The organism is Bradyrhizobium sp. CER78 (genome assembly GCF_029846235.1).
Classification (GTDB): domain Bacteria; phylum Pseudomonadota; class Alphaproteobacteria; order Rhizobiales; family Xanthobacteraceae; genus Bradyrhizobium.
The window spans coordinates 57,672-173,014 of record NZ_JARVWP010000008.1; the positions used below are offsets into that span (position 1 = coordinate 57,672).

The window sequence follows — 115,343 nt, forward strand, 5'->3', positions numbered from 1 at the left end:
GGTTGATCTCGTCCTTGGCGATGCCGGCCATCTTCAAGCCAAACGCGATGTTGCCGCGCACGCTCATATGCGGGTAGAGCGCGTAGGACTGGAACACCATCGACAGGCCCCGCTTGGCCGGCGGCACGTCCACTACATTGCGGCCGTCGATCAGGATTGCGCCGCCGGTGACGTCTTCCAGTCCTGCGATCAGCCGCAGCAGCGTGGTCTTGCCGCAGCCCGACGGACCGACGAAGACCACGAAGGAGCCGTCGGCGATATCGAGGTCGGCGCCCTTGATGATGTGGACTGGCCCGAACGATTTTTGCACACCCTGCAGCGTAATCTGACCCATGGAAAAGCCTTTCTGCTACTTGACCGCGCCGAAGGTCAGGCCGCGGACGAGCTGCCGCTGACTGAACCAGCCGAGCACGAGAATGGGCGCGATCGCGAGCGTCGACGCCGCCGATAATTTCGCCCAGAACAAGCCTTCCGGGCTGGAATAGGATGCGATGAACACGGTGAGCGGCGCGGCCTCCAGCGTCGACAGATTGAGCGTCCAGAACGCCTCGTTCCACGCCAGGATCAGATTGAGCAGCAAGGTCGAGGCGAGCCCAGGCACCGCCATCGGCGTCAACACATAGATCAGCTCGCGCCCGATCGTGGCGCCGTCCATCCGCGCCGCCTCTAAGATGTCCTTCGGGATCTCCTTGAAATAGGTGAACAGCATCCAGATCACGATCGGCAGATTGCCGAGACACAGGATGAAGACCAGTCCGGTCCGGGTGTCGAGCAGGCCGACGGTCCGGAAGATCAAATAGATCGGCACCAGCACGCCGACCGGCGGCATCATCTTGGTCGAGAGCATCCAGAGCAGCACGTCCTTGGTGCGCTTGGTCGGCGAGAACGCCATCGACCACGCCGCGGGAATCGCGATCAGCATCGCGATCAAGGTCGAGCCGCCGGCGATGATGATCGAGTTGAGCGCGTGGTGGAAATAATCGCTGCGCTCCTGCACCGTGACGTAGTTCTCCGTGGTCCAGTGGAAGAACAGGAACGATGGCGGAATCGCGAACGCTTCAAGCTCGGTCTTGAAGCTCGCCAGAACCATCCAGAGGATCGGGAAGAAGATCAGGAAGCCGACCAGCCAGGCGGCTGCCGTCGAGATCACCTTGCGCCGTGTCGTGACCATGCGCGCCATGACGTTACGCCTCCAGATTCCGGCCGACGATGCGAACGAGGAAGAACGCGACGATGTTGGCGAGCACCACCGCAACCAGGCCGCCCGCCGAAGCGCTGCCGACGTCGTACTGGATCAGCGCCTGCGAATAGATCAGGAAGGCGATGTTGGTGGTCTGCAGGCCGGGGCCGCCGCCGGTGGTGACGAAGATCTCGGCGAACACGGTAAGCAGGAAGATGGTCTCGATCAGGATCACCACCGTGATCGGGCGCGCCAGATGCGGCAGCGTGATGTAGATGAAGGTCGAGATCGCGCTCGCGCCATCCATCTCGGCCGCCTCCTTCTGCTCCTCGTCGAGCGATTGCAGCGCGGTCAAGAGGATCAGGGTCGCGAACGGCAGCCACTGCCAGGAGATGATCAGGATCACCGCGAACAGCGGCGCATCGTTGAACCAGTCGATCGCCGGCAGCCCGAACAGATGCGCGATCCAGGCGAACAGGCCCGAGACCGGATGCATCAACAGGTTCTTCCAGACCAGCGCGCTCACCGTCGGCATCACGAAGAACGGCGCGATCACCATCAGGCGGACGATCGAGAGCCCGACCACCTGCTGGTCCAGCAACAGCGCCAGCGGCACGCCGAGGATGATCGTGATCGCGAGCACCGACCCGACCAGCACCAGCGTGTTCTGCAGCGAGGCGAGGAAGGCCGGATCGGTGAGGAAGTAGCGGAAGTTCTCCAGGCCGACGAAGGATTCGGAGCCGGGATCGAGCAGATTGTAGTGCAGGGTCGCGAAGTAGATCGTGAGCGCCAGCGGCACGATCATCCAGATGAACAGCAGCGCCACCGCGGGCGTGAGCAGCGTGCGTGCGAGCAGTTGGGTCTGCTGGGTCGCCATCCCCGCCTCCTTCTTTAAGGAAAGGAGCGACCATCCCGCTGCGGGACAGGATGGTCGCGAGTGATCCAGCTCGGGAGGTCTAAGCTGGTCGGCGGCCAGGGCGTTCGACACGCCCTGGCTTATCCGGAGTGATTTACTTGATGTAGCCCGCGCGCTTCATCTCGCGCTCGGTCGCGGACTGCGCAGCTGACAGCGCAGCATCGACCGTGGTCGAGCCGGACAACGCGGCCGAGAACTGCTGGCCCACCGCGGTGCCGATGCCCTGGAATTCAGGGATCGCCGCATACTGCACGCCAACGTAAGGCACCGGCTTCACGGTCGGGTGGCTCGGATCAGCCGCATCGATCGAGGCCAAGGTCATCTTGGCGAACGGCGCTGCCTTCAGATATTCGGGGTTCTGGTACAGCGAGGTCCGTGTCCCCGGAGGCACGTTGGACCAGCCTTCCTTGGACGCGACGAGCTTGGAATAATCCTTGCTGGTCGCCCAGGCGATGAACTTCTCGGCCGCATCGACCTTCTTCGAGCCGGCGGGGATCGCGAGACTCCACGCCCACAGCCAGTTGGCGTTCTTGCCAAGGCCGATGTTCGGCGCCAGCGCGAAGCCGACCTTGCCTGCGACCGTGGACTGCGCCGGGTTGGTCACGAAGGAGGCCGCCACCGTGGCATCGATCCACATCGCGCATTTGCCGGCGTTGAACAAAGCGAGGTTCTCGTTGAAGCCGTTCGAGGAGGCGCCGGGAGGGCCGGCCTGCTTCATCAGGTCGACATAGGTCGTCAGCGTCTTCTTCCATTCCGGCGTGTTGAATTGCGGCTCCCACTTCTCGTCGAACCAGCGGGCGCCATAGGAATTCGCCATCGCGGTCAGGAACGCCATGTTCTCGCCCCAGCCCGCCTTGCCGCGCAGGCAGATGCCATAGACGCCGGCTGATTTGTCGGTGAGCTTCTTCGCCGCATCGACCACGAAATCCCAGGTCGGGCTGTCCGGCATCTTCAGGCCGGCTTTGTCGAACAAGTCGGTGCGATACATCATCATCGAGCTCTCGCCGTAGAACGGCGCGGCGTAGAGCTTGCCGTCGACCGAGACAGCATCCCTGATCTTGGGCAGGAGGTCATTGACGTCGTAATCGGCGCCGAGCTTGTCGAGCGGCACCAGCCAGCTCTTCTTGGCCCAGATCGGCACCTCATAGGTGCCGATGGTCAGCACGTCGAATTGGCCGCCCTTGGTGGCGATGTCGGTGGTCACGCGCTGGCGAAGCACGTTCTCCTCGAGCGTCACCCATTTGACTGATATGTCGGGATTCTTCGCGGTGAATTCGCTGGTGAGCCCCTGCATGCGGATCATGTCGCCGTTGTTGACGGTCGCCACCGTCAGCGTGGTCTGGGCGATCGAGGGGGCAGAGATCAAAAGAGCAGCCGCGCCCGCAACGGCGCAAAGGACGTTTTTCAAGGTGACCTCCCTTATGTCACGTTGAGCATATGCCCACGTGTTGAGCGTATGTTCATCCTGTCGCCAAATTTTGTCAAGCGCGCGGTACGCCTTCCGGCGCGATTGCGGGTTCCACTGCACGTTGGAAGGGAGGTTTTTGCGGAGGCGAAGAGCGGCCAGCGCTGAGAAAGTTGAACTGCAACCGGGACGGGACTGCGCTCCCTCGCCCCGTTCTTCACGGGGAGAGGGTTGGGGTGAGGGGCCCTCTCCGCGCATGCGAAAGCAGAGGAATGCGTGGAGACTCCCCCTCACCCGGAATGCATCTGGCGATGCATTCCGACCTCTCCCCGCAGGCGGGGCGAGGTGAGCGTAGCGCGTGGCCCGATTCGATTATCTAACTCTTAGCGATCCAGCACCGCGCGGGCAGTCGCCTCATCGGTGATCAGGCCGTTGATCACCCGGCCCGCCAGTGCGGCCTTGATCGACGGCACCTTGGCGACGCCGACTGCGGCCGCGATCGTGGTCGAGACCGCGGGGATCTGCGGCGGAATGCTGGTCAGGCGCTTGTTGGTGCCGCCCTTGATCAGGCGGCCCTTGGCGTCATAGGCCCAGCCGGTCACCTCGCCGACCGCGCCGAGCCGCATCATCTCCAGCAGCTCCTCGCGAGTGACGAAGCCGTCGACATGGACCTGGGCTTTCTGGTCCATCTGGCCGATGCCGATCAGCCGCAGGTCCGCCTTGGCGGCGACCGCCCTCACCCGCGCGATCGGATCGATGCGCACCATGCGGTTGCGCTCGTCCTCGCTCGACATCAAAAACGGCAGCGGCATCGGGTAGTGGCGCGCGCCGGTGCGGTCGGCGAGCCGCCCCACCGTGTCGTAGAAGCTCGCCGAGCCGTCGGCGGAGATGTTGCCGACCAGCGAGACGATCTGGTGATCCGGCCGTTCGATCGGCGAGACCCGCTCGACCGCAGCGCGCACCGCGCGGCCGGTGCCGAGCGCCACGATGACCGGCGTCTCCGAGCGCAGCGTCGTCTCCAGCAGATTGGCGCTGCGTTCGGCGATGCCCGCATTCGACAGCGGCGCAGCCGGGTCTGACGGCACGACGTCGCAATGCACCAGATCGAACCGCGCCTTCAGCCGCGAGGCAAGCTCCATGCAGGCCGCAATCGGGTGTTCGAGGCGAAACGTGATCAGCCGTTCCGCGAGGCACAGCGAGACCAGGCGCTGCGCCGAGGCGCGCGACACTTGCAGCATTTTTGCAATTTCGTCCTGGGTGTGGCCCGCGATGAAATACAGCCAGCCGGCGCGCGCCGCATCGTCGAGGCGAGACTTTTCGTTGTCGGGCGCAGCCATCGTCCTGTGTCAGCCTTCCATCCAGAAATCATTCATCGCGGCGAAGATTCGATCCGCCCCGGCCTGCCGCAGCAGAGCACTGCCGTCCGCCAACCGATAGTGGGCGCCGCCGACAAATCCCCACACTTTCATGCCGGCCGCCTTCGCGGCCGTCACCCCGCTGACGCTGTCCTCGATGACGAGCGTGCGACGCGGCTCGACACCCATCGCACTTGCCGCATGCAGGAACAGATCCGGCGCCGGCTTGCCGTGCTTGACCATCTGCGCAGTGTAGAGCCGCGGTCCGAAGGACGCGGCAAGACCGGTCAGCTCCAGCGAGAACTTCACCCGCTCGAGATCGCTCGACGAGGCGACACAACACGGCAGGCGCAATTCCGCAAGCACTGCTGCGATGCCGGCGATCGGCTTGAGCCGGGCGCGGAAGGTCTCACGCACCTTTAGCGCCAGTGCGGGCAGGAACGTCGCCGGCAACGGCTTGCCCACGTCCCGGCAATAGTCGAGCAAGGCCGCGGTGCTGCGGCCAAGGAAAAGTTCGAGCGCCCGCTCGGTACTCATCTCGATGCCGATCTGAACCATCGCCTCGGCAAGACAGCGGCAGCTCAATTCCTCGCTGTCGACGAGCACGCCGTCGCAGTCGAAGATGACCAGATCGGTCTCGGGGAGCCGCGGATCCATCCCTGCATGAGATCATATGCTCACGCTATGAGCAATAGATCACGACTTTCGCGCGGAATGCCGCGCCTCAAATGGTCGCGGTGCACCGCCAACCATGCTGTGCGACAAGGCGAAATGCCGCATGACACACCTCTGATCGCGACCGTCGTCGCGGGTCTTGGACTCGCCTTCGTCTTCGGAACCATCGCCCAGCGCTTCCGGGTTCCGCCACTGGTCGGCTATCTGCTCGCAGGCGTCGCGGTCGGTCCGTTCACGCCCGGCTTCGTGGCCGATCAGGCGCTCGCCACCGAACTCGCCGAGCTCGGTATCATCCTGCTGATGTTCGGCGTCGGCCTGCATTTCTCGCTGAACGATCTGCTATCGGTGCGCGCGATCGCGGTGCCCGGTGCCATTGCGCAGATTGCGGTTGCGACACTGTTGGGCCTCGGCCTCGCATTGCTGATGGGCTGGACCGTCGGCGCCGGTCTGGTGTTCGGCCTCGCATTGTCAGTCGCGAGTACCGTCGTCTTGTTGCGCGCGCTGCAGGAGCGCCGCCTGATGGACACCGAACGCGGCAAGATCGCGGTCGGCTGGCTGATCGTCGAGGACCTCGCCATGGTGCTGGCGCTGGTGCTGTTCCCGGCGGTGGCGAGCTTCCAGGGCGGCGACGGCGCAGCGCTCGTCTCCGACCCGCTCGCCACCCGCTTCGGCCTCGGGCTGACCGGCGTGCTGGCGCTGACGCTGATCAAGATCGCGCTGTTCATCGCGCTGATGCTGGTGGTCGGACGCCGGCTGATCCCGTGGGTGCTGCATTACATCGCGCATACCGGCTCGCGCGAGCTGTTCCGCCTGACGGTGCTTGCGATCGCGCTCTGCATCGCGTTCGGCGCCACCAGGCTGTTCGGGGTTTCGCTCGCGCTCGGCGCCTTCTTCGCCGGGATGATGCTGCGGGAATCGCCGCTCAGCCAGCGCGCCGCGCAGGAGACGCTGCCGCTGCGCGACGCCTTCGCGGTGCTGTTCTTCGTCTCGGTCGGCATGCTGTTCGATCCGCTCAGCGTGGTGCGCGAACCCTGGCCGTTCGTCGCAACACTGTTCGTCATCGTGGTCGGCAAGTCGCTCGCCGCACTGCTGATCGTCGTGTTGTTCCGCCGCCCGATGGCGACCGCGCTGATGATCTCGGCGAGCCTCGCCCAGATCGGCGAATTCTCCTTCATCCTCGCCGAGCTCGGCGTCGCCCTCAACCTGTTGCCGAAGGCCGGCCGCGAGCTGATCCTGGCCGGCGCGATCTTCTCGATCATGCTCAACCCGCTGGTGTTCGCGGTGGTCGACTGGCTGACGGCGCGGCTCGAAAAGCCGGAGATCGCCTCGCCGGCCGCCGCGACATCAGAGCCGATCCCGGTCACGGATTTGCAGGACCACACCATCCTGGTCGGCTACGGCCGGGTCGGCAGCATCGTCGGCGACGCCCTGCATCAGCGCAACGCGCCGTTCCTCGCGGTCGAGGCGTCCGACGACATGGTCGCAAAACTCAAGCAGCGCGGCATCGAAGCCCTGATGGGCAATGCTGCGCGCGCCAGCGTGCTGCGCGCGACCAATCCGTCAGGTGCGCGATCGCTGGTGATCGCCATTCCCGAAGCATTCGAGGCCGGACAGATCGTCGAGCAGGCCCGGGCCGCGAATGCCGACATTCAGATCATCGCGCGGGCGCATTCCGACGCCGAGGTCGATCATCTGAAAGGGCTCGGGGCCGACATCGTGATCATGGGCGAGCGCGAGATCGCCCGCGGCATGATCGAGGAGCTCGACCGGCGACACGCAGCTGTGGCCACGCAACATGCGCGGGCGGCCAGGGAAGATTCCGCAGCCTGAGGTGCCGACGCACACCGGCCATGCGCGGTGATATCGGCGCCCTGCGATCACGCGATAGAAGGAGACAGGATATGGCGTTCAAGAGCCCGCACGTTTCGCTGGTGTCGTTCTCGATCGAGATCGGCGCCGAGGTCACGACCAATGTGATGCAGATCGAGACCGATTTGCATCTGAACCCGCGTCATCCGAGCTACGACGCCGCCGCAATCGAGCGGCTGGTGCGCGACGCGCAGACCTATCTCGCAGGGAATGCCGACCAGGTCACGCAAATCCGGTTGGTTTCCACCCGCAGCGGCCAAACCTGAGGAAGTCACCCGCCAAGGAATGCCGGCGCCAGATCTTCCTGCACGATGATGTTGGCGGCCTCCGTCGTCAGTTCGCTGCCGACCAGGTCGAGATTCTTCGCGGCCTCGAACAGCATCGAGCGGACGTCATCCGGCGTCAGCACGCCCTTGGCGATCAGCTTGCGCACCAGCGCCTGCAGGATGAGAACGTCGATCTCGCCATGGGCCAGCGGCGTCGGCTTGTCCGTCATGATCGTCTCCCCGGGTCTGAGGTTCGACTCAGACGAGCTTGTTGTTTGAGCATGATCTTTTCGGAAAACCGCTTCACACTTTTCCGGATCATGCTCTAGCGCGGCGGCGACGCGATATCCTTGTGCAATTCTTCGAACGCGCGGCGCAGGCCGTGCAGCTGGTCGACCAGATGCAGGATAACGTCGATCCCCTCGTCGTTGACGCCGAAATCGCCCTTCAGATCCCGGATCAGATGCGCACGCGCCAAGTCGGTGTCGGAGAAACTGACTTCGTGAGCGGTCTCTTCCGGAAGGAGCCATTGCTGCTCGATCCAGAACTCCAGGGTCTGCACCTCCAGACCCGCATCGATGAGGAATTGCTGCTTGTTCATGACGCACCATCCTCGCGGGGATTGAATCCCTTGCGATCCCAGTTAGAGACAAACGCCTCGAGTGCGGGATCGGGTCCCTTGGGCAGGACCACCTTGAGCTTGACGAATTCATCGCCATGGCCGCCGCCGACCTTGGGCGCGCCCTTGCCGCGCAAGCGCATTGTCGTGCCGGTGTTGGAGCCCTTCGGAACCGTCATGGTGACGGCGCCGGTCGGCGTGGGAACGTTGACCTTGCCGCCGAGCACGGCCTCGGACAGCGAGATCGGCAGTTCCAGCGAGATATCGTCACCGTCGCGGGTGAAGCGCGGATCGGGGCGCACCTCGACCTCGATCAGCGCGTCGCCGGGACCGCCCTTGCCGCTGCCGGGCATGCCCTTGCCGCGCAGGCGGATGATTTGTCCGTCGACGAGCCCCGGCGGGATCGTCACGTCGAGCGTGCCGCCATCAGGAAGCGTCAGCCGCTTGCTCGCGCCGGTGATCGATTCCGCGAAATCGATCACCAGGCTGTAATGCAGGTCGCGGCCGCGCCGGTTGGCGCGTGCCTGCTCGGTGCGCCGGAGCAGCTCAGCGAACGCGTCGTCCTGGTCCGTATAGTCGGCATAGCCGGAGCTGTCGGCATAGGGATGCCCCGCATCGGCGGTGGCGAAATCCCGGTAGTAGCGATGCTGCGGCCGCTCGGCGCCGCTGGCGTCGATCTCACCGGCGTCGAAGCGCTTGCGTTTGTCGGCATCGCTGAGCAGATCGTTCGCGGCAGCTACTTCCTTGAACTTGTCCTCGGCCGCCTTGTCGCCCGGATTGAGATCCGGGTGCAGCTTCTTCGCCAGCTTGCGATAGGCCTTCTGGATGTCGGCCGCAGACGCCGTCGGGGCAACGCCAAGGACCTCGTACGGATTTCTCACAACCTGCTCCGCAACACCGTGAGTGCACCTGCAATCATGAGGGCGCAAAAGCGGGCGATTTGCAAGTGCGCAGGCGCGCTGCCCGCGAACAGGCAACGCAGCATGTGCTCAGATCACGGGCGCTACGAGGTATGTCCGGGATCCAGATATTTCGGCATGTTCTTTTCCTGCTGCGGCGTCATCTTGGCGGTGTCCGGCTTGCCGGGCACGCCCCTCGGCCCGAGCAGGGCTCGCTGCATATCGTCCTCGCTCAGGCGCGGCTTGCCGTCGTCAAGCTGTCCGTCGCCACCGTGACTCTGTGCCATGACCGACCTCCCGTGATGATCGCTCGCGCGCGGGCAAGAAAGAGTGCGCGCTCCGCCGGAATGAGCCGGCGGAGCGCGATCTTACCTCAGTGTTGCTCCTGCCGCTTCTCCTCCGCAGGATGACCGGCGGGTGCGGCATGCGGCGGCGCCTGAACGTGCGGCGGCGCCTGGACGTGCGGCGGGGCCTGGACGTGCGGCTCCGGCCGGGCCGCCTGCTGCGGATGCGCCTCGGGCCTTGCTGCCTGCTCAGGCCGCGCGACCGGCTTCGCGGCCGGCTCGGGCCGCGGCTCCTCCCTGCGCACTTCCGGTGCGGCAGGCCGCGCTGCTTCCGTTGCAGGCCGCGGTTCGATCTTGGGCGCGGCGGCAGGTGCTGCGCGCTTCTCTTCGACCGCGGGCTTGTTCACCTCGGCGGGTGGATGCGCAGCAACGCCCTTCTCTGGGACGGGAAGCGCGTGAGACCCGGCAGGCGCCGGAGCGGCAGGATGCGGCTCGACCTTCGTCTCGGGCGTGGGAGCTGCGTGCTTCTCCTCGACCGCAGGCTTGTTCTCCTGCGCGCTCGGATGCGCCGCGGGAACTTCCTTCCCCGGGACCGGGAGCGCGTGAGAGGCAGGCGGTGCATTCGCGGTCGCAGGCGCGGGTGCAGCTGGAGTCCCAGGCCGCGCCGGCTCCCCGGCCGCCGGCTTTGCGGCGGTGGCAGGCACGGCCTCGCCGGCCGGACGTGCGCGGACCACGCCCGGTCCCTTCAACTCGCCGGGACGCGCGGTGGCGCCGACGGCGGGCACACCATTGTTGGCGCGCTTGAACAGGCTCGGATCCTGGCTTGCGGTCTCGACCTGCTTGCGCTGCAACGGCGTCGCCGCAAAATGCTGCTCCTTGGCGACCGCGCGATCGGCAGCAGTCGGGCGCGCTTCGACGCCGCCGGTGCCGCCATTGTAGCTGACGTTGTTGACGGTGGTCTGGCTGATCGTGACGTTCTTCTCGTAGACGTTGCTGATCTGCGCGCCCTGCAGATTGTTCACGGTGCGATTGTAGAAGAAGTTGCCGTGATCCCAGCGGCCGCCTTCATAGCCCGAACCGCCGTAGCCGAAACCGTAATTGATGCCGCCGTAGAAGCCGACGCGATCACCCCAATAGCCCTGATGGAAAATGAAGCCGCCGCCGAACGCGCCCCAGTAGCCGGGAGTCCACAGCAGCCCGACGCGTGGCGGCTGCACCCAGGTGCCCGGCACCCAGTAGTAATCGCCGCGATCATCGTCCCACGACCAATTGCCCGGCGACCACATGTAACCGGGCCCAGGCACCGGCGGCTGATCGTACGTCGGCAACGGCGGCGGCGGAGAGTCGACAGCAGAGACCGGCGCGCATGCCGCATCCTGTGCGATTGCTGGCACGGCGGAGACATAGAACAGCGCCGTGGCAATCGCTGCACACGACACGGTCGATAGAAGACGAGTGGTCATTGGGAGCCTCTTCGATGAGCACGAGCCCGTTAACGTGAGAGCCGGAACAAAAGTTCCGCGCATCGGCAATGCACCGACACACTTTCATCGCTAGCGCTTTGACCTTACACCAGCCTGAAACAGCTCGAAACACATCACGCAGTCATTCATCGCGGGTTCAGAGTGTGCAGTGACTCATCGTTGCGGGATTCAATGGAACATCGCGACGCTCGCCGGCATCATCGCGTGCACTCCACCACGCGCGCGATCATCGCTTTTTCGAAACGTGTCACGAATACGATTTTGGCGTTCGCACGATTGCAATGAATCGGACTCGCCGCGCTGCCGAGTTCGCCGAGACGGTCGGCCAGCCACCGTCGGCGCGATGCGCGGCGGCACATCCCGTAGCAGTACCTCCGGGTGAGTGCCAGCGGCCGCGCTCCGCGATTGACACACCCCTGAAACGACCACACGATGCGAGCCGCGGCAGCTTCAGGTCCGCGGTTTTCCGCCGGCGCAAATGCACTGGGCTGCCGCATGATGGATGTCATCGTTCCGCCATCTGTCGCCGGCGGCAATGCATGGCATACCTGATCTCGACGAGCCTGTGCCGCCTTGAGGTGCCACGATGAATATTGAAAAATATACCGATCGCGTCCGCGGCTTCATTCAGTCGGCACAATCGCTCGCAATGCGCGAGGGACACCAGCAATTCTCGACGCTCCACATCCTCAAGGTGCTGCTCGACGACCCCGAAGGACTCGCGGCTGGCTTGATCGACCGGGCCGGCGGCAACTCGCGCGCGATCCTCAAGGCCACCGAGGACGCGCTGGCGAAGGTGCCGAAGGTCAGCGGCGGCGGCTCCGGACAAATCTATCTGGCGCCGGAGACCGCGCGCGCCTTCGCCGCGGCGGAACAGGCCGCCGACAAGGCCGGCGACAGTTTTGTGTCCGTCGAACGCCTGCTGCAGGCCCTCGCCGCCGACAAGGACAGCGACGCCGGCAAGCTGCTTGCCAAGGGCGGCGTCAATCCGCAGAACCTGAATGCGGCGATCAACGCACTGCGCAAGGGCCGCACCGCCGACAGCGCATCGGCCGAGAATGCCTATGATGCACTGAAGAAATACGCCCGCGACCTCACCCAGGCGGCGCGTGACGGCAAGCTCGATCCGGTGATCGGCCGCGACGAGGAAATCCGCCGCACCATCCAGGTGCTGTCACGCCGCACCAAGAACAATCCCGTTTTGATCGGCGAGCCCGGCGTCGGCAAGACTGCGATCGTCGAGGGCCTGGCGCTGCGCATCGTCAATGGCGACGTGCCGGAAAGCCTGCAGGACAAAGCGCTGCTCGCGCTCGACCTCGGTGCGCTGATTGCCGGCGCAAAATATCGCGGCGAGTTCGAGGAGCGGCTCAAGGCCGTGCTGCAGGAGGTGACATCAGCCGAGGGCGGCATCATTCTGTTCATCGACGAGATGCACACGCTGATCGGCGCAGGCAAGGGCGACGGCGCGATGGATGCGTCCAACCTGTTGAAGCCTGCACTTGCCCGCGGCGAGCTGCATTGCATCGGCGCCACCACGCTCGACGAATATCGCAAGCATGTCGAGAAGGACCCGGCGCTGGCGCGGCGTTTCCAGCCGGTGTTCGTCTCGGAACCGACAGTCGAGGACACCATCTCGATCCTGCGCGGCCTCAAGGACAAATACGAGCAGCACCACGGCGTGCGTATCGCGGATTCGGCACTGGTCGCCGCCGCCACGCTGTCGAACCGCTACATCACCGACCGCTTCCTGCCCGACAAGGCCATCGACCTGATGGACGAGGCCGCGGCTCGGCTGAAGATGCAGGTCGATTCCAAACCTGAAGAGCTCGACTCGCTCGACCGCGAGATCATACGTCTCAAGATCGAGCAGGAGGCGCTGAAGAAGGAAACCGATCTCGGCTCCAAGAGCCGGCTGCAGACCCTCGAGAAGGATCTCGTCGATCTGGAAAAGAAGTCGGCAGACATGACATCGCGATGGCGCTCCGAGAAGAGCAAGCTCTCCGATGCGCAGAAGATGAAGGGCGAGCTCGAGCAATTACGCACCGAGCTTGCCAATGCGCAGCGCAAGGGCGAATTCCAGAAGGCGGGCGAACTGGCCTATGGCCGCATTCCCGAGCTCGAGAAGAAGCTTGCCGCGGTCGAGGCCAGCGAGACCTCGTCCGCCAGCGAGACCGTGACCGCCGACAATATCGCAGCTGTGGTGTCGCGCTGGACCGGCGTGCCGGTCGACAAGATGCTGGAGGGCGAGAAGGACAAGCTGCTGCGCATGGAGGAAATGCTCGGCAAGCGCGTCGTCGGCCAGGCCGAGGCCGTGCGTGCGGTGTCGACCGCGGTGCGCCGCGCTCGCGCCGGCCTGCAGGACCCCAACCGGCCGATCGGCTCGTTCATGTTCTTAGGGCCGACCGGCGTCGGCAAGACCGAGCTTGCAAAGGCGCTGGCCGAATATCTGTTCGACGACGAGACCGCAATGATCCGCCTCGACATGTCCGAATACATGGAGAAGCACTCGGTGTCGCGGCTGATCGGCGCGCCGCCCGGCTATGTCGGCTATGACGAGGGCGGCGCCCTGACCGAAGCGGTGCGGCGCCGGCCCTACCAGGTCGTGCTGTTCGACGAGATCGAGAAGGCGCACCCGGATGTCTTCAACGTGCTGCTGCAGGTGCTCGACGACGGCCGTCTCACCGACGGCCAGGGCCGTACCGTCGATTTCCGCAACACGTTGATCATCATGACCTCGAACATCGGCGCCGAATACCTCGTCAACCAGCCCGAGGGCCAGAGCACGAGCGCGGTGCGCGAGCAGGTGATGAACATGGTGCGGGCGCATTTCCGCCCGGAATTCCTCAACCGGATCGACGAGATCATCCTGTTCCACCGTCTGCAGAAGAGCGACATGGGCCGCATCGTCGAGATCCAGTTCGCGCGGCTGCGCAGGCTGCTCGAGGATCGCAAGATCGATCTCGAGCTCGACCCGAAGGCGCGCGACTGGCTGGCCGAGAAAGGTTGGGATCCAGCCTATGGCGCCCGACCGCTGAAGCGGGTGATCCAGCGCAGTGTGCAGGATCCGCTCGCCGAAATGATCCTTTCCGGTGACGTGCGCGACGGCTCGCAGGTCAAGCTCTCCGCGACCAAGGCCGGCCTCACCTTCAACGGCAAGAAGCCCGAGAACGCGGCGGCCGACGAATTCGAGCCGGTGTGAGGCAAGCCCCGGACTGCCGACGACGCGCTGTCATCGCCGCGTCGTCTGCCGGCATCATATGCAAACCGAATATGCAAGCTGACCTGCAACCAGGGAGAGCGCCATGACGCAGCAGAACATCAAGGACAACATGGAGGTCATCGGCGCCGACGGCGTGCATGTCGGCACCGTCGATCACGTCGAAGGCAACCGCATCAAGCTCAAGAAGAGCGAGAGCGACGGCTTCCACAAGGGCCACCACCATTATATCGAGCTCGGCTTCGTCGCCGGTGTCGAAGGCTCCAAGGTGCGGCTATCGGCCAACGCGGCGATTGCGGTGACTATCGAGGAGGAGAAGTCCGGCAAGCCGGTCGATTGACGCGGGTGCGTTTGTCCAAGAGTGAGCAATTCGAGCCCTTGTCAAGGTTCCGGTTGCGTGCTCCTCTGCCTTTGCCTGGACGTCGATCTGACGTCCAGCAGCTATGTTTTTGCCCTCGTGGAATAGCCGCCTACCAAGGAGACATGCGTGCCATCAGCCGTTCCGCAACCGGTCGCTGCGAAGCTGACGCGCGCGGCCATCTTCCTTGCGGTCACGATCAAGCCAAATCCCGAATACGATACCGTGGTGCGGTCGCTCTGCGCCGATGTGGCCGCGCTGGTGCGCGCCGTGGGCTTCCGCGATCTCGAAGGCAGGCTGTCCTGCGTCATGGGCATCGGCTCCGATGCGTGGGACCGGCTGTTCGGGGCGCCGAAGCCGCAAGGCTTGCACCCGTTCCGCGAGATCAACGGCGTTCACCATGCGGTCGCAACACCGGGGGACCTCTTGTTTCACATCCGCGCCGTGCCGATGGATCTGTGCTTCGAGCTGGCGACGCAGATCATGTCACGGCTCGGCGATGCCGTTGCCACCTCGGACGAGGTGCATGGCTTCAAATATTTCGACGAGCGCGACCTGCTCGGCTTTGTCGACGGCACGGAGAACCCGCAGGATCAGGCGGCGCTGGAGGCCACGATCATCGGCGACGAGGACGCGGCGTTCGCCGGCGGCAGCTATGTGATCGTGCAGAAATACCTGCACGACCTGAAGAAGTGGAACGAACTGCCGGTCGAGATGCAGGAGAAAATCATCGGCCGCACCAAGCTGTCCGACATCGAGCTCGACGATGCGGTGAAGCCGAGCTACGCGCACAACGCCCTGACGACCATCGTCGAGAACGGCGAAGAGCTCGATATCGTTCGCGACAACATGCCGTTCGGCAGCGTCAGCAAAGGCGAGTTCGGCACCTATTTCATCGGCTATGCAAAATCCCCGCACCGGATCGAGCAGATGCTGGAGAACATGTTCGTCGGCAAGCCGCCGGGCAATTACGACCGCCTGCTCGACTTCAGCCGCGCCGTGACCGGCACGCTGTACTTCGTCCCGTCGGCGACCTTCCTGGAGGACGTCACCAGCGAGGCGCCCGCAGCCGCGCCCGCTGAACCGTCCCTGGATGACGCCGGAGCTGACGAGACATCTGCACCAGGAATACCGCCGTCCGACGGCTCGCTCGGGATCGGCTCGCTGAAAGGAGACGCTGGACATGAATAATCTTCATCGGGGACTCGCCCCCATCTCAGACGCGGCATGGGCCCAGATCGAAGAGGAAGCCTCGCGCACGTTGAAGCGCCATCTAGCGGCGCGCCGTGTCGTCGACGTCGACGGTCCGAAGGGAACGGATTTCTCCGCGGTCGGCACCGGCCACCTGAAGAAGATTGCGACGCCCGGCGACGGGGTCGAGGCGACGCAGCGCGAGGTTCGCGCGCTGGTCGAGCTGCGCGTGCCGTTCGAGCTGTCGCGTCAGGCGATCGACGATGTCGAGCGCGGCGCCAATGATTCCGACTGGGATCCGCTCAAGCAGGCGGCGCGGAAGATCGCCTTCGCCGAGGATCGCGCGGTGTTCGATGGCTACACCGCCGCCGGAATTCAGGGCATCCGTCAGGGCACCAGCAACCCGGTGCTGACGCTGCCGTCGAGCGTCAAGAATTACCCCACCGTGGTCGCGCAGGCGGTCAGCCAGTTGCGGCTCGCCGGCGTCAACGGCCCCTACACGCTCCTGCTCGGCACCGAGCCCTACACCGCGATCGGCGGCGCGACCGACGACGGCTATCCGGTGCTGCAGCACATCCAGCGCCTGATCGACGGCAAGATCATCTGGGCTCCCGCGATCGCGGGCGGCGTCCTGCTCACCACCCGCGGCGGCGATTTCCAGCTCTCGATCGGCCAGGACCTGTCGATCGGCTATCTCAGCCACTCTGCGACCTCGGTCCAGCTCTATTTCCAGGAGACCATCACGTTCCTGATGCTGACGAGCGAAGCGTCGGTGGTGCTGGCGCCGGAGGCGGAGAAACCGGCCTAGCCCCGTCGGCGTTCACTCTTCCGGGAAGCTGCGGCCGTTGCCGGAGCTTCCGCTAAACTTCAACGGAGAGGAGGCGCGCAATGGACTACGATCTCTACATCAACCCGAAGAAGGCGTCGGTTGGCCTCTATGTCCGCAAGGGCGCCGGCCTTCCCGATCTCGCTGATGCCAAGGACTGGGTGTTCGACGGCACCTTCGGTCAGGCCAATCTGCCGGCGCAGTTCGTGAAGGAGATCGAGGCCAACGGCCACGCCTTCCGCGACATGGATTGAGCGCGGTTGGCCGGCGCTTTGTTCTGACGCGTTTTCTTCACGCGAACCGGTATCCACTTCGCTCGAAAACGCTCTACTTCTCGCCGACCTTCACCGGGGCAGTCTCGGGCATCAGACTCATCGCCACGATGCCGACCGCCGCCGCGAGCAAGAGATACCAGGACGGCGCCAGCGGATCTCCGGTCACATGCAGCAGCCACGTGACCACGAGTTGCGCGGTGCCGCCGAAGGTCGCGATCGCGACCGCGTAGATCGTCGCGAACACGCCGCCGCGAATGTTCTGCGGTAGCGCCTCGGTGAAGGCGGCATAGAACGCCGTGAACGGCAGCGAGCCGATGAACGACAGGATGCCGAAGCCGAACAGCAGCGACCACGCGCCGGGGTCGCTGACGATCCACAGGAAGGCCGGATAGGTCAGCACCAGCACGACCAGCTGCGGCCAGATCATGATCGGCTTGCGGCCAAGCCGGTCGGCGAGCCAGCCGCCCAGCACCGCGCCGATGATCTGAAGCCCGTTGCTCACCAGCGACACGGTGAACGCGAGCGACGGCGACACGTGCAGCGTGTTCTTGGCGTAGGTCGTCATGTATTGCGTCACATAGGTCGAGATCGTGCCGCTGGCCAGGATCATCACCGCCAGCACGATCACGCGAAGGTGCCGGCGCGCCAGCGCGAGATGGCTTGAGCTTTCGACCTGCCCTGCAACGTGCTCGCCATGCGAGACCGTCTCCGGCAGGGTGCGGCGCATCCAGATGCCGAACGGCAGGCAGACCGCCCCGAGCAGGAATGCGACGCGCCATCCGTAAGCCTGCAGCATGTCGGGCGCCATCGTGCTGCTCAGGATGACGCCGACGAGGGCGCCGACGGTCGCCGCGATCTCCTGGCTCGCAGGCTGCCATGCCACCACCAGGCCGCGATTCCTCGGCGCGGCGATCTCGATGAGATAGGCCGTGGTCGGCCCGACCTCGCCGCCGAGCGCAAATCCCTGCACCATCCGCGCCAGGATCACGATGACAGGCGCCACGATGCCGATGGCGGCATAGGACGGCGTCAGCGCGATGGTCAGGATCGCGCCACCCATCAGCGCGAAGCTCAGCAGCATCGCCGGCCGCCGGCCGACCCGGTCGGAGAAGATGCCGAGCACGATGCCGCCAATGGGGCGCGTCAGGAAACCGGCGCCGAAGGTCGCAAGCGACAGCATCAGGCTGCCGTACTCGCTTTGCGCGGGAAAGAACGTGTGCCCGATCTCGGTGGCAAAGAAGCTGTAGGTGATGAAGTCGTAGAACTCCAGCATGTTGCCGATGGTCGCGGCAAAGGCTGCGCGCTTGACATCGAATTCCCTGCTCGCAATCTCGGGCAACGCTCTCGGTTCCTTGTCTGGCTGTCCGGAGCGAGTATGATTCCTCCGATCATGTTAGGCAAGGCAACGCTTGGACAGGGCTGGCACGCCGGACGAATACGGCGCGAGTGACAAGCCTCAGCGGGCCGGAGCAATGATCGCGCGGAGGATATCTTCCTTCCAGCGCTGCCGCGCGCCGTCGAAGGCTGCGAAATCGTGATCGAACTGCCAATAGGCCCACGCCCAGCCGTTCCGTTCCGCGCTCCTCGTCATGAACGACAGGTACCTCGCCCGGCTCTCCGCCGGCGCGCGCTCATAGACGCCGAACTCGCCGAGATAGATCGGGCGCTTCTCCTTCTCCGCCCAGGCGCGGATCTTGTCGAAATCGGCAGCGGCCTTGGCTTCATCCTCCGCAGAACCCCAGTTCAACGGGCCGATCTTCGAGAACGTCGCCGACCACGGCGCGCCTTGATGGGTGAATTGCAGCGGCAGGTAATAGTGGAACGTGACGATGAGATTCCTGTCAGCCGCCGGCAACGCCAGCGCGTCGATCGGCAGCTCCTCGGTGTTCAGGATGGCGGTCACGACATTGCGCTTCGGATTGGTGCCCCTGACGATCGCCAGGCATTCACCGAGCAGCGCATTCCACTCGGCCGATGTCATGTTCCCGCCGGGCTCGTTCAGGATCTCGAACACCAGCGCCGGATATTTGCCCGCGTAGCGCGACGCGATCTGACGCCAGAACGCCTTGAGCTTGGCGGTGCATTCCGCCACGTCGCGCTGGCAGAGATCGGTGTCGTGCTCATCGAGGATCGGGATCAGCCTGTGGGCCAGGACCTGCTCGATCACGGCATCGAGGCGCCGCAACACGGCTTCATCCAGCATGTTGCCGGAATCCATGTGCCTGAAGCCGAAGAAGTTGATCCGGACATGTGCGAAGCCGGCCTTGCGGATGGCGGCGAGATTCTCCAGACGGAACGGCGCGTTCTGGTAACCTTCCCAGACGCCGTCATAGCCGAGAATATTGATGCCGCGCCCCAGCGCCGCGACGTCCGGCGACGCCGCCTGCCCGGCCGCCCCCGCGGGCGAGATCAGCGCGGCGGACAGCGCTGCCGCCAGCAGCAGGTGGATGGCTCCTTGAAGCAATCGAACCGCCCTCATGGCCGCTCCAACTCGCACAGCTGCACGCGCGACGACGGCACCGACCGGCACACGGCGAGGAAGAAACCGATCAACAGCACCGATGTGAACATCGTCGAGCGAAGGAAGACCGTCTCGGTAAAGTTGGTCTGGCAGTTGAGGAAGACGAACCCGATGATCAGCGCACAATGCAGGCGGTCGATCGCGCGTCCCGCGATCAGGCAGAGCACCTTGTAGGAAAACAGAAAGACGCTCGCCGTGAACAGGAAGTAACCAATGAACCCGGTCTCGACCAGAATGGCGATATAGCCGTTATGATAGTTGTCGAGCACCCAGCCGTGGTTCTGGTTGAAATAGTCGTAGATCTCAGGCTTGGTCCAGAACCCGTTGATGCCAAATCCGAACAGCGGCGCATCGTCGAAATGGCTGATGGCGTACTGCCAGATGTAGGTCCGCTCGGTGAGATTGATCGCCGTGTCGAAGACATGGATCGAATCGTAGCCGGTCGTGTAGAAGTACAGCATCAGCAATGCGGCCACGATGCACATCGCGCATGGCAGCATCGCGTAGACCTGCATGCACCTCACCGACCACAGCGAGGTCAGCAGCAGCGCGCAGGCGACCAGCGACAAGGCGCCGGCGCCGCGCGACTCCGAAAAGATCACGCAGGTCGAAGCGAGCACGAAGGTCACGAGAAACGGCAGCCATCCCTGTCCGGTTACCTTCCGATAGCAGGCGAAGAACATCAGATAGGCCCCGGCGAAGCCCAGCGTCTGCTTCGATTCGAAGACGCCCTGCCATTGCCCATTGTGCATCCAGGTCTGGTCCACGCCGATGTCCGGGAGGATCACCGCACAAAGCGCCGAGCCTGCGATCAGGACGAAGAGGCCGCGGGTGGTCGACTTCACGATGTCGTCGAGGTCGGCGCGGGTGACCATGCAGAACGCGCCGAGCATCGTGATCGCGAGCGCGGCGGCCTTCATCAGGGCGGAGACGCCCAGATCGGTCCAGAACACCGAAATCGTTGCGAACGCATAGAATGCGACGATCACCAGCGTGTCGAGATTGAAGGCGAGCCGCAGGCGGGGACGGATGAACAGGCTCGCATAGATCAGCACGCCCCACATCGCGAGGGCGACGACCTGCTGCACCAACGTCACCCCGGCTGGAAGCAGCGCGGGGTGGAACGTTCCCATCGACACGATCACGTTGATGGTGATCGACCAGTTGACGATAGTTCGCGCGAACTTTTCCGCTTCAATGCCCGGCGCCTGCCAGACCGAGCTATCGAGCGCTCGTCCGTCCATATCAGTTGTACTCCGCTCACTGAAGAGCTCGCCGCTCCGGTGGATCGGAGCGGCACATTGCACGCTGTAGAAATCTAGTCCCTGGTCGACGAGGACCGGGTCCGGTTGAACAGCAGATAGAGGGCGTGGGGATTGGTCGTCAGATAGCGCCAGAACAGCCGGCGCGGCTCGAGCCAGAGACGCCAGGCCCATTCGAGCCCGACGATCTGCATCCATCGCGGCGCACGCGGCCGCGAGCCGGACAGGAAGTTGAACAATCCACCCGAAGTCTTGATGACGCCGACATTACCAAGCCGTGAGATGAATTCGTCGACGAAGGCCTGCTCGTAGGGCACGCCGAGAGCGACCCAGAGAAAGTCCGGTGCCAGCGCATTGATCTCGTCCACCTTGGCCCGCAGCGCGTCTCCACGCAGATAGCCGTGCGAATGGCCGACGATCTTGAGGGCCGGATAGGCCCGGCGGACATTGGCGATCGCCGCCTTGTTCTCGGCTTCGTTGGCGCCGAACAGATAGAAGGTCAGCCCGAGTTCTTCCGCCTTGCATGCGACGTCATGGAATAGATCTGTGGTCGCGACGCGCTCGGGCAGCGGGTTCGGCGAGCGGAGCTTCGACACCATGACCAGCGGCTGACCATCGGCATTGATCAGGTCGGCTGCCCGAAACAGCCGATCGGTCATCGGCTCTGTCGAGCAGCGCGACAATACTTCTCCGTTGGCCGAGGTCAGATAGAGCGGACGATTGGCGCGCCGGTTGGGGTACACCGCCTCGATCATGAAGTCGGCGGTCTGCTCACGATCGAGCACGGCGAGACGCAGCCCACCGATGGTTTCGCGCTGGACGCCGGCAGTCGCGGCCCTGCCAACAGGGTTGGCCCGACGCTCCCGCATGCCGTTCGGCAGGGACGACCGGTTCGGCACATCCTTCGCGTGCGCCGGCTGCTCACCACGCGAAGTGTCGCAAATTCGGACAGGCGGAACAGCGATATCTGAATCGAGACTCTGGGTCCCCTCGCGATCGGCGCGCGCAGACGAAATTGCATCGGAAATGCGGGCGTTTTGGCTATGACTCAACATTTCAGCAGGGGCTCCAGTGCTTACATGCCCTTAACTGCAATATCCGGTCCAGACAACGCGCGATGTCTCGTCGCACCCTCGATGAGTCGAGGCAGCAAAAGAGGTCGTTAACCATGCTCGCTTCACACGGCGCGCCAATCCTGCGCCGACAGCAAGCACCGGTCGGTTCAGCCACAGCGGCGCTTGACCAGAAACAATATGCAAAGGTCGACGCGCGACATTAATACAAAAATACAAATCGTATTCTACCAGTGCGCGCCGTCATCGGCCTTTGCTATAAGGACGAGAGGCCGCTCGATCGGCGTCTTGAAAACTCGTTTGTTTTGGTTTCACATGAACAAGAATGATGACGCGTTCGATGTCTGCATCGACGACACATTCGATTTCCTGTCTGAAGAATACGCGACATTGTTCGAAGGCTCGGACGCGACCGCCTTCCAACATCCGCTATGGCTGGACAGCCTCTATCGCAAGCTCGCTCCCGCCGCGGCAGCGAAGCCTTTGGTCGTCGTCGTCCGCTCGCGCGCAACCGGTGCGCTGGCGGCAGTGCTCCCGATGCTGCGCGTGCGACGCGGGCCGATGCGGACGATCGAATTCGCCGACCTTCGTGTGTCCGACTACCTGGCGCCGGTGTGCAGCATCAAGACATTTGCCGAATTGCTCCAGGACGGACCCACCTGCCAGAAGCTCCGGCAACTGCTCCGGCCATTCGACCTGCTGCGCATACCCAAGCTGCTCGATGCAAAGATGCCGATCGAGAATCTGTTCGGAGCGCCGCATCGCAGCCTGATGGATACCAATGCCTACGCGACGGTGCTGGCCGCGCCGTTCGAGCAATGGCAGCTCAACGCATTGGGCAAGTCTTATGTGAAGGAGCTGGCAAAGAAATGGCGCCAGATCCACAAGAAGGGTACACTCACCTTCTCATGCTGCAGCGACGCCGCTTCCGTCGGCGAGGCCATGGACACGATGCGGAAGTTTCGCGGTCCGCGCTTCCATGCCCACGGTGACGGCGACCTGCTGCAGCGTCCGGCGTATTTCGATTTCTATTCGAGCGTGGCGCTTCGCGGCATGGGCTCCTTTACCCGGCTCTATGCCATGAAGATGGACGGCAACGTGATCGCGACCGCCCTTGGGCTGGTCCACCGCGACAGCTTCCTCGTCGTCATGACGGCGTTCGATGTCGAGGGGTACAAGAGCCAGTCGATCGGCGCGCTGACGTTCGAGAGCGTCGCCAAGGATTGCATCGAACGCGGCGGCCGGGTGCTGGATTTCACCATCGGCGACGAACCCTACAAGATGCAGTTCGGCGGTCAGCCCACGCCGATGTCGGGCGTGACGCAGGCCGGTAGCGCCGCCGGCTCGCTGGCATTGTTTGCCCTGAAGCAGGCGCCCTGGATCAAGCAGGCCGCCAAGCGCGTCACCGACCTCAGGCCGATCCGCACCTCGACCGGCACGCGCTAAAGCGCGATGGATTCGCGTTGAACCATCACCGCGCTTCAATGGTTTGAGCAGGAGCTTGGGCCAGACGCCGCGCGTTTGCCGCGAGCGAAACCCGCTTCGCACTTTCGGATGATGCGATGGAGCCGCGGGAAGCGGCTCTCGCCGTTAACGGAGCGCGCTGCGAACGCGCATCACCCATCCCGGATGAATCCGGTCCACCTGATGCGTGATCATGCGGCGCAAGAAGTGCAGCTGCCGCTGCAGCGTCCAGCGCACATCTGTGTTCGAGGTCAAGGCCTCCCGGTAGCGCGCCAGTTGCAGCGAGTGGCGGTCTGCGGCGAGCTTGTCCTGATCGGAATAGAACTGCTCGATCTTCTCCGTGCCCATGCCGACGGTCTCGAGCCAGCGCGGCACATATTCGGTGCAAAGCCGCTCGACATCCACCAGCAGGCGGCTCACGCCGGTGCCGGCCGCAGGACAATTGGTCTGGAACGCATCGCCGATCAGCACGATGCCTGGCTGCAGATGGCCCTCGGTCACCGACAGGTCCATGACCCAGTTGTGCACCTGGCCGACGATCTCGAAATCACCGAGATAACGTTCAAGTCCCGGCATCAGGCGAAACAGCGTCCGTTTGGTGTCGCGGCGCAGCCCGCGCATGATCGGATCGGTCGGATCGCGGAACATGAACAGGTTCGCCCGCATGCCGCCCGACATCGGAAACAGGCTGAGATAGTCGACGCCGTCAGCCGCCTCCTTGCCGTAGCAGGTCAGCGCGTCGAAGCCGAAGGGCGCGTTATCCGGCCGCGCGATCGTGAAGCCGAACGTGACCGAGTGCCGCGCGGCAATCATCTGCCGGCGCATTCCCAGAGTGTAGCCAAGCGCGCTCGCCATGCCGGTCGCCAGAATGACCAGGCGCGAGACGACGCGCTTCCCGGAGGCCAGCGTCAGTTGCTGGCGATCTTCGCTGCAGCTGACATTGGTCACCTGGTCGAGCAGGAAGCTCGATGGTTCAGGCATCAGGCCGCGCGCCATGTTGACGAGGTCTGCATAGGAAACGCCATAGGATCGCCCGACGCCGATATCGACCAGTCTGCCGCCCCTGATGTTGAGCACCCGGTCATAGGACGAGGAGACTGCCTCGACGTCGCCGAGAAAGCCGAGGCGGCGGAAGATATCGATCTGCCGTCCGGCAACCTTTTCGACGCGGAATTCATCCGGCGGGATCATGCGCTTGTCGATCAGGACGACCCGATACCCGGCCCGGACCAGCACAGCTCTCGCGAGCGAGCCAGCCAAACCGGCACCAACGATGGCAACATCCGTTTCGATAATGTCAGCCTCGCAAACCGCGATCGGCTGGGTCGTGCTTTCCTCGGCAATCATCTTTGTCCGCTCCGACGGCTAATTGGCCACCGAACTGCAATTTCCTTGCCCGCCCTTCCGCCGCGCCGAGCGAGCAGGACGAGTTCCGCTATTGAGGTTAATGAACGGTCTCGATGGCGATGAACGGGTTCCCGGCATATGGCTTGCAGCAAAAGCGGCCATGAAACTGATCCCTTGGAGGCTCCGCAGCAGGCAGGCGGGACCATTGCCTGGCCGTGGAGCTTCGACGGGCGCCGCTCGCGCGCTAACGCGGCCTCAACCAGCACGGCTCACGCTGCTGGCGATGTGGTGGAGTGCGACCCGACCTGCGCCGTTTGGAGACAGCAGAGGACGACGGCGTTCCAGAATGGAGCAGCGCGACATATTGGCCGGGTGCACGACTGTCTGGCGCGCAGGCCGCCGGAGGGAACGGAATCTTAGCAACAGAACATTAACACTCCTGGCTTCACCGATTGCTACGGTCCGCAGCCTGACAGGATATTGAGACGTCTCTGGTGATTGCCTCTGTGCTCCAAATGTTTCGGCGCGATGTCACGCGCGGCGTTGCCGGGACCATCCTCCTCAAGGTCGGCAGCGGCGGGCTTGCGTTCGCCTTGTTCTCGCTGGCCGCGCGGGCGATGACGCCCGACGCGTTCGGCGACTTCGCGACCCTGCTCTCCATCGCCCAGATCGCCTCGGTCGTGGGCCTTGCCGGCCAGGAGCTGCTCCTGGTTCGCTTCCTCAATGAATATGAGGTGCGCGGTCAGACCGAGTTCACCAAGGGTGTGCTGCTGTCGAGCCTGAGGAATTCGGCGATCGGGATGCTGATCTCGATCGCCGCGATCGCCGCGGTGGCAACCCTTCGCGGCGAGTGGTGGCTGCTTATCCTCTCGGTGTCGGCGTTCACCGCGGTCAATGCCGGGCTCATGCTCGGCAGCCAGATCGCGCGATCCCTGGTCAGCATCCTGATGGGCGAAGGCAATCGCGAGTTCTTCTGGCGCGTTGCCGTTGTCCTGGTCCTGAGCGCGGTGCTGTTCGGCCACCGCCAGCTCACCCCTGCCGAGCTGTTCACCGCGATGAGCGTCGCGATGGCACTCGGGCTGGTCGTGCAGATCGTGTCGATCATGCGCGTGCTGCCGAACCTGCGCTCGGTCACCGCGCGCTTCGAGACCTCGCGCTGGAATCGCAGCGCGTTCCGCTTCTGGCTCGCATCCATTCTCGAAGCGGCGAACCAGTATTTCGACGTCATCCTGGTCTACTGGATGCTGGATCCGGCGACCGCAGGCGTCTATTTCGCCGCCTCGCGCCTCGCGAACATCTTCGCGATGCTGTCGGCTGCGCTCTATACGTTCGGCGCGCGTCGGCTGCCGTCGCTGTATTTCAGCAAGAACCACCGCGAGCTCGAACATACGCTGAAGCTGATGGCCGAGGTGACCGCGCTCTGCGTGCTCAGCGGGCTCGTCATCGTCTGGGTCGGCGCTCCCTATCTTCTCGGCCTGTTCGGACCGCATTTCACCGCGCAGCAATGGGTGTTGATCGTGCTCGCGATCGGGACCGCGTTCCAGGCGGCCGGCGGGCCGTCCGCCGCGGTCCTGCAGCTGACGGGGCATGAGCGCGATTACGTTCCGGTGGTCGCCGCCAACGTGGCGTTGCGACTGCTGGGGTTCGTCGTGCTGATCCCCTGGCTCGGCGTGCTCGGCGCCGCGATCTCGGCGACGGCTTCTCTTGTCATCGCCACCATCGCGCTCAACGTGCTGTGCCGCCGCCGGACTGGTGTCGACCCGTCAGTTCTGGTGCTGTCGCATCTATCGTCGTCGAAGGGCAGCGCCTACACCGTCCGCGTTGCGGATAGCAACGACTAGAGTTGAATCGGCTTGACGCGCTCTCGGTTCACCTCTCCCCAAGGGAGAGGTGAACTTGCGACACCGTTGCAGCTCAACGTAACCTCATCAAGCTGTCACTCGCAGCGCAGCCGATCCGCCTTCAGCTGGCCAAGCCCAGGGCTTCGCCCTGAGGGCTGCGAACCGTGCCGTTAACCGCCACGCGATTGACAACCAGCGCGGTCGGGACCGAGCCGAACCTCGACAGGTCGGCCCGCACCGTGCCGATCGCGGCCGGGTCGGCGGCGCCCTCGCGAACCACAAGGATCACGAGGTCGGCATGGGCGGCCAGCGCCACCGCGGCCGGCTGCGTGACAAGCGACGATGCGTCGACGATGATCAGGCCGAAATCGGCGCGAATATCGTCCGGCGGATAAGGCGGCGCCTTGCTGCTGGCGCCCAGCAGTTCGACGACCGACGGCAGATCGGCCTTGATGATCCCCGAGCCTTGCGGCGGCACGACTTCGGCGCGCCTCGATTCCATCTCGATCAGGACGCTGAGCATCCCGTTCTTGACGGCGGACCGGTTGAGCGACCGTGCGACGGTGCTGCCACCAGCACCGGTCTCGACCGACAGCAAAAGCGCCACCTTGCCGTGGTCACCCGGAAGCTGCTCGATGTTCTCGATCAGCAGCTGCAGATGCGGGCTGAGGTCGGGCTCGGCCGTCGTCGAAATCGGAGTCTGCCAGACGCTCTTGACGGCATCCGGCGACACTATGCTGGGAATGCGGGCCAGCACCGGCAATCCCGGCGGCAACGCAGATTGCGGCGCGGCCGGCGCAGGGGCCGGCGTCGATACGGGCGCCTCGGCTCTGCGCAGCGGCGGAACGGTCTTGATCGGGAGCCTCAGATTCAGGCCGGGAACGGCGACGATCGCGGTCGACGTCAGCAGCGAGACGATCGCGAGCACGACGAGCAACAGCGGGAGCGGCGGAAGCGTCGAGCGGATCGGCGGTGTCGCCGGAGATGCGACCTTGGTCTGCGAGGCCTGCAGCAGCCGCTGCTCGTCGGTCGTCTTGTAGCGCGAGAGGAACTGTTCGTAGATGTTCTTGTTGGCGTCGGCGTCGCGCTGCAACTCCTGCAGTCTGACGAACGCCTGACCGTCGACCAGGATCTGCGATTCAACCGCCTTCAACTGGTCCTCGAGCGCCTTTTGCTGGTCGCGCTGCGCCTCGTATTCCGACTTCGCGGTGTCGATGTTCTTCTTGCGCTCGATGTCGATCTGCCGGTTGAGGTCGCTGAGCTGGCTGAGCGCCATCACGAGGTCGGGATGACGATCGCCGAGCACCCCGCGCTTCTGCGCGATCTGGTCGTTGAGCGCGGAGCGCTGGGCGCGCAGCGTGCTCAGCAGGTCCTGCTTGATCGGTCCGTCGACATTGGCCTTCAGGTCGCGCTGCAACTGCTCATAGCGCGCCTTGGCCTCCTCGGTGCGGGCGCGCGCGGCGGCGACCTGCTGCGTCAGGTCGGTGACGCGCAATTGCTGCGTCGTGGATTCCTTGCCGGCGTTGACGATGCGGTGCTCGAGCTTGAACTTGGCGACGGCATCTTCCGAAGACCGCAGCCGGTCGTTCAACGTCTTGAGCCGGCTCTTCAGCCAGTCGGCGGCCTCGTCGGTCGCCACGGTGCGCGTCCCGCGCTGGCTGGCGACGAACGCCTCGGCGATCGCATTGGCGTAGTACGCCGCGCGCTGCGGGTTGTTGGACGTGAATTTGATGGCGATGACATAGGTTAAGCCGCGCCGTGAGATGTCGAGCCGGTTGCGAAACCGGTCGAGCAGGCGCGTGGTGTCGGTCTTGCCGCCGGCGATGTCGCTGTCCTCGGCGACCTTGAGCTGATCGATCAGCGGCCCGAGAAATCCATCGGACTTGGCGATCTCGACAGCGCTCTGCAGTGCTGCGGCATCTTGACCGATCCCGGGCAGGACGTCCTGGTCGGTGGTCACCCGCTGCTCGCGCGGGTCGACGACGACGAGCGCCGTCGCGGCGTAACGCGCCGGGATCAACATCAACAGAATGATACCGACCGCGAAGATGACCGCGGCGAGCATCAGGATGCGTTGACCTTTCTCGCGGAAAAAGGCCACCACCCCCGGAATGCTTAGGACGCCTTTGGTGGTTTCTACGGAGGATTGACCGGCCGGCACGCCGGCAGTTTCCCACGACGCTGCGGGTTCCGTGACTTCGGAACGTCTCGGGCCTGCACGGCTACCGAACTTCATGGGTTCTGACTCGAATTCAACTGACAGTACTGCCCCAACGTAAATATCTATGGTTAATCGCCGGTTACCCCCTCTCGGCGCTGCCGTAACCAATTAGTTAACGAGCCGGCGGTACCCTATCTGTAAGATAATAGCTCTTGATTGCCGACACATGTCTGATTGCTAAATGAGCAGTAACCTCAACACGCGCTACTCGATGCACGAGCACGCTCCGCGTGATAGTTACGCGCGCAAAAATGAAGGGGGCGAATCCACTCCTTCAACGGGTGAGGGTTCCGTGCTCCAATACACGCCAAGCACAGAATTGCGCGAGGCATCGAGCGCATCACGCGTTCGACCGAACGCGCGAAAGCTGCGTGTCGTCCTGGTGCAGACCCAGGCCGAGAACGCCGGCGCGCAGGAGATCTCGCGGCTGCTCGGCGCCGGCCTTACCGCGCGCGGCTATGACGTCGCCAACCTGTTCTTCTTCCGCAAATCGGATTCCTTCGACGAGCCACCAAACACGTTCTATTGCGCGCAGACCCGGCCCGGAAATCCGCTGGCGCTGCTGCGCATGCTGTGGACGCTCGCCGGCCATCTCAGGACCATCAATCCCGACGCTGTTCTGACCTTCCAGCACTTCGGCAATGTGATCGGCGCAGGCGTGTCGCGGCTCGTCAGCCGCGCTCCGGTCATTGCCAACCAGGTGTCTTCGGCGCTGTCAATGAGCATGCCGGTGAGGGCTGCCGACATCATCATGGGCTCGACCGGCTTCTTCCAGTGTATCACGCTGAACTCGCGCGACATGGAGCGCGAATACGCGCGCTATCCTGCGCCCTACCGATCGCGCATGAAGCACGTTCCGCACGGCTTCGACGACAAGTCGCACAGCCTGCCGAAGGACGTTGCGCGGCAGCAGTTCAAGCTGCCGCCGGACAGCACCCTGCTAGGCTGCGCAGCGAGACTGCACCCGCACAAGCGGCTCGATGCGGCCATTCGCCTGCTGACGGCCGACCCATCCTGGCACCTTGCCCTCGCCGGCCAGGGCGCGGATGAAGAGCGGCTCCGGGCCCTGGCTGACGAATTGAAAGTATCGGACCGGCTGCACTTCATCGGTGAGATTCCACCGCGCCAGATGGCCGATTTTCTGGCCTGCCTCGACGTCTTCGTCTTTCCCACGCAGGCCGAAACCTTCGGCCTCGCCGCGGTCGAGGCTGCGAGCGCTGGCATTCCCTGCGTCGTCAACGATCTCCCCGTGCTGCGCGAGGTGCTGTCCTACCAGGGGCAGCCCGCAGCGGTGTTCGTCGATGCTGCGAATGAATCCGAATTTTCGGCCGCCGTGTCGCAGGTCCTGACAGATCGTTCGCTCAGCGACCAGCTGCGGCAAAGCGCCGTGGGCCTGAAGTCGCGCTATTCGTTGGATGCCATGATAGAGGAATACGTCCGCATTCTCGGCGACGCTGTGGGGGCGGACGCGCACTAGGAAGTTGGGCTGGCCATGATTATCGAGTTTCGCTGCGATCGCGAGCAGCCGCGGCTCTGGATGTGCCGTGAGTCACTGCGCGTCAACGATCAGGATATTCCCGTTCAAATCTCATGGACCACGACGCCGGCACCGCGCCCCGCCGGCCTCGACATGCTGTTCGAGCTCGAACGCATCGTCCTGCGCAAGGGCAAGGCCGGCGGCGCCGACAGGCTGCAGACACCTCCGGTGCGGCCGCGCGCCGGCAGCCCCGACGTGGTGGTCGACTTCACCACCGCCGAGCGGGATCCGAACTGCTCCGCCAAGCTGTATCTCCGTCCACGGTTCAACGGGCACGCCGGAGAAGGCGCAGCACTGGCGGCCATTCTCGCCGGCGATCTGCCGGTGATCGAAATCGTCAATGAGGTCGACGGCGCGGTGATGGACCGCGGCCACCCCTCGGCGGAAATGGCCGCCGGCCTGAGCGGCGGGCTCGACACGGTGATGGCACGCACGCTGTCGATGCTGCCGCCGATCCTGTCAGGGGCTCCGCGGCTGGTGCCGCAATTGCCTGCTCCGGCAAACGGCGGCGCAGCGCCAAATCCCGCGCCCTTTGTCCTGCGCGGCGTGGCGACGTCGATCGCAAAGGAAATCTATCGCCTGTGCTGCTACGCGCCGCACTGGCATATCGGTTGGCGCCTCGCCGGCAACACGGACATCTGGCGCACCGGCGACCTGTCGGGACCGGCCTGGAACGTGCTCGCCGATCCCGGCAACCACTTCTATGCCGATCCCTTCCCGGTGAAATGGCAGGGCCGGACCTTCGTGTTCTTCGAAGACCTCGACCACCGGACCAACAAGGGCATCATCTCCGCGATCGAATTCGACGGCAACGGGCCGGTCGGCACGGTGATGCCGGTACTGGAAGAGCCCTGGCATCTCTCCTACCCGTTCATGATCGAGCACGATGGCGAGCTCTGGATGATCCCGGAAAGCACGGCGCATCGGGACGTTCCCATCTACAAATGCATCCGCTTTCCGGACAAATGGGAGCGGCACTCGACGCTGCTGTCCGGGCTCCAGCTTGCCGACGTGACGATCACGCAGTATAACGGCCTCTACTACATGTTCGGGGCCTGGCGCGATGGCACCGGCGGATATTCCGACACGCTGGCGATCTATTACGCCGAGCAATTACTCGGCCCCTGGCAACCGCATGCGGCCAATCCGATCCTGATGGATCGCGCCACTACGCGGCCGGCCGGCAACTTCGTGACCGTCAATGGCAAGCTGTGGCGGCCGGTGCAGGACTGCACCAACGGATACGGCGCAGCGCTCGGACTTGCGGAAGTGCTCGAACTGTCGCCGACGACGTACAGGCAGGCCGTCCGGCATCTGCTCCAGCCCGGGCCGCTATGGACCGGGCGCAAGCTGCACACGCTCAACCGCTGCGGCCAGCTCGAAGTGATCGACGGCTCGCGGGTGCAGCCGAAGACCACGGCGTTTCTGGCGAGCCTGCGGTCGAGCTGCCAATCATCGCAATGGGATTGGCATAGCGCGCTGGCGAAGCCGATCGCACGCCGGCTTCACTAGTACGCAAGCAATCGATCGCACCGCTCAGTTCGTATCGGCACTCAGCACGCCGCCGAACTGCTCCCAGGAATTTCCGGTCCAGCGCTGCAGCTGAAGCTGGGTGTAGGCCATGCTGTTGCCGGGGCCGGTGTTGATCGTGATCCCCGGCATCAAGGTCGGCAGCACCAGTCCCTTGATGTTGCGCGCCTGCTTGACGATGTTCTCGCGCGACAGGTCGTCGCCGCACTGCTTGAGCACCTGTTCCAGGATCTGGCCTTGCTGGGTGCCGAACAGATAGTTGTTGTCGCCGATATCGGCGCCGGGAAGATATTTTTCGAAGTGGGCGCGATACCACTTCATGCCGGGATCGTCGGCCCACTTCTTGTCGTTCGGATCCTTGGTGATGGTCGCGACCACGACGCCCACCGCCTTGTCGACTCCCGCGGGCACGATGGTGGCGGAGACCGAGCTCGACACGTAGTTGACGATGGTGAGCGGCGTCCAGCCAATCTCGCTCGCCTTCTTGATCGCCTGTGCCGCGAATTTCGGCGTACCGGCGACCAGGAAGGCCTGCGCGCCCGACGCCTTCAGCGTCACCACATGCGATTCGATGGTGGGCTCGGTGACCTCATAGGGAGACGTCACGACCTTCTTGTCGAAGTCGGCCTTCATGGTCTCCTTGAAGGCGGCCACGAAGTCCCGGCCGAGGTCGTCATTCTGGTAGAGGATCGCGATCTTCGCATCGGGCGCCGTCTGCGCGATGTATTTGGCGTAGATCTTTCCTTCGGTGTTGTAGCTCGGCAGTCCCGTGGTGGTCAGCGGAAACTCGTTGAAGTTCGTGAACTTGGTCACGCCGCTGACGACGAAGAGATGCGGCACCTTCTTCGCGGTGACGTATTTGATGGTCGCGCCGATCCCGGGTGTCCCGAGCGGGCTGAACAGGAACGCCACCTCGTCGCTCTCGATCAGCTTCCGGGTCTGCTCGACCGCCTTGGGCGGCGTATAGGCGTCGTCATAGGTGATCAGGTTGATCTTGCGGCCGTTGACGCCGCCGCGATCATTGACGGAATGAACGTAGGCGATCAGGCCCTTGCCGGTATTGCTGAGCGGCGATGCCGGGCCGCTGAACGGGAACGTCGCCCCGACCTTGATTTCCGATTCCGAGATACCAGGCGTTTCGGCGCGGACCGGAGCGCCAGCAAACGCGGCTAGCATTGCAACGGATATCGCAAGCTTCCCCAACGACATCGAATTCCCCCTTGGCTTTTATGAACTGATCACCGCCGCGCAGCGCCTACCAGACTTCGCCGAACGGTCTGATCTCGACATTGAACGACCACGCGCTGCGGTCCTGATGGACGACGTGCCAGACCTCGTCCGCAATCGTTTTCGGCTTGATGAAGAAGTCGTCCGGCCGCTCAGGCCAGCGCTTCCGCGTCCACTCCAGATCGATCACCGCATCGATCACGACATAGGCGACGTGAACGCCTTGCGGTCCGAGATCGCGCGCCATCGCCTCGGCGAGGATCCGCTGCGCCGCCTTGGTCGGCGCGAACCCTGCGAAGCCGGCTTTGCCGCGCAACGCCGAGGTATTACCGCTCGCCACAATGGCGCCCTTGCCGGCGCTGATCATCGCCGGGGCAAACCGCCTTGCCAGATACAGCAAGCCCATCGTGTTGACCTGGAAGTTACGATTGAGGATCTGCGGATCGATCTCGCGGAACGTGCCGAATGCGCCGCCGACGGCGTTGTGGATCACGACGCCGGGGCTGCCGAGATCGCGCTCCAGGGCCGAGGCTACCGCCTCGACCTGCGCGGGATCGGAGACATCGCATCGATAGGCCTTTGCGCCCGGCAACTGCTTCTCGAGCGCGGCGAGCCGCTCCTCGTTCCTGGCAAGCAGCGCGACGCGGTAGCCGCCCTCGGCGAACCGCCTGGCGAGCGCCGAACCGGTGCCGGGTCCAACGCCGGATATCAGGCAAACAGGTGCGGACATGCGATCAACCCTCCGCGTTAGAGCCAACAGGTGTCATGGTCAGGCCGCGGCCTTCGACCGCAGCTTCTCGACATAAGGCTTGAGGTCTGGCGCAAAATGCGCGTGCGCGACCAGCCGGGCAAAGTGAGCGAACATCAGCGGATACCCATCCTGCACCCCGGGATGCAGGATCCTGGTCAATCCCTGCTTGTCCAATTGCTCGCTCCGCCCGTACTCGTTCATGAACAGCGCGAGCTCGGCGGCAAAGCAGATGTCGGCAATCGTGATGCCGTCCCCGACCAGCGTCTCGCGCCGCGACGACAGTGCCTGCTCGATTCCGGACGCATAGATCGCGAACGCATCCCTGGCGCGGGCATGAATGGCTGCGTCGACCGTGCCGCCCGACAGCGCGAGCAGATAGATCTGCGAATCCCGCGCAAAGACCAGGCTGACATCGAGAAAGCTGTCGATCCTTGACGCCTCGTAGGCGTCACGCCCGTAGAGCGGGAACGCCGCTTCGCCGAGCCGCGCCACCGCGCGCATGATGCTGTTGGATTCGAAGATCCCGATCTTGCCGTCGGCGCCGAACGCCGCCGGCACATTGCCGAACGGCTGCGCCGCCATGAAGGCATCGGTCTTGAACAGCTGCGCGCCGGTCAGGCCGACCTTCCCGGTCCGCGCCAGCGAGGCGAGTTCAGCGCGCTCCTGCTCCGACAGTGGATGGGCATCGTAATCCCACAACCAGTCCCGCAACTCCTTGCCCGAGGCGCCTCGGACCTCGACCGCGACGCCGCAGAACCGGGCCGCGATGGTTGCCTTCCAGACCCGCGGGTTCGGCAGATAGGAGAAGATGCGCAAGGCGGCCATGGCGGCTGCTCCAGGTGCTGTTGCCTCAGGCGGCGAGCTTCAGGATCTTGACGACGTCGGCGGGCTCGCGGATCGGCTGCGGGTTGGCGCGCGTGAAGATCGACAGCATCGCGTTCTTACCGATCAGCTCGAAGCGGTCCTCGCCGACGCCGACATCGGCAAGCCGCCGCGGCAGGCCGAGCTCCGCGATGAACGCCGCGAACGCGTCGCCGGCGTCACGCCCCGGCGCGCCGAGCGCGGCGGCGATCGATTGCTGAGCTTTCTCTGTCGCCGGGCGGTTGTAGCGCAGCACGCTCGGCATCATGACAGCCGTGCAGAAGTAATGCGGGACGTCGCAGGTGCCGCCGAGCACATGGCCGATGGCATGGCTGGCGCCCATCGGCACCCGCGACTGCAATCCGAATGCCGACAGCCAGGAGCCCAGCTGGCAATTCAGCCGCGCCGCCTCGTCGTCGGGATTTTCCTTGGTGCGCAGCAGGCCATCATGCAGATAGCGCAAGCCCTGCTGGCACACCGCATCCACGAGCACGTTGGGCCGGCTGGAGCAGATCGCCTCGATGCCGTGATCCATCGCGCGCGTGCCCGAGCCAAGCCAGAGCTTCTCCGGGGTGTATCTCGTCATCGCCGGATCGAGGATGATGCTGCGCGGCATCATCATCGGATGATTGAATATCTGCTTCAGCTTGCGGCTGGTGTCGGTGACCAGCGCGCCGGAATTGTACTCGCCGCCCGACAGCGTGCTGGGGATCGCGATCATCCGGACTTTTGGGTTGCGGAACGGTCCGAACCGGCGCTCCGGCGTGGTCTCGAAACCGTCGAGCCCGGCTGGCTCGAAGATCGCGTGCTCGATGCACATCAGCACGATCTTCGCCGCATCGACGACCGAGCCGCCGCCGATCGCGACGACGAGATCGGCCTTGGCCTCGCTGGCCTGCCGCGCGATCTGCGTCACCACGTCCCGCGTGGTGTGCTGCGGCACGCCGTCGAAGGTCGCCGCATGGCGATCACCGAGCGCTTTGCGGATCTTCTCGATCACGTCGGTCGTGGTGTTCAGCGTCCGGCTGGCGATCAGATAGACGCGCTTGGCGCCGAGCCGCTCGGCCTCCTCGCGCAGCGCTTCGGCTGCCGGTTTGCCGTAGATCACGGTTTCCATGGCGGGATATTGATGGCTGCCGACGACGTGCATGCTTGTCACTCCCTCGATGGTTCCGTGAATTTCGCTGCCGGTTCAGGCCGACAGCTTGGTGAAGTCAGGCTGACGCCGTTCGGCGAAGGCGGCAAACGCCTCACGCGCCTCGGGCGTCGTCAGCCGTTGCTTGAACAGCACGCCTTCCTCGGCGATCTGCGCCGCGATCCGCTGCTGCTCGCGCATCAGCGCCTTGGTCATGCTGAGCGAGCCAGCCGGCCGCTTGGTCAGCGCGATCGCCGCGTCATGGGCCTTCTTGCGCAGATCGGCCTGCGGCACCACGGCATTGGCGAGGCCGGATGCCAGCGCGCCCTGCGCATCCATCGGCTCGCCGAGCGCGAACATCGCATAGGCGCGCGCGTGCCCGATCCTCAGAGGTAACAGCCAGCTCGACGCCGCCTCCGGCACCAGGGCGAGATTGACGAAGGGCGTGATCAGCCGCGCGGTCTCCGCGAGATAGACCAGGTCACAATGCAGCAGCATGGTGGTGCCGACGCCGACCGCATTGCCCTGCACGGCCGCGACCAGCGGCTTGCCGACCTTGCTGATGGTCTCGATGAAGCGATGCGCCGGGCTATCGACCGCGCTTTCGCCGCGCGCCTGGCTCGCGAAATCGGCCAGGTCGTTGCCCGCGGTGAAGCTGTCGCCGTCGCCCTGGAACAGGATGACCCGGACGGACGGATCCGTCTCGGCCTGCTTCAGCGCACCCGACATGGCGTCATACATGGTGCCGGTGAGGGCGTTCTTCTTCTCCGGCCGCTGCAGGGTCAGCGTCATGACGCCGGCGGCGATTTCGACTTTGACATGCTCGGTCATGACACTCTCCCGTTCAGGCCACCGCGCGGGCCGGTTTGGTTTCGAACTTGCCGTCGAGGAAGCCGGTCAGCCGCTGCCGGATAATCGCTTCGGCGTCAGTCATGATGCGGTCGATCAGCTCCTTGACGGTCGGGATGTCGTTGATCAGGCCGACCACCATGCCGCAGCTCCAGGCACCGGCATCCATCTCGCCTTCGATCATCACCTTCGGGTAGACGCCGGCGACCTGCTCGTGGATGTCCTCGATCTTGAGCCTGGCGCCCTTCTCACGCTCGATCTCAAGCAGCTCATCGACGCCCTTGTTCTTCAGCACCCGCTCGGTGTTGCGCAGCGCGCGCATCACAAGCCGTGTGTCGAGCTCGTCGGCGTCGAGCAGCGCCTGCTTCACGTTGGGATGAACCGGTGCTTCCTTGGTCGCGATGAAGCGCGTGCCCATGTTCATGCCGGCGGCGCCCATCGACAGCGCCGCGACCAGGCTGCGCGCATCCGCCATGCCGCCCGAGGCGACGAACGGAATTGTCAATTCGTCTGCCGCGCGCGGCAGCAGGATCATGTTCGGGATATCGTCCTCGCCGGGATGGCCGCCGCACTCGAAGCCGTCGACGCTGACCGCGTCGCAGCCGATCTTCTCGGCCTTCAGCGAATGCCGCACCGAGGTGCATTTGTGGATCACCTTGATGCCCGCGGCCTTCAGCGCCGGCATATACTGCTCGGGGCTGCGGCCCGCAGTCTCCACCGCCTTGACGCCGCCCTCGCGGATCGCAGCGATATATTCCGGATAAGGCGGCGCGGTGAAGCTCGGCAGGAAGGTGAGGTTCACCCCGATCGGCTTGTCGGTCATGTCGCGGCAGCGCGCGATTTCCTTGGCCAGCAGCTCCGGCGTCCGCTGCGTCAGGCCAGTGATGATGCCGAGGCCGCCGGCGTTCGACACTGCCGCCGCCATTTCGGCGAAGCCGACATAGTGCATGCCACCCTGGATGATCGGATGCTGGATGCCGAACAGTTCAGTGATTGCTGTCTTCACAAGTCTCTCCCGCGCTTCCGATCAGTTGATGATTTCGAACAGGCCTGCCGCACCCATGCCGCCGCCGATGCACATGGTCACCACGCCGTATTTGGCCTTGCGCCGCCGGCCTTCGATCAGGAGGTGGCCGGTGAGCCGCGCGCCGGTCATGCCATAGGGATGGCCGATCGCGATCGAGCCGCCGTTGACGTTCAGCTTGTCAGGATCGATGCCGAGCTTGTCGCGGCAGTAGATCACCTGCACCGCATAGGCTTCGTTGAGCTCCCAGAGGTCGATGTCGTCGATCCTGAGGTTATGCCGCTTCAACAGCCGCGGGATCGCGGCGACCGGGCCGACGCCCATCTCATCCGGCTCGACGCCGGCGGCGACGAAGCCGCGGAAGATGCCGAGCGGCTTCAGCCCCTTCTGCGCGGCGATCCTGTCACTCATGATCACGCAGGCCGAGGCGCCGTCGGAGAGCTGGCTGGCATTGCCGGCGCTGATGGTCTTGCCCTCGAACACCGGCTTGATCTTGGCGAGTCCATCCGCCGTGGTATCGGGCCGCGGGCCTTCATCCTTGGCCAGCGTCACCTGTTGGAAGCTGACTTCCTTGGTGTCCTTGTTGACCACGGCCATTTTGGTCGTGAACGGCACGATCTCGTCGTTGAAACGGCCGCCCTGCAGCGCGGCACCGACGCGGCGCTGGCACTCGAGGCTGTATTCGTCCTGCTTGTCGCGGCCGATCCCGTAGCGCTCAGCGACGACTTCGGCGGTCTCCAGCATGGACATGTACATCTCGGGCTTCATCGCCATCAACTCGTCGTCAACGGCATGGAACCGGTTCATGTGCTCGTTCTGCACCAGGCTGATCGACTCGATGCCACCCCCGATCGCGATCTCGACGCCATCAAGCATCACCGAGCGCGCGGCAACCGCGATCGCCTGCAGACCGGAGGCGCATTGCCGGTCGATTGTGGTGCCGGCAACGGTAACCGGAAGCCCGGCGCGGATCGCGCCCTTGCGCGCGACATTCATCACCATGGTGCCCTGCTGCATCGCGCAGCCCATCACCACGTCCTCGACCTCGCCGGGCGCAATGCCGGCGCGCTTCACGGCTTCGGCCATCACGTGACCGGCCAGGGTCGGCCCGTCGGTGTTGTTGAGCGCGCCGCGATAGGCCTTGCCGACGCCGGTGCGCGCGGTGGAAACGATGACTGCTTCGGGTGATGACATGCTTGCCTCTCTGACTAGGCGGCCACATCGAGCTGCGCATAGCGCAGCACGTGATAGGCGGGATCGCCGAACTGGATGTTGATGGATGAAATCCGCTTGAAGTAGTGGCCGACATTGAGCTCATCGGTCATGCCCATGCCGCCATGCAGCTGCACCGCCTGATCGGCCACGAACTTGCCGGCATAGCCGATCTTGGATTTTGCGCCGGACGCCAGCCGGGACAGGCCGGCCTCGCCCTCGCTGAGGCTGAGCGACAGATGATGCATCAGGGACAGCGCCTCCTGATGCGCGATGAACATATCGACCATCCGGTGCTGCAGCACCTGGAAGCTGCCGATCGTGACGCCGAATTGCTTCCGGGTCTTGGAGTAGTCCAGTGTCGCGTCGTTCAGCTCGCCGATCGCGCCGACCGCCTCGGCACAGAGCGCGCCGATCGCGCGGTTGCGGCAGGCTTCCAGCGCGGCGACGCCCTCGCCTTCCTTGCCGAGCAATTCGCCGCGCACGCCGCGCAGGCTGATCTCGGCGGCCCGGCGGCCATCGATCGTCTTGAAGCCCTGCAGATCGAGATTGGCGGCGCGGCGATCGACCACGAACAGGCTGACGCCGCCGCGGTCGTGGCGATGGCCCGAGGTGCGCGCCGAGACGATGAGATGGTCCGCCCAGGGCGCGGCGATGACCGCGGTCTTCTCCCCGCTCAGCACATAGTCGTCACCGTCCCGGCGCGCCGTGGTCGTGACGGTTGCAAGATCGAAGCGCGAGCCCTGCTCGGTCCAGGCCAGCGCCCAGAGCTTCGATCCCGCGATGATGTCGCCGATATAGGCCTGCTTCTGCGCCTCGGAACCCACCTGTTCGATCAGCCCGCCCGCGACCACGACAGTCTCGACGAACGGCTCGACCACGAGATGTCGGCCGAACTCGTGCATGATGATCATGGTCGACAGCGGCCCGCCGCCGAACCCGCCGACAGCTTCCGAGAACGGCGCAGCGAGCAGGCCAAGCTCGGCGAATTCATCCCATTGCCTGCGGCCAAGCCCCTCTTCGCTCGCAACGATCTTGCGGCGGGCGTCGAAATCATACTGGTCGCGCAGCAGCCGCTGCACGCTGGACCGCAACAATTCCTGCTCTTCCGTGAAGTGGATATCCATCCGATCCTCGTTGCCGCTATCGCCGTTGTTTGGGCATGATCTCTTCGGAAAACCGCTTCGCACTTTTCCGGATCATGCCCTAGAGACCAAGCACCGCCTTGGCGATGATGTTGCGCTGGATCTCGTTCGACCCGCCGTAGATCGAGAGCTTGCGCGAGTTGAGGTATTTCTCCGACGCCGTATGGCCGTAGTCGGGGCCCGGCATGAAGTGGTTGGCGCTGACCGGATGCTCGCGGATCGCAAGCCCATAGTTGCCGATCGCCCGATGCGTCAGCTCGGTGATATCCTGGAAGATCTCGGTGCCGCGGATCTTGAACAGCGAGGCCGCAGGCCCCGGATCGATGCCGCGCGCCATCTGGGCGACCACGCGCAGCTCGGTCGCCTCCAGTGCCAGCACGTCGAGCTCGACGCGGGCGATGTCCCTGATGAATTCGAGATGCGCCGGGTCGTCTTCCGGGATCTCGGCCTTCACGATCTTCTTCAGCCGATTGAGATAGCGCGTCGAGCGGCCGATGCCGGCCATGCTGGTCCGCTCATTGCCGAGCAGGAACTTGGCATAGGTCCAGCCCTTGTTTTCCTCGCCGATCAGATTCTCGGCGGGAACGCGGACGTTCTCCAGGAAGACGTCGTTGACCTCATGCGAGCCGTCGATGGTGATGATCGGACGCACGGTGACGCCCGGCGACTTCATGTCGATCAAGAGGAACGAGATGCCGGATTGCGGCTTCGCCGTGGGATCGGTGCGGACCAGGCAGAAGATCCAGTCGGCATGCTGCGCCAGCGTCGTCCAGGTCTTGTGGCCGTTAACGATGTAATGGTCGCCGTCGCGCACCGCCTTGGTGCGGACGGTGGCGAGATCGGAGCCCGAGCCCGGCTCCGAATAACCCTGGCACCACCAGTCCTCGCCGGAGAGAATCCGCGGCAAGAACTTCGCCTTCTGCGCCGCATTGCCGAAGGTGTAGATAACGGGACCGACCATGGTGACGCTGAACGCCAGCGGCGGCATCGTGCCGGCGCGCGTCGTCTCCTGCTCGAAGATGAAGCGGCGGGTGATCGACCAGCCCGGCCCGCCATATTCCTTCGGCCAGAGCGGCGCGATCCAGCCCTTGTTGTGCAGGATGCGATGCCACAGCAGCATCTGCTCCTTGGAGAGATCCGTCTCCGGATTGGCGACGCGCATCTCCGCCGGATAATTGTCCCTGATGAAGGCGCGAACCTCGTCGCGAAACGCCGCATCGTCAGGGGATAGCGCGAGCTCCATCTGCCGTGCTCCCTACCACTTCTCGCCGAAGGGCCGGATTTCCAGCTCGAAGGTCCAGGCGCTCTTCGGCTGCTGGTAGAGCTGCCAGTAGGATGCGGCGACCGACGCCGGCGGCATCAAGAGATCGGGATTGTCGAGCGCGTTCGGGCCGAGCGCCTCGATGCGGCGCTGCCGCACCCATTCGGTGTCGACGCCGGAATCGATGATCAGATGCGCGACATGAATGTTCTTCGGCCCCAGCTCGCGCGCCATCGCCTGCGCCACCGCACGCAGGCCGAACTTGGCGCTGGCAAAGGCGGCATAGCCGCTGCCGCCGCGCAGCGACGCGGTGGCGCCGGTGAAGAAGATGTTGCCTGCGCCGCGCGCAGTCATCAGCCGCGCCGCCTCGCGCCCGGCCAGGAAGCCGGAGTAGCAGGCCATCTCCCACACCTTGCGGAACACGCGCTCGGTGGTCTCGAGGATCGGGAAATTGACGTTGGCGCCGATGTTGAAGATGCAGACCTCGAGCGGCGCGTGCTTGTCGGCGTCGTTGAGGAAGGCGGTGATCTCCTCCTCCTTGCGCGCATCGAGCGAGCGGGCATGGATCTCGCCGCCGGCAGCCTCGATCTCCTTGACCAGCGGGGCGAGCTTGTCGCCGTTGCGGCGGCCGGCGAAGATCGTGAAGCCTTCCGAGGCAAACTTCTTGGCGATCTCGCCGCCGATGAAATCACCGGCACCAATGACGGCAACCGTCTTGTTTCTCTTCTGCATGGTGTTCTCCGGTCTTGCTTGAGTGAACTGACGTGCGGTGACGGCCCAGCCTCAGCTGCGCAGCGACTCCGCCAGCTTGTGCTTCAACAGCTTGCCCGTCGATGTCGCGGGCAGCGCGTCCATCAGGATAATCTCCGTCGGCCGCTTGTACGAGGTGAGTTGCGGGGCAACATGGGCCATCAGGTCCTGCACGGTCACCGTCGAGCCCTTGATCAGCTGCACGAAGGCCACGACCTCCTCATTGCCCTCGACCGCCCGGCCAACCACGGCGCACTGCACAACGGCGTCATGCGTGCTCAACACCGCCTCGATCTCGGCCGGATAGACGTTGAACCCGGAGCGGATGATCATCTCCTTGGTGCGCCCGACGATGTAGAGGGCGTCGTTCTCGAAGCGCGCCAGATCTCCGGTGTTGAACCAGCCATCGGGATCGATCGCCTTGGCGGTCAGATCGGGCGCGCGGTAGTAACCGCGCATCACGTTCGGGCCGCGGACATGGAGCTCGCCGACTTCGCCTGCGGCAACCGGCTTGAGGTCGCGACCGACCAGCCTCGCCTCGATACCCGCCATGACGGTGCCGACCGCGTGGTCGGCCCGCGGATTGTCGGGCCGGACGCCGGAGATGCCCGGCGAGCATTCGGTGATGCCGTAGCCGTTGAGCAGGGGCAAACCGAGCTCCTGCTCGACCCGGTTCTTCAGATCGAGGTCGAGCGGCGCGCCGGCGACCGAGATCACGCGCAACCGGCCGCGATCGAGCCTCGGCAGGCCGGCATTGCGGCGGTATTCAAGCAGACGTTGGTAGGTGGCGGGCACGCCGTTGAGGATCGTGATGCCCTCTTCAGTCATCGCCTTGACCAGCGCGGCCGGATCATACTTGGCGACGAGGCGCACAGTGGCGCCGACCATCAAGGTCATCGTCAGCAGCGAGATGCCGACGATATGCGAGATCGGCAGCACGCAATATTGCACGTCATCGGCCGCCATCCTGCGGAAGCCCGCGGTGCCCCGGGCGCTGAACAGGAGATTGCGGTGGGTCAGCATCACGCCTTTCGGCGTGCCGGTGGTGCCGGATGTGTAGATCAGGACCGCGACCTGGTTGGCGCCGTCGGGCTCGACCGGCTCGGCAATCGTTGCCAGATTCAAGCTGGTGACGGCGATACCGCGGAGCGGACCAACATCCTGAATCGTGGCCTCGTAACGCGCAGCATGCGCGGCCGCCTCCTGCGACACGTCGGCCGTCAGCAGCACGCGCCGGGCGCCGCTGTGGTCCCTGATCTGATCCAGCTCGCGCGGCGACAGCCGCGGATTGACCACGATCGACCAGACATCGAGTCGGCTCGCCGCCAGCAGCAGGCAGGCCAGCGGAATCGAATTCTCGCTCACGATCATCATGCGGTCGCCGGCGCGGATGCCGAGCGCCTGCAATGCGCCTGCGACGCGATCGACCGCCTGATCGAGCTCGCGATAGGTCAGCCGCATCGTGTCGTCGATCAGCGCCGGATGATTTGGCGTCGCCACGACGTGGTGATTGATCACCTCGTGGATGCGGTTCGGCAAGCCTTCCACACTTCCTTCGGCAAACTGGGTCAACGCCTGCACTGAAACCTCCCTGTCATAGCCGTTTTGGCCTCGTTGTTTTCCTGCGAGATCTCCCGCTCAGGCGGTCTTGCGCTGCCTCGCAGCGAGCTGCGCCACGATCTCGTCCTCGACCTCGCGCAGGCGATCCTTGCCGAAGAAGATCTCGTCACCGACAAAGAAGGTCGGCGAGCCGAACGAGCCGCGCGCCACGGCATTGCTGGTGTTCTCGATCAGTTTCTGCTTCACCTCGTCCTGCTGGGCGCGGGCGATGATGCGATCGATATCGAGGCCGGAGGACAGGAACGCCTCGCGGAACACCTGCGGATCATCCATCTTCTTGGGCTCGGACCACATGTGGTGATAGGCGGCTCGGAAGTAGGGCTCGAACAGTCCCTCGAAATCGGCGGCGACGACGCCGCGCATCAGCATCAGCGTGTTGACCGGGAAGAACGGGTTCGACTTGAACGTCGTGATGTTGTGGCGGCGCAGGAAGCGCTCGGTCTCGAGCGCGTTGTATTCGGGCTTGTTCTTGATCCCGCGCAGCGACTCGCCCGGCGACATGTTGCCTGTCGCCTTGTAGACGCCGCCGAGCAGCACCGGGATGTAGTCGAACTTCACGCCAGTGCGCTTCTCGATCCCGGGCAGCGCAAACTCGGCGAGATAGGCGTTCGGACTTCCGAAATCGAAGTGGAATTCGACCTTGAGCGGAGCAGCCATGGAACGCCCTTCCCTTCGATGGACAGCGACCGTCTGTCGCCGCCGGTTGATCGTGGCTCGAACCATAAGTTCTATTTTAGAACTGTCAATATGATATTTGTCATCCAATGCGCGGATAACAGCCGCCGTGGAGGGCATCCTATTGAAATGACGTCAGTTCTGTTTTAGAATTTGATTTGCGATGTCGTCGCAGACCGCTGGAGACGCCGATGAAATGGGATGCCCTCGAGGAGGAGCCGTGCTCGCTGGCCCGCACCGTTGCCGTGATCGGCGACCGCTGGAGCCTGTTGATCCTGCGCGAATGTTTCCTGCGCATCCGCCGGTTCGATGACTTCCAGGCGTCGCTCGGCATCACCCGGCATCTGCTCGCCGACCGGCTGAAGAAGCTGGTGCGCTTCGGTGTGCTGCGCAAGATTCCCTACCAGGAGGCACCGAAGCGCTACGAATACATCCTGACGCAGAAGGGTCTCGATCTCTATCCGATCATCATGTCGATCGTGCACTGGGGCAACATCCACATGGTCGACGCGCGCGGCCGGCCGCTGCTGCACGAACACAAGAGCTGCGGGAAGATGTTCGATCCCGTGATGGTCTGCTCGGAATGCGGCGAGCCGCTGAGTGCCAAGCACGTCCATGTGCATCCCGGCCCCGGCGCCCGGCGATCCTCGCCCCTGCACGCCAGCGCACGGGAGCGCACCAAGAGGAACGCCGAGCAGGCCTAGATATTCTCTGCAGCGCCGGTGCTTTGCGCGGCCGGTCGAACCCGCTATTTGACCAGCGTCGCGCCGGTCTCGGGATGCTGCAACCAGCCGAGCAGTGCGTCGTGGAAGCGCGCCGGCGCCTGGATCTGCGGGGAATGGCCGAGGTCGGGGAATTCGATCAGCTGGATATGCGGAATCCGTTTCGCGGCCTCCTTGCCGAGCACCGGATAATTGCCGAGCGTCTTGCGGATCTCGGGCGGCGCGGTGTCCTTGGCGATCGCGGTGGTGTCCTTGTCGCCGACGAACAGCAGCGTCGGCGGCTTGATCTGCTCGAACTCGTAGAACACCGGCTGGGTCGCGATCATGTCGTAGAGCCGCGCCGAGCTCGACGCCACGGCGGCGCGGCCCTCGCCGCGATACATGCCGGCCAGCATCTGCACCCAGGTCTCGTAGGACGGATCCCAGGTGTCGGCGTAATAGGTGGCGCGCTCATAGGCGCGAATGCTGTCGGCGGTGACGCGCGTCTCGCGCTGCATCCAGCCGTCGAGGCTGAGCCACGGCACGCCCTTGGCCTTCCAGTCCTCGAGCCCGATCGGATCGACCAGCACCAGGCGGTCGGTGGCGTCGGGATACATCAGCGCATAGCGCATCGCGAGCATGCCGCCGGTCGAATGGCCGACCATGATCGAATGTTCGATCCCGAGCGAAGCGAGCAGCGCGCGGCTGTTGCCGGCGAGCTGCTGGAAGGTGAACTGGTAGCGTTCCGGCTTACTGGATTTGCAGAAACCGATCTGGTCCAGCGCGATCACGCGATAGCCGGCGCCGCTGAGCGCCTTGATGGTGCCGTCCCAGGTCGCGGCACAGAAATTCTTGCCGTGCAGCAGCACCGCGGTCTGGCCGTTCGGTGACGCCGCCGGCTTGACGTCGAGATAGGCCATGTCGAGCTCCTGCCCCTGCGAGCTGAAGCGATAATGCTGCACCGGATAGGGATAGTCGAAACCCTGCAACTCCGGTCCATAGGCCGGCTCGGCGGCCGATTGCGCTGACGCAGCGGACGAGCCGAGCGCGACGGTCGCAGCGACGGCAAGATGAAACAGTGGCTTCAGGTGCATCTGAGCAGGTCCGGAAATCAGAGTTGATGCGTGATGCCGTAGCCGAACGGCTGGACGCCATCCAGCGCCATCAGATGATTTGTTCGTGATCACTCGCAAAATCACGCCGGATCGAACGCCCGGATCGGCGGCAGATTGCCGTTGAAACGCTCGACCTCGACGGTCGTCAGCTGGCCGGTGCAGCCCTGTGCGAGGGATGACGTGCCGATGTCGCGTGTCAGCACGTTCGGATTGCCGTGCACGCACAGCGGCGCGTCGTCCTCGGGGTCCATCGGATCATACCAGGCGCCGGTCGGCAGCTGCACCACGCCGGGCGCGATGCCGTCGGTGACATGCACCGCGGCGAGGCAGGCGCCGCGCGCGTTGAAGATGCGGATGATGTCGCCATCAGTGATGCCGCGCGGCGCAGCATCGCGCGGATTCATGCGCGCGACCTCGCGGCCGCGATGCTTGGCCTCGAGCGAGTGACCGCCAAAATCGAGCTGGCTGTGCAGCCGCGTCACCGGCTGGTTGGCGACCAGGAAGCACGGCGTATCAGGCGTCGGCGTGTCCGTCTTCGCGAGCCAGACCGGATGGCCCGGACAATCCACATCGCCGTGATCTGCGATCTTCTGCGAGAAGATCTCGATGCGGCCGCTCGGCGTCGGCAGCGGACGCGCGAGGGGATCCTCGCGGAAGCGGCGCAGCGAGCCGCCGTCATCGAGATGCTGCGGCACCACCAAGCTGCCACGCGCCCAGAATTCCTCGAAGTCAGGCGCCTCCAGCCCGCGCGCGGCGAGCGCCTTGCGGGTCGGTTCATAGAGATGTTCCATCCACTCGCGCGACGTGCGCCCTTCGGTGAAGGGCTCGCGGGCCCCGAGCCGCTCGGCGAGGTCGGCGAAGATGTCGTAATCGTCGCGGGCGAGGCCGAACGGCTCGGCGATCCGGTGCATCGCGACCATCAAGGGATCGTTGCTGGAATAACCGATGTCCTCGCGCTCCAGCGTCATGGTCGAGGGCAGCACGATGTCGGCGTGGCGCGCCGTCGCGGTCCAGGCCAGCTCGTGCACGACCAGCGTATCGAGCCGCGCAAACGCCTTGCGCAGGCGGTTGAGGTCCTGGTGATGGTGGAACGGATTGCCGCCGGCCCAATAGACGAGGCGGATATCCGGATAGGTCCGCGTCTCGCCGTTGTAGCGATAGGTCGTGCCGGGATTGAGCAGCATGTCGGCGATGCGCGCCACCGGAATGAAGTCGGCGACGCCGTTGCGGCCCTGGCCGAGCGTCGGCCCCGGCACGTCGTTGACGCGGCGCCCGTAATAGCCGATGGCGCCGAGCGAATAGGCATAGCCGCCGCCGGGCAGGCCGATCTGACCGAGCGCCGCCGCCAACACCATGCCCATCCACACCGGCTGCTCGCCATGCTCGGCGCGCTGCAGCGAATGCGACACGGTGATCAGCGCGCGCCGCCCGGCGAGCCGCCGCGCGAGCGCCTTGATGGTGTCGGCATCGATGCCGCAGATCGCAGCGGCCCATTCGGCGCTCTTCGGCACGCCATCGGCCTCGCCGACGAGATAGCGCAAAAACACCGGCCAGCCCTCGGTGTAGCGATCGAGGAACGCCTGATCGTGCAGGCCTTCGCTGACAAGGGTGTGGACGATGCCGAGCATCAGCGCGGTGTCGGTGCCGGGCGTCGCCGTCAGCCATTCGGCGCCGGCCTCGACCGGGAGATCGTCGCGCAGCGGGCTCACCAGGATGAACTCGCAGCCGCGCCGATGCGCCGCCTGCATCGCGCCGCGCTCGACATGCTTGCTGATCGAGCCGCCGGCGACCATCGAGTTCTTCAGCGCCATGCCGCCGAACGCCAGCACGATGTCGGTCTCAGTCGCGATCTGCTCCCAGGTGACGTTGCGCTTGGTGATGTCCTCATAGCCGGTGAGGATCTGCGGCAGCAGCACCGAGGACGCGCCGGAGGAATAGGTGTTCACCGAGCGGACATAGCCGCCGAGCGCGATGTTGAGGAAGCGATGCACCTGGCTCTGCGCGTGATGGAAGCGGCCCGCGCTCGACCAGCCATAGGAGCCGCCGAACACCGCGCCGGGGCCGATCGTGTCGCGGATGCGCGAAAGCTCGCCGCCGAGCAGATCGAGCGCCTGCACCCAGCTGACCGGGACGAATTCGTCGCGGCCGCGGCGATCGTCGGGCCCAGGCCCGCGCTCGAGCCAGCCGCGGCGGATCGCAGGCTGCGCGATGCGCGCTTGATGGCGCAGCGCGCCGGGGAAGTTGTTGATGATGCCGTTCGGATCGGGATCGCCGCCATAGGGCCGGACTTCGAGACCGGCCTGGCCGAGCCGCGCCGAGAACACGCCCCAATGCGAGGTGTGCGGCTTGAAACCATCGGACAGATCGAGGCCGGGATCGGGGTAGCCAATGGTCTCGCTCATTCAGCAGCGTCCTCAGATGCGGGTCTCGAACCCGGTCGCAGAGATGTCGCCAGTATAACGATCCGCGCCCCGATGTCTTCGGATTGAGGGTTGCGGAGCGCGCAGGCGGCCACGCGCACCGGCCCCGCTGCTCCCTCTCCCGCTTGCGGGGGAGGGCATAGGCGGCCTTCGGCCGCCGTTCTTGAGAACACGCCAATGCAGAGCATCGGCTACGGGTGGGGGCTCTCTCCGCGAGTCATATGGTGGAGAGAGCCCCCACCCGCCGCGCGCTGGGCGCGCGTCGGCCTCCCCCGCAAGCGGGAGAGGCGAAGGGAACTCGCGGAGAATCTCCGCAAACGTCACACGCGATTGTCTCCGACAAGGCGCGCGGCCAAAAACTCGAAAACAACCCCATGCAAAGGAGCAGGCAGCCGCCGGCGTTCGACATGGCAACTTGACACGTCGGGCAAATCAGGGGCATATTTCCAATATTCCGAAATCGTGCAAGCGCCCCTGCAGGCGCCCCCCTCGCCCGCAAGCGCGGCCCTCGCCGGCTGCGATCGCGGCCGGACATCCTTAACCCACATCGACATCGCACCGCCGCCGCAGCGAGCGATCGCCTGCGCGCGCCGCGCATTCCAGGGAATATCGACATGACCACTGCCCCCGATCTCACCGTGCCGACGATGGCTGCCGCAGCCGGCGCGCCGCAAGCAGCCATACTGCCGCGCATAAAACTCTCGCGGCGCGGCTACGCGATCGACCACCCTGACCGGAAGCTCGGCGAGCAGCTGATGGCGAACGCGCTCGGGGTCGCCGATCGCGACGCGATGGACGGCATCCTCAGGCAATTGGTCAGGGCCAGCGTGAGCGGCGGCAGGCCCAGCGAGGTCAACCTCGCGTTCATGCTCGCGATGGTGAAGAGCATTCGCCCGCGGGATTCCGTCGAGGCCATGCTGGTGGCGCAGATGGTTTCGGTGCATGTGATGGCGATGCGCTGTGCCCAGCACCTCGCGCATGCCGACGACCTCGCCCAGCACGACAGCGCCGCGCGCGCCCTCGGCCGACTCGCCCGCACCTTTCCCGCCCAGATCGAGGCGCTGAACCGCTACCGCAGCCATGGCGAGCCCGCCATCACCGTGCAGAACGTGAAGGTGGAGGACGGCGGCAACGCCATCGTCGGCAACGTCACCCAGCATGCGAGCGTGATCGTCGCCGATAAGATCCCGGCACCCGCGGCGCGGACGCCGAAGGCCGCGGGCGCCAGGCGCGCGCATGATGCCGCCGATGCCGGGCGGGATGTCCAGGCATGAGCGATCACACCAGCACGACCGCCCCGATGCTGGCGAGCGCGCGCTGCGGCGCCAAAACCCGCATCGGAGGCGCGTGCCGCGCGCCGGCAGTGCGCGGCAAGAGGCGCTGCCGCATGCACGGCGGCGCAAAGGGATCCGGCGCGCCAAGGGCAAACCGCAACGCGCGCAAACACGGCCTGTTCACCAGGGATGCGATCGCTGAACGACGGCAGATTCGGGCGTTGCTGGGGGAAGCGCGTCAGTTGCTGAAGGGAATGAGATTTAAAGCCTGATGAGATTAGGTTGAGCTGGAACGGCGTCGAAGGTTCACCTCTCCCTTGGAAGAGGTCGATTTGCGCAGCAAATCGGGTGAGGGGTTATGGTCTATTGAGAGGGCAAGAGCCCTCACCCGGATTGCTTCGCAATCCGACCTCTCCCCAACGGGGAGAGGTGAACCGAGACCGCGCCAAACCGATTCAACCAAAACTCATCCCGCCTTAGACCATGACCGCGTCGTCCACTTGGTGGTGACTATCGCGACATCGACCTAGTTGGGTCCAAAAATCATGTAGAGCAGCGTCGTCCCGACAACGGCTGTCCAGCCGATCGAAGCTGCAATGGCCCACACCTGTATCGGCATTGGAGGATCCCTCCGCAAATTCAATGCAGCAAAACGAAATGAAGCAAAACGAAGAGGTCGCTGGCGCTGACAGCGACCTCCTGGACCCGATCTCAAATGAACATCTTGGAAATACAATCGCCGCCGAAGGTCCGTCATCATTAGAGAATGAATCGGCGCTCCGGTGAAGAGCAAACACGCCCGTTCCCCAGCGGAACAATTGCAACGTTGCGAGGGCGACACACTTTCCTCAGGGCTGGGCGAGCAATCCCTATCGAACGGCTGGTTACGGCGCCGACGCGGCAAGGCCACGACAAGCATGGGCCTGTTGCTGCGGCGGGATCATTTCCCGTACCTGCCCGGCACAGTCAGCGCGCGTCGATTGTCAAATCCCGCGCATGCCCACGACATGCAGCCATGGGGCGTCGCGTTCAGCGTGACCTGAGCACGCGTTTCACTCAGTGTGAAACTTGACGCCGACCCATCCGCCTCTGCGCCAGATCACATTGCACAACCAGGTCTTGCTCGGCGGAATGATGAGGGTGAACTGATCGGGCAGTTCGGAATGCTGGTCTGCCCACACAGCGGCGCCGTCTTCTGTGATGTCCCGCACGGTACAGCACAGCGACAGGTCGTCAAACCTGATCAGGGCATCATCCAAAGACGGATTGCGCGCAGACTTTCGTCTGTCGGGAAGGATAACCATTCCGTGGCCAATCAGTAGGTGATGCAAATCTGATTGATGCTCCGTCAGAAAGATTGCGTTTCCACTAACGAAGCCCTGATGCGGCACCGCGCGCCGAAGCCCGACAAACCATTTCAGGCCCTGCGCCGATTGGATCGATCCTTCCCCCGCCGGCGGCGTGGCCAGTCACGACGTCTTTGGGAAGGATCAAGCGATCTTGCGACCTCCGCCACTGGCTTTGCTGCGGGCTTGCTGGATTGCAGATCGGCGACTGATCGACGCGGTGGCTCTATCCGATTGGCAACCGCCGCCTCGAGCGCGGCGAGGAATTGCCGTCCCTCATCGGTGATTTCCCAGCCTTGATGATCGCGGAGAACGTATCTGGCCGAGAAGATATTCAGATCCGGTGCATGCTGAGCCAAGCGCTTCATGCGATCGGTCCAGTCTTTGCCGCTGTTCATCAGGATTTCGATGGCGTGCCGGATTTCGGCAACGGAGGCACGCCCGGCGGACTGGCCGGCCAGCACTTTCAAGACGGTCAGTTGGAAGGACACTTCCACGTCTCCGGTCTGGCAGAAAATAGTGTCGGCGAGGCCGATTAACAGCCGGTCAAATTTCGTCCTTGCCGCCAACAATAGCGTAATGGATCAAGCGCTCCGCGCCGGGATCAATGACGCCGCGGAGTCAACCTGAACCGGAATGGATGATGCGACGGCCGGAGTTCCCGAATTAACCTGATCGCGCAGCATCAAGCTTAACGCGCGAGTTCGTTTGCTTTAGCGCGGGCACCGATCAAACATCAGCGTACCGGATATTGCCCTCCATCCGGGTCCACCATGGCGAAGCCGTCGCGCCACGATATTCGGTGTGGCGACTTCGCTCTGGGCCAGCACCAACAGCCGCGTCGTCTTCGCCTCGACGGCCGATCCACCAGGGCCACTGGCATCCGCGACGCGGGCGCCGAAGGCCGCGCACGTCAGGCGCGCGCATGATTGCGCTGATGTCAGGCCGGACGCGCAGGCATGAGCGATCACATCGGCACGACCGGCCCGATGCTGGCGAGCCCGCGCTGCCGCGCCAAGACCCGCACCGGCGGCGCGTGCCGCGCGCCGGCAGTGCGCGGCTAGAGGCGCTGCCGCATGCACGGGGGCGCAAAGGGATCCGGCGCGCCACGGGCAAACCGGAACGCGCGCAAGCACGGACTGTTCACGAGGGATGCGATTGCGGAGCGGAGGCGGATTCGGGCGTTGTTGGGGGAAGTGCGGAAGCTGCTGGAGGGGATGAAGTGAGCAGCTGCGAAAACACAGGATACTAATCCTAGAGCGGCGGTTGACTTCCAATCGCGAACGGTTGGCGCTTCCTAAAAACGACCGATGCCGCCCAAAGGGGCGGCATCGGAGGCGCAAAACGCCACTTTACAGCTATTCAGGCGGGCTCATTGTTCAGACCTCCGTTCAGGTCGCTCTCGATGACAGAAATAGGCAATAAGCCAAATCGTTCCAGACCCCAGCATTCTTGACCAGTATGCCAGAATGCATGTGTCAAACACATCACATTACGCTGTCTTGGTAAACAATAACTTCGCCTGCCACGATAGACATCAGCCATGCCCAAGGCTGGAGTTGGGTCAAATTTTCGGGCGTTGGCGCGATCACCGCACCTTTAGAGGGCTCCTTGCCGTGCGAGAGCGCGTTCCGAATGGACCTAGTTACTTGGTTGAACTTCTTATTCCAGTCATGCTCAAACGTCTCGAACGTGGTCTTCTCGTGAATAAGGGCGGGTAGCACAAAACCGCCATCGAACATTAGAGATTTTGCAAAGTAGTCTTTGTTCTTTTCGACTTCGGTCCACACCAATCGGCAGTTCAATTCACCAAGAAGGGTATCCATCTTTGCACCCTCCCACACCTTAGACTCTTGAACGTGATCGATGATCTTGATCACAAGAGCATCCATCTCGTCTTTGAAATGGGGCGTCAAAAGAGCCTTCCGCACGGCACGTTTGACGCCGTCTTCGATGAAGTAGAAGGATGAGAATTCGATGATTTGATAGCAGTAGAGAAATCGTCGGAAGACATCACCGCCGCGCGACGCTGTCCAGAAATGTAGCAAGTTTGAATTCAACTCTTGTGCGCGGACATCGGTCGGAAATTTCGTCGCTACATATCGTTCTCTTGTCGAATATTCCGACGCTTGCTTCGGGGGATGTAGATCGATCTTCGGAGAGAACGTATCGTAGTACGTCATATAAAAATTTAGATGTCGGACGAGTTCGACAGCCAATATATCGTCCCAGTCGAAATTTCGAATCCAGAACGAAATTGGTTCTAGTGGCAAGTCCTTGAGACTTTCGAGTCGTCCCGTCGCCTTGAATGCGCTCCACTGGAAGGACTGCAAGTTTCTATGTTCCGTCGTCGATGGGCCGGTAAATATTGCAGATCCGGCGGCCGTAAGCAGGCGCTCGCTGGCAGCACCAAATTCGCAGGTGTAGTCCACATCTTTAAATCCGAACGTGAATCGGCGTCCCTTCATGTCGCGTTGCGTTCCAGTTAGCGGAAACGCCGTATAAATGATCTCAAAGTCCTTGGTGTCTGAATGCCAGATTGCCGTGAATCTTTCCGGGAAAAGCAGATTGTTGAATGCTTCATAGAATGCAGCTGCGTCCTCCGTTGGCACTTGGAAAACTATTGAATCGTCATTCCAAGCCTTAAATACGCAGATGCGATCTGTGGACTCTGGATAGAAAGCGACTGATGTGTTCGGATTGCGCTGTAGAAACGGGGCCAGAGCCAACCTAACTTCGTCCAAAGACATATCTATTTTCCCTTGATGGATGGCAGCCCATGGTCGCTAAGAAAGCACCCAGATGAGCGACACAGCGAGGAAGAAGCGCAACAATTATTCTTGGGCTCGCTGAAAGCGGCGCTGAATACGCCGCACAGAGCCGCGAACAACCTCGAAAAAGAACGCGGAGAGAAAGCCTAGTGAGTGAGGCAAGTTGCCTTCAGCCGATAACAGGGCCGCCGTCGTCTTCAACAACGCTGTGAGGCGAAAATGACTTCCCTTGCGGTTTGTCGCTCTTGTCAAACCATTCGCACCACAATTCTCCGTCGTTCTGCACAGCTGTAACGGTCATAAGTGGTCCGCCAGATTTAAGACGCACCGTGTCTCCGGCTTTGAAATTTGCCATCTTGAAATCCCTCCTACCTAAAGTAGAGCGATGACACTAAATCACCGAAGGATTAATGCAAGCGATCTGCGTCTAGTTCGTTCGGCTGATCAATTTCTCAGCCGATTCGAGAAGCCGCTTGAGATGGGAGGTTTCGTGCGGCTCAACAGCGGCGGACCGATTATGATCGTCGTGGATTTTGATCGTGACGACCTTGTTTGTGCTTGGCGAAATTGCGAGGGGATAATTTCTGAGCGTGGCCTGCCTGCTGCTTGCGTTCACCGCGTTTCGCCCGCCAGTGGAGAAATCGACGGGGGATCCGGGACAAATCTCGCTTAGCAAGTAGCCCACATGAGCGCAGCGACACGCGGCAACGGACCATCCCCCGGATGTCGCTGCGCTCATCCGGGCTACGCTTGGTGCGGCTGGTCGAGGGATGGACGACGCGGAGGATGCGGGACGAATATGATGCAAGTAGTGGTATCAGGCATCAATTGAGTGCATTGTCAGCGTCATTCAGCTTTACTTTCATTTTGCAGGGGGCGAGCTATGCGATGGGTGGTCAGTACTTTGCTTTTCTTATTCGCGGCAACGCAGGCGCATGCCCTCGAAGGCACGCTGCAGGAATCGCTCAGTTGCCCGGCCAGAAACTGCACGACGGTCTGCTCCGCGGCGAGCGGCACGCCCAAGACCACCGTCACCTTGTACTCGAGACTGGACGTTTACCAGCAGTCGGCGTCATCGCCGAACAAGACCTGGCTGCAAAGTGACGGCAAGCCGCACATCGTCATGTTGGGGGATACCGACACCTGCGCCTTCGACGGAGATGCGCTGCCGATTTCCCCACCGCCGATCCCGTCGGTCAACCTCGACCCACCGCCCCCGCCTCCCGGTGGCAGCACCATCTGCATCTGCATTCCGGGTCGTCCCTGCCAGCCCTTCGGCTGCACGCCTGGGCATTGATATCCGATCCGGCGCCGCGTTTCAGGCTTCAGCTTCGCCGTCAGCATCTCGCTGGCGCGTGATGGGATTAGGCCGAATAGCGACGGCGCTACGCTCCCTCGGCGCGTTCTTACGGGGAGAGGGTTGGGGTGAGGGGCCGTTTCCGCGCATTCTGTGATAGTTGCGTCCGCGGAGACTCCCCCTCACCCGGAACGCATCTCACGACGCGTTCCGACCTCTCCCCGCACGCGGGGCGAGGTGAAGCGGAGCCCGTTGCTCGATTCGAAGCAAAGTCATCACGCTTGAGGGGCCCCGGCGAACGGCGTGACACAGCGCCTTGACGCGTGACCAGTCGAATAATAGATGACGATCGTCATTCAAATGGCCAACTCGAAATCCCGGCAATTTCGAGTCCCAACCACGCCGCCACGCGCCACAGGAGCACCATGCGTCGAATTGTCGTAACAGGCCTGGGGACGGTGTCCCCGCTGGGCTGTGGCACCGAACTGGTCTGGTCGCGGTTGCTGGCGGGGCAGTCCGGGCTTCGGGCATTGCCGGCGTGGGCGATGAGCCTTCCGGCGCGCGTCGCCGGCATGGTGCCTGACAAGGCGGGCGATGCCGAGGGCGGGTTCGATCCTGATTCCGCGGCGCCGCGCAAGGACCAGAAGAAGATGGACCGGTTCATCCTGTTCGCGCTGCTGGCGGCGGCGGAGGCGGTGGCGCAGGCCGGCTGGATGCCCGCCGAGGCGCGTGCGCAGGAGCGCACTGCGACCGTGATCGCAACCGGGATCGGCGGGTTTCCGGCGATCGCGGACGCGGTGCGCACGGTGGAGAAGAGCGGCACGCGCCGCCTGTCGCCGTTCACCGTTCCCGCCTTCCTGGCCAATCTCGCGGCCGGGCACATCAGCATCCGCTACGGCTACAAGGGCGCGATCGGCGCGCCGGTGACCGCCTGTGCTGCGAGCGTTCAGGCGATCGGCGATGCGGCGCGCCTGATCAGGTGCAATGAGGCCGACGTCGCGATCTGCGGCGGCGCGGAGGCCTGCATCGATCCGGTGAGCCTCGGCGGCTTTGCCGCCGCGCGGGCGCTTTCGACGTCGTTCAATGACGCGCCCGCCCGCGCCTCGCGGCCGTTCGACCGCGACCGCGACGGTTTTGTGATGGGCGAAGGCGCGGGCGTGCTCGTGATCGAGGAGCTCGAGCACGCGCTGCGGCGCGGCGCGACGCCGATCGCCGAGATCGTCGGCTACGGCACCACGGCGGACGCCTATCACATCACCGCAGGCCCCGAAGACGGCGATGGCGCCCGCCGCGCCATGGAGATGGCGCTGGCGCAGGCCGGGTTGCGGGCGAGCGAGATCCAGCATCTCAACGCGCATTCGACATCGACGCCGGTCGGCGATCTCAGCGAATTGGAAGCGATCAAGCGCGTGTTCGGGCGCGAGGGCGGGATCGCCGTCAGCGCGACCAAGTCGGCGACCGGGCATCTGCTGGGCGCTGCCGGCGGCATCGAGGCGATCTTCACGATCCTGGCGCTGCGCGACCAGGTGGCGCCGCCGACGCTCAACCTGGAGAACGCCGATCCGGCCGCTGAGGGTATCGACCTCGTTGCGAACGTTGCGCGGCGAATCGCGATCGAGCACGCGATCTCGAACGGCTTCGGATTTGGCGGCGTCAACGCCAGCCTGGTGTTTCGGCGCTGGGCTTGAGGCGGCCGGCTGTGCCGCAGGCGGTTCACCTCTCCCCGGCGGGGAGAGATGAAATCGGGTGAGGGCTGCAGGTCTCACGAGGGACCGTCACCCCTCACCCGGCGCTGCGCGCCGACCTCTCCCAAGGGAGAGGTGGACCTCCTGTCGCGCTCAAATTCAACTTCGTCTCATGACGCACCATTCCCCGGCATCGCGCTTTAGGGCCCGGATGGTCCGGTGTCGCTGGACCGGCGACGGGACCGCCGGGCAGAAAGTCGGGCCATCGCCGCCGAGGCAGCGACGGCCGCATGCGCCGGGCGGTGCTTCGCAATATTCTCCGACAGTGTCCTGCTCTTCCGGCGCAGCCCTTCGATCGTGATCCGATCCTCCGGCCTGCGAGCGCGCACGCGGGAGATTGCCGGTGCGGCGCGCGGCGAAGGATCGGACGGCTCGGGCGGCAGCTCCGAAAGCCGCGAGGCGCTGGCGCAGAGCAGGAGAAACAGCGCGCGCTGCGCCTTGTATCGCGCTCCGGCCTGACTGCATTCCGAGCCGCACATGATGGCATGCCCGCCGCTGCCGCAGACGGCCCATTTCCACCTGCCGCGTCCGCGCCGCTTCAGCACGATGTCGAACGCCGCGAAGCGCCCGTCGCCGGTCATGCCGCGAACCGCTCCGGCAAGCCGCCCTGGAGCTCGTCCAGCAGGCGCTGCTCGCGCTCGATCCGGCTTCTATAAAGTTCGCGCTCCTTCTCGGTCGCAGCGCTTGCCAGCAGCAGGCGATAGTGGCCGATGACCTTCTCGCTGCCGCGGATCAGCAGGTCGCGGAGATCGGTCATGGCGACGCCTCCGCGCTCGACGTGGCGGGGGGACCTTTCGGCAAGGTAAACGCGACGGGGAATGTTTCGGAAACCAGCGCCTCGACGGCGGCCTGCTCCTCCGACAGACGCCGTTCGATGAACCGGCGTTCGAGATCGGACAGCCTCGTCTTCAGCAGGCGTCGATAGCGGTGGATGTTGTTGCGGTGGGTGCGGATGCGGGCAAGATCCTGATCGAACATCATCGTCACTCCAGACGGTCGTCGTTGTCCTTTTCGGTTTCGAAAAACCGGAAACGAATTCCGGTGCGAGAAAATTTATTCAGGCCGCTCTCGCTGTCAAGCGTCGCCGCTCGCCTTGCGCGGCAATCCTCAACGGCCCGCATCGATGGGCGCCGTGCTGCGGCGCAGCGTCCGTGTCATCCAAAAATTCGGCATCAAAAAAATCCGGCAAAAAATTTTCGGGCCCTCTTGAATCGACCGGTGGTTTTTCTAAGTCATTTTTCGCCGCGAGAGCGGTGTGCCGGGCGCCTTGCAGGGTCCGGCGCGGGCGCCGGGCGGACGGTCTTGCGACCTGCCGTCTTGCATTCCTTCGTAACCATCTTGCTCTTTGGAGGACTTGGTATGAGGACCACCTTCGACTTCGCGCCCCTGTGGCGCTCCACCATCGGCTTCGATCATCTGGCCAGCCTTGCCGACAGCGCGCTGCGCCAGGCGAGCGAGGACAACTACCCGCCCTACAACATCGAGCGTTCCGGCGAAGATCATTACCGGATCTCGCTCGCGGTGGCGGGTTTCGGCGCCGACGACATCAGCGTCACCGCCGAGCAGAACGCGCTGACCATCGAGGGCAGGAAGCCCGAGAAGGCCGCCGGCGAATACCTGTACCAGGGCATCGCGGCGCGTCCGTTCCGGCGCGTGTTCAACCTCGCCGACTATGTCCAGGTCAAGCAGGCCTCGTTCAGGGATGGCCTGCTGATCATCGACCTGGTCCGCGAGGTGCCGGAGGCCATGAAGCCGCGCAGGATCAATATCGCGGCCGGCAACTCCTCCTCGCCGCAGATCGAGCAGAAGCAGGCGGCCTGACCGCGCGACCGAGGCGACGGCGGAACGCGGCGCGCCGATGCGCGTCCGCGCTCCCTCGCCCCATGCATGAAGGAGAGAAGACATCTGAGAGAAGACATCTGAAGGAGAAGAGCATGGCAATTCGTGATCTCGTTCCCTGGTCGAGAAACCAGGAGCTCGTACCCTCGCGCGGCAGCTATGATCCGTTCATGACGCTGCACCGCGAGATGAACCGGCTGTTCGACGACGCCTTCCGCGGCTTCGGCGCGCCAAGCCTGTCGCCCCTGATGGAAGGGCGGTTCGGCTGGCCGCAGCTCGAGGTCAGCGACACCGACAAGGCGCTGACGGTCTCGGCCGAGCTTCCCGGCATGACGGAGAAGGACGTGCAGATCGAAATCGCAAACGGCGTCCTGACCATCCGCGGCGAGAAGAAGGACGAGCGCAAGGACGAAGGCAAGCACTTCACCGAGCGCACCTACGGCGCCTTCGAGCGGCAGATTGCGCTGGACGGCGTCGAGGAGGACAAGGCGGAGGCCTCGTTCAAGAACGGCGTCCTGACGATCTCGCTGCCGAAGTCCGAAAACCCGCGGGCGGGCGTCAAGCGCATCGCCATCAAGACCCAGTAGTGCAATCACGGGCGGCGGCATCTGCCGCCGTCCGATCTGCGACAACAATCGTCCCCTTCGGAAAGGAGCGTAAAGGGAGGCAAGCAATGACCGACGCCAACACGAACTCCGGCAAATTCCATCCCCTCTTCCACCCGGCCGCGCATTACGCGTCGCCAGACGAGGTCCTGAACGACGAGGCGCTCTCCGTGCCCGAAAAGCGGATCATCCTGTCGTCATGGGCGTCCGACATGTTCGCGGTCGAATCCTGTCCCTCGCTGCGCGAGATCCCGGGCATGGATCATCCGATCCGGCTCGCCGACATTCTCGCGGCGCTGCGCCGCCTCGACGGCGAGGACGACGATCCGCCGCGGCCCGGCGGCGTCCCGATGCGGCTGCGGCGGCCTTGGGCCGCCGCGTTGCGGAGAACACAATGATGGTCACGCAAGCCGTTCTGACCCTGGTGCTGCTCGGCAATTCGGCGGCGGCGTGGGTCGTGCCCATTGTCGTCCTCATGGCCGGTACCGCCCCCCAAACGCGATGAACGTCGACGAGCAAGTCGCCCGCATGAGCGCAGCGACATGCGGGATGCCATTCCCCGGATATCGCGGAGCCTGTCATCGGGCGCGCGTTCGCGCGACCCGTTGGCTCATCCGGGCTACACCTGCTTTGCCGACGGTCGCGCCGCTCACCCCTTCGCCACGCTCGCATCGATCAGGAGCTTCGCGACCGTCACTGCCGACTGCGCCGGGCCGTCTTCCGACTGCTGGCCGGTGCTGTAGATGCCTTCGATCAGCAGCAACAGCGCATCGCCGAGCACGGCGGGGTGACGCGCGCCCATGCCGCTTGCGAGCTCGCGCAGGCGCTTGCGGAACAGCTTCTTGTGCGCTTCGGCGACCTGCCGCGCCGGATTGTCGCGCGCCGGATATTCCACGGTGGCGTTGCTGAGGCCGCAGCCGCGATAGCCTTTGCGCACCGCGCGGGTCGACAGCACCCGGATATAGGCCAGCACGTGCTCGCGCGCGTCGCTGTAGGATTTGCCGCCGGGGTTCTCGAACTTCTCCCAGAAATCGAGGTCGTAGTCGCGCATATAGGCGGCGGCGAGTTCGTCCTTGGAGGCGAAGCTGCGATAGAGGCTCGGCTTGGTGACGCCGGCGCGCTCGACCACCTCGTCGACGCCGACGGCGCGGATGCCCTCGCGGTAGAACAGCTCGCTGGCGGAGGCGCGGATGCGGTCGGCAGCGCGGGCCGGGCGTTCCGCCGGCGCTTCGACGGCTTTCTTCATGACGGCTCTCCCGACCTTCCCTCAATCCTCTTGACAATGTTACTGACCGGTACGTATACACGCCGCATCGCAACACGTACCGGTAAGTAACATGCCCAGCACCGCCGTTCAAGAAGCTCCCGTCAGCCGGCGCCCGTTCGGCCAGAACTACGCGTTCGTCGTCGTCGCCGTGATCTTCCTGGCGCTGCTCGCCTCCGCCGGCCTGCGCGCGACGCCGGGCGTGCTGATGCTGCCGCTGCAAGCGGCGTTCGGCTGGGACGTCGGCGTGATCTCGTCGTCCGCCGCGGTCGGCATCTTCCTCTACGGCCTCGCCGGCCCGTTCGCCGCGGCGGTGATGCAGCGCTGCGGCATCCGACGCACGGTGCTGGGCGCGCTGCTGCTGATGTCGGTCTCGACCGGCGCGAGCTATTTCATGACCGCGCCGTGGCAGCTGTTCCTGACCTGGGGGCTATTGTCCGGCATCGGCTCGGGCGCGGTCGCCAATGTGCTCGGCGCCACCATCGTCAATCGCTGGTTCACCACCAATCGCGGCCTCGTCATGGGGCTTCTGACCGCGTCGACCGCGACCGGCACGCTGATCTTCATGCCAGGCCTTGCGGCATTGGTGGCATGGGGCGGCTGGAAGCCGGTGGTGCTGACGGTCGCCGCCTGCTGCGCGGCGCTGATCCCGCTGGTGTATTTCCTGGTGCCGGAGCGGCCTGCCTCGGTCGGCCTGCGCTCGTTCGGCAGCGCGCATGACGATCATGCCGCGCCACAGGCGCAGGGCAATCCGTTCGTCGCCGCGATCAGCAACCTCGTGCGCGCCGCCAAGACGCGGGCGTTCTGGTTCCTGTTCGCAACCTTCTTCATCTGCGGCTTCACCACCAACGGCCTCGTCGGCACCCACCTGATCGCGTTCTGCGGCGATCACGGCATCGTCGAGGTGCAGGCGGCGGGCCTGCTCGCCTTGATGGGATTCTTCGACCTGTTCGGCACCACGCTGTCGGGCTGGCTCACCGACCGGTTCGATCCGCGCAAGCTGCTGTTCTTCTATTACGGGCTGCGCGGCCTGTCGCTGATCTACCTGCCCTACTCGGATTTCTCGCTGGTCAGCCTGTCGGTGTTCGCGGTGTTCTATGGTCTCGACTGGATCGCGACCGTGCCGCCGACCGTGCGCATCGCCAACGAGGCGTTCGGCGACAAGAACGCGCCGCTGGTGTTCGGCTGGATCGTTGCCGGCCATCAGTTAGGCGCCGCCTGCGCCGCGTTCTTCGCCGGCTTCATGCGCTCGAGCCAGGGCGATTACCTGCAGGCCTTCATGATCGCAGGCCTGACCGGCATCATCGCTGCGGTGCTGTCGCTGCTGATCACAAAGCGGCCGGCGCAGCCGGTGCTGGTCACGGCGTGACGCCGCGGACCTCGGTGCAGCGCAATCGACTACGGCCGCAGCCGTGGCCCGCCGAGACGGCGGACCACCCTGCGGCCGAGCGCATTCGCGCAGTGGAGCAGGGCCAGCCTGAGATCATTCTCCACCGTGCGAAGGCCGATCTGCAGACGGGCCGCCACCTCCTGCGCCGTCGCCCCGTCGATCGAGATGCCCTGAAGCACCCGGCGCGGCCGGTCCGGAAGCTCGGCCAACGCGCATTTGAAGGCCGCGATCTCGGAGCGCGCCTCGACAACCCTTGCCGCGTCGGGCTGATCGTCGCAGACATCCAATAATATATCGACCTCGGACACGCTGACGCGATGGGTCTGGGCCCTATGCCGATCCTTCGCGACATTGATGGCAATGCGAAAGAGATAGTCGGCCGGACTGCGAACCGGCACCGCGTCCGTGACCCGATCCAGCCGCAAGAATGTCTCGTGCAGAGCCTCGTGGGCGAAATCGGACGAGCCCAGGCGGCGCGTCAGTCTTGCAACGAGCCCGTCATAGTTCTGCACCAGCTGATCGCGCAGCCTCGCTTGGTTGGTGTCACCCACGTTCGGCCCCCAAGCTATCCGTCAGCGTGACTCGAGACTCGCCCTTTCCTCCGCGGTGAGCGCCTGCCTTTGCGTCTCCGAAAGCGGACCGTTGCCGACAAGCTGAAGAACGCTGTTCTGGTTGTAGCTGCGCCGATCCTGCTTGCGCCGCTTCTGTTCGTCCTGCGCGGGATCCGGCGCGTCGCCGTTGGCGCCGCCATAGCCGAGCACTTCGACGATGACGATCGACGGCTGGTCATTGTTCTTCGGCGGTGGCGCCGCGGCCTGCTGGCTCGCGGCGGTGGTGTTTGACGCTGACGTCAGCGCGCCCACCGGTGGCCCCTGCACCGTCGGGACGCCGGTCGAGGTCCCCTGCACCTGGATGTTGGCGGCGTTGACCACTTGCAGCGCCGCGAGGTTGACGTTGCCGGAGACGCGGATACCCGCTTCGCCCGCATCGATGGTGCCGAGCGGCGCGATCAGGTCGATGTTGCCGGGCGGCACCTCCGGGATCGGGTTGAGGGTCGCGATGCCGGCGCCGGCCGAAGGGGTGGTCGGCGACAGCGCGACGTTGCCGTAATTGTCATAGACGCGTCGCGGCGGGGTGAAGATCGTCGTCGTCTTCGAGCCGCGGCCGGCGTTGATGTCACCGGTCGCCGACCACGCGATGATGTTGCCGCCGAACGTCGTCATGATGCGGCTCTGGCCAAGCAGCAGGCTGCCGAGCGAATAGACGTCGATATCGCCTTGCCCTTGTGTGATCAGGCCCGCGCCGGCGCCCGGCGTCACACCCTCGACCCCGATGATGGTCTGTCCGCCGGGATTGAGGATCTGGATGTCGCCGCCGAACTGCGTCTGAACGCCAGCATCGGCCAGATACGTCGTGCCGTCGCTCTTCTTGGCGACACCGCTGAACAGGGTGATGTTGCCCGAATACGGGACCGGATTGCCTGACGCATCCTCGTCCGGGAACAGCGTGGCGATCGCCTGACGGCCACGCAGATAGCTGCCATGGCGGCTGCTGTTCCTGTTGTTGTACTCGCGGCCGCCTTCCCTCAACTCCGCGTAGTAGACTTGGCGGACAAACACGCCCTGCTGCTCCATCGGCAGCGCTAGGAAGAAGCTGAGCGCATCTTCCTTCGTACCGGTGAAGACGTAGAGCTGGCCGTCATGCGAATAGTTTCGGCTCGGCGAGAAGCGGTCGCGCAGCCAGTCGTACAATTCGTCGGCGTAGGTCTTTGCCACCTTGCCGCTGCCTGCGAGCGGCCGGCCGTCGCCGGGGAGCTGGTTCGCAGCATTGAAATACAGCTTGGCGAAATCGGTGTAGTCGGGGCCGCTCGCGCCGACGCCCGCGATCGTGACGATGCCCGCGCCGCCCGCGGTGTTGGATTGATTGACGATATCGCCAACGCTGACCAGCGAGCCGTAGTAGCCCTGGTACAGGTTGCGGCCGGCCTGCAGCTGCAGCAGACCTGGGCCGGCAACGGTGACCGATTGATAGAAGATATCGCGGCCGGCCTGCATCAGGGAGATGTCGTTCGGCCCGTTGTTCAGGAATACGCTGGCCACGGGACCGGTGCCGACGATATCGCGTCCGGCGATCACCTCGAACGGCTTGGCGGCGATGTACCAGGTGCTGTGGGTGGGAGTGAAACCCTGGGAGAAGCTTTGCGTCTTTGGCAGCACCTCTCCAAGGGTCAGATCGGTGATGTCGACGCCGGCATAGACCAGGGCCGGCAGGTTGTCGGCCGAGTGCAGGTTGGAGACCGGCAAGTCCTCGCCGAAAGCGATTGGATTGAGCGGGTTGTCCCGGAAAGCGGCGTTCGCCCAGGCATTGCTGTCACCACCCCCACCCGTGCCGGTGCTGAAGACAGCATGGAACGGCGTCGCCAACGTGCTCATGTCCGCGCCGGACATCGCCACCACCTGATCCGTCCCGTAGATCGAGCCGGCCGCCAGCAGCGCGAGTTGGCCGAATGGCGACGGCATCAGTTCAATGGTCGGACTACCTCCGCCAGCTCCAGGCTCTGCAAACCGGATGTCGCCATTGGCGGCCACGACAGTCAGCGTGCCCGGAAAGAAACCGGTGCTGTTGAGGGAAATCCCGGCCAACACGGCTGCATCGCCGCCCGCTGCGTAAAGACCGATCGCGGTCCGCGGCGTCCACAACGTAAAGTTCGATTGCCCGCCGCTCTTGAGCGTCGTGCTGCCGTCCGCGTTGCGGATCGTGTAAGCGATCCCGTTCAGATCGACCGGCGCCGCCATGCCGGCGTCGCCTGCGCCGCCGAACACGAGATCGCCGCGCGTCACGATGTTGACGCTGCCGTCACCCGGTATGACGAGCGGGCCCGGCGTCTTGATCGAGCGCTTGAAGACTGAGGGATCGACGGCGCGCGGATCGTAGGACACCAGATAGGAGCCCCAGTTGTTCGGGGCCAATGCACCGACGGCTCCGGCGCTGACGGTGACGTCGCCGCGCAGGTCGGTGATCGAGCCGAAATAGTCCGGCACCGGTCCGAAAGGCGTGGTCGCGGCCACCGGATTGAATCCGCCGCCGACCTTCACGACAAGATTGCCGCCGCCGGTTTGCACCAGCGTGCCGTCCGGCAGCACGCGGCCGGTCGAGGCGACTGCCAGATCAAGGCCGGTCGAGCCGTTGCCGGTGACGCCGGCATTGCCGCCCGCGATCACGGTCAGGTTGCCGCCGCCGAGCGTGCCGATGCCCTGGAAACCGACGAGCTGCCGGCTGCTGCTCCACGCGCCGGTCTTCGCCAGTGTGCCGAAATTGATCCACCACGCCACCGGATCGGCGGAGGCGCCGCCCCCTTGCAGGCGGAGCCAGTTGGCAGTGAGGTTGGAGTCGACGTAACGGATGTTGTTGTCCGCGATCTGAATGTTGCCGGTGACATCCTGTTGCGCGGTAAGCAGCAGGTCGCCGCCATGCTCGGTGTACCACGCGTGCGAGTTGCCGCCGGTGGTGACCCCGACAAGATCGTACGGATTGCTGCCGTCGGCGGCCGTGATCGGCGCCGACTGCGTGCCTGCGGTATAGACGCCGTAAGGCGTCGCCTCGTTGAAGCTGCCGCCGGCCATCAGGTCGAGACTGCCGGTACCGGTGCGCAGGACGCTGAAGAACGTGCCGTTGCGCGACGCATTGTAGGCTGGATCGCTCAGCGTCAGGTTGCCGCGCCCGTTGAGCGCTCGCGTCGTCTGCAGTGCACGCTGGTCGGCGGCGGCAAGATCGGCACCGGCGACAACGCGGATCGACGCCGAGAGCGAGCCGACGGCAAGCATCGTCGCGGCCGCCGACGTTGCCGTCGCAGCGGGGATGCCTGGGCTCACCACCGTTCCAACACTCGGCCAAACGATTCCATTCTCGAACGCCGGCCACCAAGACCCATCCAACGTCGTGCCCGCCGGAATTTTGCTTCCCGGGGCGTAATTGTTGCCGGCAAGGTCGTAGAATGCCCCCCAGTTTTGATCCCAGGCTTGGTAGAAAGCATCGTTCGGAATCGTCCAGTCTGCCGTGAGGGTGACGTTGCGTGTCGTGTAGCGTCCGTCACTGGGGAGCGACCAGGCGCTGCCGCTGAAGTTCCGGAACAGTGTACTGGTGCTGATATCGATCAGATTATAGGTGGGCGGTATGCCAGGCGACGACCTGAACCCGTCCGAGATGCTCCCGTTGACGTTCAGGTTACCGCTGGCCCGGATCACGAGAGCCATCGGCTCGCCTGCGCCGTACGCATCCGAGTTCGGATCGCGATCCGCGCCCGCGCCGTAGCGATATTTGGCGAGGTCGATATCGCCAGAGGTCGACAGGTCGCCGCTCGATGTGATCTGGACGCCCGGCCGCAGATGATAGGCGCTGCCGTAAGCCGACAGGCCTGCAACGCGCATCGCCAGGCCGGCGCTGCCCAACGCAGCGTTGATGAAGGCCGTGCTTGCGGTGTCGTATCCGTCGAGCGTCGCCTGGGTGATGGTGCTGCCGCCCGGCAGGTTGTAGGTCCAGAATGCGTTGAGCGCGATACTATGGGCGCCTTTGATATCGAGCGGACCTGACGCGTTGATGGCGATGTCGCCCGAAGTCTCGCCGGTGCGCTGCGCGTTCAGCACCACGTCGCCATAGGCGATGCCGTTCGGCGCGGTGAGATCCATGGTCGCGCCTGACGACAGCGTGAGCACGCCGCCCGCCGCGGTCAGCTCGATATGACCGCGGTTCCTGGCCTCGATCGGCTGGCCGTAGCTGTCGACCTGCAGCACCCTGCCGCGAACGTCGAGCACCGCGGTCGGCGCAAGCGTAAGCCCGTTGCCGGCCGAAAGCCGGATGGTGCCCGGCGCGGCGCCGGACGCATCGATGGTGCCGGCGACGGACAGGCTGCCATTGTCGACGGCGATCGTGACGCTGCTGGCGCGCACCCCGTCGCCGACGACAAGATCGCCGGTCCTGATATCGAAGCCGCGTGCATCGAAGAAGCCGCCCTGGGTCAAGAGCGCGTTGAGTGCCACGAAATCCGCACTGGACAGCGTGCCGGTGGTGACGCTGAAGTCGCCGCTGGCGTAGCCGTTCGTCGCCGCACCATAGAGCGCACCGTTGAGCACGACCGGCCCATTGGCCGCAGCGATGCTGATCGACCCGGCACCGGCATTGGTCGCGGAGACATCGATCACGGAGCCGGCAAGCTGCGTCAGACCGCCCTGCGCGCTGTTGAAGATCGCCGTGCCGCCGAAGCCGTAGACCGTCGCCCGCTGGATCGTGGACGGCTGGCCGCTGAGATCGATGCGGCTGGCGCCCCCGAGCACGATATCGCCGGTCGCATTGACCACGAGCTTGCCGCTCGGCAGCAAGATCGTGCTGTCGATAGCGACGCTGCCGCCGCTGAGGTCGATCTCCGCGCCGGCCACGGTGGAGCTCGCCGTATTCGGCGCGATGCCCGCGGGCGCGACGACATTGAGCGCGCCGCCGGCGGCATAGGCCATGATCGATTTCTGCACGCCGGTCAAAAGCGGCGTCGTCAGCGTCAAATTGCCACCGGTGCCGCTCTGGCCAAATACGGCGGCGGGATCCGAGCTTGGTGACTGGTAGACGAGCAGCTTGCCGTTGCCGGCCGAAACGATCCGCGAACTTGCGGCGATATTGACGTTGCCAAAGCCGTAGATCACGCGACTCGCAGTCGATGTGTCGAGCGAGGCGAAACGGCCGAAGTCGATCTCGTCGGCGACGAGATTGAGCGTGCCGGCTCCGGTGCCCGGCCCGCCTGCGGCGATCGCCGGCGGCGTGGCGCCGCTGATACCGTTCCAGGTGATCTTGTTGGCCGAAATCGTCGAACTGTCGCCGGCCGTGCCAAAGCCATAGATCGCCGAGGTGTTCAGCACCAGGTTGACGCCGCTGCCGCTGGCATCGAGACCCGCGCTGCCGAACAGATTGATGGAATTCGCCGCAGCCAGTGTGATGGTCTTCAGCGCCGGGGCACCATGCAGCGGATCGCCGTGCAGCAGCGTGTTGAACAGCGCCTGGTCGAACAGCAATCCCGCCGGTGCGGCCGCCGCGCTGACCGCCGCCGCGTCGCCGATATTGATGGTGCCGACCGCAAGCGCGATGTTGCTCGATCCGAAATGCGCTGTCGGATCGATCGTGGAAGCGCCATTGGTGACGAACGCCAGCGTTCCTTCGGAGTAAAGCGACGAACCGGCGCCGATCGAAATGGAGCCGCTGCCGATGTTGGAGGGCAGGAAGTTGATGTCTCCGTTGGACAGCGCCAGCACCGTGGCCTGGCCGGCCGCATAGCTCATGCCGGTGGACGCCGAATCGAACGGAACCGCGCCTTGTCCGACGGTGCTGAGCGTGACGTTATTGCCGACGGTGATGTTGTTGCCGATCAGGAACATTTCGCCGGCGGAGAGAGCAACGCCGTCCCGGATAAAGAGGTCGGTTGCTGTTGGATTGAGGGTCAATGTACCGTCCAAAATCCTGACGGTTCCATTGACCAGCAGACGCGGCGCCCTGAGCGCGTCGATCTCTGCGGCGCGAACCGAGACGCCGGTGAACCCGGCCGTCGCCGCGTCGGCATAAATCTCGCCGACACCCAGCAGCGCCGCCTGACCGGCGGTGCCCCCTGGCGCGCCCTGAAACAAGGCGGTCCCGTCGAAGGTCAGCGCCGCACCGATGGTGGTGGAGTTCTGCGTCTCGAACAGCACTTCCAGCGTCTTGCCGTCGCTCGGCAGCAGCGGACGCACGCCGCCGAATTGGGTGACGTTGGCAATCAGGAAGTCGCTGTAACCCTGCTCGTTGAATTGCGAGTATTTGCGAACGGCGGTGCCTGCGGTGATCAGCGCCGTCACCGGGAGGCTCCCCTTGATCGTGGTGTTGGCGGTGCCGGTCGCGACCGAAGCGGCGTAGGTGCCGTTGCCGATCATGATCGGGCTGCCAACCGGCGTCGTGGTGCTGCCCCCGAGCTCGACGCGGTAGGCACCAGGCAGCAACGCGTAGTTGGACGGCAGCAATGTATAGGTCCCCGCCGGCAATCCCGGGACACCGGACGGCACCGTGATCTGCTGACCGACCGCAGGATCGCCGGCGCCGTTCTCGGGCGCGATCGGCGCATAGCTGGAGCCATATCCGGGCAGGATGGCATAGATCTTGTCGGTCGCCTTGCTGACAGGGGTCGCGGGGTTGGCGTTGACGAGTGGCGTGTTGATCACGTTGACCGAGCCGCCGCGTCCGGAGACGAAACCCGCGCCGGTCAGCGTGCCGCCGCCCGACAAATCCAGGATCGCGCCGCTCGCGACGTTGATCGACTGCCCGTCCAGGATGATGCCGGTCTGCGGTCCGTTGTTGTTGAAGTTGGTCAGGTCGATCTTGCGGATGCTCGCGCCATTATACGTGTAGGTGACGCCGTCGATCGTGCCGCCATAGGGGATGGTCAGGCCAGCCATCGAGACCGAGGTCAGACTGCCCGGAAGCAGATCGACATGCGGCGTGAAGACCGGCCAGCTTAGTCCGAGGGTCAGGAGACCGAGCGGTGCGCGAACGATGCCGCCCTGCTCGATCACCGGCGCCTGGAAAGCGAGCTGGCCGAACACCGACAGCGGTGCATCCGGAATGTTGTCGGTGGTGCGTCCGATGGTCAGTGTCGTGGTCGGATCGGAATTTCCGCTGCCGGCGATCACGGTCGCAACCGTGTTGGTTGCGGGATAAATCTGCGCGGCGAGAAGTTCGAGATTACCGCTGGTGGACAACTGGGTGGTGATCACCCCGGGCATCGACAGGAAGCGGATATCGCCCTGGCTGACCAGCTTCGTGGTCAGGAATCCCGCCGCAAACATGTTGTTCGGTGAACGCGCCGAGAATCCGATGAGGCCCTGGACGTCGATTTGGTTTGCGTCGGCCTCGAACCTCGCCGTGGTCGGCAAGACCGCACCGCCGGGATTGCGGATGCTGCCGCTGATGGTCCCGTCAGGGACGACAGCGGTCGCCTCACGGAACAGGATGTAGGGGGCTGACAGCTTCACGCTGCCGGTCGTAGCCGCCATCGAGGAATCGATCGGCCCGGAAACCGGCGCCCCCGATGTGAAAGCCGCCGCCGTCAGCGTCAGGCTGCGCCCCAGCGTCAGCGACACATCGCCGGAGAACTGCATGTAATCGCCGGACACAAGCGTCAGACTATCGAAGCCGCCGTCGTTGACCATCTTGGCGCTCACCGTGGCCCGGCCGAACTTCAGCTTCGAAGCATCGGTCCCAGGCGCGATATCTGCTGGCAGCGAGGAATCCGGACGCGCCTGCACCACGGTCATCAGGCTTGGGACGATCACGTTGGCCGGCGCCGTGCCGTTGGGCAATGAATTGCCATCGAAGTTCGGCGTGGTGAGCGCGATCGACAAATTGCCGCCGGCAGCGCTTCCGCCACCGGACAAGGCGTGGACGGCGCCGTCGAGATAGAGCCCGCTCTGCGACGCCAGGGTGATGGAGCCGCCATTCGTCGTGATCATCTGCGGCCGGCTTGACGACGCCGCGCCTCCCGCTGCGAGATCGATCGCAAGCTGGGTGCCGTCGGCATTGAGCTCGGCACCCGGGCGCAGGATCACGAAGGCGCCGCCGCCGTTGACGGTGATGGAGCCGCCATCGGTCGCCCGCCCGAACGGATGTCCGGTCGTGTCGGTCGCTTGATAGGCCAGCCCAGAGACATCGAGCTTGGCGGCAGCATCGACCCAGATCGAAACGCCGCGGCCATTGCCGTTGAGGTCGAAGTTAAAACCGCCCTGAACCGGTGAACCGTAGGCGTCATTGACCAGATTGATGCTGCCGCCATGTGCGGTGATGCTGCCGAACACGCTGATCTGTCCGAAGGCATCGAGCGTGATGCTCTGGCCTGGATCGACGCTGACCGAGGCGCCGTCGCCAACCACGATGGCACCGCCGTTCACGAGAGCACCGCCTCCCGATTTGATCAGCGAGCGCAGCGTCACACTGACGCCGCCCCGCTGGCTCACCGTGGCCTTGACCGGATCCTCGGTGAACAGCGGCGGCGTCCACAGCAGCAACGCCGACGACGGATCGCTGCCGGAAGGTGCGGCAAAGCTGTTCGCGGTGAACCGGTAGACCGGCATCGCGGCCGCGACCACCGTGTTGTTGGCGATCACAACACCCAGCCCGCCATTGATGTCATAGTTCGAGAAGCCGGCAGTGAAGAACGAGGATTGCAGCGCTGGCGCGGGCTCGATCGCCACGGTCTGCGGCAACGCCGTGCCGACCGGAATAATGCTGCCGATCGGGTAGGTCATCGGCGTGGATTGGATCGTTCCGGCCGCGTAGGTCACCTGGTAGGGTTTGACCGGAAGACCGTTCGGGAAGACATTTGAGGGAACGATGGTCCCGGCGGGGATGATAGCATTTCCCGCCCAGCTCGTGATGGTCGAGAGGGCAGGCACAACCGACGACCCACAGGGCCATCCGCCGTAGCAACCGTTGCTCCCATCACTGGTCGTTGCCCACACCGTCAGCCCGCTCGGAACCGGCCAATCGGCGCCGGTCGGACCGCTTGGCAATGTGTCGCTAAGCGGCACGTCGGAGAGCAGCGGCGTATCGAAGGTCATTTTCGTGAGCGTGAGCGTCAGCGCAGCCGGCAGCGGTTGCCCCGCCGGAATGGTCAACGCCTGCTTCAGCTTCACCGCGGCCGGCGCCGGCGTACCGGCCGGCAAGATGCCGCCCGCGAGTTCGGCGTTGTCGCCGATCAGGACGTTGCCGGGCGAGGAGATCGTCAGCGTGCCGCCGCCGCTGACGCCCCAGGCGCGGATCGCACCGTCGAGAACAAGCGTTCCATCGCCCGGCATGCCGGCGTCCTGCTGGGTGTGGCCGGCGAGGATCGCGACGTTGCCGCCCTTGCCGCCTTGCGTCTTGCCGTTGACGAGAACGGCGCCGCCGGAGGACACGTCGATCACGCTGCCCGCCGCGAGCGAGACATTCTGGGTCGAATCGAAGGTGACGTTGCCGCCGTCGAGCAGGCCGAGGCCCGACACGCTGGCCGGATCGGCCTGCGCATTGATCCACAGGCCGCGCGTGTCGATGGTGACGCCGGATTCCAGCGTCAGCGCTGCTCCGCCTGTCGCATTCGTCAACGTAACCGTGCCGCTTGCGGTGTTGAGGATGTTGCTCACCGTGACGCTGCCGGAGCGCGCCGTGATGTCGGCTGCGATATCGACGGTCGGAGCGGTCAGCTTGACCTGCGCGCCCGGCGCAAATTGCAGCGGCGCGTTGATCGAGATCTTGTTGGCGGTGTTGATGTTGAAGCCGCCGAGGCCAAAGCTGTTCAGCGTCGGCGCATCGAACCAGGCCGTGTTGGTGCGGTCGGATGGCAGCGCGGACGTCAGGCCGAGATTGCCCGACACCGGCGCGACATTGCCGAACGTCACATCGGTGTTGTAGGCGCCGGCCAGGCCATAGCGGGTGTACTGCCCGAGCGCCAGCGTGCCGGCGAGCGGCACCGTGTTCTGCGTCAGCTTGTAGCCGTCGCTGACGCCGGCCGGACGCTTGGCGATCTGCTCCTCGCCGTCGATCACATTGGCGAGGATGGTGCCCTCGAACACCGAGGTCGGGGTCGACAGGACGAGGCTGCCGGCGTCGCGGCCCATCGTGTAGCCGTTTTCCCAGCGGCTGCTGCCCTTGCCGAACGGGCTGAGATAGACCTCGACCACGCCCCAATGCGCGTGATTGACGATGAAGCCGTTCGCCACCGCGACATAGGTCAGATAGGACGGCGCATTGTCGGCACTGTAGATGCGGCCGTCATTGCCGAGCAGCAGCGTCTGCCGCACATAGCCGCTCTGATATTGCACGGCGCCGCCGGAGATATTGAAGAGCGCGCCCTGCTGCGCCACCACTTCCGGTGCCGACAGCGTAATGGTGCCGCCGACCGCGGTCCATTCGCCGATCTTGTGACCGGTGTTGTTGAGATAGCCCGAGACCTCAAGCAGGCCGCCCGCGGTGTAGTAGCGATCGGTCGCATAGCCGCCGGTGCCGGCCGGCACCAGCGTCAGATCACGGGCATCGATCCACATGTTGCTGTTGAGCAGCGTGCCGCTGTCGCGGTTCTGCGGACTGTCGCGCAGCTCGTTGCCCTGGACGTTGACCTTGACCGCGTTGGCCGACACCGGCAGCACGGTGCCGGTGGTGCCGGAGACGTCGATCACCGAGCCGGTTTCGGCGAACACCCGCTTGCCGGCGGAAGCGGACACCTGGCCGCCCTGCGCCATGGTCAGCGAGCCGTTCCTGAAATCGATCGTGCCGCCGGTGACGATCTCGATCCGCGATTGATCGGGGCGGTCCACCAATGTCGAGAGGTTATCGAACTGGCCGGTCGCCAGCAGATTGGGCCCGGCCGACGCGATCAGCGCATCGCGCTGCGAATTGAACGCGGTCGCGGTCGGATCGATGCCCGAGACCAGCGCGGCCGCGGCATCGGTCTCCGGCAGGATCAGGCTGATGCCGTTATTGGTCAGCGTGACGCTGCCGGTGGCATCGGACGCCGAGTTGAGCAGATGGATGGTGCCGCGCTGATTGACCGAGGTGGTGGAGACGAGGATGCCGTCCTGGGTGACGGCGTGGCCGGCCAGCGTGATGTCGCCCTGCTGGGCCAGCACCAGACCGGTATTGGTGACCGTGCCGCTGGTGCTTCCGCTGCGCAGCAGTGGCGCGATCTCGTTACCGCGCGTGGTCGAGTTCTGGTTGGCGTTGGTGCCGTAGCCGGCGCGCAGGATGAAATCGTCGCCGGCCGCGAACTGGGTCTGGCCCTTCGGCGTGGTGATGGCGCCGGCATTGCTGACTTCGGTGCCCATCAGCAGCACGAAGCCGCCGCCCGCCGTCACCGAGGACGGCGCATTGGTGGTGATCAGCGCGCCGCTCTCGATGACGATCTTGCCGCCGGCACCGGTGAAGTTCGGCGTATAGACGACACTTGCGCCGCCGCCGGTAGTCGATGCGTAGATGCCGTTGCTGAGGAACTGATTGTCGGCGATATTGGCGCTGGAGGCGATCAGCGAGCCGACATTGATCTGGCTGGCGCCGCCGAAGATGATGCCGTTCTGGTTGATCACCAGCACCTGACCGGGAGCGGTGATGCGGCCGAGGATTTGGCTCGGCCCGGTGTTGCCGACGACGCGGTTGAGCGCGGTCCAGCTGCCGGCCTGCTGGTTGAAGTTGAGCGTGGTCTGGCTGCCGACGTTGAAACTCTGCCAGTTGAGGATCGCCTGCGGCGCGGTTTGATTGACGGTGACCGTGGTCTGACCGCCGCTTGCGCTCTGGCTCGGCAGCGCCGCGCCTTGCCAGAGGCTCGAGCCGGGCACAGCGCCCGGCGCAACCTGGAGCCCGCCCGCAGCAAGGCCGTTCGGCACCGCCACTTGCGGCAACGTGCTCGATCGCTGCGAGGCGGCAGCCGCGCTGCGTGCGGCGGACTGCGCGGCTTGCAGCGCCTGGATCGCCTGGGTTGCGCGCGTCAGCGCACCCTGGCTTTGCCGGGCGACTTCGGTCGCCTGCTGGGCCGCGGCGGTTGCCGCATCGCTCGCGATCGTCGGCGCCGATGTCGTCGCTCCGAAGTTGCCGAACGGCCGCGCCGATGCATCCTCCATCCCGGTCAGCAGCAGCGCCAGCGTGCTGGTGCCCGCGAGCAGCATCGAGCGCGACACCAATCCGATCCGCTGGCGCGGAGGAAGCGGCGCGATCCGGCGCTGATCGAGGCGAGAGCGGCGGGCGGCTTTCCGGCGAGACGGCATAAGATGTCCTCTGGAAACGGAATAACTGGGAGGGAGCGGATCAGGAGCGCACAGGCGGAAGCGCCGGCGCTTCCGCCTGACTGATGCGCGGCCGGTGTGTCTGCTCGCCAGCCATTGCAAGATCCATCCCGCGCATCAGATGGCTCTGCAACGAACCGAACCACGCGGCAATGCGCAGGGGGCACGAGGGGCGGGAGATCACACGATCGACGAACATTAGGGATCCTGACTAAGCCGAATTGCGATCATTGTGATGACCGCTGGCTCACTGTCGTGACACCTCTGGACGCCGGAACCCTCAAAGGAATTTTATGAATGTTTTGTGTCACCGCTGCGGAGGGTCAGAGCACCTTCGAGCGAAGCAAATACCGTGGAACTAGATTCCCAGGTTCGCACCAGTTCGCGTAAAAGAGATGTCGAGCGAGAAAGCTCTAGGAGAGCAAAAAGCTCTAGGAGAGCAAGACGAGCCCGCCGGGCAACGTACGGGCACGAATGCCGAAGGCACGCTCAATCTGCACCAAGGCCTCGTCGGGACGATCTATCCTGAAACGACCGTTGACGGGATTGCGCCCGAACTCCGCGTTCAGCAGCACGATGCGGCCAGAGCGATATCTGTTCAGCTCCTGAATCAGGTCCGTCAAAGGCATCATGTTGCAGATGATCAAGCCCTGCTGCCAGGCGGCCGCAATCGATGGGTCGATCGCAACGACATCGTCAAACCCGCTATCGCTGTAGGTCACACGCTGCCTGGATTTGAGAACGACCTGTTGCGTCCGATACTCGACACGGGCCTCGTTCGTGAGGCACGTGACGCAGACGCTTGCCCCGTCAACGCGCACATCGAACTGTGCGCCCGCCGAAGTGGTCTTCCCACTCGCCGCGATCACGCTGAACGTCTCTGCTCCGCGGTCGGCGACCTTGAAGGAGGCCTCGCCCGCGATCAGCTCGACCGTGCCGGACGCAGCTCCCGATCCCAGCGCGATGCTGGTGCGCGTATTCATCTGGACCGCGACGCCATCCACCACGGCCACCTCACGTTGCTCGCCGACGCCGGTGCGGTAGTCAGCCCGCAGTTCGAACAGCGACGGCCACAAATCGAGTGGAGGGCGCACCACCATGATCCCGGTTGCTGCCGCCGCCAGCGCCCCTCCCACCACCACGCGGCGGCTCATGATCGGGGACCTGCCACCGACGCGCGAACGGCGGCTCGTCGCCCTCTCGTCCTCCAGCAGGCTCTGGCCGGCAGGGCCGAACGCCTTCCAGAACTGGCTGGCCTCTGAAAAAGCGGCCGCATGTGCCGGGCTTTGACCACACCACCGCTGCAAGGCCGCAGCGTCAGCCGCTCTCGCCTCGCCGGACGTCAGCCGCCTAATCCAGGCATGGGCTTCGCGCTCCAGCACGGAAAGCTCGTCGTGATGTCGGTCGCTATCAATCATCAAAATTGTATGTTGCCGGTCATGATGAGGACTGCGGTCGCGATCCTCGGCGGGCGAACCAGCGGCCCTCCCGTAACATAGACACTCCCTGACGCCCCGAACCGCACAATTTTCTACTCCGGACGCCGAATTTTCTTGAAACGGGCGACGCAATGCTCCTGCGCCCTCCGCAATTCCTTCTCCACCAGGCTCACGGAAACGCCGAAGCGCCCGGCGATCTCCTGCCGGGAGAGCCCTTCCAGCCTGGCGGCCAACAGGATGGCCCGCGGACGCGGCGGCAGTTCGGCCATCACTTGCTTGAGCATTTCGAGATCGGAACGGCCGGAAATCACGCGCATGGGATCGGGCGCATCGTCCGCGAGATTGAGCAGCGCTTCGACCTCTTCCGCGTTGAGGCGCCGGTTATCGGCGCGCCGCTGATTCAGTGCGACATGGAACGCAGACCGGAGCAGGTAGGCGGCCGGATTGCGGACGTCGCCAACGATCTCCCGTCCGTTCAGCCGCAGGTAGGTATCCTGTAGCGCGTCTTCCGCCCACTCCAGGGAACCCAGCCGACGTGCCAGGCGCGACTTCAGGTCCTGATACCGTTCGACGAACAGGGCCCGCAGCGTTCGCGAGCTCTCATTGTCCCCGGCCGGGTCATGATCCGAGGAGTTGGAGAGCCTCTCGTCCTCACTCATCTTGTCGGCCGCCTTCACCCGGCGGACAGTCGACGGTGCCACCGGACGCTCGGGGCAGGATAACCATGGTGAAGGGTTGCGTCATCTGCGCCGGAGGAGCTTCGCCTGCGGATAGGCGACGCGCCGCCTCCGCGATCGCTGCATCCCGTTGCGGATCGCCGGTCGTCCCCAAGAGCTTCACCTTCGTCACACTGCCGGACGGCCCGATCCAGAAGCTGATTGCGGCCCGGTACGTACCGGGCCTTGTCGCTCGCTGGGCGCACAGGGCGTTGTTCAGCCGCTCCTGTAGCAGCGCCGAATATCGCCGTTCAATAGCGCTCTGTTGTGACAAGGCCGCCTGCGCGATAGCCGATGGCGGCCGCGTCACAAAAGCTTCATCCGGCGCTGGAATGACGACGATGGCATCGGATGCCGTGTAGTCCGCGACCAGTCCACTGCCCTTCAGAAGAAGCACAATGGCTTGCTGCGGATTGAACTGGCCTTTCACCGGGTTGGAAACCCGCCCGACCGCGAGATTGCCATTATAGGCGATGACCACGCCCGTCGTCTTGCTATAGGCGTCGAGCGCCGAAGCGAGCGGCTGCGAGGGAATGTCGAACCACGCCTGGCTCGCCGGCTGAGCGGTTTGTGCTGATACCCCGCAAGCCCAGAACATGCCCAGGGAGAAAAGGCCGCCGAACCAGAAACGCCACCGAAACAGCATGAGATGCTGACATCATTATCCCAAGTGAACTCCGACTATCCCATAGCGTCTGCAAAGCTCTTGAGCCACTCCTCTTCACGTAGGTCTCCCATCATTGCGGCGCACCGACGCCGCGGCCCGGAACCTGAATCCTCCGGGACCGACTTAGTACCGCGCCAGCGATGCGACACCCAAGACATCGACGACGGTAACCGCGAGGCGATAGCGCATTCCTGCGAAACGAGACTAACGAGATCGCGATACCAAGCCGCAACTACGCTCACCGCAGACAAATGTGCGGCGGTGAATGCGAAGCGGCAGCGCGCGACTGGAGGATCATCCCCTCTTATGTGATTGAATTCGCGATACGATCTTGAGCTGAGCCCAAACTTAGTGCGGCTAATGGCCGGTGGAACGTCGGTTCATCTGCTCCAAAAGCTCGCGCATTGCATCGAACTGTGTGCCAAAGCCCTTCCAGTCGCCGGACCGCAATCGTTCAACGGCCTGATTGTAGCGATCGAGCGCCTCCCTTGCCTGGCTCGTCGACGGGCCTGTGACAGGCATTTCCTCATTCGTGCTCGAGACCGGTCGCGCCGCGCCAGGCTCGACGAACAGCGCAGACAAGGCCTCGCCGAGCGTCTCCTTCATCACCACATGTTCGCCATAGGCCGCGATCACGCGTTTCAGCTCCGGCAGGTGCCCGTACTCCGCACGCAAATAGAGCGGCGACACGTAAAGGATCGAATTCTCGATCGGTATAGCCAGCAGGTTCGCCCCACGTATCACCCGCGAGCCCATCTGATTCCACAATGTCAGCTGTTGCGATATCTCCGTGTTCTGATTGATCCGCGCCTCGATCTGGAACGGCCCGTAGACGAGCTTATCCTTCGGGAATTCGTACACGATCAGCCTGCCGTAGTCGGGCGCGTCACAACGCGCCGCCAGCCACGCGATCATGTTGTCACGGCGGCTCGGCACCATCGGAACCATGAGGAAGAACTCGGCCCGCGCCTCGCCCGGCAGCCGCATGATAATGTAGTAAGGGCTCATCACCGAGGTGCCGCCGCCGCTGCCCGGCTGGCGCGGGAATTGCCAGAGATCCTCGCGATTGTAGAACACTTCGGCGGCCTCCATGTGGTAGGTCTGGAACAGCCGCGCCTGGATCAGGAACAGATCCTCCGGATATCGAATGTGCTTCTGCAAATCCGCGGGCATCGCCGCGAACGGCTTGAACAAGTGCGGAAAGATGCGCGCGTAGGTCGCGGCAATCGGGTCCTTGGGATCCATCAAATAGAAATCGACGGTCCCGTGATAGGCATCGATGACAACCTTCACCGAATTCCTGATGTAGTTGAGATCGAAATCCTGCGCAGGCGGCGTCGACGGAAAATAGGAACTCGTCGTATACGCGTCCTGTATCCAGAACATCCGGCCGCCGCTGATAACCAGATAGGGATCATGATCGAGCCTGAGGAACGGCGCGATCGCGGGTACCCGCTCCCGAATATTGCGCCGGATCATGATCCGGCTCTCCGGCGTGATGTAGCTGGAGAGCAAGAGGTTCGGGTCGTTGAAGTAGTACGCGAACAGGGTTCGCCACGCCGCTGAGCCGATCGGAATGCCGCCAGCGCCCTCATACTCCGCATAGACGTTGTCTTTGCCCTTCGGATAATCAAACTCCGGCGCACTTCCCTTGACGATGACGTAGTCGTCGCTCTCTTCGCCGTAGTAGATGCGCGGCTCGACAATCCCGGGGCCTCCGTCCGCAACCGGCGGAATGTCCCGCAAATAGAACAGCGGCAGTCCCTCAGTGCTCTTGCGGGTGACTGGGCTCATCACCGCGCCATTGCCGTGGGTGAACAGCACGTGGCGGTTGACCCATGTCTGCGCATTTGGCGGCAACAGCGAGGAGCGCAGCTCGCGCGCCGAAAGCATCACGCTCTGGTAGGAATCGTTGAGCCAGTAGCGATCAACGTCGAGATCATGGAATTTGTAGTAGGTGCGGATCTCCTGCAACTGCGCGTAGGTATCCGACAAGGGCAGCCAGTCCCACAGCCTGATATTGTCGATTGTCGCCTTGTTGGCGTCGAGCGTCTTGAAGGTAAGCTTCTGCTCGGCGGCAAAGGGCTTGGCTACGATCTTATCGAGATCGTACGCCTGCCGGGTGAGAGCGATATTGCGTTCGATGTAGGGCTTCTCCAGCTCCAGCTCGCTTGGTCTGACGAAGAATTGCCGGAACAGCGCGGGGATTACGCCGGACAATGCCAGGGTGCCGATGGCAACGAGCACGACCGCCGCCGCCGGAAGCCGGTAGCCGCGCGCCCGCACGTTTGCCCACGCGACGAGCGCCGCGATGATCGAGAGGGCGATCATGAGCCACAGGGCCGGCAACCCCACATGGACATCGGTGTAGCTTGCGCCTACGACGACGCCGTTGTCGCCGTAGAGCAGCAGATAGCGGTCGAGAGCGTAGGACCAGGCCTTCACCGCGAAGAGAAGACCGAGCAATGCCGAACCGTGGGCAATCGCCATGGGCGACATCGACCGGCGATGAACGTCGTATTCGATATCGCCGCGAGCCCAATAGATTGTTGCGGCGAAGACCGCGCACAGAGCCAGGATGACCAGCATCCAGTTCTTGATCAGGACATAGGCGGGCAGCGAGAACAGGTAGAAGCCGAGGTCCTTGTTGAAGAGCGGATCCTCTGCGCCATAGGGCGCCTGATAGAGATACCTCAGGAAGATGCCCCAATAGCCGACTTCGGCCGCCGCGACGAGCAGCGCGAGCAAAGCTGCCCCGCCTGCGACGATCGCGGGCCACGGCAGTCGATCGAACAACTGCGCAAACGGATTCGGCGGCGCGCTGCCCGCGACCTGCCAGACGGAAGCCACCGCAACCCGTGTCGACCCCTTGCCGGCTAAACCCAGCGCGAGCCAGCCGTTCATTCCCAGGATGAGGGCCGTTCCCGTCCAGACCGCTGCAAAGACGGCGGCTTTGGCGCCGATTGTTGTCCAGAACACCTGCAAATAGCCGACCGACGAAAACCACAGCCAGTCGACCAGGAAATCGCTCGCGAGCGCGAGCAGGATCAAGCAGATCACAATGACAATGGCCGCAAGGATGAGCCTGACCACGCCACCTTGTCGTGGTGCCTTCCGTTCGGGTCCGGTAATCCCGATCGTCATGGCCGCAATCATAGCGGAAAGCAGGGGCGTCCGCCCGCCTGATTGGGACCGGGATTCCACGGAGTGCAAAGCAGCCCGCGCGAAATCACGCTCCCGCGACGAGGCCGCTTCGGACAAGGCTATGGAATGGCGCGGATTTGGCGCGCCGTTCAGAATAGAACTGCGAACTCTTATGCGATTGAAATTGTTCTCTAATTCCAGACTGCGCCCAAGCCATTGAGTGCAGATGGAGCAAGGCGAGGAAGCCAGGAGCGCGCCATACCCTCGATCCGATCGAGCACGTCACGAAGCGCCGGAGCTCACGGACGAGCAGCGCGCCGGCGTCTTTGACCACAACGCGGCCAAGCTGCTCAACATCAGCCTCAGCTGGCACTGCGGAGACGCTGGCGCCCGGCGGCTCCGGCGTCACAGCTCCCCGTGGCCGTTCGCCGAGCGGAACAGTTCGGCTTCGGATGCGTTTTTCCGACTGAAGAACGCCATTGGGCGGAACGCATGTGCTGATGCGCAACGACCGACCTGCGGTTACGCTTGAATGCCCCGCGTGCAGTCGCGCGACGCTGCATCGGCTTCTTTACGTCAAGAACGGTTGCGACATCCTGCAATGTCCTGACTGCGGACTGGGACGCACCGAGACATCGAGCTTCGACCCCCTCGCCTATTATGACGACGGCTACTTTTCCGGCCGTCAGTCCGACGGCTACGCCGACTATCTCGGCGCCGAACCCGTGCTACGGCGCGAGTTCGCCCGCACGGTCGAGTTCATCCAGCGCCGCAAGGCACAGGGCTTCTTGCTCGAGATCGGCTGCGCCTATGGCTTCTTTCTCGATGAAGCGCGCCGCGCTGGATTTGAGGTGAGCGGCATCGAGCCCGCAGAAGCGGCTGCAGCGCATGCTGGCGATCTCGGCTTGAACGTCGTGCGCGGCCCGCTGAGCGAAGCGACTCTCAAGTCGCTTGGCACCCTGGATGTCATCGTCCTCCTCGATGTCGTCGAGCATCTGCCCGAGCCGAGGGAAGCCCTCGCGCTACTTGCGGACCATCTCCGGCCGGACGGAATCATCGTGCTGACGACCGGAGACTTCGGTTCCTTGGCAGCGCGATCGACCGGCGCGCACTGGCGCCTGATGACGCCGCCGCAGCACCTCTGGTTCTTCAACCGCGACAGCATCGCGTCTCTGGCCGATTCGATCGGTCTTCGCATAGAGAGTTCCGATCACCCCTGGAAATTCGTGCCGTTCTCGCTGATCACCTTCCAAATCGGTCGCATGCTCGGCCGCAAGATCGCGGCCAGCCCGACCGGCAACCGGTTCGCCATTCCGGTGAACCTGTTCGACGCGATGCGCGTGGTCTTGAGCAAGGCGCCCCCACGTCCGGATACGAGCTTCCCATGACCGGCCGGATTCGCAATCCCTGGGTTGTTGTCGCGGCGTACAATGAAGCACCGGTGGTCGGCAGCGTCGTGTCCGGCATTCGCCGCGCCGGATACGCGGTCATCGTGGTCGATGACGGCTCCGCCGACCGCACCGGCGACGTCGCGTTGCTCGCAGGTGGGGTCGTGGTCCGGCATCCGATCAACCTCGGACAGGGCGCCGCGCTACAGACCGGCATCGACTTCGCCCTTGAGCAGCATGCGGATGCACTCGTCACGTTCGACGCCGATGGTCAGCATTCCCCCGCGGCCATCGCGGCGCTGCTCGCGGCCATCGAGCAGCCCGGGATCGATTTCGCGCTCGGCAGCCGATTTCTCGCCGGCGCGACGGCAAATCTGCCGGTGCTGCGCCGCATCTTGCTCGGCGCCGCGATCCGGTTTACGCGCGCGAGCACCGGACTGCCAGTCACCGATACCCACAATGGCCTACGGGCGATGACCGCGCGCGGCGCCCGCGCGATCTCCTTGCGACAGAACCGAATGGCACACGCGTCCGAGATCCTGCACCAGATCGCCCAGAGCCGCCTGCGCTTTGTCGAGGTGCCGGTGAACATCGAGTACAGCGCCTATTCGTTAGGCAAGGGTCAACGCATCACCGATGCTCTGACCATCCTGATCGATCTGTTCGCGCGGAGACTCTACCGATGATCGCACAGCTCTTTCTGACCGTCCTTCTCGCGTTGGTTCTGGTCTACGCATGGTCAGCGCATCGAACGGTGCCGATTATCGGGCTGTTCGCGAGCGGCGCCGCGCTCGCCGGCCTCTACTTCGTCTGGGTGCCGGAGCATGCCACGGAGCTTGCCGCCTTCGCGGGAATCGGCCGCGGGTCAGACCTCATCGTCTACACCTGGGTCGTGATCAGCCTGCTCATCATGCTCCACTTGCATCTCAAGCTGCGGCTCCAGCTCGACATGATCACGCGGCTGACGCGCGCCGTGGCGATCGATCGCGCCAAGGAGAGCCGGCGTGAGGCAGGCCGCCCGCGAGAACGTCGCCCGGTCACGTTAGCCCGAAAGGCCGAGGCGCCCCCGATCGAATTGCAGGCGAAGAAGTAGATGCCATTGCCAGGTCGTGCGGGGCAAGTTTGTGCAGGCAGGCGTCACTCACCGAGCCCGCGACGAATTGGCGTAGATCCAGGCGAAGGGGCGGCCAAATCGTTTGACCTCGTCAACCAGTACGGCCGTCGTGCTATCGGCACAAGGCCAGCGCTCGGTGGCGATCAGGTAGTCGGCCTTATCCAGATGTGTTTCGGCAATCCAGTTGCGACGGAACATCACGCCGGCCAGATTCTCGCGCCAGGCCAGGCAGAGCAGCACGCGCGGTGAATCGCCCGCGAACCGGCCTTCGGCGTCAATTCGCGCCTCGAGGCGGCGCAGCGCCTCGGGAGCCGCCATGCTCCAATAGTCGAGGTCGAAGCGGCCGTAAGCGCCCGGGACGCCGCCTGCCAGACCGTTCATCGCGATATATTCAAGCGGATGCAGGATGATGAGCGTCGCCAGGATGGTGGCCGCGTGCGCGATCCCGAGGGCCACGGGCACGATCGGGAGGCGCCGCAAGAAGGGCAAGAGGCTCGCGAGCCCGCGCGCGGCGACGATGGCAAGCATCGGGATCACGAACAATACGTGGCGGACACCGTCATAGAGCGTCGAACCTTGCAGGACGAGCACCGCGGTAGGCCCGAACGCCGCGACACTAACGACCAGCACCGCGCGCGCTGCTGCGAGCTCGGCCGCGACCGGTCGCAGTCCCGCGACGCCGGACCGACGCAGGGCGCTGAAGGTGGCACGGATCCACGACCCTGCAGCACCGATCCAGACCGCCATGCCAAGCAACAGCAACGCCAGAGAGCCCTCCGGCAGACGCGCCGCGAGCTGTCCCGGGATGTACCAGGCGGGCACGTTATCGGTGAACGTGAGCCGGCCCCAGTTCTGGAATTCGAACGACGTGTCGAGCGTACCAAAGTGCCGATAGGCCTCGAGGAATTGCGTGAGCGGATTTCCAATCTGCAACCACGGCCAGAGCGCAACCGCCGTCAGCCAGGCGATGAGGATGACGAGCAGCGTATGCAAGGCGATCTGAAGCAATTGGCCATAGCCCGCGCGGCCATGGCGCAGCACCGCCTCGAGTGCGCACAGGCTCATGCCGCCGACGAGGTAGACGTGCGTGATTACCCCGCCGGTGCGCGTTGCGATGGCGAGACCGGTGGCAAGGCCTGTCACAAGGGTCAGACGCCAGCTAGGCGCCGCCTGCCGTACCATCAGGACGATCGCGAGGGTCGACCAGCTCATGGCGAACAGGAACGGCACGTCGATCGGGGCGAAGAACAGGTTGCCGTAGAGGTAGCCGGTCAGCAGGCACAGGGTGAGCGCCGTCAACCCAGCCCAGGACCCGACCGTGAGCCGTGCGATCGGCACGACAGCGGCGAGCCCAGCGAGACCGACCAGAAAGGTCATCGCGTGCCGGACCGTGATCGGGCTCGCGATCGCAAGCGACTGCACCGCCGCGACGAGCATCTGAAACCAGGGTCCATACATCCACAGATACTCTTCGACCGTCTCGAACTGAGACCGGTCCGCAAAAGAGCTCGTGTACCAGGCAAGCGCCTTGGGGCCGTACTCGTCGGTGTTGAATTCGTCGGTCGACAGCCCGTAGTCCGCGGCGGTCGCAAGCCCGATGATTAGGGCCACGCCGAGCACAAGGAGCACGAGCAACGTCTCGGCATGGCGAGCAGCAAATGCGAGGCCGAGTTGCGGACTCACAAACCCGGAGCTGTCGCGATCCACCCGTTCAAGCGCCATGCAATGTCCTTAACCGGTTGCATGACCACGCACTGGGGCCGCCGGGAACGCGGTGGGAACTTGCGTTGCGGAAGCACCCGTCACTTGAAGCTATCATCTCGCTCAACCGCTCAATCGGGAACGACCCCCAGCGCCTCAAGTGTTGTACTCTGGCTGGACTTCGGTAACACGCCTGACGGGAACTTTGTTCCCGACGGCGCAACAACTTATGTCGAAGACCACTCACCACTACTTTCCCGGCGGCACGAAAGATCAGTATCCGAAGTCGATTGCCGCGGTACATCCGAGCTCGGGCGGGCTCCCGGCGGGTCAGATCTTCCACACACCGCCGGGCCCGCGCCGGGTGGTTGGACTGTTATTGCGGTGCACGACACGAAGGCGAGTTGGGAATGGTTGCAAGAAGAGATCTTCATGCCGCGCTTGAAGCAAGGCATCGCAGGGGGATTGGCGGGCCGCCGCAGGAAACTGTGTTCGAGACACATACGCTCAGCATGTAGTGTCGCCGTCGCTGTCAATCGGGCGGACAATCTAGCACCGGGCGGCCCAGAGGCTTTGCGCGGCAGATTGGTCTGTAGTCTGGCGAACGGCCCGCGACCGCCGCTTTTGACCCGGATGACAACGCTGCAGGGAGCGGTTATCGTGTCGATCCAATCCGCTGTCAGGGAGCGGCGGATCAAGCGGCAGCTTGATTCAGATCAGGAGGCCAACGAAGGCCCCATCATAAAGGCGGAGGAACCTCTCAATGAGCCAGCGCCTGCGCTTCGGCATTTTTCTCGCGCCCTTCCATAAGCCCGGCATCAACCCAACGCTCGCATTGCAGAGCGATCTCGATCTCATTCAATGGCTGGATCGCTGCGGCTATGATGAGGCTTGGCTCGGCGAACATCATTCCGCTGGCACGGAGCTCTCCGCCTCTCCGGAAATCATGATAGCGACGGCGGCAGAGCGCACGCGTCACATCAAACTCGGCACCGGGGTGACCAGCGTCTCGTATCACAACCCGCTGTGGGTCGCTGAGCGCATCGTCCTCCTTGACCATTTGACGCGCGGGCGTGCGATGCTCGGCCTCGGCCCTGGCTCGCTTCCCACCGACGGCGCCATGATCGGGCTGCAGCAGAGTCAGACACGTGGGCTGCTCGAAGATGGCGTTGCCATCATCACCAAGCTTTTGACCAGCGACGAACCGGTCACTTTCAAAAACGAGCGCTGGGACCTGCGCGAGGCGCGGTTGCACCTGCGGCCTTACTCCAACCCACTCTTCGACGTTGCCGTCGCTGCCGTAGCGTCCCCTACCGGCGCCAAGCTTGCCGGCCGATATGGCCTAGGTATGCTGTCGGTGGGCGCCACCACCGCCGCCGGCTTTGATGCGCTTGCGCTGCACTGGGATGTGCTGACGGCCGAGGCGAAGGCCCATGGCAAGACCGCTGACCGCAGCAAGTGGCGACTTGTTGGCTTGTGCCACATGGCGGAAACCAAAGAGCAGGCATATCGCGAGGTGGAATACGGCATCGAGCATTGGTTCCGCTACTTCCAGCAGGTCGCTGCATTCCCCCAAATGGCGGTGGTCGGCAACTCGGTTGCCGAAATGATCGAGTTCATCAACGGCTCAGGCCTTGGTGCTATCGGGACGCCGGACGCGTGCGCCGCCCAGATCGAGCGGTTGTGGCAACAATCAAACGGCGGCTTCGGCGCCTATCTCCTGCTGGCGCACAACTGGGCCAATCCTTCAGCAACAATGCGCAGCTACGAACTGATCGCACGCGAGGTCATGCCGCAGTTCCAGGGCCACGCGCAGGCGACGCTTGATGCAGCGCGCCGCGCCAAGGAGGTCCGCGAAAGCCTCGCGGCGGCACAGGCGCAGGCCGTCGAAGATGCCCGAGCGCGCTATGGCGCGGAGGTGGCCAAGCGGCCGGCTTGAGTTGTTCGGCAGCGTTGATTCCGCGGTCCGACGCACCATCCGCCGGATCTATAGGCCTCCCACACGGTCGGAGTGGGGGTGGTCAGAACTCTAGAATTTGATCTCTGCCGACCGGCTTCTCTGGTTCACCCGCAAAATCGTGGAATTAAATACAAAAAGCCCACCTCACACTTTGAAGGCCGACGAGGGGTGGGGGTGGGTAATTCCTCAGCGCTATTCAGTACGCGGACCGGCCTCACTGCCACTCAGAGATTTTTTAAGTCCGGCGCCGTTTTTGGGTCGAGCGATCAGATTACGCTCCTGTGGCTCCTGAAATAAGAGCGATGTTTCAATCGCTTGCAGGGGACCGACTATCGAAACCGCTAAGTGCTGGTGAGAACTTGAGGTTTTTTTTCAAGACTGGGAGCTGAGGGATCTGGCCGCTTCCCTGAGATATCTTGCGCTCCCGTGTTCGTGTTCAGCTGCCAAGGTAGGCTTAAGAATGGTTGCGGCCGATCCGGCGGTCCCGTCTGTATGCCGAATGCTCGGAGATTGAGGTCCGATCAACAACAACAGACGCCGGTCGCCGCCGAGACGCAGCGATGCGGCATGCGGCTTCGCATGTCGCGCATCAAGTTGTCATCGTACGTTCGCAGAGGTGATCCTAAGCAGCGCAATCTGGTGCTTGCGAATACCCGGCGGAACGGGATTGCCGTCAATAACGCCTCGTGCGAACAACACCGCCGCTTCCGGTAGCAACGGCGCTTCATCGCAAGATGTGTGTACCGCCGAGGGTCAGCGGATCATTACTGATCACAATCCGGGAGAATGAATTTGCCTCCCTGTCGACCTCCACGAAACGAGTATTCCGCAAAGCCGATCCCACGCTATCCAATGATTGCAAAGTGGGACTGTCCATCACGGCTTGCGTTCACGTCGAACAAAGACGTGATAGGCTTATCTGATCACGGCTGTTTCAAGGAGCTTCCATGCGCTCGCCATTCTCCTGGGCTTACACTCTCAGTCGTATGGCTTGGCGCGTACGGCGATGGCGCAGACGGGTTGCACGCGCGGCAAACCACGATCAGCGTGACCTCGACGAACTGTTCCTGTTCGGACCGCATGGCTAGCTGCGGCGGACGAGCGAGCCTGTTTGGATCGAATCTGTCGCTTCGATCAGCCCAATAACATGCGGACGACCCCGTCGCCGTTGCCGCCTGTCTACCTTTCGTGGCCTTGATCCTTGGTGTTGCGCTCGTCTCGTGCAATCGACTGGTCGATGGAGGAGCATCATGACGGGTCCGGGTGGACGGCATGTCATCATTGTCGGCGGAGGCGCCAGTGGTGTCTTGCTAACCTATCAGCTGCTGCACCGTTCGTCGTGCAGCCTCCGTGTCACGCTGATTGAGCAACGTCCGGATATCGGCCGCGGTATCGCTTACCACACCGGAAATCCGGATCATTTGCTCAATGTCCGAGCTGCCAATATGAGCGCGTTGCCGGATCAGCCGGATCACTTCTGGCGTTGGCTGGTTTCGCGGCAGGACGGCATACCGATATGTCCTGATCCCTATTGCTTCGTTCCCCGACGGGTCTACGGCGATTACATCGCGAGCCTGCTCGATCGCGGTGCGTCGGATTGTGCAGACGAGCAACGCCTTACGATCGTTCACAGTAGGTGCATCGATGTGAGTAGTGGCCCGGATGAGGCGGTCGCCGCGCTTGAGGACGGCCGCCGCATTGTCGGCGATACCATCGTTCTCGCCACCGGACACGATATGCGCGCCAGCAGTCCAGGGCGCGTGGATCCATGGACGCCGCCATCGGCTGCACCAATCGACGTCAACGCCGCCGTCCTGATCCTCGGAACAGGGCTCACAATGGTCGACTATGTCCTGTCCTTGCTACGTGACGGGCACCGTGGGCCGATCATCGCGACGTCGAGGCGGGGCTTGCTCGCCAGACCGCACCGCCGGGTCGATTCGATGCGCATCGCGGAAGCCGAGGTTCCTTTCGGCGCAAGCATCGCCACCCTGCTGAGTTGGATCCGCGCGCGTGTTGCTCAGCATGCTGCGCAGGGCGGCGACTGGCGCGGTGTCATTGATGGCCTCCGGCCCTACACGCAGCGGCTTTGGCACGAACTCCCGCTCTCATCCAAACGCCGCTTCCTCGAGCATGCGCGCGCCTGGTGGGACGTTCATCGGCACCGGATGGCACCGGAATTGGAGTCCCGCATCACTGCGGCTCTATTCAGCGGGCAGCTAAACCTTATGGCAGCGAAAGTAATCAAGATCGAGCCTAACCGCGACGGCGCCAAGGTGACCTACCGACGGCGCGGGGCTGCCGAGACACACCATCTGCAAGTCGGCGCCGTGGTTGATTGCACGGGAATCGTAAAGGATCCTACCGCCACGCCCAATTCGGCGGTACGTAGCCTGTTCGAACGGGGACTGGCGTGCGTCGATCCGCTCCGCATCGGCATCGAGATTCATCCCAGTTGCGCAATCGTCGACAGTGAAGGCGTCCCCTCCGAGCGCCTGTTCGCGGTGGGACCGTTGACTCGCGCTACCTTCTGGGAAATCATCGCAATCCCCGACATCCGAAATCAATGTGCCGAGCTCGCTGCCCTGCTCTCCCGAGAAGAAACAGGGCAGCTCCCTACCCGCCGTGAACTCTCGAATGTCTAGCTGCTGAAGCCAGCGGGAATGAACGCCGGCAGCTTCTCCTCGATAAATTTCTTGACCTCGGGCGAATTGAAGACCTGGATGAACGCTTTCAGGCGGGGATCATCCTTCTTGTCCGGCCTCGCCGTGAACCGCAGGACCAACCCGTCGTCCACGGTGCGGTCGATGACCAGTGCCGATTTCGGATCGCCGCCGGCTGGAATCAGATAGGTGATGTTGACCAGCGCCAACGTCACGTCGTCGAGCGATCGGTAGGTCTGCGCCGGATCGAGCTCGACGATCTTCAGGTTCTTCGGGTTCTCGATGATGTCGAACCGGCTCACCGAAAAGCCCTTGCCCGGCGCCAGCTTGATCAGCCCGGCGCGTTCGAGCAGGATCAGGCCCCGCGCGCCGTTCAGCGGCTCGTTCGGGATCGCAACGCTGTCGCCGGACTTGATCTCGTCGAGCGACTTGATCTTCTTCGAAAACAGCCCGACCGGCGCGATCACGCCGACCTTGTCGACCTGGACCAGGTTGAAGCCGCGCTGCTTGTTCTGGATCGCGAGATACGTTCCGTGCTGGAACAGATTGGCGTCGACGTCACCGCTGTTCACCACCTCATTCAGCGCGACCCAATCCGACAGCTCGACGATCTTGACGTCCTGGCCCTTGTCCTTGGCGATCTTGGCGGCAAACGCTGCTAGCTGACCGACCGGTCCGGCGCTGGTCGCGATCTTGAGAGGCTCGTCGGCAACAGCGACCGCAGTCATGGCAAGCAGCACGCCGGCCGCCTGCACTAGGCGCAACAATGTCTTCATGGTCTCGGTTTCAACTCCGTCTTCGGGGATCGATCAGGCCGCCTTGCGGCTGCTGCCGCCGGCCTCCGCCTGGGCCAATGCCTGGGTGAGGTCGGCGAGGATGTCGTCGGGATGCTCGATGCCGACCGAAAGCCTGATGTAACCGGGCGTCACGCCCGCCGCGAGCTGCTCCTCGGCGCTGAGTTGCTGATGGGTGGTCGACGCCGGGTGGATCGCCAGCGACCGCGCATCGCCGATATTGGCGACGTGATAGAACAGTTTCAGCGCATCGATGAAGCGACGGCCGGCCTCGACGCCGTCCTTCAGCTCGAAACCGACCAGCGCCCCATAGCCACCCTTGAGGTAGAGATCCGCACGGCGCCGGTTTTCCCCGCTTTGCTGACCGGGGAAGATCACATGCGAGATGGAGGGATGCCGTGCCAGGAAGTTCGCGACCTTGATCGCGTTCTCATTGTGCTGGCGCAGCCGCAGCGGCAGGGTCTCCAGCCCCTGGATGAACTGGAACGCGTTTTGCGGAGCGATCGCGGCGCCGAGATCGCGCAGCAGCTTGACGCGTGCACGCAGGATGTAGGCGATCGGGCCCAGCGGCTTGGCGGCTTCGGTCCAGATCGCGCCATGATACGCATCGTCCGGCTGCGTCAGCAGCGGGAACCGCTCGGCATGCGCCGCCCAATCGAAATTGCCACCGTCGATGATCGCACCGCCGATCGAGGTGCCATGGCCGCCGATATATTTCGTAGTGGAATAGACCACGATCGCCGCGCCATGATCGAACGGGCGCGCGATCAGCGGCACTGCCGTGTTGTCGAGAATGAGCGGCACGCCGAGTGAACGCCCGATATCCGCAACCTCTCGGATCGGGAACACGTTGAGCTTGGGGTTCGGCAAGGTCTCGGCGAAGTAAGCTCGGGTCTTCGCGTCGGTGGCACGGCGGAAATTCTCCGGATCGGCCGGATCGACGAAGCGGACCTCGATGCCGAACTGCTTCAGCGTCTGCGACAGCAGCGTCCAGGTGCCGCCATAGAGATCGGTCGACGAGACGATGTTGTCGCCGGCCTGCGCGATGTTGAAGATCGCGTAAGCCGTCGCCGACTGGCCCGACGCTACTGCCAGCGCCGCCACGCCGCCCTCCAGCGCAGCCAGGCGCTCCTCGAACGCGTCGGCCGTCGGGTTCTTGATCCTGGTATAGATCTGGCCGAGCGCCTCCAACGCGAACAGCCGTGATGCGTGATCGGTGCTCTCGAATTGATAGGATGTCGTCTGATAGATCGGAACCGCCACGGCTCCCGTCGCCGGGTCCGACCGATATGAACCGCCGTGCAAGGCGAGCGTCTCGACATTCTTGGTTTCGATCGGCATTTCCAAATCTCCTGCAATCCGGTGATCAGCATCAAACGCAACGAATGATGCGCAGCAGCGCTTGCGGCTGTCGAGGCGTCGGAGAAAATAGCGATGCGCGTGCTGGCGGCACGTCTGATCACGTCGCGAATTTTTCAGCGCGTGCCCCGCTCGCGTTGCATTTGTTTCGCTGCGCCCTGCGCTCGGCGGATCCGCCGCACGTTATTGCTCCGGCCGATCGCATTCGCAAATCAGCGCGCGATGCCGGACATGCCGACCATTGTGGACGATGCGGCAATGTCGAACAAACCAATCCCTGCTGCGCCGGACGAGAGACGGAGCACGATCTTGATCCAGCCACGCATAATAGAAAATAAAGCCGCACAGGTGGCGTGCTAAATGACTTGCAGTCCCCAACTGCCGGAAATCGCGCGATGACCAGACCGAAAGAGCTTCGTTTCAACGCGTTCAACATGATGGCGCCGAGCCACAACTGGGCGGGCCTGTGGTCGCATCCGCGCGACACCTCACTCGACTACAACACGCTCGACTATTGGGTGAACTATGCCCGGACGGCCGAACGCGGCCTGCTCGACGGCATCTTCCTGGCTGACGTGTTCGGCATCTATGACGTCTACGGCGACAGCCCCGAAACCGCGCTGCGTCACGCCGTTCAACTGCCAAACGCCGAGCCGACCCTGCTCGTCTCCGCCATGGCACACGCGACAAAGCATCTCGGCTTCGGCATCACGTCCAACCTTACCTACGAACATCCTTACCAGCTCGCCCGCCGTTTCTCGACCCTCGATCACCTCTCGCGTGGCCGGATCGGCTGGAACATCGTCACCGGCTATCTCGACAGCGGTGCCCGCGGCATGGGCCTTGCCGCCAATCGCGCGCATGATGAGCGCTATGAGGCGGCGGAAGAGTTTCTCACGGCGAGCTACAAGCTGTGGGAAGGCAGCTGGGAGGACGGCGCCGTCCGCCGCGATCGCGCGGCGCGGATCTTCACCGATCCGGCCAGAATCCATCCCGTGCGGCATCAGGGACGTCACTACCAGATCGACGGCATCCACCTCGCCGAGCCGTCGCCACAGCGCACGCCGCTGCTCTATCAGGCAGGAACCTCAAAGCGGGGCCGCGCCTTCGCGGCCCGGCATGCGGAGGCGATCTTCCTTAACGGCCAGACCAAACCGATCCTGGCCCGCGCCGTGCGCGAGATCAGGGAGGCTGCCCGGGAATTCGGACGCGATCCCTATGACATCCGCCTGTTCGCCGGCGCGACCGTGGTCGTCGCACCGACGCGTGCCGAGGCCAACGATTTGCTCGTGGAGTACGCAGAGCATGTCGATCAGGCCGGCCAGCTTGCCTTGCTCTCGGGATGGACCGGCATCGATTTCTCGAAATATCGCCCGGACCAGGCGGTGCAATATGTCGAGAGCAACGCGATCCAGTCGATGGTGGAGAATTTCACGTTGCGCAGCGACCGGCCGGTCAAGGTCGGCGATCTCGCGACCCTGAGCCGGGTCGGCGCGCGCTCCCCGTTCGTGGTCGGCTCGCCGCAGGATGTGGCGGACGAGCTGATCACCTGGGTCGATGAAACCGATGTCGATGGCTTCAACCTGTTCCGCCTGGTTGCGCCGGAATCGCTGACGTCGTTCGTCGACCTGGTCGTGCCGGAACTGCAGTCACGCGGGGTCTACAAGACGGCCTATCGCGAAGGCACGCTGCGCGAAAAGCTGTTTCCCGGACGCGGGCCCTATCTCGACGCCACGCATCCCGGCGCCGGTTTCCGCCGCGTCCCCTCGACAACGCATGCTGACGCCGCCGAATAGAATAGCTTGCGATCCCTCGCGGTATGGACGCGCAGCGCCCATCACCAGGTCGCGATATAGGTGCCTTTGAAGCGCTTCTCGAGGAACGCCTTCACCTCGTCGGAGTGATAGGCGTCGATCAACTGCTTGACCCAGGGCTTGTCCTTGTCTTCGTCGCGGACGGCAAGGATGTTGACCCACGGGCCATCGGCCGCCTCACGGGCAATCGCGTCGGTGGCAGGATTGAGCCCAGCCTGAACCGCATAATTGTTGTTGATCGAGACCAGATCGACGTCCTGCAGCGACCGTGGCAGCTGCGCGGCATCGAGCTCGACGAAGCGCAGATGCTTCGGATTGTCGGTGATATCGGCGATGGTCGAGGCGACGTTGTTCGGATCCTTCAGCTTGATCACGCCGTGCAGCGCCAGGATCATCAGCCCGCGCGCACCGTTGGACGGATCGTTGGCGATCGCCACCCGTGCGCCGTCCGGAAGATCGGCCAGCTTCTTGTACTTCAGGGAGTAGACGCCCTGCGGCGAGGCAATCGTATTGGCGACCTTGGCGATCTTCCAGCCGGTCTTGGACAGCTGGTTCTTCAGATAGGGCTCGTGCTGGAACGAATTGGACTCGAGATCCCCGAGCGCGAGCGCCTGATTCGGGATCACGTAGTCGGTGAATTCGACCACCTTGACGTCGAGCCCGTGGCCGGCGGCCACCTTCTTCACGACGTCAAGGATCTCGGCATGGGGCCCGGCCGTGACGCCGACCCGGATGGTGTCGGCCGTTGCCGCGCCGGTCAAGAGCGCTGCGACGGCAAGTGCGGTCATCAGGATACGCATCAATCTATCCTCGATAGTTGGATCGGCGATTACCAGCTCGGCAACACCGCGCCCTTGAACTTCGTGAGGACGAATTCCTTGACCTCGGGCGTGTGGTAGCTATCGACCAGGATCTTGACCCACGGCTTGTCCTTGTCGGCGGAGCGAACCGCGATCAGATTGACGTACGGCCCCTTCGGATCTTCGCGCAGGATCGGATCCTTGACCGGATCGAGGCCGGCCTGCGTCGCGTAGTTCGTGTTGATGACCGCCGCATCGACATCGTCGAGCGCGCGGGGGGCCTGGGCGGCGTCGACCTCGACGAATTTCAGCCTCTTGGGGTTGTCAGTGATGTCGATGACGGTCGGCTTGAACCCAACATCGTTCTTCAGCTTGATCGCTCCCTTGTCGCGCAGCAGGAGCAGCGCCCGGCCGCCGTTGGTGGGATCGTTCGGAATCGAGACCTTGGCTCCCTCAGGCAGGTCGGCCCAACTCTTGTGCTTGCGTGAATAGATGCCGATCGGAAAATTGACCGTCAGCCCCACCTGCTCGATCTTGTAGCCGCGATCGGCCTTCTGGTTGTCCAAATAGGGCTGGTTCTGAAACGAATTGGCCTGGATGTCGCCGGCGTCGAGCGCGGCGTTGGGCACGACATAGTCCGAGAACTCGATGAGCTGGAGATCGAGCCCGCTCTTGGCCGCGATCGGCTTCACGGCCTCGAGGATCTGCGCATGCGGCCCGGGCGTCACGCCGATCTTGATCGTTTCAGCCGCAGCAGCGGTCGACCAGACCGCAACAATGCTCGTGAGCGCGACAAAGGATCGAAACAACATCTTGGTCTCCATGGAATAGAAATGGCTTTGGGATCAGCGATTGCGCAAGCGACGATTGACGCGGCGCGCCAGATAGTCACCGGCGGTCTGCACGGTCTGCACCAGCGCGATCAGAACGACGACGACGGCCAGCATCATCTCAGGCATGAAACGCTGATAGCCGTAGCGGATGCCGAGATCGCCGAGACCTCCCCCGCCGACCGCCCCGACCATCGCGGAGTAACCGAGCAAGCTGACGACCGCGAGCGTCAAGGCGAGCACCAGGCCCGGCAATGCCTCCGGGATCAGGACCTTGAACACGATCTGCAGCGGGCTCGCGCCGAACGAGGATGCCGTCTCGATCAGGCCGGCATCGACCTCGCGGATCGCCGCCTCGACCAGGCGGGCGATGAATGGCGTCGCGGCGATGGTGAGCGGCACGATCGCCGCGCCCGAACCGATCGAGGTGCCGGCGATCAGGCGCGTAAAGGGGATGATCGCGACCACGAGGATGATGAACGGCGTCGAGCGCGCGGCATTGACGATCACGCCGAGAATGCCGTTGGCCGGCGGCGCAGCGAACAACTCGCCTTTCCGGCTGGTGGCAAGGAAGATTCCGAGCGGCAGGCCCAATATAGTCGCGACCAGGGCCGCGACAGAGACCATGAACAGGCTCTGGCCGGTGGCCTGAACGATCAGGTTGATGAGTTCACGCGACATAGCCGAGACGCTCCACCAGAATGTCATGCTGAGAAAGATAGGCCAGGGCCTGTTTCGCCGCAGCTTCGCCGCCGGGAATGCCCAGGATCAAGGAGCCGACATGCTGGCCGCCGATCTCGTCGATCCGGGCCGACAGCAGCGCCACGTCATGGGACAGCTCGCGCGACACCCGCGCCACCACTGTGTCGCCGGCCTCGGTGCCTCGCACCTGGACGCGGAGCACCGCCTTGCCGCCGGCAACCGGCTGTGGCGACAGCCGGCTCGCCAGCGACACCGGAACGCTGTCGCCGATCGCCTCGGATAGGAACGCCTGCGTGACCGGATGCCGGGGATGCGTGAAGATGTCGGCGACACGGCCGCGTTCGACGACATGGCCGCCGTCGATCACCGCAACCTCCTTGGCGAGCTGGCGGACCACCGACATCTCATGTGTGATCAATACGATCGTGACACCGAGCTCGCGATTGATGTTGGCCAAAAGATCCAGGATCGCGCGCGTGGTCTGCGGATCGAGTGCCGAGGTCGCCTCATCGGACAGCAGCACGTTCGGCCGCGTCGCGAGCGCGCGCGCAATGCCGATGCGCTGCTTCTGGCCGCCGGACAGCTCGGAGGGATAGCGGTCGGACTTGTCGGCGATGCCGACGAGCGCGAGCAATTCCTCCACGCGAACCGCAATGTCGGCCCTGGACCAGCCAGCGATCTCGAGCGGCAGCGCGATATTGTCCGCCGCCGTCCGCGACGACAGCAGGTTGAAATGCTGGAAGATCATGCCGATCGAGCGCTGCGCCAGGCGCAGCTCGCGGCCGGCCAGCGCTGAGATCTCGCGGCCGTCGACGACGACGCGGCCGGTCGACGGCTTCTCGAGCCCGTTGATGAGGCGGACCAGGCTCGACTTGCCGGCACCGGAACGTCCGATCACACCGGTGATCGAGCCGCGCGCGATCGCGAAATCGATCGCCTGCAAGGCATGCACGCTCGGCTTGTCACGATAGGCCGGATAGACCTTCGAGACGCCCTCGAAGCGGATCATGGCATCGCTTGCATCCGATGCGAGCGATATCGACGGCAGCGGCGCGATAGGCTGCGCCGTCGTCAGGGATTGATGTACGTTCATTCGGTCGGTCCAATTGGGAAATGGCTTCGGTCGCCGGGTACAGCCCGGACTCAATGACCAAAGAGCAGATAGCTGCGGTCGATGCCGCGGAGATCGCGCGTCTCGTCGGTCCAGCCGACCGCGCGGCGGTAGCTGCCCAATACGGCGGTCTGCCGTAGCGCGACTATGTCGGTCGGACAAGGGGTATCTGCATGGGGCGAGACGTAAAGCGCATCCTCGGGACAATAGAGCTCGCAAAGAAAGCAGGTCTGGCAATCGCTCTGGCGGGCGATCACTGGAATTCCATCCGTCTTGTCGAAGACATTGGTCGGGCAGACATTCACGCAGATGTCGCAGGACGTGCAGCGTTCGGCATCGATCACCTCGATCATTCCGCAGCCTCGGCGTAGCTGATGTCGGCATGCGGCCGGACCGCAGTCCAGACCTCGTCCAGGCCACCGCTCGTCAAATAATGGCGCAGCCGGTCGTCCTGATCGGGATGATCGTCGCGGCGATGCATGCCGCGGCTCTCGTGACGCGCCAGCGCGCTGCGATACATCCAGCGCGACGTCGCCAGCATGGCCGCGCTCTCGCGGGCGCGCAGCACATCGTCCTTGCTCGCTGCGTCGGCCGCCGATGCATCCGTCCACGCCGCATCGAGCCGCGCCAGTGCGCCCTCGAGGCGCGACGCGTGCCGGAAGTAATTCAGCTCATACGGATAGACCTCGTCCTGAACCGCCTTCGCCAGCGCGGCCGGCTCAAACGGGCGGCGCGACCGGCTTCGGAAGGCGACCGTCCCGGCGGAGGCCAGGTGTCGTCGCCGTGCCGGGCCAAGCTGCCGGGCATAGCCCGCCGCGCCCCAACCGGCCCAGGTCCCCGATGACATCGCCCAGGCGGCGTTGTGGCTGCCACCGCCGGTGAAGCCGCCGCAGATCAATTCGCGCGTAGCCGCATCGCCGGCGGCGTAGAGCCCCGGCACACTGGTGGCGCAGCTGTCGTCGACAATGCGAAGGCCTCCGGTGCCGCGCACGGTGCCTTCGAGTCGCAAGGTGACGGGGAAGCGCTCGCTGAAGGGATCAATGCCGGTGCGATCGAACGGCAGGAAGAAATTCGGCTGCGACGCGCGCATGTGCCGCTGAACGTCGACATCGGCTTTGTCGAGACGGGCATAGACCGGACCTTGCAGCAATGCGCGCGCGATCGCCGATCGCCCGCCCTTGGATGCCGCACCGGGAACCACGCTGCCGTCCTCGTAACTGAAGGTCGCCCAGCCATAGAACAGCGTCTTGGTCACCGAGCCGAATGCCGGCGAGATCGCATAGGGATTGGAGAACTCCATGCTGCTGAATTCGGCGCCGACCTCCGCGGCCATCAGATAGCCATCGCCGGTCAGCACGTTCGAGCCCAGCGTCTTGCTCAGGAAAGCGCAGCCGCCAGTCGCGATCACGACAGCGCTGGCTCGCACGGTCCAGCCATCGTGCTTCTGGCGGCGCACGCCGCTGGCGCCCGCAACCGCGCCATCGTCGTCCACCAGCAGCTCCAACGCGGGGCTGTGATCCAGAATGGTGACGCCGGCCTGCTTGGTGCGCTTGCGCATCAGGCGCATATATTCCGGCCCTTGCAGCGAATTGCGCTGCGACTTGCCGCTGTCGTCGACGGGGTATGGGTAGCCCCAGGCCGCTAACCGATTGCTGTCCTCAAAGGTCTGGTCGAGCACGCGCGCCATCCAGCGGCGATCCTGCAGGTACCCGCCCATCTTTTCGCGATTGGCCATCGCGGCCTCGCGCAGTGCCGGGTCGGGATCGACATACCAGACGCCCGTGCCTGCGGCTGCGGTGGCGCCCGACGTGCCGCAAAATCCCTTGTCGGCGAGTACAACGCGCGCGCCGCGCTCCGCGGCGCTCACCGCCGCCCAGGTGCCCGCCGGTCCGCCGCCGATCACCAGGACGTCAGCGTCGAATTCGACCGCGCCATCCGGCGAGGTTCGCAGTTCGGCGCGTCCGTGGATTGTCATCGTTCTAGTCTCCAGGCGACACCGATCGCTCACAACGCGCCGCAGCAACATCGTTACGCGTGCGTGCGCCTCTGGCAATTTCAGATATTTGCATGGACTTGGACGAAGCTTCCCCTGCCGCGGTCAGAAGAAGAATAATCATGCACCGGCGCGGAGGACGTTTCGTTTAACGCCGGAGAGGCACACGTGTTTTGTCCGACGAACCGCGCAGCGGAGGCGGGTATTTCTTTTTGTCTGCACGTGCCAGCCGTTCGTTCCCTTCTCGCGCGACAGGCGATATTTCGAAAAGACATCTCATCTCACTGCGTGGCAGCCATGTCCGACCGTCAGCTTCATCTCAACGTCAATCTGCTGCATTCCGGCGTCTATGCGTCGGCCTGGCGGCTACCGGAAAGCGATCCGCGCGCCTGCTTCGACGTCGGCCACTACGTGCGGGTCGCGCAGATCGCCGAGCGCGGCAAGCTCGATGCAATCTTCCTGGCCGATACGCCTGCGATCACCGACCGAATCGACTACCGCTCGTTCATGTCGATGGAGCCGACGATCGTGCTGGCCAGCATCGCCGCGGCAACGACTCATATCGGCCTGATCGCAACCGCGTCGACGACCTATAACGAGCCCTACAATATCGCCCGCCGCTTCGCGACGCTCGATCTGGCAAGCGGCGGCCGTGCCGGCTGGAATGCGGTGACCACCGCCGACGCCACCGCCAGCCGTAATTTCGGTCTCGCCAACGTGCTCGAGCACAAGGCGCGCTACGACCGCGCCCAGGAGTTCGCCGAGGTCGTGCATGCGCTGTGGGACAGCTGGGAGGATGACGCCTTTGTCGGTGATAAGGCGACCGCGCGATTTGTCGACACATCGAAGGTGCATCCGATCGCGCACCGCGGCACGCACTACAGCGTCGCCGGCCCGCTCAACGTCCCGCGCTCGCCGCAGGGACGCCCGGTGACGGTCCAGGCCGGCGGCTCCAGCGATGGCCGCGACCTCGCCGCCGCGCAGGCCGAAGCCGTGTTCACGCTGGCGCAGACCATCGACGAAGGCGCGGCCTATGCACGCGATCTGCGCACGCGCGCCGCCGCCTATGGTCGGCCCGCCGATTCCATCGTCATCCTCCCTGGGCTTGCCACGGTCATTGGCAGCACCGAGACTGAGGCCAAGCGGCGGCAGGATGAGCTCTGGGAGCTGGTTCCGATCGAATACAGCCTTGCCCGACTTGCCGGCACTTTGCAGGTCGATCCAGCCATCCTCGAGCTTGACAAGCCCCTGCCCGATCTCCCGCTGCCGGCCAATGCGAACCACACCATGTTCAAAGGCACGGTGGCGCTTGCCCGTCGCGGCAATCTCACCGTCCGACAATTGCTGCACGCGCTCGGCGGCGGTGTCGGCCATCGCATCATTGTCGGCACGCCGGAACTGATCGCCGACGACATCGAGGCCTGGTTCAACGCCGGCGCCGCCGACGGTTTCAACCTGATGCCGGACGTGCTGCCGACGGGACTGGAAGTCTTCGTCGACAACGTGGTGCCGATCCTGCAGCGGCGCGGACTCTTCCGCCGGGACTACGCCGGCACCACCCTGCGCGACCATCTTGGATTGCCGCGCCCGGCCAGCCGGTTTGCGCAGCGAGCGGCAGCGTGGGCGAGCGCCTGACGCCGTCAGCGCACGCCGGCCCGCACCGGCGTGTCGTTGGCGGCAACCGGCGCTGATGCGCGCACGCGCGGGATGACCTCCCTCGCAAAGCGCTCCATCTCTGCCTCGAAAGGCTGAAACTGCAGCATGAACAACTCGATGCCGGCGGCATGAAAGGCTTGGATGCGGGCCGCCACCTCGTCGTAGCTGCCGACCAGCCCCGCGGCGGTTCCGCCATTGCTGCCGACCCGCGCCGATTTCTGCATGGTCTGCATCATCACGACCTTCGGATCGGTGTTCTGCTTCTGGATCGCCTTGATCGGTGCATCCTTCTTCGACAGCTCGAGCAGTCGGTCATACGCCGCCTGAGCCTCGGCTTGTATCTCGCGCGCGATGACGAAGGCGGACAGACCGAAGCGCAGTGGCGTGGTGGCCCGTGACCGGGCCGCGACATCGGCGATCAGGCCAGCGACATCGTCCAGCGGCTGGCCGTTGATGAACCAGACGTCGCCGTGGTCCGCGACCAGCGCACGCGCCGGCTCCGATTCACCACCAACGTAAATCAACGGCCGAGACCGGTAGAGGCTCGCCGGACGCAGCGCATAATCGCGGACGTCGAAATGTTCGCCTTTATAGGTTAATCGCTCACCCTGCATCAGACGTGACACCACGGTGATCCACTCGCGCCCATAAGCATAGCGGGCATCGTGCTCGGCAAAACCGATGCCGGCCTTGTCGAGCTCCGGCTTATTCCAGGCGTTGACCAGGTTGATGGCAAAACGACCGCGGCTGATGTTCTCGATGCCAAGTGCGAGCTTTGCGAGCACGACCGGATGATAAAGATAGGGCTTGATCGCAGCGATGATCTCGATCCGGCTGGTCAGCGCCGCAAGCGCCGCCGATGCGCTCCACGCTTCGAGCTGGTCGAGATCCTCCTGGTGCGGATTGATCGTGTGCTGCGCAATCAACGTTGAATCATAGCCGAGCCGCTCGGCGGCCAGCACGAGATCGCGATTGCGTTCCCAGGACGCATCATAAGGCTCGTCGGGATCCTGATAGGCGGCGCGCGAACCGTGCACCAGCGCCCAGATGCCAAAGCGGAGCGGTCGTGTCGTCATTTGTTGTCTCTCCTGCGTCCTGTCGCGTTGTTTTCGCGCCAGCAACCACAAGAGATCAAGCGAGCGTGCATCAAAAGATATTCCTTGCCGTGTCCCACGCTCGGGTAACCGAGAAACACTCCGGAGCGTACGACAATTGAAAAACCGCTCTATTTCTGTCTGCAGAAAATCGTGGGACAGTTTGCGGCATGTAGACAACACGTCACGCAACGCGATGCGACAGCGTCCGTCGCGCGAGCGAAGAACTGCGTGACAACAGAAGAGCACGCAGGATGACGCAGGACAGATTACCTTGAGCAATCTCGAGCAGACGGCGTCACCAGTTGCGTTCGACGCCGCACCGCGCGGCGACACGACCGCCGCACATATTCCAAGGCGCAGGCTCGAGATTGGTCGGCGCGGCTTGCAGCTTCTGTCGTGGCTGGCGCCGGCCATCCTGCTTGTGGTCTGGGAACTCCTGGCACGGGGCGGATGGCTGTCACCGCAGGTGCTGCCGGCGCCGAGCAAGGTCATCGGGACGGCATTCAGGCTGACGACCTCGGGAAGCCTGCTGAACGATCTCGGCGTCAGCCTGCTGCGTGCCGTCGCCGGTTTCGCGATCGGTGGCGGCGTCGGTTTCGTGCTCGGCACCCTGGTCGGCTTCTCGCGGATCGCCGAGGCCGCGATCGACCGCAGCGTCCAGATGATCCGCGCCATTCCGTTCCTCGCCGCACTGCCGCTGGTGATCGTCTGGCTCGGCGTCGGTGAGGCCGAAAAGATCTTTCTCGTGGCGCTCGGCGTCACCTTTCCGATCTACATCAACACCACGCTGGGAATCCGGCAGGTCGATCCGAAGCTGGTCGAGCTCGGCCGGGTCCAGGGCCTCGGCACGCTGGAGTTGATCCGCCGGATCGTCCTGCCGGGCGCATTGCCCTCGATCCTGACCGGCGTGCGCTATGCGCTCGCTACTGCGTGGCTGGCACTGGTGGTCGCTGAAACCATCGGCGCCCAATCCGGGATCGGTTTCCTTGCGATGGATGCGCGCGAGTTCCTGCGCACCGATGTAATCGTGCTAACGATCGTGATCTACGCGCTGATCGGTGTTGCGGCGGACGGCATCGCGCGCAGCCTCGAGCGACGGCTGTTGGCCTGGCATCCGAACTACGGGAGCGCGCGATGACCCTGCACGTCGTCCCCGCCCTTACCGCGGTCTCGCCCGCAGTGATGGTGACCAACCTCCGGCGCGCCTATGGCAATCGCGTCGTGATCGAAAACCTCAATCTGCGCATCGAGCGCGGCGAGTTCGTCGCCCTGCTCGGCGAGAGCGGTTGCGGCAAGACCACGCTGCTGCGCGCGCTCGCCGGGCTCGACCCGGTCGACGGCGGACGCATCGCAGCGCCCCGGCGGCCCGCGGTCGTGTTCCAGGAACATCGCCTGCTGCCATGGGACAGCCTGTGGCGCAACGTCTCGCTTGGCTTGCAGGTCGGCAATCCGCGTGATCGCGCCGCAACGGCACTCGCTGAAGTCGGCCTCGGCGACCGGCTCGACGACTGGCCACGGAACCTGTCCGGAGGGCAGGCACAGCGCGTGGCCCTGGCGCGCGCGCTGGTGCAGGAGCCTGAACTCCTGCTGCTCGACGAACCCTTCGCCGCGCTCGACGCGCTGACACGCATCCGCATGCACGACCTCGTCCGCGAGCTCGTCGCCACCCATCGGCCCGGCGTGTTCCTGGTCACCCATGATGTCGACGAGGCGATCGCGCTGGCCGACCGCATCCTGGTGATGCGCGACGGCCGGATCGCCTTCGAGCATCGCACGCGTGGTCGCGGCGGAGCATCGATCGCCCGTACCGAGCTGCTCGCCGAGCTCGGCGTCGGCGCCACGCATCCCGCTCCTGCTGCCTGATAATTTCAAGGACAAGCTTCATGTCTCGTTCAATCGCAAAACCCTCCCGCCGCGGCTTCCTCGGCGGCGCCGCGTTCGGCATCGGCGCCATCGCTGGCTTCAACTTCCCGGACATCGCGCAGTCGGCAACCGACCGCGTTACCGATACCGTCCGCCTCACCTGGGGCCTCAGTGGCCTCAATCTGATCGCCAAGGAGCGCGGAGCATTCGAGAAGCTGCTGGCCAAGGACGACATCAAGGTCGAATGGCTGGGTCCGTTTCCCAACCATGCCCCGACATTGCAGGCGGTGACCGGCGGCAGCGCCGATTTCAGCTTCGGCGGCAGCACGACGCCGGCGCTCGCGGCGATCATCGCAGGCTCGCCGCTCGTCTTTACCCAATTCGTGGTCTACGAACCGCGCACCACGGCGATCATCGCCAAGGACGATTCCGGCATCACCAGGATCGAGGACCTCGTCGGCAAATCGGTTGCGGTGAACCGCTCCGGCCTCGGCGAGTTCCTGCTCGTTGCCGCGCTCGAGAAGCACAAGGTCGACCGCTCCGCGGTGAAGTTCGTCTACCTCAATCCGCCGGATGCCGCGCCGGCGCTGGCGTCCGGCAAGGTCGACGCCTGGTCGATGTGGAGCCCCGGCGTCGACATCGCCCGGCTCGACTACAAGGCGCACGACATCTTTCTCGAGGGTCGCGATCTGGATTTCCAGATCGACTACACGTCGTATTTGACCACGAGGAAGTTCGCGACCGAGAATCCCGCGCTGGTGCGCGCCGTCAACGACGCTTTCCGCGCCGAGGGAAAGTGGATTTCAGAGAACGGCAAGGACGCTGAATACATCGCGCAGAAGGCCGGCAAATACAGCGACCAGGTGCGCGACCAGTTCATCGCACTGGACCGCAAGTATCGTTACTTCCCGGTCAATGACGAGAACTTCCTGTCCGAGCTGCAGAAGGCGGCCGATTGGCTGGAGGCTCGCAAGGTGCTGCCCGAGCCGATCAAGGTTACCGACCATCTCGCGCAGCTCTGATCAACCAACTCCGGGTGAAACCAATGAACAAGCCTGTCCCAGCCACCGCGCTGGCCTCGTCCGATCCTCTTCACAGCCAATCGCCTGACATCGACGCACTGTTGAACCGCATTGCTGAGGGGGCCAGCGATCGCGAGCGCGAGCGCGTTTTGCCCTTTGCTGAGATCGATCTCATCCGCAAGGCGCGGCTCGGCGCGCTGCGGCTTCCGACCGAGGTCGGAGGCGGAGGCGCATCGATCCGCGCGCTGTTCGAACTCGTGATCCGTCTCGGCGAGGCCGATGCGAATGTCGCGCACATCCTGCGCAACCACTTCAGCGTCGTGGAGCGGCTGGTGCGTCGGCCGCAGGACGCCCAGCACTGGCAATGGCAAGAGGCCGTCGCAGCCGGCGCCATCATCGGCCTTGCGGCCACCGAGCTCGATACGCCGAAGGTCGGCAACGTCACGCCGAACACGACGCTGACGGCCGACGGCGACGACTATCTGCTCAACGGCACCAAATATTACAGCACCGGCACGCTCTACTCCGACTATGTGCTGGTGCGGACAGCAGATGCCTCGGCCACCAATGCGGCTGTCCTGATTCCCGTCAATCGCGAAGGCATCGAGCTGGTCGACGACTGGGACGGCCTCGGCCAGCGCCTGACCGCGACCGGCACCAGCCATTTCCGCAATGTCCGCGTCAAGCGCCAGGAGGTGGTGTTCGACGCACCCGACGCCGGCTACGGCATCCCCTACTCCAACACGTTTGCGCAACTGTTCCTCACCGCCATCAACGCCGGCATATCTCGCGCGATCCTGCGTGACGCAACGGCGCTGGTCCGATCCCGCAAGCGGACCTTCTACTACGCCCCGAGCGAGATTCCTGCCGACGACCCGCTGCTGCAACAGACCGTCGGCCAGATCGCGAGCGGCGCATTCGCAGCCGAAACGGTGGTGCTGGCGGCGGCCGATGCCCTCGACATTGCGACCGATGCGTTCGACGCCGGCGATGCCAGCGCCGCCGACGCCGCGCACCGGGCGGCGTTGCTGTCCGCAAAGGCCAAGATCGTCGCTGACGAGTTCGCGATCCGGAGCGGCAGCCTACTATTCGACGTCGGCGGCGCCTCCGCCACCAAGAAGGCGACCAACTTCGACCGTCACTGGCGCAATGCGCGCACCCTGGCCTCGCACAATCCGAACGTCTTCAAGACGCGCTCGATCGGGCAATACGAGATCAGCGGCACGCCGCTACCGGCGAAGGGCTTCTTCTGATCGAAGCATCTGGTCCGGCGAGGCAGGAAGAGGGAGACACTCGATGAGCAAGCCGGATATCCATCTCGTCGATGCAAATGACGAGATCGAGCGCCAGTTCCGTCTCGTCATGCGCCGCCTCGCCGGCGGCGTCTGCGTGATCACCGCGGGCCTGGGCGAAGACATCACCGGCATGACGGTGACCTCGCTGACGTCACTCAGCGCCGCACCGCCGCGGGTCCTGGTCAACATCAATCGGCAGGCGTCGTCCTTTGCCCAGATCGCCCGCCACCGGGTGTTCGGCGTCAATATCCTCGGCTCCGACCAGCAGGCGCTGGCGGAGCGCTTCAGCAATGGCCGCCTGAAGGGCCGCGAGCGCTTCGAGGGCATCGCCTGGACCCGTGGCTCGTCGGGCGTGCCGTTGCTCGAACGCTCGCTGGCAATGGTCGAATGCCAGGTCGAGGAAATCATCGAGCGGCATTCCCACGCCATCATCGTGGGCCGCCTCGCCAGCATGGAGCTGTCGCACCGGCTGTCCGGCCTCACCTACTGGAACGGACAGTATGTCCAGATCGATCACGAGACCGATCTCGATCTTCTGGCCGAGGTCAGCATCCCCCTTGCGCACGTCCGATAGGACCGGGAGCAGCCCATGAAACGCGAAACGCCGCCACAATCGCCCGCATCATCGGTCGGCACGGCAGGAAGGCCGCCCGGCCGCTGGCAGCTCGACCGCATCGTTGCCGAACTGCGGGTCTCCCGGGAAGAGACCCACAGCATCCGGCAGGACGGCGAGGCCCGGCGCGCGCCATCGCGCGATACGCTCGATGCGATCCTCGACGGCCTCACCGAGGCGCTATTTCCGCGGCACTACGGGCAGTCGGACCTCGACGGCGAGAACATCGACTATTTCGTCGGCAACAGGCTGAGCATCGCGCTGGATTCGCTCAGCGCCCAGATTCACCGCGGAGCGCTGTTCGTCGGCGATGAGCTCGAGCCCGGCTTCGAACGAGAGGAGGCGGTCGAGCTGACGCGTGCATTCGCCTCCCAGCTGCCGTCAGTCCGCGGGCTTCTCATCAGTGATTTGCGGGCGGCCTTCGTCGGTGATCCCGCCGCACGGAACTTTCCTGAAATCCTGATCGGCTATCCCGGCATGACCGCGGTCATCCATCATCGCCTCGCGCATCTCCTGTATCGTCTCGGCGCCCGGCTGATCGCCCGCCTGATGTCCGAGATCGCTCATGCGCGAACCGGAATCGACATCCATCCAGGCGCCAGCGTCGGCTCCGGCTTCTTCATCGATCATGGCACCGGCGTCGTGATCGGGGAAACCGCCATCATCGGCAACCATGTCCGGATCTATCAGGCCGTCACGCTCGGCGCGCGGCATTTTCCGACCGACGACGAAGGCAGCGTCATCAAGGGCGACGCCCGCCATCCGATCGTGGAGGATGACGTCGTCATCTACGCCGGCGCCACCATCCTCGGCCGCATCACGATCGGCCGAGGCTCCACCATCGGCGGCAATGTCTGGCTGACCAAGGACGTGCCGCCGAACAGTGTGGTCACTCAGGCCAGCGTCCGGAATACGCCGGCGGGAGCCTAGGCCGGCGTTTACGCCGCCGGCTTCCATCGCATGAAACGCCGCTCCAGCGCCTCGAGCACGGCGTTGAACACGAGGCCGATCACGGTGATCCCGAGGATGCCGAAATACATCTGCGGGATCAGGAAGCTGTACTGGCTGTTGATGATGAGATAGCCAAGACCCGCCTTGGCGCCGACCATTTCGGACGCAACCAGCACCAGCATCGCCGAAGCGCTGGCGAGACGAATGCCGACGAAGATGGTGGGAAGCGCCGCCGGCAGGATCACCTTGCGAAACAATTGTTGCGGTGTCGCACCCATCGTTCGCGCCGACTTGATCAGGAGCGGATCGACCTGCTTCACCGCCGCGATGGTGTTGAGCAGCAGCGGCCACGCACAGCTGTAGATCACCATCGTGATCTTGGAGAGCTCGCCGATCCCGAGCAGCAGGATGAACACCGGCAGCAGCGCCAGCGGCGCGGTATTGCGGCAAATCTCGATGAACTGGTTCAGCAGATCACCCAACCGGGCATACCACCCGACCGCGAGGCCGAGCGGGACGATCACGACAACCGAGACCAGAAACCCGCTCAGCGCGCGCAGCAGGCTGGCCGATACGTCGTCATAGAGCTCGCCGGTCTGTGCGAGCTGCCAGCCGGCGGAGATCACCTCCGAGAACGGGGGCAGGAATACCGGATCGATCAGCCCGAGCCTCGGCGCCGCCTCCCACAGTGCAAGCAATGCAACCACCAGCAGCGAGCGGCGGCCGAAGCCAGCCAATCCCCGTAGCGTGGCGCGGAGCCCATCCAGAGCCGGCGCGGGTCTCCCCGCACCGGATCGCGGCTCGCGCCGCTCACGCGCCGGCCCCAGCAATGGCGATATCTCAAGGCTAGACATGGGCCACCTCTTTTACTTCACGGTCGAGGCGACGCGCGGCGACGCCGCCCGCCAGTTGTTGCGCCTTCTGCACCTCTTCGCGCAGCAGGCTCCAGACCTCGTGGCGCACCTCGCCGAATTCCGGCAACGCCCTGATGTCCTCGGCCTCGCTGCGCAGCACTCCGGGGATATCGATGACCTGCTTGATCCGGCCGGGGCGCGACGTCATCACCGCGACCCGCTGCCCCAGCACGACCGCCTCGTCGATGCCGTGGGTGATGAAGACGATGGTCTTGCCGGTCGCGCGCCAGATCCGCAGCAGTTCGCCCTGCAGCGTCTCGCGCGTCTGGGCGTCGAGCGCCGCGAACGGCTCGTCCATCAGCAGCACTTCCGGATCGTAGGCGAGGCTGCGCGCGATCGCGACGCGCTGCTTCATGCCGCCGGAGAGTTCGTGCGGATAGCGATCTGAAAAGCCGGACAGGCCGACCAGGTCGAGGAAGTGCTCCGCAATCTCGCGCCGCTGCCCGGCCTTAAGGCCAGCGATGTCGAGCCCGAACTCGACATTCTGCGCAGCGGTGCGCCAGGGAAACAGCGCATATTGCTGGAACACGATTCCGCGATCGCGACCTGGCCTGGAGATCGGGCGACCATCGAGCAGGATGCGGCCGCTGGTCGGTGTCGTCAGGCCGCCGAGCAGATCGAGCAGGGTCGATTTTCCGCAGCCGCTTGGGCCGACCAGCGCCAGGAACTCGCCGGAACGAACGTCGAGCGTGATGTCCTCGAGCGCCGTGAAGCGCCCCGCCGGACGGCCGCCCTCACCGCGCGTGATGAACTCCTTGCGGACCTGCTCGAAGCGGATCTTGACCGCGCTCATCGTGCCTCCGCAGTCTTGCCGGGACGGAAATAGTTGAATTCGTTGGTGTAGGCGTCCGCGGCCTTGATCTGACCCGGCTTGAGCAAACCGTCCTTCACCAGCCAGTCGATCCAGACCTGCAGTTCGGCATCCGAAATCACCCCGCCCTTGGACGCAACGCCGGTGCTCTTCCAATATTTGATGGAGGACGCATCCTCGTTGCGCTTGCGCTCGGCGATGATCTTGTCAAAGCGCGCCCGCACTTCTTCCGGCGGTGTGGTCTGCGCCCACTGGATTGCGCGCGAGATGCCCTCGACCAGCCTGCGCGCGGCATTGGGATTGTCCTTGATAAACCTGTCCCGCAGCACATACGCGCCGCCGGTGAACTGGCCGAACAGATCGGTATCGTTGAACAGCGAACGGATCCCGCCGCGTTCCAGCGCCTTGTCGCGCAGCACGCCGCTGAGTGCGCTGACCTCGACCTGGCCCTGCCGCAACGCCTGCTCGCCCGAGACCGGCGGGATCGCCACCAGCGTCACCTGCCTGGCCTCGCCGGCGCTGAGCCCGTTGCGCGCGAGATATTCGCGCAGCACGAATTCCAGATGGGCGCCGAGCGTGTTCACGGCGACCTTCTTGCCCATCAGGTCGCGCGCGCCCTTGATCGGGCTATCGTCCTTCACAAAGTAGCCGTAATAGGTGTTGGCGTCGGAACCGTAGTAGCCGACCACGGCCTTGATCGGCGCCCTCGCCGCGATCAGCTTGAGGATCGCGCCGTAAAAGGCGCCGCCGATATCGGTATCACCGGTGACCACAGTCTGGATGTCCTGCGGACCGCTGATGGTGTTGCCGACCCATTTGAGCTTGAGCGGCGCGAGATAGCCGAGGTCTTCCGCGAGCTCGGTGAACGTCACCTGCCCGGCCCAGCCCTGATAGCGGATCTCAGTCTTCTCGAGCGGGGGCTCGGCGACGGCGGGCGCGACGAGGCCCAACGCGAAGGCTCCTGCGAGCAGGAGGCGCGCAGCCCGGCGCGCGGCGGCGCGCCGCGCGCGAACAAATCGAATGATGGCGTTCATCTGTTGCTCCAATCGCTGAAATGCTCAGGCGGCCTTCGCGGCCTGCGGTTTCGGCGACTTGATCCGCGTCACGCTGTGCCGGCCGTCGATGCTGACCGGCACCTCGCCGCCGATGGTGGCGCGGCGCACCACGCGATGCTGGTCGCCATAGTCGTTGACGGCGTAATGCTGGGTGGCGCGATTGTCCCAGATCGCGACGTCCCCGGTCTGCCAGTTCCAGCGCACGGTGTTCTCGGGTGCGGCAATGTGCGACTGGAACAGGTCGAACAGCTTTTGGCCGTCATACTTTGGCAAGCCGACGAAACGCTGCACGAAATTGCCGAGCACCAGCGTACGCTCGCCGGTCTCGGGATGGACCCGCACCACCGGATGCTCGGTCTCGTAGATCGTGCCGGTGAACACCTCGTCGAAATGCTTCCTGTCCGCCTCGGTCGCGCGCGACTTCACGGCGTAGTCATAGGCGTTGCTATGCACCGCCCAGAGCTCGTCAGCGAGCTTGCGCAGTGGCGACGGCAGATCCAGATAGGCGGCCGCCGTGTTCGACCACACGGTATCGCCGCCATAGGGCGGAATCACCACGCCACGCAGCACTGAGATTTTCGGATAGGCGTCGACGAACGTCACGTCGGTGTGCCACTGGTCGGCCCGGCCACCGCCGCGGCCCGAATCCAGTTCCAGGATCGACGACGTTCCCTTGATCGCGGCGATCGTCGGATGCGGCACGAGCTTGCCGAGCCGCACCGCAAAGCGCTCCTGCTCGGCGTCGTCGAGATGCTGCTGGCCGCGGAAGAAGATCACCTTGTGCTCGAGCAGCACCTGGTTGATGGCGCGAATGACTTCATCTGAGAGGTCACCCGATAGTTTGACGTTCCTGATCTCGGCACCAAGCCGGGCCGCGCGCTTGACGATGTCTGCGCGCGGAATGACGTTGTCGATCGTCGTGGTGTTGCTCATGGTCCTGTTCTCACCCTTGCGATCCCCTGGACAAGGCTCCGCCATGCGCCGGTCGCGTGAACGACGGCGGAGGTTGATGACATTATTCCTGTGCGTGCGCCCTACTCGGCCGCAACATGCTCCGGCGGTCGCCAGATCGCCGATGCGTACAGCTCCGGCGCAAAATCCTCCGCAATCGCTCCGTTGATGCGCGCTTCATGGGAGGCGAGATCCGCCAGGAACAGATCGCGGCTGATCCGCGCCACGATCGCCGGAATATCGCGCTTGAAGCTCGGCACGTCTCCGACCGGCAGGCCAAAGCTGACGAAGGCCGCCGGATTGAAGACGTGGATATCCCTGAGATACGGCGCGCGGCCCGGCACCTTCTCCAGATATTCATGCCCCGACCCGAGATACGGATAGGCCGCCAGCGTCTCGTCGCGCTGGTCCGCGGGCGGCGCAAAACGATCCCGCCACAACAGGATTTCGTCTGCAAAATCCCGCAGCTCGGCCTGCGCGCCGAGGCTCACGGCATAGCCGGTGCCCGCGATCGCAAAGTCGAAGCCGAATTCGCCATGCGGCGTTTCCGCGACCGGACGTACGCCCTGCAATCGTGCCGAGGTCCAGGGCGCCCCGAGGTGCAGATGGAAATTGGGGAAGGACACCGCGCGCGAGATCGCATCCGGCGGCGGGGTCGAGCCGGCTAGCCGGAAGCGGATTGCCTGCTGCCAACGCACCGCGTCCGGGAGCGCGCCGTAATTGTCATAGGCACCCGGATAGCCGCGGATCCGGATCACCGGCAATGCGGCCAAGGACTCGCGCCGCGCGAACAGATGGACATCGCGCGCGCCGGCCTCGAGCGCGACCGCCGCGGCATCGAACGCCGATGCGGCGCTCCCGATCACGGCGACGGAGCGGCCGCGCAGGCTCCTGAAGTCGATTGCCTCGGAAGTATGCACATAGAACCGCTTCGGCAGGCCTTGCAAGACCTCCGGCACCGACGCGCCGCCGCTTCCGGCAAAGCCGGTGGCGAGCACCAGCTTCCGCGTGGTCTCGATAACAGCCTTGCCGTTCCGCTCCAGATGCAGTCGCAAATGCCCGTCCGCCGGTTCGATGCGGACCAATCGCGTGCTGTAGCGAACGGCAAGGCCCGTGACCTTGCGATACCAGTCGAGATAGGCCGCCCAATCGAGCCGCGGGATGCGATCGAGCGCGTCATAGGCGGCCGCGCCATGGCGCGCTTCATACCAGGCCTGGAAGCCGAGCCCCGGCAAGCCGAGCTCCGGTCCCGGCAACCCCTTCGGCGTCCGCAGCTTGTGCATCCGCGCGCTGGTCAACCACACACCCGCTTTGGCGCCGTCAGCCGCGGCATCGATCACCGAGACCTTGCCGATCCCGGCGCGCCGAAGCGCAAAGGCAAAGGCGGAGCCGGATTGCCCGCCGCCAACCACGACCACGTTGTGATCGATCCCTGCGCGCTCGGGGACCCAGTTTTGTGGATCGGGACCGATCAGGCGAAGCGCCTCGCGGGCAACGCCGTCGGGTTCGGATTGCGGCATGGTGCAGAACCTCGTTTTGACGTTGCAAATCGTAAAAGCGATCGACGTTCAGTCAATGAAACGAATCCAGCTTTGTTTTCGACGGCGAGCAATGTTCGCTTCGTCGGCGGCACACCTGCGGGAAAATTTGCGATGATCGTGATCCGCTCGACCATCTCGCGCGCTTTGCAACGCGCAAAATCGAGCAATCAACATGCGAAGCGGCCTCACGCCCCGGCTTTGGCCGTCATCGCGAGCGCACTCGTCTCCGATCGGCAACCTCCCCATAAGGTTCATGCTCGGCGTTCGCGCAACAACGCAAATTCATTTCACCGGCGCCGACGTAGAGTTCTTGGCAATGCTCGCGTCGAAGGTCGGCGCGTTGCCGTGAAGCAAATGGACGGATCGAATGCCGCAATCCGCAGGCGCCATCAGCCTTGAGCACGACACGCCGGAGCTCGCCCGCTCTTATGACGAAGCAGGACTGGTTCAGTTCCGGCACGGCAAGTTCCTGATCGGGCCGCTGGCGATCCGGTCCGGCGAGCATGTGCTCGATATCGGAACCGGCACCGGAAGGCTCGCGGAATTCGTCGCCGGCCTGGTCGGCCCGGACGGCCGCGTGATCGGCATCGATCCGCTTGCCGGCCGCATCGAGATCGCGCGGCTGCGGCAGGCGGACAATCTCCAGTTCGACACCGGCCGTGCGGAGGATCTCTCGCGCTTCGCCGACGCCCAGTTCGACGCGGTCTATCTCAACAGCGTGTTTCACTGGATTGCCGACAAGGACGGCGCCCTGCGGGAAATTCACCGGGTGCTCAAGCCGGGCGGCCGCCTTGGACTGAACGTGCAGGATCCATCCCGGCCGCATCAATCCCGCGTGCTGCTCAGCCAGGCAATCGCCGAAGCAGGTCTTGGCGATCGCCGTCAGGATTCCAATCCCGTGCTCGGATCGACCGACGAAGAGCTTGCGGCACTGTTCGCAGCCAACGGCTTCACTGGTTACCGCAGCGAGCTGCGCGCGCTGGTCGACATCCATGACGATGCCGATTCGCTGCTGCGCTGGTCGGAAGCAAGCGCCTTCGGAAACTTTCTCGAAGCCTTCCCTCCAGCCGAGCGCAGCCTGGTGCGCCAGGCCTTCGCCCGGCTCGTCGAGGACAAGCGGACGCCCGAGGGCCTGTCGCTCGAGCGGTATCTTCGCTTCGCGTTCGCGCGCAAGGCGCCGGCCGCCAACTGATCCGATCCATTTTCGCAAGGTCCAGCCATGAGCAAGCGGCAGCTATCCCTCAATTTCTTCATCTACCCGGACGGCCATCATGAGGCTGCCTGGCGCTACAAGCACTCAACTCCCGATCGCCTGCTCGATGTTACGTACTATCAGGAGCTGGCGCAGCGCGCCGAGGCGCACAAGTTCGACGCGATCTTCTTCGCCGACGGCCCTGCGTTGGCCGACAATGTCCGGCACGCCGCGCGGTTTCGGCTCGAGCCGATCACCCTGCTCACCGCGATCGCATCCGCCACCAAGCGCATCGGCCTGATCGCGACGGCATCGACGACCTATACTGAACCCTACAATCTGGCGCGCCTGTTCGCCTCGCTGGATCACCTCAGCCGCGGCCGCGCCGGCTGGAACATCGTGACGACGAGCTCGCCGCAGGCGGCGCAGAATTTTGGCCTGCCCGAACACCCGCCGCATCACGAGCGCTACGAGCGGGCGCGCGAATATCTCGATGTCATCACGCGGCTGTGGGACAGTTGGGAAGACGATGCGCTGGTCAATGATCCCGCATCGGGCGTCTTCGCCGACACCGCCAGGATCCATGCCATCAACCACGTCGGAAAGCACTTCCGCGTCCGCGGCCCGCTCAACGTCTCGCGAACGCCGCAGGGACGCCCGGTCTATGTGCAGGCCGGCTCGTCCGACGACGGACGCGCCTTCGCGGCGCGCTTCGCGGAAGCGATCTTCACCGCCCACCAGACACTGTCGAGCGCCCAGGAGTTCTACACCGACATCAAGCGTCAGGCCCGCGCGTTCGACCGCGGTCCCGATCAGATCAAGATCCTGCCCGGCATCAGCCCGTTCATCGCCAGTTCGCAGCTCGAGGCAGATCGGCTGCAGGAGGAGTTCAACGAACTGATCCAGCCGGAATATTCGCTGGCCCAGCTCCGTCAGATGATCGGCCTCGACCTCTCCGGTTTCGACCTCGACGGCCCCTTCCCGCGCCATCTGATCGACACCGACAGCGCGCGCGGCGTCGCCAGCCGGTTCAAGCTCGTCGTCGACATCGTCGATCGCGAGAAGCCAACTATTCGTCAGCTGGTGCAACGCCTCGCCGGCGCGCGCGGCCATTGGGTGATCGCCGGCCCGCCGGAGAAGATCGCCGACAACATTCAGACCTGGTTCGAGAACGGCGCCGCCGACGGCTTCAACGTCATGCCGCCCTGGCTGCCCGGCGGCTTCGATTTGTTCGCCGACCAGGTCGTGCCGATCCTGCGGAAACGCGGTCTGTTCCGCCACGACTACGACGGCACGACGCTGCGCGATCATTACGGGCTGAAACGCCCGGCAAGCAGCTATTCTAATGCGATCCACGCCATCGCGTGAACGCCAGGCAAGCGGGGATCTTCGACCTATCCTGCCGGCCGCACGGCTTGCGCAAGACACTCGGACGTCGGATGGCCGACGCCGGATGTACCGCGCACGAGATCATGGCGGTGCTTGG

Annotated in this window: 96 protein-coding genes (2 of these 96 cut by a window edge); 36 read left to right on the top strand and 60 right to left on the bottom strand. The window is 64.3% G+C overall.

Translation table 11 applies throughout. The annotated features are described in order from the left end of the window. The 6 genes from QDT69_RS18760 to QDT69_RS18785 all read right to left on the bottom strand — a co-directional run. Window positions 1-334: the 5' portion of an ABC transporter ATP-binding protein gene (locus QDT69_RS18760; protein WP_146987008.1), read on the bottom strand. The gene continues 674 nt to the left of window position 1, outside the view; 334 of the gene's 1,008 nt are visible here — the first part of the coding sequence; it begins with the start codon at window positions 332-334; its stop codon lies off the left edge, out of view. A gap of 15 nt (window positions 335-349) precedes the next feature. Next, window positions 350-1,180 carry a carbohydrate ABC transporter permease gene (locus QDT69_RS18765; RefSeq protein WP_279707965.1) on the bottom strand — a complete coding sequence of 277 codons (831 nt, stop codon included), beginning with the start codon at window positions 1,178-1,180 and terminating at the stop codon, window positions 350-352. 4 nt (window positions 1,181-1,184) lie between these two features. Beyond that, window positions 1,185-2,057 carry a sugar ABC transporter permease gene (locus tag QDT69_RS18770; protein ID WP_021081501.1) on the bottom strand — a complete coding sequence of 291 codons (873 nt, stop codon included), beginning with the start codon at window positions 2,055-2,057 and terminating at the stop codon, window positions 1,185-1,187. A gap of 133 nt (window positions 2,058-2,190) precedes the next feature. Continuing rightward, complete coding sequence (locus QDT69_RS18775) at window positions 2,191-3,504, bottom strand: sugar ABC transporter substrate-binding protein (protein WP_279707966.1); 1,314 nt, start codon at window positions 3,502-3,504, stop codon at window positions 2,191-2,193. A 380-nt stretch (window positions 3,505-3,884) separates the two neighbouring features. Next, window positions 3,885-4,838 carry a sugar-binding domain-containing protein gene (locus QDT69_RS18780; RefSeq protein WP_279707967.1) on the bottom strand — a complete coding sequence of 318 codons (954 nt, stop codon included), beginning with the start codon at window positions 4,836-4,838 and terminating at the stop codon, window positions 3,885-3,887. Window positions 4,839-4,847: 9 nt separating this feature from the next. After that, window positions 4,848-5,513: an HAD family hydrolase gene (locus QDT69_RS18785; protein ID WP_279707968.1), complete on the bottom strand. Its 666-nt coding sequence runs from the start codon at window positions 5,511-5,513 to the stop codon at window positions 4,848-4,850. 114 nt (window positions 5,514-5,627) lie between these two features. On the opposite strand from QDT69_RS18785, the gene ybaL reads away from it, so the two are divergent. Both ybaL and QDT69_RS18795 read left to right on the top strand, forming a co-directional pair. Then, window positions 5,628-7,361, top strand: a complete 1,734-nt coding sequence (ybaL, locus tag QDT69_RS18790) for a YbaL family putative K(+) efflux transporter (protein ID WP_279707969.1) — start codon at window positions 5,628-5,630, stop codon at window positions 7,359-7,361. Window positions 7,362-7,432: 71 nt separating this feature from the next. After that, window positions 7,433-7,666 carry a hypothetical protein gene (locus tag QDT69_RS18795; RefSeq protein WP_279707970.1) on the top strand — a complete coding sequence of 78 codons (234 nt, stop codon included), beginning with the start codon at window positions 7,433-7,435 and terminating at the stop codon, window positions 7,664-7,666. A 5-nt stretch (window positions 7,667-7,671) separates the two neighbouring features. Here QDT69_RS18795 and QDT69_RS18800 read toward each other — a convergent pair whose 3' ends face one another. From QDT69_RS18800 to QDT69_RS18820, 5 genes are all read right to left on the bottom strand, one after another. Continuing rightward, a complete protein-coding gene (locus QDT69_RS18800; RefSeq protein WP_016843345.1) occupies window positions 7,672-7,896 on the bottom strand; it encodes a hypothetical protein in 225 nt (74 codons plus the stop codon). Window positions 7,897-7,991: 95 nt separating this feature from the next. Then, on the bottom strand, window positions 7,992-8,267 hold the full coding sequence (locus QDT69_RS18805) for a chaperone modulator CbpM (RefSeq protein WP_279707971.1): 276 nt from the start codon (window positions 8,265-8,267) through the stop codon (window positions 7,992-7,994). Next, complete coding sequence (locus QDT69_RS18810; protein ID WP_279707972.1) at window positions 8,264-9,166, bottom strand: J domain-containing protein; 903 nt, start codon at window positions 9,164-9,166, stop codon at window positions 8,264-8,266. The genes QDT69_RS18805 and QDT69_RS18810 overlap by 4 nt, the downstream gene beginning before the upstream one ends. 122 nt (window positions 9,167-9,288) lie before the next feature. Continuing rightward, the gene (locus QDT69_RS18815; RefSeq protein ID WP_021081492.1) at window positions 9,289-9,471 is read right to left on the bottom strand and encodes a hypothetical protein; all 183 of its coding nucleotides are present in this window, start codon (window positions 9,469-9,471) and stop codon (window positions 9,289-9,291) included. An 86-nt stretch (window positions 9,472-9,557) separates the two neighbouring features. Beyond that, entirely contained in the window at window positions 9,558-10,931 is a 1,374-nt protein-coding gene (locus QDT69_RS18820) for a hypothetical protein (protein ID WP_279707973.1), read from the bottom strand. 607 nt (window positions 10,932-11,538) lie between these two features. Between QDT69_RS18820 and clpB the strand changes: the two genes are divergently transcribed. The 5 genes from clpB to QDT69_RS18845 all read left to right on the top strand — a co-directional run bounded on the left by clpB (window position 11,539) and on the right by QDT69_RS18845 (window position 16,798). Then, complete coding sequence (gene clpB / locus QDT69_RS18825; protein ID WP_279707974.1) at window positions 11,539-14,151, top strand: ATP-dependent chaperone ClpB; 2,613 nt, start codon at window positions 11,539-11,541, stop codon at window positions 14,149-14,151. A 103-nt stretch (window positions 14,152-14,254) separates the two neighbouring features. Then, window positions 14,255-14,509 carry a DUF2171 domain-containing protein gene (locus tag QDT69_RS18830; RefSeq protein ID WP_279707975.1) on the top strand — a complete coding sequence of 85 codons (255 nt, stop codon included), beginning with the start codon at window positions 14,255-14,257 and terminating at the stop codon, window positions 14,507-14,509. 147 nt (window positions 14,510-14,656) lie between these two features. Next, window positions 14,657-15,718 (top strand): Dyp-type peroxidase, encoded by a 1,062-nt coding sequence (locus tag QDT69_RS18835; protein ID WP_279707976.1) that lies wholly within the window; start codon window positions 14,657-14,659, stop codon window positions 15,716-15,718. Beyond that, a complete protein-coding gene (locus tag QDT69_RS18840) occupies window positions 15,711-16,526 on the top strand; it encodes a family 1 encapsulin nanocompartment shell protein (protein WP_279707977.1) in 816 nt (271 codons plus the stop codon). The genes QDT69_RS18835 and QDT69_RS18840 overlap by 8 nt, the downstream gene beginning before the upstream one ends. Window positions 16,527-16,606: 80 nt before the next feature. Beyond that, the gene (locus QDT69_RS18845) at window positions 16,607-16,798 is read left to right on the top strand and encodes a hypothetical protein (RefSeq protein ID WP_229186775.1); all 192 of its coding nucleotides are present in this window, start codon (window positions 16,607-16,609) and stop codon (window positions 16,796-16,798) included. Window positions 16,799-16,871: 73 nt separating this feature from the next. Here the strand turns inward: QDT69_RS18845 and QDT69_RS18850 are convergent, their stop codons facing one another. The 4 genes from QDT69_RS18850 to QDT69_RS18865 form a co-directional block, all read right to left on the bottom strand. After that, window positions 16,872-18,158 carry an MFS transporter gene (locus tag QDT69_RS18850; RefSeq protein WP_279707978.1) on the bottom strand — a complete coding sequence of 429 codons (1,287 nt, stop codon included), beginning with the start codon at window positions 18,156-18,158 and terminating at the stop codon, window positions 16,872-16,874. A 117-nt stretch (window positions 18,159-18,275) separates the two neighbouring features. Further along, the gene (locus tag QDT69_RS18855) at window positions 18,276-19,349 is read right to left on the bottom strand and encodes a cellulase family glycosylhydrolase (RefSeq protein WP_279707979.1); all 1,074 of its coding nucleotides are present in this window, start codon (window positions 19,347-19,349) and stop codon (window positions 18,276-18,278) included. Beyond that, complete coding sequence (locus QDT69_RS18860; RefSeq protein ID WP_279707980.1) at window positions 19,295-20,584, bottom strand: O-antigen ligase family protein; 1,290 nt, start codon at window positions 20,582-20,584, stop codon at window positions 19,295-19,297. Before QDT69_RS18860 ends, QDT69_RS18855 begins: the two co-directional genes overlap by 55 nt. 74 nt (window positions 20,585-20,658) lie before the next feature. Beyond that, window positions 20,659-21,471 (bottom strand): WecB/TagA/CpsF family glycosyltransferase, encoded by an 813-nt coding sequence (locus QDT69_RS18865; RefSeq protein WP_279707981.1) that lies wholly within the window; start codon window positions 21,469-21,471, stop codon window positions 20,659-20,661. Window positions 21,472-21,990: 519 nt separating this feature from the next. Here QDT69_RS18865 and QDT69_RS18870 point away from each other — a divergent pair. Next, the gene (locus QDT69_RS18870; protein WP_279707982.1) at window positions 21,991-23,121 is read left to right on the top strand and encodes a GNAT family N-acetyltransferase; all 1,131 of its coding nucleotides are present in this window, start codon (window positions 21,991-21,993) and stop codon (window positions 23,119-23,121) included. Between the two features lie 144 nt (window positions 23,122-23,265). On the opposite strand, the gene QDT69_RS18875 is transcribed toward QDT69_RS18870, so the two are convergent. Then, window positions 23,266-24,486, bottom strand: coding sequence for an NAD(P)/FAD-dependent oxidoreductase (locus QDT69_RS18875; RefSeq protein ID WP_279707983.1), 1,221 nt, complete (start codon window positions 24,484-24,486; stop codon window positions 23,266-23,268). A 494-nt stretch (window positions 24,487-24,980) separates the two neighbouring features. Between QDT69_RS18875 and QDT69_RS18880 the strand changes: the two genes are divergently transcribed. Next, a complete protein-coding gene (locus tag QDT69_RS18880; RefSeq protein ID WP_279707984.1) occupies window positions 24,981-26,327 on the top strand; it encodes a polysaccharide biosynthesis C-terminal domain-containing protein in 1,347 nt (448 codons plus the stop codon). Between the two features lie 121 nt (window positions 26,328-26,448). Here QDT69_RS18880 and QDT69_RS18885 read toward each other — a convergent pair whose 3' ends face one another. Next, window positions 26,449-28,563, bottom strand: coding sequence for a GumC family protein (locus QDT69_RS18885; protein ID WP_279707985.1), 2,115 nt, complete (start codon window positions 28,561-28,563; stop codon window positions 26,449-26,451). Window positions 28,564-28,729: 166 nt separating this feature from the next. Between QDT69_RS18885 and QDT69_RS18890 the strand changes: the two genes are divergently transcribed. Both QDT69_RS18890 and QDT69_RS18895 read left to right on the top strand, forming a co-directional pair. Continuing rightward, window positions 28,730-30,025: a glycosyltransferase family 4 protein gene (locus QDT69_RS18890; RefSeq protein WP_279707986.1), complete on the top strand. Its 1,296-nt coding sequence runs from the start codon at window positions 28,730-28,732 to the stop codon at window positions 30,023-30,025. 15 nt (window positions 30,026-30,040) lie between these two features. Next, window positions 30,041-31,597, top strand: coding sequence for a hypothetical protein (locus QDT69_RS18895; RefSeq protein WP_279707987.1), 1,557 nt, complete (start codon window positions 30,041-30,043; stop codon window positions 31,595-31,597). A gap of 24 nt (window positions 31,598-31,621) precedes the next feature. Here QDT69_RS18895 and QDT69_RS18900 read toward each other — a convergent pair whose 3' ends face one another. The 12 genes from QDT69_RS18900 to QDT69_RS18955 form a co-directional block, all read right to left on the bottom strand. Beyond that, entirely contained in the window at window positions 31,622-32,791 is a 1,170-nt protein-coding gene (locus QDT69_RS18900; RefSeq protein WP_279707988.1) for an ABC transporter substrate-binding protein, read from the bottom strand. Window positions 32,792-32,870: 79 nt separating this feature from the next. Beyond that, a complete protein-coding gene (locus QDT69_RS18905; RefSeq protein WP_279707989.1) occupies window positions 32,871-33,572 on the bottom strand; it encodes an SDR family NAD(P)-dependent oxidoreductase in 702 nt (233 codons plus the stop codon). Between the two features lie 39 nt (window positions 33,573-33,611). Then, window positions 33,612-34,418, bottom strand: coding sequence for a glutathione S-transferase (locus tag QDT69_RS18910; RefSeq protein ID WP_279707990.1), 807 nt, complete (start codon window positions 34,416-34,418; stop codon window positions 33,612-33,614). Between the two features lie 25 nt (window positions 34,419-34,443). Next, entirely contained in the window at window positions 34,444-35,604 is a 1,161-nt protein-coding gene (locus QDT69_RS18915) for an iron-containing alcohol dehydrogenase (RefSeq protein ID WP_279707991.1), read from the bottom strand. Between the two features lie 42 nt (window positions 35,605-35,646). Further along, on the bottom strand, window positions 35,647-36,420 hold the full coding sequence (locus QDT69_RS18920; protein WP_279707992.1) for an enoyl-CoA hydratase-related protein: 774 nt from the start codon (window positions 36,418-36,420) through the stop codon (window positions 35,647-35,649). Between the two features lie 13 nt (window positions 36,421-36,433). Beyond that, entirely contained in the window at window positions 36,434-37,444 is a 1,011-nt protein-coding gene (locus QDT69_RS18925; RefSeq protein WP_279707993.1) for a nitronate monooxygenase family protein, read from the bottom strand. Between the two features lie 21 nt (window positions 37,445-37,465). After that, window positions 37,466-38,656: an acetyl-CoA C-acyltransferase gene (locus QDT69_RS18930; RefSeq protein WP_279707994.1), complete on the bottom strand. Its 1,191-nt coding sequence runs from the start codon at window positions 38,654-38,656 to the stop codon at window positions 37,466-37,468. A 14-nt stretch (window positions 38,657-38,670) separates the two neighbouring features. After that, a complete protein-coding gene (locus tag QDT69_RS18935; protein ID WP_279707995.1) occupies window positions 38,671-39,801 on the bottom strand; it encodes an acyl-CoA dehydrogenase family protein in 1,131 nt (376 codons plus the stop codon). 79 nt (window positions 39,802-39,880) lie between these two features. Next, complete coding sequence (locus tag QDT69_RS18940; RefSeq protein WP_279707996.1) at window positions 39,881-41,062, bottom strand: acyl-CoA dehydrogenase family protein; 1,182 nt, start codon at window positions 41,060-41,062, stop codon at window positions 39,881-39,883. Window positions 41,063-41,074: 12 nt separating this feature from the next. Next, entirely contained in the window at window positions 41,075-41,812 is a 738-nt protein-coding gene (locus QDT69_RS18945; protein WP_279707997.1) for an SDR family oxidoreductase, read from the bottom strand. Window positions 41,813-41,863: 51 nt separating this feature from the next. Continuing rightward, window positions 41,864-43,411, bottom strand: coding sequence for a class I adenylate-forming enzyme family protein (locus tag QDT69_RS18950; RefSeq protein WP_279707998.1), 1,548 nt, complete (start codon window positions 43,409-43,411; stop codon window positions 41,864-41,866). Window positions 43,412-43,468: 57 nt separating this feature from the next. Next, window positions 43,469-44,107 carry a 2-hydroxychromene-2-carboxylate isomerase gene (locus QDT69_RS18955; RefSeq protein WP_279707999.1) on the bottom strand — a complete coding sequence of 213 codons (639 nt, stop codon included), beginning with the start codon at window positions 44,105-44,107 and terminating at the stop codon, window positions 43,469-43,471. 209 nt (window positions 44,108-44,316) lie between these two features. On the opposite strand from QDT69_RS18955, the gene QDT69_RS18960 reads away from it, so the two are divergent. Then, window positions 44,317-44,829 carry a helix-turn-helix domain-containing protein gene (locus QDT69_RS18960; protein WP_074124878.1) on the top strand — a complete coding sequence of 171 codons (513 nt, stop codon included), beginning with the start codon at window positions 44,317-44,319 and terminating at the stop codon, window positions 44,827-44,829. Between the two features lie 44 nt (window positions 44,830-44,873). On the opposite strand, the gene QDT69_RS18965 is transcribed toward QDT69_RS18960, so the two are convergent. Together QDT69_RS18965 and QDT69_RS18970 are read right to left on the bottom strand one after the other, a co-directional pair. Beyond that, on the bottom strand, window positions 44,874-45,920 hold the full coding sequence (locus QDT69_RS18965; RefSeq protein WP_279708000.1) for an alpha/beta hydrolase: 1,047 nt from the start codon (window positions 45,918-45,920) through the stop codon (window positions 44,874-44,876). A 101-nt stretch (window positions 45,921-46,021) separates the two neighbouring features. Further along, the gene (locus tag QDT69_RS18970; protein ID WP_279708001.1) at window positions 46,022-48,343 is read right to left on the bottom strand and encodes a molybdopterin guanine dinucleotide-containing S/N-oxide reductase; all 2,322 of its coding nucleotides are present in this window, start codon (window positions 48,341-48,343) and stop codon (window positions 46,022-46,024) included. A gap of 632 nt (window positions 48,344-48,975) precedes the next feature. Here QDT69_RS18970 and QDT69_RS18975 point away from each other — a divergent pair. Together QDT69_RS18975 and QDT69_RS18980 are read left to right on the top strand one after the other, a co-directional pair. Further along, window positions 48,976-49,635, top strand: coding sequence for a hypothetical protein (locus tag QDT69_RS18975; RefSeq protein ID WP_279708002.1), 660 nt, complete (start codon window positions 48,976-48,978; stop codon window positions 49,633-49,635). Continuing rightward, window positions 49,632-49,907, top strand: a complete 276-nt coding sequence (locus tag QDT69_RS18980) for an HGGxSTG domain-containing protein (protein WP_279708003.1) — start codon at window positions 49,632-49,634, stop codon at window positions 49,905-49,907. Before QDT69_RS18975 ends, QDT69_RS18980 begins: the two co-directional genes overlap by 4 nt. Before the next feature lie 780 nt (window positions 49,908-50,687). On the opposite strand, the gene QDT69_RS18985 is transcribed toward QDT69_RS18980, so the two are convergent. The 4 genes from QDT69_RS18985 to QDT69_RS19000 all read right to left on the bottom strand — a co-directional run bounded on the left by QDT69_RS18985 (window position 50,688) and on the right by QDT69_RS19000 (window position 54,107). Continuing rightward, entirely contained in the window at window positions 50,688-50,939 is a 252-nt protein-coding gene (locus QDT69_RS18985) for a PilZ domain-containing protein (RefSeq protein WP_279708004.1), read from the bottom strand. Between the two features lie 113 nt (window positions 50,940-51,052). Continuing rightward, window positions 51,053-51,472, bottom strand: coding sequence for a hypothetical protein (locus QDT69_RS18990; RefSeq protein WP_279708005.1), 420 nt, complete (start codon window positions 51,470-51,472; stop codon window positions 51,053-51,055). 996 nt (window positions 51,473-52,468) lie between these two features. Then, window positions 52,469-53,731, bottom strand: coding sequence for a hypothetical protein (locus QDT69_RS18995; RefSeq protein WP_279708007.1), 1,263 nt, complete (start codon window positions 53,729-53,731; stop codon window positions 52,469-52,471). 190 nt (window positions 53,732-53,921) lie between these two features. After that, a complete protein-coding gene (locus QDT69_RS19000; RefSeq protein ID WP_279708009.1) occupies window positions 53,922-54,107 on the bottom strand; it encodes a DUF2158 domain-containing protein in 186 nt (61 codons plus the stop codon). Between the two features lie 528 nt (window positions 54,108-54,635). Between QDT69_RS19000 and QDT69_RS19005 the strand changes: the two genes are divergently transcribed. Further along, window positions 54,636-55,049: a hypothetical protein gene (locus QDT69_RS19005; RefSeq protein WP_279708010.1), complete on the top strand. Its 414-nt coding sequence runs from the start codon at window positions 54,636-54,638 to the stop codon at window positions 55,047-55,049. Between the two features lie 425 nt (window positions 55,050-55,474). Beyond that, complete coding sequence (fabF, locus tag QDT69_RS19010) at window positions 55,475-56,737, top strand: beta-ketoacyl-ACP synthase II (protein WP_279708011.1); 1,263 nt, start codon at window positions 55,475-55,477, stop codon at window positions 56,735-56,737. Between the two features lie 197 nt (window positions 56,738-56,934). Here fabF and QDT69_RS19015 read toward each other — a convergent pair whose 3' ends face one another. From QDT69_RS19015 to QDT69_RS19025, 3 genes are read right to left on the bottom strand one after another with little or no spacing between them, the layout of a single operon-like run. Then, window positions 56,935-57,375 carry a hypothetical protein gene (locus tag QDT69_RS19015; protein ID WP_279708012.1) on the bottom strand — a complete coding sequence of 147 codons (441 nt, stop codon included), beginning with the start codon at window positions 57,373-57,375 and terminating at the stop codon, window positions 56,935-56,937. Then, window positions 57,372-57,551 (bottom strand): hypothetical protein, encoded by a 180-nt coding sequence (locus tag QDT69_RS19020; RefSeq protein ID WP_050423519.1) that lies wholly within the window; start codon window positions 57,549-57,551, stop codon window positions 57,372-57,374. Before QDT69_RS19020 ends, QDT69_RS19015 begins: the two co-directional genes overlap by 4 nt. After that, window positions 57,548-57,772, bottom strand: coding sequence for a hypothetical protein (locus QDT69_RS19025; RefSeq protein WP_279708222.1), 225 nt, complete (start codon window positions 57,770-57,772; stop codon window positions 57,548-57,550). The genes QDT69_RS19020 and QDT69_RS19025 overlap by 4 nt, the downstream gene beginning before the upstream one ends. Window positions 57,773-58,153: 381 nt before the next feature. Between QDT69_RS19025 and QDT69_RS19030 the strand changes: the two genes are divergently transcribed. The 3 genes from QDT69_RS19030 to QDT69_RS19040 all read left to right on the top strand — a co-directional run bounded on the left by QDT69_RS19030 (window position 58,154) and on the right by QDT69_RS19040 (window position 59,636). Beyond that, a complete protein-coding gene (locus QDT69_RS19030) occupies window positions 58,154-58,615 on the top strand; it encodes an Hsp20 family protein (protein ID WP_279708013.1) in 462 nt (153 codons plus the stop codon). A gap of 113 nt (window positions 58,616-58,728) precedes the next feature. Then, on the top strand, window positions 58,729-59,220 hold the full coding sequence (locus QDT69_RS19035; RefSeq protein WP_279708014.1) for an Hsp20/alpha crystallin family protein: 492 nt from the start codon (window positions 58,729-58,731) through the stop codon (window positions 59,218-59,220). An 86-nt stretch (window positions 59,221-59,306) separates the two neighbouring features. Then, a complete protein-coding gene (locus QDT69_RS19040; RefSeq protein WP_279708015.1) occupies window positions 59,307-59,636 on the top strand; it encodes a hypothetical protein in 330 nt (109 codons plus the stop codon). A 251-nt stretch (window positions 59,637-59,887) separates the two neighbouring features. On the opposite strand, the gene QDT69_RS19045 is transcribed toward QDT69_RS19040, so the two are convergent. Next, entirely contained in the window at window positions 59,888-60,484 is a 597-nt protein-coding gene (locus QDT69_RS19045) for a TetR/AcrR family transcriptional regulator (protein ID WP_279708016.1), read from the bottom strand. 91 nt (window positions 60,485-60,575) lie between these two features. On the opposite strand from QDT69_RS19045, the gene QDT69_RS19050 reads away from it, so the two are divergent. Continuing rightward, window positions 60,576-61,871 (top strand): MFS transporter, encoded by a 1,296-nt coding sequence (locus QDT69_RS19050; RefSeq protein ID WP_279708017.1) that lies wholly within the window; start codon window positions 60,576-60,578, stop codon window positions 61,869-61,871. Between the two features lie 29 nt (window positions 61,872-61,900). On the opposite strand, the gene QDT69_RS19055 is transcribed toward QDT69_RS19050, so the two are convergent. The 6 genes from QDT69_RS19055 to QDT69_RS19080 form a co-directional block, all read right to left on the bottom strand. Then, a complete protein-coding gene (locus QDT69_RS19055; protein ID WP_279708018.1) occupies window positions 61,901-62,443 on the bottom strand; it encodes an RNA polymerase sigma factor in 543 nt (180 codons plus the stop codon). A gap of 21 nt (window positions 62,444-62,464) precedes the next feature. Then, window positions 62,465-74,683, bottom strand: a complete 12,219-nt coding sequence (locus QDT69_RS19060) for a filamentous haemagglutinin family protein (RefSeq protein WP_279708019.1) — start codon at window positions 74,681-74,683, stop codon at window positions 62,465-62,467. A 449-nt stretch (window positions 74,684-75,132) separates the two neighbouring features. Further along, window positions 75,133-76,119 carry a FecR domain-containing protein gene (locus QDT69_RS19065; protein ID WP_279708020.1) on the bottom strand — a complete coding sequence of 329 codons (987 nt, stop codon included), beginning with the start codon at window positions 76,117-76,119 and terminating at the stop codon, window positions 75,133-75,135. Between the two features lie 113 nt (window positions 76,120-76,232). Beyond that, window positions 76,233-76,799, bottom strand: coding sequence for an RNA polymerase sigma factor (locus QDT69_RS19070; protein ID WP_279708021.1), 567 nt, complete (start codon window positions 76,797-76,799; stop codon window positions 76,233-76,235). Beyond that, window positions 76,792-77,502, bottom strand: a complete 711-nt coding sequence (locus QDT69_RS19075; protein ID WP_279708022.1) for a TonB family protein — start codon at window positions 77,500-77,502, stop codon at window positions 76,792-76,794. The genes QDT69_RS19070 and QDT69_RS19075 overlap by 8 nt, the downstream gene beginning before the upstream one ends. A 378-nt stretch (window positions 77,503-77,880) precedes the next feature. Further along, window positions 77,881-80,667, bottom strand: a complete 2,787-nt coding sequence (locus tag QDT69_RS19080; protein WP_279708023.1) for a UPF0182 family protein — start codon at window positions 80,665-80,667, stop codon at window positions 77,881-77,883. A gap of 500 nt (window positions 80,668-81,167) precedes the next feature. On the opposite strand from QDT69_RS19080, the gene QDT69_RS19085 reads away from it, so the two are divergent. From QDT69_RS19085 to QDT69_RS19095, 3 genes are read left to right on the top strand one after another with little or no spacing between them, the layout of a single operon-like run. Continuing rightward, window positions 81,168-82,055 (top strand): class I SAM-dependent methyltransferase, encoded by an 888-nt coding sequence (locus tag QDT69_RS19085; RefSeq protein WP_279708223.1) that lies wholly within the window; start codon window positions 81,168-81,170, stop codon window positions 82,053-82,055. Then, window positions 82,052-82,741, top strand: a complete 690-nt coding sequence (locus tag QDT69_RS19090) for a glycosyltransferase family 2 protein (RefSeq protein WP_074130894.1) — start codon at window positions 82,052-82,054, stop codon at window positions 82,739-82,741. Before QDT69_RS19085 ends, QDT69_RS19090 begins: the two co-directional genes overlap by 4 nt. Further along, window positions 82,738-83,148, top strand: coding sequence for a DUF2304 domain-containing protein (locus tag QDT69_RS19095; protein WP_279708024.1), 411 nt, complete (start codon window positions 82,738-82,740; stop codon window positions 83,146-83,148). The genes QDT69_RS19090 and QDT69_RS19095 overlap by 4 nt, the downstream gene beginning before the upstream one ends. A 48-nt stretch (window positions 83,149-83,196) precedes the next feature. Here QDT69_RS19095 and QDT69_RS19100 read toward each other — a convergent pair whose 3' ends face one another. Beyond that, the gene (locus QDT69_RS19100; protein WP_279708025.1) at window positions 83,197-84,891 is read right to left on the bottom strand and encodes a hypothetical protein; all 1,695 of its coding nucleotides are present in this window, start codon (window positions 84,889-84,891) and stop codon (window positions 83,197-83,199) included. A 742-nt stretch (window positions 84,892-85,633) separates the two neighbouring features. Here QDT69_RS19100 and QDT69_RS19105 point away from each other — a divergent pair. Together QDT69_RS19105 and QDT69_RS19110 are read left to right on the top strand one after the other, a co-directional pair. Then, complete coding sequence (locus QDT69_RS19105; RefSeq protein ID WP_279708026.1) at window positions 85,634-86,809, top strand: LLM class flavin-dependent oxidoreductase; 1,176 nt, start codon at window positions 85,634-85,636, stop codon at window positions 86,807-86,809. Between the two features lie 1,271 nt (window positions 86,810-88,080). Further along, window positions 88,081-89,475, top strand: a complete 1,395-nt coding sequence (locus tag QDT69_RS19110) for an FAD/NAD(P)-binding protein (RefSeq protein ID WP_279708027.1) — start codon at window positions 88,081-88,083, stop codon at window positions 89,473-89,475. On the opposite strand, the gene QDT69_RS19115 is transcribed toward QDT69_RS19110, so the two are convergent. Together QDT69_RS19115 and QDT69_RS19120 are read right to left on the bottom strand one after the other, a co-directional pair. Continuing rightward, window positions 89,472-90,269 carry a MetQ/NlpA family ABC transporter substrate-binding protein gene (locus tag QDT69_RS19115; protein WP_279708028.1) on the bottom strand — a complete coding sequence of 266 codons (798 nt, stop codon included), beginning with the start codon at window positions 90,267-90,269 and terminating at the stop codon, window positions 89,472-89,474. The two genes, QDT69_RS19110 and QDT69_RS19115, sit on opposite strands and share 4 nt — an antisense overlap. A gap of 33 nt (window positions 90,270-90,302) precedes the next feature. Continuing rightward, window positions 90,303-91,628 (bottom strand): PLP-dependent transferase, encoded by a 1,326-nt coding sequence (locus QDT69_RS19120; RefSeq protein WP_279708029.1) that lies wholly within the window; start codon window positions 91,626-91,628, stop codon window positions 90,303-90,305. 413 nt (window positions 91,629-92,041) lie between these two features. Here QDT69_RS19120 and QDT69_RS19125 point away from each other — a divergent pair, with 413 nt between their 5' ends. Beyond that, window positions 92,042-93,442, top strand: coding sequence for an LLM class flavin-dependent oxidoreductase (locus tag QDT69_RS19125; RefSeq protein ID WP_279708030.1), 1,401 nt, complete (start codon window positions 92,042-92,044; stop codon window positions 93,440-93,442). A 41-nt stretch (window positions 93,443-93,483) separates the two neighbouring features. On the opposite strand, the gene QDT69_RS19130 is transcribed toward QDT69_RS19125, so the two are convergent. Genes QDT69_RS19130 through QDT69_RS19155 form a run of 6 tightly spaced genes read right to left on the bottom strand, consistent with a single transcriptional unit; the run spans window position 93,484 to window position 98,878 of the window. Beyond that, window positions 93,484-94,260, bottom strand: a complete 777-nt coding sequence (locus tag QDT69_RS19130) for a MetQ/NlpA family ABC transporter substrate-binding protein (protein ID WP_279708031.1) — start codon at window positions 94,258-94,260, stop codon at window positions 93,484-93,486. A 29-nt stretch (window positions 94,261-94,289) separates the two neighbouring features. Then, entirely contained in the window at window positions 94,290-95,084 is a 795-nt protein-coding gene (locus QDT69_RS19135) for a MetQ/NlpA family ABC transporter substrate-binding protein (RefSeq protein WP_279708032.1), read from the bottom strand. A 21-nt stretch (window positions 95,085-95,105) separates the two neighbouring features. Then, window positions 95,106-95,771, bottom strand: coding sequence for an ABC transporter permease (locus QDT69_RS19140; RefSeq protein ID WP_279708033.1), 666 nt, complete (start codon window positions 95,769-95,771; stop codon window positions 95,106-95,108). Next, entirely contained in the window at window positions 95,761-96,885 is a 1,125-nt protein-coding gene (locus QDT69_RS19145) for a methionine ABC transporter ATP-binding protein (protein ID WP_279708034.1), read from the bottom strand. The genes QDT69_RS19140 and QDT69_RS19145 overlap by 11 nt, the downstream gene beginning before the upstream one ends. A gap of 50 nt (window positions 96,886-96,935) precedes the next feature. Beyond that, the gene (locus tag QDT69_RS19150; RefSeq protein ID WP_279708035.1) at window positions 96,936-97,256 is read right to left on the bottom strand and encodes a ferredoxin family protein; all 321 of its coding nucleotides are present in this window, start codon (window positions 97,254-97,256) and stop codon (window positions 96,936-96,938) included. Beyond that, a complete protein-coding gene (locus QDT69_RS19155; RefSeq protein ID WP_279708036.1) occupies window positions 97,253-98,878 on the bottom strand; it encodes an FAD-binding protein in 1,626 nt (541 codons plus the stop codon). The genes QDT69_RS19150 and QDT69_RS19155 overlap by 4 nt, the downstream gene beginning before the upstream one ends. Before the next feature lie 315 nt (window positions 98,879-99,193). Here QDT69_RS19155 and QDT69_RS19160 point away from each other — a divergent pair, with 315 nt between their 5' ends. Then, on the top strand, window positions 99,194-100,531 hold the full coding sequence (locus QDT69_RS19160) for an LLM class flavin-dependent oxidoreductase (protein WP_279708037.1): 1,338 nt from the start codon (window positions 99,194-99,196) through the stop codon (window positions 100,529-100,531). 5 nt (window positions 100,532-100,536) lie between these two features. Here the strand turns inward: QDT69_RS19160 and QDT69_RS19165 are convergent, their stop codons facing one another. Then, window positions 100,537-101,628 carry an LLM class flavin-dependent oxidoreductase gene (locus tag QDT69_RS19165; RefSeq protein ID WP_279708224.1) on the bottom strand — a complete coding sequence of 364 codons (1,092 nt, stop codon included), beginning with the start codon at window positions 101,626-101,628 and terminating at the stop codon, window positions 100,537-100,539. A 367-nt stretch (window positions 101,629-101,995) separates the two neighbouring features. On the opposite strand from QDT69_RS19165, the gene QDT69_RS19170 reads away from it, so the two are divergent. From QDT69_RS19170 to epsC, 6 genes are read left to right on the top strand one after another with little or no spacing between them, the layout of a single operon-like run. Next, entirely contained in the window at window positions 101,996-102,787 is a 792-nt protein-coding gene (locus tag QDT69_RS19170) for an ABC transporter permease subunit (protein WP_279708225.1), read from the top strand. Beyond that, window positions 102,784-103,512 carry an ABC transporter ATP-binding protein gene (locus QDT69_RS19175; RefSeq protein ID WP_279708038.1) on the top strand — a complete coding sequence of 243 codons (729 nt, stop codon included), beginning with the start codon at window positions 102,784-102,786 and terminating at the stop codon, window positions 103,510-103,512. Before QDT69_RS19170 ends, QDT69_RS19175 begins: the two co-directional genes overlap by 4 nt. Before the next feature lie 20 nt (window positions 103,513-103,532). Beyond that, window positions 103,533-104,534 (top strand): NrtA/SsuA/CpmA family ABC transporter substrate-binding protein, encoded by a 1,002-nt coding sequence (locus tag QDT69_RS19180; RefSeq protein WP_279708039.1) that lies wholly within the window; start codon window positions 103,533-103,535, stop codon window positions 104,532-104,534. Between the two features lie 23 nt (window positions 104,535-104,557). Beyond that, window positions 104,558-105,787, top strand: a complete 1,230-nt coding sequence (locus QDT69_RS19185) for an acyl-CoA dehydrogenase family protein (RefSeq protein WP_279708040.1) — start codon at window positions 104,558-104,560, stop codon at window positions 105,785-105,787. A 43-nt stretch (window positions 105,788-105,830) separates the two neighbouring features. Continuing rightward, entirely contained in the window at window positions 105,831-106,403 is a 573-nt protein-coding gene (locus QDT69_RS19190) for a flavin reductase family protein (protein ID WP_279708041.1), read from the top strand. Window positions 106,404-106,418: 15 nt separating this feature from the next. Further along, window positions 106,419-107,372: a serine O-acetyltransferase EpsC gene (epsC, locus tag QDT69_RS19195; RefSeq protein WP_279708042.1), complete on the top strand. Its 954-nt coding sequence runs from the start codon at window positions 106,419-106,421 to the stop codon at window positions 107,370-107,372. An 8-nt stretch (window positions 107,373-107,380) separates the two neighbouring features. On the opposite strand, the gene QDT69_RS19200 is transcribed toward epsC, so the two are convergent. The 5 genes from QDT69_RS19200 to QDT69_RS19220 form a co-directional block, all read right to left on the bottom strand. Next, window positions 107,381-108,247 (bottom strand): ABC transporter permease, encoded by an 867-nt coding sequence (locus tag QDT69_RS19200; protein ID WP_279708043.1) that lies wholly within the window; start codon window positions 108,245-108,247, stop codon window positions 107,381-107,383. After that, entirely contained in the window at window positions 108,240-109,100 is an 861-nt protein-coding gene (locus tag QDT69_RS19205; protein ID WP_279708044.1) for an ABC transporter ATP-binding protein, read from the bottom strand. Before QDT69_RS19205 ends, QDT69_RS19200 begins: the two co-directional genes overlap by 8 nt. Next, complete coding sequence (locus QDT69_RS19210; protein ID WP_279708045.1) at window positions 109,097-110,152, bottom strand: ABC transporter substrate-binding protein; 1,056 nt, start codon at window positions 110,150-110,152, stop codon at window positions 109,097-109,099. The genes QDT69_RS19205 and QDT69_RS19210 overlap by 4 nt, the downstream gene beginning before the upstream one ends. 24 nt (window positions 110,153-110,176) lie before the next feature. Next, complete coding sequence (locus tag QDT69_RS19215) at window positions 110,177-111,106, bottom strand: TauD/TfdA family dioxygenase (protein WP_279708046.1); 930 nt, start codon at window positions 111,104-111,106, stop codon at window positions 110,177-110,179. A 101-nt stretch (window positions 111,107-111,207) separates the two neighbouring features. Further along, a complete protein-coding gene (locus QDT69_RS19220) occupies window positions 111,208-112,644 on the bottom strand; it encodes an FAD-dependent oxidoreductase (RefSeq protein ID WP_279708047.1) in 1,437 nt (478 codons plus the stop codon). Between the two features lie 388 nt (window positions 112,645-113,032). Here QDT69_RS19220 and QDT69_RS19225 point away from each other — a divergent pair, with 388 nt between their 5' ends. The 3 genes in view from QDT69_RS19225 to QDT69_RS19235 are tightly spaced (at most 27 nt apart) and all read left to right on the top strand, a layout consistent with a single transcriptional unit that may run on beyond the window. After that, window positions 113,033-113,857: a methyltransferase domain-containing protein gene (locus tag QDT69_RS19225; RefSeq protein ID WP_279708048.1), complete on the top strand. Its 825-nt coding sequence runs from the start codon at window positions 113,033-113,035 to the stop codon at window positions 113,855-113,857. A gap of 27 nt (window positions 113,858-113,884) precedes the next feature. Further along, window positions 113,885-115,225, top strand: a complete 1,341-nt coding sequence (locus tag QDT69_RS19230; RefSeq protein ID WP_279708049.1) for an LLM class flavin-dependent oxidoreductase — start codon at window positions 113,885-113,887, stop codon at window positions 115,223-115,225. After that, window positions 115,222-115,343: the 5' end (the start) of a tyrosine-type recombinase/integrase gene (locus QDT69_RS19235; protein ID WP_279708050.1), read on the top strand. 166 nt of this gene lie beyond the right edge of the window; the window shows 122 of its 288 coding nt (coding positions 1-122); it begins with the start codon at window positions 115,222-115,224; the stop codon falls past the right edge of the window. Before QDT69_RS19230 ends, QDT69_RS19235 begins: the two co-directional genes overlap by 4 nt.

Excerpts from the sequence above, each read along its gene's own strand:
- QDT69_RS18765 (WP_279707965.1), bottom strand. The coding sequence starts at position 1,180 with ATGGCGCGCATGGTCACGACACGGCGCAAGGTGATCTCGACGGCAGCC.
- QDT69_RS18770 (WP_021081501.1), bottom strand. The coding sequence starts at position 2,057 with ATGGCGACCCAGCAGACCCAACTGCTCGCACGCACGCTGCTCACGCCC.
- QDT69_RS18780 (WP_279707967.1), bottom strand. The coding sequence starts at position 4,838 with ATGGCTGCGCCCGACAACGAAAAGTCTCGCCTCGACGATGCGGCGCGC.
- QDT69_RS18785 (WP_279707968.1), bottom strand. The coding sequence starts at position 5,513 with ATGGATCCGCGGCTCCCCGAGACCGATCTGGTCATCTTCGACTGCGAC.
- ybaL (WP_279707969.1), top strand. The coding sequence starts at position 5,628 with ATGCCGCATGACACACCTCTGATCGCGACCGTCGTCGCGGGTCTTGGA.
- QDT69_RS18795 (WP_279707970.1), top strand. The coding sequence starts at position 7,433 with ATGGCGTTCAAGAGCCCGCACGTTTCGCTGGTGTCGTTCTCGATCGAG.
- QDT69_RS18800 (WP_016843345.1), bottom strand. The coding sequence starts at position 7,896 with ATGACGGACAAGCCGACGCCGCTGGCCCATGGCGAGATCGACGTTCTC.
- QDT69_RS18805 (WP_279707971.1), bottom strand. The coding sequence starts at position 8,267 with ATGAACAAGCAGCAATTCCTCATCGATGCGGGTCTGGAGGTGCAGACC.
- QDT69_RS18815 (WP_021081492.1), bottom strand. The coding sequence starts at position 9,471 with ATGGCACAGAGTCACGGTGGCGACGGACAGCTTGACGACGGCAAGCCG.
- QDT69_RS18820 (WP_279707973.1), bottom strand. The coding sequence starts at position 10,931 with ATGACCACTCGTCTTCTATCGACCGTGTCGTGTGCAGCGATTGCCACG.
- clpB (WP_279707974.1), top strand. The coding sequence starts at position 11,539 with ATGAATATTGAAAAATATACCGATCGCGTCCGCGGCTTCATTCAGTCG.
- QDT69_RS18830 (WP_279707975.1), top strand. The coding sequence starts at position 14,255 with ATGACGCAGCAGAACATCAAGGACAACATGGAGGTCATCGGCGCCGAC.
- QDT69_RS18840 (WP_279707977.1), top strand. The coding sequence starts at position 15,711 with ATGAATAATCTTCATCGGGGACTCGCCCCCATCTCAGACGCGGCATGG.
- QDT69_RS18845 (WP_229186775.1), top strand. The coding sequence starts at position 16,607 with ATGGACTACGATCTCTACATCAACCCGAAGAAGGCGTCGGTTGGCCTC.
- QDT69_RS18860 (WP_279707980.1), bottom strand. The coding sequence starts at position 20,584 with ATGGACGGACGAGCGCTCGATAGCTCGGTCTGGCAGGCGCCGGGCATT.
- QDT69_RS18865 (WP_279707981.1), bottom strand. The coding sequence starts at position 21,471 with ATGCGGGAGCGTCGGGCCAACCCTGTTGGCAGGGCCGCGACTGCCGGC.
- QDT69_RS18870 (WP_279707982.1), top strand. The coding sequence starts at position 21,991 with ATGAACAAGAATGATGACGCGTTCGATGTCTGCATCGACGACACATTC.
- QDT69_RS18875 (WP_279707983.1), bottom strand. The coding sequence starts at position 24,486 with ATGATTGCCGAGGAAAGCACGACCCAGCCGATCGCGGTTTGCGAGGCT.
- QDT69_RS18885 (WP_279707985.1), bottom strand. The coding sequence starts at position 28,563 with ATGAAGTTCGGTAGCCGTGCAGGCCCGAGACGTTCCGAAGTCACGGAA.
- QDT69_RS18890 (WP_279707986.1), top strand. The coding sequence starts at position 28,730 with ATGAGCAGTAACCTCAACACGCGCTACTCGATGCACGAGCACGCTCCG.
- QDT69_RS18895 (WP_279707987.1), top strand. The coding sequence starts at position 30,041 with ATGATTATCGAGTTTCGCTGCGATCGCGAGCAGCCGCGGCTCTGGATG.
- QDT69_RS18900 (WP_279707988.1), bottom strand. The coding sequence starts at position 32,791 with ATGCTAGCCGCGTTTGCTGGCGCTCCGGTCCGCGCCGAAACGCCTGGT.
- QDT69_RS18905 (WP_279707989.1), bottom strand. The coding sequence starts at position 33,572 with ATGTCCGCACCTGTTTGCCTGATATCCGGCGTTGGACCCGGCACCGGT.
- QDT69_RS18910 (WP_279707990.1), bottom strand. The coding sequence starts at position 34,418 with ATGGCCGCCTTGCGCATCTTCTCCTATCTGCCGAACCCGCGGGTCTGG.
- QDT69_RS18915 (WP_279707991.1), bottom strand. The coding sequence starts at position 35,604 with ATGCACGTCGTCGGCAGCCATCAATATCCCGCCATGGAAACCGTGATC.
- QDT69_RS18920 (WP_279707992.1), bottom strand. The coding sequence starts at position 36,420 with ATGACCGAGCATGTCAAAGTCGAAATCGCCGCCGGCGTCATGACGCTG.
- QDT69_RS18930 (WP_279707994.1), bottom strand. The coding sequence starts at position 38,656 with ATGTCATCACCCGAAGCAGTCATCGTTTCCACCGCGCGCACCGGCGTC.
- QDT69_RS18935 (WP_279707995.1), bottom strand. The coding sequence starts at position 39,801 with ATGGATATCCACTTCACGGAAGAGCAGGAATTGTTGCGGTCCAGCGTG.
- QDT69_RS18940 (WP_279707996.1), bottom strand. The coding sequence starts at position 41,062 with ATGGAGCTCGCGCTATCCCCTGACGATGCGGCGTTTCGCGACGAGGTT.
- QDT69_RS18945 (WP_279707997.1), bottom strand. The coding sequence starts at position 41,812 with ATGCAGAAGAGAAACAAGACGGTTGCCGTCATTGGTGCCGGTGATTTC.
- QDT69_RS18955 (WP_279707999.1), bottom strand. The coding sequence starts at position 44,107 with ATGGCTGCTCCGCTCAAGGTCGAATTCCACTTCGATTTCGGAAGTCCG.
- QDT69_RS18960 (WP_074124878.1), top strand. The coding sequence starts at position 44,317 with ATGAAATGGGATGCCCTCGAGGAGGAGCCGTGCTCGCTGGCCCGCACC.
- QDT69_RS18965 (WP_279708000.1), bottom strand. The coding sequence starts at position 45,920 with ATGCACCTGAAGCCACTGTTTCATCTTGCCGTCGCTGCGACCGTCGCG.
- QDT69_RS18970 (WP_279708001.1), bottom strand. The coding sequence starts at position 48,343 with ATGAGCGAGACCATTGGCTACCCCGATCCCGGCCTCGATCTGTCCGAT.
- QDT69_RS18975 (WP_279708002.1), top strand. The coding sequence starts at position 48,976 with ATGACCACTGCCCCCGATCTCACCGTGCCGACGATGGCTGCCGCAGCC.
- QDT69_RS18980 (WP_279708003.1), top strand. The coding sequence starts at position 49,632 with ATGAGCGATCACACCAGCACGACCGCCCCGATGCTGGCGAGCGCGCGC.
- QDT69_RS18985 (WP_279708004.1), bottom strand. The coding sequence starts at position 50,939 with ATGGTTATCCTTCCCGACAGACGAAAGTCTGCGCGCAATCCGTCTTTG.
- QDT69_RS18995 (WP_279708007.1), bottom strand. The coding sequence starts at position 53,731 with ATGTCTTTGGACGAAGTTAGGTTGGCTCTGGCCCCGTTTCTACAGCGC.
- QDT69_RS19000 (WP_279708009.1), bottom strand. The coding sequence starts at position 54,107 with ATGGCAAATTTCAAAGCCGGAGACACGGTGCGTCTTAAATCTGGCGGA.
- QDT69_RS19005 (WP_279708010.1), top strand. The coding sequence starts at position 54,636 with ATGCGATGGGTGGTCAGTACTTTGCTTTTCTTATTCGCGGCAACGCAG.
- fabF (WP_279708011.1), top strand. The coding sequence starts at position 55,475 with ATGCGTCGAATTGTCGTAACAGGCCTGGGGACGGTGTCCCCGCTGGGC.
- QDT69_RS19015 (WP_279708012.1), bottom strand. The coding sequence starts at position 57,375 with ATGACCGGCGACGGGCGCTTCGCGGCGTTCGACATCGTGCTGAAGCGG.
- QDT69_RS19020 (WP_050423519.1), bottom strand. The coding sequence starts at position 57,551 with ATGACCGATCTCCGCGACCTGCTGATCCGCGGCAGCGAGAAGGTCATC.
- QDT69_RS19025 (WP_279708222.1), bottom strand. The coding sequence starts at position 57,772 with ATGTTCGATCAGGATCTTGCCCGCATCCGCACCCACCGCAACAACATC.
- QDT69_RS19030 (WP_279708013.1), top strand. The coding sequence starts at position 58,154 with ATGAGGACCACCTTCGACTTCGCGCCCCTGTGGCGCTCCACCATCGGC.
- QDT69_RS19035 (WP_279708014.1), top strand. The coding sequence starts at position 58,729 with ATGGCAATTCGTGATCTCGTTCCCTGGTCGAGAAACCAGGAGCTCGTA.
- QDT69_RS19040 (WP_279708015.1), top strand. The coding sequence starts at position 59,307 with ATGACCGACGCCAACACGAACTCCGGCAAATTCCATCCCCTCTTCCAC.
- QDT69_RS19045 (WP_279708016.1), bottom strand. The coding sequence starts at position 60,484 with ATGAAGAAAGCCGTCGAAGCGCCGGCGGAACGCCCGGCCCGCGCTGCC.
- QDT69_RS19050 (WP_279708017.1), top strand. The coding sequence starts at position 60,576 with ATGCCCAGCACCGCCGTTCAAGAAGCTCCCGTCAGCCGGCGCCCGTTC.
- QDT69_RS19060 (WP_279708019.1), bottom strand. The coding sequence starts at position 74,683 with ATGCCGTCTCGCCGGAAAGCCGCCCGCCGCTCTCGCCTCGATCAGCGC.
- QDT69_RS19065 (WP_279708020.1), bottom strand. The coding sequence starts at position 76,119 with ATGATTGATAGCGACCGACATCACGACGAGCTTTCCGTGCTGGAGCGC.
- QDT69_RS19070 (WP_279708021.1), bottom strand. The coding sequence starts at position 76,799 with ATGAGTGAGGACGAGAGGCTCTCCAACTCCTCGGATCATGACCCGGCC.
- QDT69_RS19075 (WP_279708022.1), bottom strand. The coding sequence starts at position 77,502 with ATGCTGTTTCGGTGGCGTTTCTGGTTCGGCGGCCTTTTCTCCCTGGGC.
- QDT69_RS19080 (WP_279708023.1), bottom strand. The coding sequence starts at position 80,667 with ATGACGATCGGGATTACCGGACCCGAACGGAAGGCACCACGACAAGGT.
- QDT69_RS19085 (WP_279708223.1), top strand. The coding sequence starts at position 81,168 with ATGCGCAACGACCGACCTGCGGTTACGCTTGAATGCCCCGCGTGCAGT.
- QDT69_RS19090 (WP_074130894.1), top strand. The coding sequence starts at position 82,052 with ATGACCGGCCGGATTCGCAATCCCTGGGTTGTTGTCGCGGCGTACAAT.
- QDT69_RS19095 (WP_279708024.1), top strand. The coding sequence starts at position 82,738 with ATGATCGCACAGCTCTTTCTGACCGTCCTTCTCGCGTTGGTTCTGGTC.
- QDT69_RS19100 (WP_279708025.1), bottom strand. The coding sequence starts at position 84,891 with ATGGCGCTTGAACGGGTGGATCGCGACAGCTCCGGGTTTGTGAGTCCG.
- QDT69_RS19105 (WP_279708026.1), top strand. The coding sequence starts at position 85,634 with ATGAGCCAGCGCCTGCGCTTCGGCATTTTTCTCGCGCCCTTCCATAAG.
- QDT69_RS19110 (WP_279708027.1), top strand. The coding sequence starts at position 88,081 with ATGACGGGTCCGGGTGGACGGCATGTCATCATTGTCGGCGGAGGCGCC.
- QDT69_RS19115 (WP_279708028.1), bottom strand. The coding sequence starts at position 90,269 with ATGAAGACATTGTTGCGCCTAGTGCAGGCGGCCGGCGTGCTGCTTGCC.
- QDT69_RS19120 (WP_279708029.1), bottom strand. The coding sequence starts at position 91,628 with ATGCCGATCGAAACCAAGAATGTCGAGACGCTCGCCTTGCACGGCGGT.
- QDT69_RS19125 (WP_279708030.1), top strand. The coding sequence starts at position 92,042 with ATGACCAGACCGAAAGAGCTTCGTTTCAACGCGTTCAACATGATGGCG.
- QDT69_RS19130 (WP_279708031.1), bottom strand. The coding sequence starts at position 94,260 with ATGCGTATCCTGATGACCGCACTTGCCGTCGCAGCGCTCTTGACCGGC.
- QDT69_RS19135 (WP_279708032.1), bottom strand. The coding sequence starts at position 95,084 with ATGGAGACCAAGATGTTGTTTCGATCCTTTGTCGCGCTCACGAGCATT.
- QDT69_RS19140 (WP_279708033.1), bottom strand. The coding sequence starts at position 95,771 with ATGTCGCGTGAACTCATCAACCTGATCGTTCAGGCCACCGGCCAGAGC.
- QDT69_RS19145 (WP_279708034.1), bottom strand. The coding sequence starts at position 96,885 with ATGAACGTACATCAATCCCTGACGACGGCGCAGCCTATCGCGCCGCTG.
- QDT69_RS19150 (WP_279708035.1), bottom strand. The coding sequence starts at position 97,256 with ATGATCGAGGTGATCGATGCCGAACGCTGCACGTCCTGCGACATCTGC.
- QDT69_RS19155 (WP_279708036.1), bottom strand. The coding sequence starts at position 98,878 with ATGACAATCCACGGACGCGCCGAACTGCGAACCTCGCCGGATGGCGCG.
- QDT69_RS19160 (WP_279708037.1), top strand. The coding sequence starts at position 99,194 with ATGTCCGACCGTCAGCTTCATCTCAACGTCAATCTGCTGCATTCCGGC.
- QDT69_RS19165 (WP_279708224.1), bottom strand. The coding sequence starts at position 101,628 with ATGACGACACGACCGCTCCGCTTTGGCATCTGGGCGCTGGTGCACGGT.
- QDT69_RS19175 (WP_279708038.1), top strand. The coding sequence starts at position 102,784 with ATGACCCTGCACGTCGTCCCCGCCCTTACCGCGGTCTCGCCCGCAGTG.
- QDT69_RS19180 (WP_279708039.1), top strand. The coding sequence starts at position 103,533 with ATGTCTCGTTCAATCGCAAAACCCTCCCGCCGCGGCTTCCTCGGCGGC.
- QDT69_RS19185 (WP_279708040.1), top strand. The coding sequence starts at position 104,558 with ATGAACAAGCCTGTCCCAGCCACCGCGCTGGCCTCGTCCGATCCTCTT.
- QDT69_RS19190 (WP_279708041.1), top strand. The coding sequence starts at position 105,831 with ATGAGCAAGCCGGATATCCATCTCGTCGATGCAAATGACGAGATCGAG.
- epsC (WP_279708042.1), top strand. The coding sequence starts at position 106,419 with ATGAAACGCGAAACGCCGCCACAATCGCCCGCATCATCGGTCGGCACG.
- QDT69_RS19200 (WP_279708043.1), bottom strand. The coding sequence starts at position 108,247 with ATGTCTAGCCTTGAGATATCGCCATTGCTGGGGCCGGCGCGTGAGCGG.
- QDT69_RS19205 (WP_279708044.1), bottom strand. The coding sequence starts at position 109,100 with ATGAGCGCGGTCAAGATCCGCTTCGAGCAGGTCCGCAAGGAGTTCATC.
- QDT69_RS19210 (WP_279708045.1), bottom strand. The coding sequence starts at position 110,152 with ATGAACGCCATCATTCGATTTGTTCGCGCGCGGCGCGCCGCCGCGCGC.
- QDT69_RS19215 (WP_279708046.1), bottom strand. The coding sequence starts at position 111,106 with ATGAGCAACACCACGACGATCGACAACGTCATTCCGCGCGCAGACATC.
- QDT69_RS19220 (WP_279708047.1), bottom strand. The coding sequence starts at position 112,644 with ATGCCGCAATCCGAACCCGACGGCGTTGCCCGCGAGGCGCTTCGCCTG.
- QDT69_RS19225 (WP_279708048.1), top strand. The coding sequence starts at position 113,033 with ATGCCGCAATCCGCAGGCGCCATCAGCCTTGAGCACGACACGCCGGAG.
- QDT69_RS19230 (WP_279708049.1), top strand. The coding sequence starts at position 113,885 with ATGAGCAAGCGGCAGCTATCCCTCAATTTCTTCATCTACCCGGACGGC.